The organism is Brevundimonas sp. GW821-FHT12C05, assembly GCF_058807475.1.
In genome coordinates this window covers 1-107461 of the sequence record NZ_JBXAQS010000003.1, presented here as the reverse complement: position 1 = coordinate 107461, position 107461 = coordinate 1, and the positions used below count along the sequence as shown (strand labels likewise).

Below are 107461 nucleotides of genomic sequence, written 5' to 3'. Positions count from 1 at the left end.
GGTCTCCATCACCCCTGTCGGCCGCAAGGCGTTCGGCGCCTATCTGGACGCTCTGGGCGGACTGATCGGGAGCAAGGGCTGATGGCGCCGGTCATCGTCGATCCCACCCGCGTCCGCGAGTTCGAGGACGCCGCCGCCTTCTATGACTGGCTGGCGAAGAACCACGATCGCGAGCCCGAGGTCTGGATCAAGATCCACAAGAAGGGCTCGGGCCTGAAGTCGATCGACGCCGTCCAGGCCATCGAGGTGGTCCTCTGCTGGGGCTGGATCGACGCGATCCGCAAGGGCTTCGACGACAAGAGCTTCCTGCAGCGCTACGTCCCGCGCGGGAAGAAGAGCACCTGGAGCCAGGTCAACGTCGACAACGTCGCCCGCCTGATCGACGAGGGCCGCATGACCGGTCACGGCCTCAAGCAGGTCGAGGCGGCCAAGGCCGACGGACGTTGGGACGCCGCCTACCGCATCAAGGGCTCGACCGTCCCGGACGACCTCCAGTCCGCCATCGACGCCGACCCGCAGGCCAGGGCCTTCTTCGCGACCCTGACCGCCCAGAACCGCTTCGCTCTGATCTTCCGTCTGCAGGCCCTCAAGACCGAGGCGGGCCGCGCCAAGCGCATCGACGCGACCGTCGAGATGCTGCGCCGGGGCGAGACCGTCTATCCGCAGGGCAAGGGCTGATGGCGGTGCTCCGTCCCCGCGTCATGGGCATCGTCAACGTCACACCGGACAGCTTCTCGGACGGCGGGCGGCACGACAGCGTCGAGGCCGCCGTCGCGCACGGGCTTGAGCTGGTCCGGCAGGGCGCCGACATCCTCGACATCGGCGGCGAGAGCACCCGCCCGGGCGCGGAACCGATCAGCATCGAGGATGAGATCGCCCGCACCGCCCCGGTCATCGCCGGGCTTCGCGCGGCCGGCTGGAGCGGGCCGGTCAGCATCGACACCATGAAGCCCGAGGTGGCCGCCGTGGCGATCGGCGCCGGGGCCAACATCTGGAACGACGTTTCGGCCCTGGGCTTCTCAGCCTCCAGCCTGCCGACCGCCGCCGATCTGGGCTGCGACGTGGTGCTGATGCATATGAAGGGCGAGCCGCGCACCATGCAGGACGCGCCCCACTACGACGACGTGGTCTCCGAGGTCGCCGACTGGCTGGCGCTAAGGGCGGGCGAGGTGATGGCGGCGGGCGTGGCGCCGGATCGCATCTGGCTGGATCCCGGCATCGGTTTCGGCAAGACCCTGGCGCACAACCTGGCCCTGACCGCCCATCTGGAGCGGATCGGCGCGACCGGCCTGCCGATCCTCTACGGAGCCAGCCGCAAGCGGACCATCGCCGCCGTCGATCCCACCGCCACCGACGCCTCCGACCGCCTCGGCGGCTCGCTGGCGCTGGCGCTGGAAGCGGCCCGACGCGGCGCGACGATCATTCGCGTCCACGACGTGCGCGAGACGGTTCAGGCGCTGGCGGTCCAGGCCGCCGTCACGGCAGCCGGGTGAGCAGCCGCGCGCCCCGGCCCATGGTGAACCAGGCCCAGGTCCAGTTGACGTAGACCGCCGCCCGGCTGCGGAAGTCGATCAGCAGCATCAGGTGGACCAGCGACCACGCCAGCCAGGCGATGAAGCCCTTCAGCTTCCACGGACCCAGCAGGGCCACGGCGCGCGACCGGCCGATCACCGCCATCGTGCCCCAGTCGTGATAGCGGAACGGCGTCGGATCGGGCCGTCCCTCGGCCCGGGCGCGGACCAGCCGGCCCACCCACTTGCCCTGCTGCTTGGCCACGGGCGCGAGGCCGGGCAGGGGCTTGCCGTCCTGCCGATAGCTGGCCACGTCGCCCAGGGCGAAGATGTTCTGCATCCCCGGCACGGCGCAGGTCGCATCGACCACCACGGCCCCGTTGCGGACGGCTTCGGCGCCCAGCCACTGCGCCACCGGCCGGGCCTCGACACCGGCGCTCCACAGAACCGCCGCCGCCGCGATGGTCTCGCCGCCCGCCGTCACGATCCCATCCGAGATGGCCTCCACCGCCACGCCCGTGCGCACCTCCACGCCCAGCTCCTCCAGCGCTCGTTCGGCGTAGGCCGACAGGTCCTCGGGGAAGGCGGCCAGCACGCGCGACCCGGCCTCGAACAGGATCACCCGAGCCTGCGTCGGGTCGATGCGGCGGAACTCGTTGCGCAGGGTCATGCGGGCCATCTCGGCGATGGTCCCGGCGGTCTCGACCCCGGTCGGCCCGGCCCCGACCACCACGAAGGTGGTCAGCCGGCGCGCCTGTTCCGGATCATCGGCCAACTCGGCCCGTTCGAACGCGGCCAGCAGCTTGCGGCGGATGGTCAGGGCGTCGTCCAGCGACTTCAGCACCTCGGCGTCGCCCGCCCATTCCGGATGGCCGAAGAAGCTGTAGGCCGCGCCGGTGGCCAGGATCAGCCAGTCGTAGGCCTGATCCGGCCCGTCCTTCAGCCGCACGCATTTCGCCTCGGCGTCGACCGCCGCCACCTCGCCCATCAGGACGGTGACGTTCTTCTGGCCCTTCAGCAGGGTGCGCGAGGCGGTGGCGATGTCGGCGGGCGACAGGGCGGCGGTGGCGACCTGGTAGAGCAGGGGCTGGAACAGGTGATGGTTGGTGCGGTCGATCAGCACCACGTCCACATCGGCGCCCTTGAACGCCTTGGCGGCGGCCAGCCCCCCGAAGCCGGCTCCGACGATCACCACGGTCTTGCGCGCCATGAAGGCTCCTCGCGATTTTCCCCGATATAGGGGTTATCGCGGGCGAATGCCTCAGCTCATCAGGCGGCGTTGATCTGCCACGACACGCCGAAGCGGTCCTGCACCCAGGCGAACCGGCGGGAGAAGCCGTAGGCGTCCGGCGGCATCAGCGCCTTGCCACCCTCGCCCAGCGCGGCGGCCAGGGAATCGACGTCTTCCGGCGCATCGACGGTCAGGAAGGTCGAGGTCGACGGGGTGAAGTCGAAGTCGTGCACCGGCGGGGAATCGTTGGCCATGATCTCAAGCCCGGCGACCGCCAATCGCGCCATGGCCACCGTGCCGTCGGGCTTGTTTTCCATCGCGACGATACGGGCGCCGGGAATGGTCCCGGCGTAGAAGGTCAGGGCATTCTCGCACTGGCCCTGAAACATCAGGAAAGGGGCGGCGGCGGTGATCATCGATATCTCCCCTCAGGGCTTGCGGCGGTAGGTCGTGGTGGTGAAATCGCGCCATTGTCCATCGGAGCCGAGCAGGCGTCCGGTCAGTCGGCGCTCATCGGGCGAAAGGATCTCGAACACGTCGTCATAGTCCGTCTCCTCGCCCTCGACATCGAAGCTGGGACCCCGGCTGCGCATGTGCAGCAGACCGTCCTCGACGGCGCCGTCATAGGTCCACAGGGTGGGGTGCTCCCAGCTCACGAAATCGCCGGTGACCCTGCCCGTCGCCGGATCGAACGCGAGCTGGAAGCGGACGTCGTCGCTGGACTCAATGATGATCCAGGCGCCGCGCCGGGTGACGGTCTCGGTGCCCGTGCGGCGCTGGTCGGGATCGTCGGGGATCGTGCGGCCCTCGAAGGCCCATTCGCCGATCAGCTGGTCGAGCCAGGTCGCGCTCATCCCTGCGCGTCCGTGATCTGGTTCAGGTTGTCCAGGATCATCGTCCACCCCGCGCTCGTCCGGTCGGCGTAGTGGGCCCAGGCCGGGGCGAGGTCGTGGGTCAGGACGACGACGCTGCCGTCGCCGTCGTTAGCGAAGGCCACGGTCACTCGTGTCGGTTCCTCGGGCGCTTCATCGACCCAGAAGTCGAAGACGACGCGGTCGGGCCTGACGATTTCCACGAACCGTCCGAAATGCCGCGCCAGATCGTCGCCGCGCCGTTCGAAGATGGCGAACGATCCGCCGACGACCGGCTCATAGTCGGTCTTCTCCATGACCCCGTCCGGCGTGCGGAACAGCCAGCCGCCGACCCGCGCGGGATCCAGGAAGACGTCGAACACCCGCTCGCGCGGATGACGGAAGCGCTTCTCGACCCGGATCTCGACCGGTCCGCTCACGCCGACCATCCGGGCGCGAGGTGATCGGGGAAGCGGTCGACGACGAAGCCCGGCTCAATCCCATGCTCCAGCCAGATCTTGGCCCCGGCCATCACCAGGGCGAAGCCATCGGTCGACTCCACCGCCTTGGTCACGCCGCCGGCGTCATCCGTGAAGCCGCGGTTCTCGACCGTGACCCAGGTGTGGTCGCCTCGGGCCTCGAACAGCCACTCCACCTCGGTCGGGGACGCGGTGTTGTCCCAGTCGATCAGGATGCGGCGGTTCGGCTCAACGGCCTTGACCACGACCTCGGTCGAGACGCCGTACATGGCCCAGGTCCAGGTCAAGGCGGCGCCGGGCTCCAGCCGTCCGTCGCCATCGGTGAACCAGAAGCGGCGGGTGATCGCCGGATCGATGAAGGCCTCGAACACCTCGGCGACGGGCCGGCGGATCAGCATGCCGGCGGCGGCGACCGAGGCGGTCACCTCGTCGTCCAGTCGTTGGTGTGGCCCGCATCCTGCGCGCCTTCCAGCCGCGCGCCATAGGCGTCGCGCAGGGCGAACCAGCGGTCCCAGTCCCACGGATGCCGCACGCCGCGCACGGCGTCGTCCAGGCCTTCCATGTGATGCTGCCAGCCGCTGAGCACATTGGCCCGCGCGCCCGCCCAGGTTTCCGGCACCCGGTGCACCAGCGTCAGGTGGGTGCCGTCGCCGTCGGGCTCGAGCCGCCAGGAGACGACCGAGTCCGGATTGCTGCCGAAGGTGTGCTCGAAGCGGCTGAAAGGTTGCACCGTCAGCACCTCGTTCGACTGCCGGCGCTTCTCCGGAACGTCGGGCATGAAGTCGTTGTCGGGCTGGCGGAAGTTCAGCTCCATCTTGCCGCCGGGGGCCAGTTCGATCTCGGCCTCGGCCAGCCAGCAGGCCAGGCCGTCGCCCGTGGTCAGGGCTTTCCACACCCGCTCGGGTGAATGGCGCAGGCGGCGCTCGAAGCGGATCTCCCAGCCGTCTTCCACCCGGCGGATAGCGCCGGCGTCGGCCCCGAGGGCGACGGGCGGATAGGTCGTGTCGGTCATTGCGGAAACTCCCTGTCGAGGTGCGCCTCCAGCGCATCCAATGTGCTCGTCCAGAAGCGGCGATAACCGGCCAACCACTGGTCCAACTCCTTCAGCGGCGCGGGGTTCAGGCTGTAGAGCCGCCGCGTCGCGTCCTTGCGCACGGTCACCAGTCCGGCCTCGCGCAGCACCGACAGGTGTTTGGACACCGTCGGCTGAGCGATGGGCAGGGCGTCGACAAAGTCCCCGGCGGGACGTTCGCCGTCCGCCAGCATGGCCAGGATGGCCATGCGGTGCGGTTCGGAGAGGGCTTGAAGGGCGGCGTGCATAAACATCGTCTATCGGCAATATAGCCGCATAGCAATGAAAAAGGCGCGCGAAGAAAAAACGAGTGCACAATTGTGCACATTTCCCGGTGGGAGAGGCGGGCGCGTCGTGGCGACACGCCTCGACCGGGCGGGAAATTGACTAGCACGCGGCTACGTCAGTTTCGGTCGTAACGGATCGGACTTGTCCCGAACTTCGGACTCGGCCATCTGCGGAGCATGACTTCCTCCCTCGGACGCGTCCTGATCATCGCCGGCTCGGATTCGGGAGGCGGCGCGGGGATCCAGGCGGACATCAAGGCCGTGACCGCCATGGGCGGTTACGCCGCCACGGCCATCACCGCCATCACGGTCCAGAACACCCTGGGCGTCCACGGCGTCTATCCCCTGCCGCTGGACCTCATCGAGGCCCAGGCCCGCGCCGTGCTGGACGACATCGGCGCCGACGCCATCAAGACCGGCATGCTCGGCTCGACCGAGGTGGTCGAGCGCGTCGCCGCCATCCTCGACACGTCCGACGCCCTGACCGTCGTCGATCCCGTCATGATCGCCAAGGGCGGCCACCCCCTGCTGCCCGACGAGGCGGTGCAGGCCGTCCGTATGCTGATGATCCCGCGCGCGACCCTGCTGACCCCCAATGCGCCGGAGGCCGAGGCCTTGACCGGGCTGACGGTCGCCGACCTCGACGGCCAGCGCCGGGCGGGGGAATTCCTGCTCGGCATGGGCGCCAAGGCGGTGCTGATGAAGGGCGGCCACGTCCCCGGCGACACCGTCGTCGATGTTCTGGTCACCCCGGACGGCGAGACCCTGCTGGAGGGCGAACGCGTCGACACCCGCCACACCCACGGCACCGGCTGCACGCTTGCGAGTGCGTGCGCCGCCGGCCTGGCCCGCGGCCTGACGCTGGAGGTCGCGGTCGCCGAGGCCTGGGCCTATGTCGCCGAGGCCATCCGTCGCGCGCCCGGCCTGGGCGGCGGCCATGGCCCGCTGGACCACGGCTGGACGCTGCGGAAATGAGCGATCTCGAGGTTCGCCTCGGCGGCATCGTCCGCGCCAATCCGGACCTGATGCATGTGCTGACGACGGTGCGGGCCTTGCGCCTCAACGACTGGCGCGTCTTTTCCGGCGCCGTCTATCAGGCCGTCTGGAATGACATCACCGGCCGTCCGGCGGGCTATGGGATCAAGGACTACGACCTCGGTTATTTCGACCCGGATGTCAGCTGGGACGCCGAGGACGTCGTCATCAAGCGGGTCGCCGCCGCCTTCGAACCGCCCTTCCGCGACATCGTCGAGGTGCGCAACCAGGCGCGGGTCCATCTGTGGCATCCTCAGAAGTTTGGTGGTTCCTACGCCGCCTTGCGGAATACCGATGAGGCCCTGACCCGCTTCGTGGCCCCCTGTTTTGCGGTCGGTGTGAGGCTTGAGGAAAACGGGGACATCACCGTGGTCGCGCCGTTTGGGCTGGATGACGTGTTCAACCTGACGATCCGTCCGACCCCGGATCGGCCCGTGGCGACGGACTGGGATCGCATCACCGAGAAAGCAAAAGCGCGTTGGCCCGAACTCACCATCGTTCAGGCCTGATTGCGGGCCCGGAGCGAAAGCGCAGCTTGAGTGACGTTGCTCGGATGCTTCGATAGACATCCCTGGATGAACTCGTTCCAACACGTCTGGTCGCTCTTCCACGAAGGGTATTGGCCCGTCGGCTACAGATTGAGGGAGAGCGGCGCGGCCAACTGGGTCCGTTTCCACTCGCTTCCGAACTCGAAGAGATATGCCGACAGCGACGATGAGTGTCGCACCCTCCTGCAACGCCAGAACCTGTTGGCCGCGGAGGTGTTGAAGTCGGACCCGTGCTGGCTGGTTCAGACGCACTGGATCACGCCCGAAGGGGTGATCGATGTGGCGGACGCAAATGATCCCTTCGCCGCCACGCGACAGTTCGGTCTCGAACCGGCTTTTGAGTTTGTGGACGGCGACGGTGAGGACTTGGTCGGCTGGCGCGTTCATGCGGCGCCGACCCGATGGGCGGACGGGGCCTTCAACGAACTGCTCACGAGCATTGCCGAAGAACGGGCGGGTCCGACGCTTTGGATGTCGGACACGACCGGCTCGGTTTTCGCTCCCTACGACGGCGGCATTGATCTCTTCCTGGCCAAGCCTGAAGAGGTCGTGTCGCTCAAGGCAAGGCATCGCGACTGGCTGTCCGGCCATCCGACTTGCCTGTGAACAGAGCTGGCCGCCCGCGGATCAGTTAGCCGCCGCCAGCCGCGGATAGATGTCCCGGTCCACCTTCTCCATATGCCGCAGCGGATCGGCGGGTTCGAAGCCGTACTGAGCGTACAGGCCATGGGCGTGGGCGGTCGCCAGTCCCCAGCGACGCAGGCCTTGAACGCGCGGATCGGCCAGCACGCCTTCCACCAGCAACTTGCCCAGTCCGCGTCCGCGCGCCGCCTCGTCCACGAACACGTCGCACAGCCAGGCGAAGGTCGCGCCGTCAGTGACTACGCGCGCGAAGGCGTCGAGGCGCTCGCCCTCGAACAGGCCGAAGCAGATGGAGCCCCGACAGGCTCGCTCGAAGGTCGTCCACGGGATGTGCTGGCCCCAGTAGCTTTCCTCGGCGATCCAGCGCCACGCGGTGCGCAGGTCTGCCTCCGTCAGGTCGGTGCGAAGATCGGTCATGGCCGACGCTATAGCGCGGGCGCGGCCGGCGGCGTAACAGGCCAATCATGCGCCAGTGGACCGTCGACGCCTTCGCCGCCGCCCCCTTCAAGGGCAATCCCGCCTGCGTGGTCGAACCCTTCGACCAGTGGCCCGACGCCGGCTGGATGCAGGCGCTGGCCAAGGAGAACAATCAGGCGGAGACCGCCTTCCTGCTGCGCACCGGCGATCCCGCGCGCTTCGGCCTGCGGTGGTTCACGCCGGGAACGGAGGTCGATCTGTGCGGCCACGCCACCCTGGCCGCGGCCCATGTCCTGCTCGTCGAGACGGGTCTTCAGGTCGACGCCCTGACCTTTGACACCCGCTCGGGGCCGCTGATCGTGCGGGCGTCAGGCCAGGGGTATGAGATGGACTTTCCCGCCGACCCGCCGCGCCGCACCGGGCCGGTGGAGGGGCTGGCGCGGGCGCTGGGCGTCGAACCGGTCGAGGTCTGGGCCGGGCGCTATCTGGTCGCCGTGCTGGCGGACGCCGCCGCCGTCCATGCCGCTTCGCCCGACATCCGCGCCCTGGCCGCGCTACAGGGCGAGGCGGGGGAGGGCGGGCAGGTCATCGTCTGCGCCCCCGCTGACGGATCGGACGGCGTCGACGTGGTCGACCGCTTCTTCGCGCCGGGCTGCGGCATCGACGAGGATCCGGCCACCGGCTCGGCCCACTGCATCCTGGCCCCGCTCTACGCCGACAAGCTGGGCCGTCCGGACGTGCGCTTCCGCCAGGTCTTCCCGGGGCGGGGCGGCGATATCGTCACCGTGCTGAACGGCGACCGCGTCCTGTTGCGCGGACAGGCGGTGACCGTGATCGAGAGCGTGCTCAGGCTCTGAACGGCGAAAAGGGGCGCGACCCTTTCGGATCGCGCCCCTCGGACTTCGGGGAGGAAGTCAGGCCTTAATGGCGACGGTTGTCGCGGTCGCGGCGCTCTTCACGAACCTGACGCGACAGGTTGTCGTAGCGGCGGTCCAGATCCTGGCGCTCACGCAGGTTCAGACCGCCACGCTGGTAGCTGTATTCGAGGCGAACCAGGGCGTTCAGCTCGGTCCGCAGGCGGGTGGCCTCGCGGCGGCTCAGTTGGCCGTTGCGCTGGCCGACGTCGATGCGCTGGTCGAGGTTGTATTTGCGCTGCGAGATCGGCTGCCAACCGCGGTGGTTCTGCTCGTAGCGGGGGCCGTCGCGGCCGCCGCGGTCATGATGGCCGTAGGACTGGGCGGCTGCGGGGACCGCGACGGAAGCCGCGGCCAGGACGAGGGCGGGAATGAGGGCTTTCTTGAACATCGGGTCTCTCCTTGGCTTGGCGCAACCGAATGGGCTGCGTTGACTCGGATAAAAGCAGTCCCGGCCTGAGCCCGATCTGAACAGCGAAAGTCAGTTGGCGTTCATCTGCATGAAATCGGCGTCACGGGGCGGCAGGGTTCACCGAGAGGGAAAATGATCCGCGTATGCGCGCGAGGCGGGGGCGTCCGGAAGTCCGCGAGGCTGACGAGCGACAGCCGAGAAAAAGATGCTTCACGCCGACCGGTCGATGCCCGCGAACCGTGAAATATGTCTAGACTGCTCGTTCAGCCGTCGTTCAGAGCCACGAGACTAGAAACCGATCCATGAACCGGATGTCCGCCCTCGTTCTAGCCGCCTTGCTCGCCGCAGCGCCCTTCCAGGCCGCGGCCGCTCAGGATGGGCCGCGCGGCGATCGCCGTCCGCCGTCCCAGGAGCAGCCGCAGCGCCAGGAGCGGCCGCAGATGAGCTCCGCGGAAGCCCAACGCATCGCCCAGTCGCGGGCGGGCGACGCTCGCTTCGTGGGCTATCGCGGCTTCTCGGGCGGGGCCCATGTGTTCACCTTCGAGCGTGACGGGCGGGTGTTCAACATCTCCGTCGACGCCAGCCGCTAGGATCCGACGATGCGAGTGCTTCTGGTCGAAGACGACGCCGATCTCTCGCGCCAGCTGAAGCTGGCGCTCGGAGACGCGGGTTATGCGGTGGATCATGCGGCGGACGGCGAGGAGGCGCATTTCCTCGGCGACACCGAACCCTATGACGTCATCGTCCTCGATCTCGGCCTGCCCAAGATCGACGGGGTGTCCGTGCTGGAGCGGTGGCGTCGCGAGGGCAAGACCACGCCGGTCCTGATCCTGACCGCGCGGGGCGCCTGGTCGGACAAGGTGTCGGGCTTTGACGCCGGCGCCGACGACTATCTGACCAAGCCGTTCCACACCGAGGAGCTGCTGGCCCGTCTGCGCGCCCTGCTGCGCCGGTCCGCCGGCATCGCTTCGGCGACCCTGTCCTGCGGCGGCCTGCGCCTCGACCCCCGCGCGGCCCGGGCCAGCGTCAACGGCGAACCCCTGCGTCTGACCTCGCTGGAATACCGCCTGCTGCACTACATGATGATGCACCAGGGCCGGGTGATCAGCCGCACCGAGCTGGTCGAGCACCTGTACGATCAGGACTTCGACCGCGACTCCAACACCATCGAGGTGTTTGTCGGCCGTCTGCGCAAGAAGATCGGTTCCGACCGGATCGAAACCGTGCGCGGCCTCGGCTACCGCCTGACGCCGCTGGCCGGGGAGTCCGACGCGGCGTGACCGACACGGCGGGGGCAGACGAGACCGCGACGGAGCCGAAGACCTGGGGCCGCTGGTTCGGTCGCCCGGGCCGCAGCCTGACCCGGCGTCTGATCTGGCTGGCCGCCGCCTGGATCGTTGTCGCCCTGGCGCTGACCAGCTGGGCCCTGACCAGCCAGTACGAGGAAAGCACCCTTCGGCGCCTGGGCTTCCTGCTGAACCAGACCATTGACGAGGTGGTGCTGGCGACGACCGTGACGCCGGACGGCGTGACGGTCGCCGAGATCAAGGACTCGCAAACGCTTCGCCCCCTGTCCGGCAAGTACTGGGCGGTGGGCGAGCTGGACGGCGAGGGCGGCGTTCGGACGCTGGCCCGTTCGCCCTCGCTGGCGGGCGAGGACCTGAACGTGCCGCCGGGGCTCGGCAACCGCCTGCAGGGCGCGTTCGGCGAAACGATCAGCTACAACGCCACCGGCCCCATCGATAAGCCGCTGCGCGTCGCCGCCAGCCTCAAGACCATGCCCGGAAGGGATGCGCCGCTGGTGCTCATGGCGGGGGTGGACCGGTCGATGATCGACGCCGACACCCGCCAGTTCGCCACCTTCACCGGGACGGCGCTGCTGCTTCTGGGGCTCGGCCTGGTGGTCGCGGTCTTCCTGCAGGTGCAGATCGGCCTGCGCCCGCTCTACAGCCTGCGCAACGAGATCGCCGACGTGCGCAAGGGCAAGGCCGCCCGCATCGCCAGAACCTATCCGCTCGAAATCCAGCCCCTGGCCGAACAGGTCAATCAGCTGCTGGACCACAATCAGGAGACGGTGGAGCGTCAGCGCACCCACGTCGGCAATCTGGCCCACGCCCTGAAGACGCCCTTGTCGGTCATGCTGGCCGAGGCGGGAACGCAGCAAGGGGTGCTGCCCGACATGGTGCGCAAGCAGACCGAGGTGATGAAGGCCCAGGTCGATCACCATCTGCGCCGCGCCCGCGCCGCCGCCCGCGCCCAGTCGCTGGGCGAACGCACCCCCATCGCCGAGGTGCTGGACGAGATGGCCGTCATGCTGGAGCGGGTGTTCGAGGAGAAGGGCGTCGAGATCGACTGGCGCGCGCCCGATGAACTGGGCTTCCGCGGCGAGCGGCAGGACCTTCAGGAAATCCTCGGCAACCTGATGGAGAACGCCTGCAAATGGGCCAAGCGTCGGGTCCGCATCTCAGCCGGTCCGACCCATCTGGGCCAGATGGTCGTGGTGGTCGAGGACGACGGCCCGGGTCTGCCCGAGGACCAGCGCGAGGCCGCCCTGCAGCGCGGCATGCGCATGGACGAAACCACGCCCGGCTCAGGCCTGGGCCTGTCCATCGTGGTCGAGCTGACCCGCGCCTACGGCGGCAAGATCACCCTTGGCGACAGCGACATGGGCGGGCTCAAGGTCCTGCTGGAACTCCCGACGGCGGAAATCTGACAACAGAACAGTTGGTTAGGGCCTGTTAACCTCGACTACCCCATTTTAGGGGTTCGCCGGACCTTGCCGGCTCGAAGGGGTCCCATGTCCGGGCTGACCGCCGCCCATCGTGTCGCGCTGGCCGCCCTGATCGGGCGGTGCCCGGAGACCGTCCTGACGTCCGTCTCCGCCGCCGTCGCCGCCCTGCCCGGCGGACGCGCCGCCGAGCTGCGCCTGATGCTGGCCGAGGAGATGCGCGATCGCGCCCGCCGCGCGGTGGTCCTGGCTCCGATCGCCCGCATGTTCCAGCCCCGCGCGGACGGCATCGCCGCGTTGGGTTTCCCCCCGGCCGTTCTGCCCCGCCTGTGGCGCGCGGCCATCGAGCGCGAGCCGGACCTGCTGCCTCGCCTGGACAAGGACGGGCCGGACGCGGTGGCGGTGGCCAATCGCTTCTGCCTCGCCGCCGCCGCCGCCGTTCGCGACCGGCCCGCCATGGTCTGGCCCGAGGACCTCGCGCCCGACCGCAGAGCCCAGGGGCTGGCCGACCTGGCCTGTTGCCTTGACCTGGCCCACCTGGCGCGGCGCGGCCTGCCGTCGATCGAGGTCTGGCTCAAGCGCCCGGACGGCGACCAACTGGCCGAGCTGCGCCTGCTGGTGAAGGACTGCTCCGAAATCCATTCCGACGGGGCCACCCGCCTGCTGGAGATGCTGTTCGCCCGGCTGGACGACGCGGTGCTGGTGCTGCGCATCATCACCCGCACCTCGGGCGTGGCCGGCCGTCAGGGCTTCCTCAGCGGTTCTGAACTGGCCGACTTCGTCGATCGGCTGCTGGCCGGAGTGGACGACCGCGCGGCGCGGCTGGCGGCCTATCGTCCCGACGGAACCGTCGGCGGCGTGGACGCGGTGATCGCCGATCTCGACTGGTGCGCCAGCGTGCTGGCCGAGCTGGACGTGACCCTGACCCTGGATCCGGATTCGGACTGGGGGCGGCGGGTGCGCGATAGCCGGGTCAAGGTCGCCGCCTGGCTGTCGGGCCTGCTCCGCACCGCCGACAAGGCCGTGGACAAGGCATTGCCCTTGGCCCGGGTGCAGACCACCGGGCGGATGAGCCGGATGGCTCCGATGCTGGAGGCCGCCGCGCGCGGGGAAGCCGCCGATGCGGCCTTCGCCCTGTTGCGGCTGGTCGGCGCCACCCGGGGCGCCGCCGCCGTCTTCGGCGCCGAGGCGGCGCGAAAGACGCTGGTCGACGCCCTGACCGTACGACTGGTCGACTATGCGGACCAGGTGCTGGGCCAGATCAACGACGGCGAGGCCGCCGACGAGGCGCATGCGCTGAAGCTGGTTTCGGTGGCCGCCCGCTATCTGGAACTGATCGATGCGCGCGATCCGGCGCGGACCGTGCGTCGCCGCGCCGCAGTGGCCGGAGGGCCCCCGGTATCGAGCGGGGCCTCGTCGCGGGCGGCCTGATCGGCTACATCGCGCGGCGATGATGTTTTTCTGGATCATGACGGCCTTGCTGGCGGCCCTCGCGGGCCTGCTGGTGCTGACCGGCGCCCGCCGCGGCGCCGACGCCGGCGAGACGGTGGAGACCGCCGCCGCGGCCGCCGAACTGGCGGAGCTGGATCGCCTCAAGGCGCGTGGGCTGATGGACGAGGCCGGCTGGGCCGCCGCCCGCGCCGAGGCCGGGCGCCGCATCCTGTCGGGCGAGCGCACGGTCGCGCCGGTACGGGCCGGATCGAAGGACCGGGTCTGGACCCTGGCTGGGGCGGGCGTGGCCGTCGCGGCGGCGCTGGGCCTGTATCTGGTGGTCGGCACCGTGGGGCTGCCGGACCAGGCCTATGAGCGGCGGGTCGATGAGTGGGCGGTTCAGCCGGAGAGCCTGGAGGGTCCGCAGATCGCGGCGGTCGTCGCCCGCGTGGTGCGCGAGCAGCCTGACAATCGTCAGGCCCTGACCATGCTGGGCGCGGCGCGCTTCGACGCCGGCGATCCCATCGGCGCGGCCTCCGCCTTCCGCCGGGCGCTGGCGCTTGACCCCGAGGACGCCCAGAGCTGGGCCCGGCTGGGCGAAAGCCTGGTGCGCGCCAACGACGGCGCGGTCGGCGGCGACGCCGAGGCGGCCTTCCAGGAGTCCCTCAAGCGCGACCCGAACCAGCTGGGCGCCCGCTACTTCCTGGGCGAGGCCGCCCTGGCGCGGGGCGACGCCGCGGGCGTGCGCGCGATGTGGCTGCCCCTGATCGCCGCGCTCGATCCGGCCGACCCGCGCCGGACCGATCTTGAGCGCCGCCTGCCGCCGGGAGGCGCCGCATGAGCTGGCTGCCCAAATCGCCCAAGGCGCGCCGCCGCCTTTGGATCGTCGCCGCCGTGGCGCCGATCCTGGCGCTGGCCGTCGGCCTGTCGCTCTACGCCATGCGTGACAGCGTGACCTTCTTCTTCTCCCCGTCCGAGGCCTCTCCGGAGAAGGCGCCGGCCGGGCGGGTCATCCGTCTGGGCGGCCTGGTCGAGATGGGCAGCGTCCAGCGCGGCGCCGACGGTCAGGTGGCCTTCGTCGTCACCGACAATGTCGCGGCCACCCGGGTGGTCTACCACGGCGACCTGCCCGACCTGTTCCGGGAAGGACAGGGGATCGTGGCCCAGGGCGCCTTCCTGCCGGATCGCTCGTTCCGCGCCACCCAGGTGCTGGCCAAGCACGACGAGACCTATATGCCGCGCGAGGTCGCCGACCGGCTGAAGGCCAAGGGCGAATGGCGTCCCGACGCCGGAGGCCCCGCCTCGTGATCGTCGAAACGGGCGCCTTCGCCCTCATCCTCGCGCTGGCGCTGTCGGTGCTGCAGGCCGTCATGGCGGCCGCCGGGCGGCTGCGCCGCAGCCCGGTTCTGGCCGGCGCCGCAAACGGGGCGGCCATCGCGACTGCGGGCCTGGTCGCCGTCGCCTTCGCGGCACTGATCTTCGCCTTCGTGGTGTCGGACTTCTCGGTCGCCAACGTCGCGGCCAACAGCCACACCGACAAGCCGATGCTCTACAAGGTGGCCGCCGCCTGGGGCAGCCACGAGGGCTCGCTGCTGCTGTGGTGCCTGGTCATGACCGGCTTCGGCGCGGCGCTGGCGCGGGCGCACAACCTGCCCTTCGGCCTGAAGACCTGCGCGGTCGCGACGCAGGGCCTGCTCGGCGCCCTGTTCCTGGCCTTCACCGTCTTCACCTCGAACCCGTTCACGCGGCTGAACCCCGCCCCCTTCCAGGGCGACTCGTTGAATCCGCTGCTGCAGGACCCCGCGCTGGCCCTGCACCCGCCGCTGCTCTACCTCGGCTACGTCGGCTTCTCGGTCTGTTTCTCGCTGGCCGTCGCCGCCCTGATCGAAGGACGCGCCAACGCCAGCTTCTGGCCCGCCTGGGGCCGCTGGGTGCGGCCGTGGGCCCTGGCCAGCTGGGCCTTCCTGACCGTCGGAATCATGCTGGGCAGCTTCTGGGCCTACTATGAGCTGGGCTGGGGCGGCTGGTGGTTCTGGGACCCGGTCGAGAACGCCTCCTTCATGCCGTGGCTGGTGGGCGCGGCCCTGCTGCACAGCGCCGTGGTCACCGAGCGGCGCGGGGCGCTGGCGGGCTGGACCACCTTCCTGGCGCTGCTGGCCTTCACCTTCTCCATGCTGGGCGCTTTCCTGGTGCGCTCGGGCGTGCTGACCAGCGTGCATGCCTTCGCCGTCGATCCCGAGCGCGGGATGATGCTGCTGGCCATCCTGGGGGGGACGGCCGGACTGGCCTTCGCCCTGTTCGCCTGGCGCGCGCCGCAACTGAAGGGCGGCGGCCTGTTCGCGCCGGTCAGCCGCGAGGGCGCGCTGGTGATCAACAACCTGTTCCTGACCGCCGCCGCCGCGACGGTGCTGCTGGGGACCCTCTATCCGCTGATCCTGGAGGCCGCGTCGGGCGCGACCATCTCGGTCGGCCCGCCCTATTTCGCCCTGACCTTCGTGCCGCTGATGGCCGTGGCCCTGCTGATCCTGCCCGCCGGGCCGCTGCTGGTCTGGAAGCGCGGCGACCTGAAGGGGGCGAGCCAGAGGCTGGCGGTCGCGGCGGCCCTGACCGTGATCATGGCGCTTCTGGCCTTCGCCGTGTTCGAGCCGCGCAAGGCGTTGTCGGCCGCCGGCGTCGGTCTGGGGGCGTGGCTGATCCTGGGGGCGCTGGCGGAGACCGCCGAGCGCATCCGCCTGTTCCGCGCCCCTCTGGCCGAGACGCTGCGCCGGGCCAGGGGGCTGCCGCTGGGGGCCTGGGGCATGACCCTGGCCCACGCCGGGCTGGGCGTCTTCGTGCTGGGGGCTGTGGTCGAGACCGGTTACCGCGTCGAGGCGGCGCGCCCGCTGACCATCGGCCAGTCGGTGCAGGCGGGCAAATGGACCGTGACCCTGGACGACGTCCGCATCGTCGAAGGTCCCAACTATCTGGCTGAGCAGGGCAAGCTCAGCGTCGCCACGCCCGGCGGCCGCACGCGTGAAGTGACGGCCGAGCGCCGCTTCTTCCCGGCGGGGGGCCAGACCACGACCGAGGTCGGGCTGGATTTCCGCGGGCTGGACGACGTCTATGTCGTGGTCGGCGAGCGGGCGCGGGCGCCGGATGGAGCGCCCGCCTGGAACGTGCGCGTCTGGTGGAATCCATGGGCGCGACTGATCTTCCTCGGCCCGCTGATCATGGCCCTGGGCGGCGTGCTGTCCCTGCTGGACCGCCGCCTGCGGCTGGCGGTGAGCGCGAGGAAGGCGGCGTGAAGCGCGCCCTGCTGATCGCGGTCGCCGCCGTCGGGCTGATGGCCGCCGAGCCGCCGCCCGCGCCGGACCGGCCCCTGCCGGACGCGGCGCAGGAAGCCCGCGCCCAACGCCTGTTCGACGATATCCGCTGCGTCGTCTGCCAGCACGAGGCCATCGCCGACAGCCCGGCGGGCATCGCCGCCGACATGCGCGGTCTGGTGCGCGAGCAGATCGCCGCCGGACGCACGGACAAGGCGATCCGCGAGGATCTGGTGCGCCGCTACGGCGACTTCGTCCTGTTCAAGCCGCCGGTGCGGATCGGGACCTGGCTGTTGTGGTTCGGACCGTTGGCCGTGCTGCTGGCGGTGGGCGCCGCCCTGATCGCCGTCGCGCGACGCAAGAAGACCGAGGCGCCGCCGCTTTCGCCTGACGAGGAGGCCCGGCTGGCCGATATTCTCGCCGGAGAGCAACTTCGCCGCGATCCTGACGCAAAGCCGTCCGACGACTGACGCGGGGCAGGAGCCATCATCGCGCCATGGCGTTGGTGAGATCCACAAACGCTCTATATTCATCGCCGTAACGGGCGCATTCGTCGCCCGGCAAGAGGATCGCAAGACCGCCTATGATGAAGCGCAAGGAATTCATGCTCGGAGCCGTCGCCGGCCTGGCCTTCGCCGCCGCCGCGACCGCGGGTGGAGTGATCGATTGGCCGGCCGCCCATGCCGACCCCGTCGCGGGCGTCAGTGGACGTCTGATCCCCAGCGCCGGCGCCGCCGGCCTGAACTTCGCGCCGCCGCAGGGCGCGCCGCTCAGTTTCGCCGACATCTTCGCCCAGGTCGCTCCGGCGGTCGTGCAGATCGACGTGAAGACCCGGGTGCAACAGCCGCGCGGCGGCTTCATTCAGATCCCGGGCCTCGGCGCCGTGCCGGTGCCGGCCCCGAACGGACAGGGCGGTTCCGGTGAAGGCGAAGACGGCGAGGGCACGACCGCCCTGGGCGCCGGTTCGGGCTTCTTCATCTCGGCCGACGGCTTCATCGTCACCAACAATCACGTCGTCGCCGACGCGGTGGAGATCAGCGTCAAGCTGGCCGACGGGCGCGAGATGGCCGGCCGGATCATCGGCCGCGACGAGGCGACCGATCTGGCCGTCATCAAGGTGGACGGTTCGGACTTCCCGTTCGTCAGCTTCGAGGAGACGGCGCAGCCCCGCGTGGGCGACTGGGTCATCGCCGTGGGCAACCCCTTCGGCCTGGGCGGCACCGCCACGGCCGGCATCGTCTCGGCGCAGGGGCGGAACATCCCCGACCCGACCGCCAACTATGTCGACTTCATCCAGATCGACGCCGCCATCAACCGGGGCAACTCGGGCGGGCCGACCTTCGACATCTACGGCCGCGTCATCGGCGTGAACTCGGCGATCTTCTCGCCTTCGGGCGGCTCGGTCGGCATCGGCTTCGCCATTCCCGCCTCGGTCGCCAAGCCGATCACCGATCGTCTGATGCGTGGCGAAACGATCGAGCGCGGCTACCTCGGCGTCCAGATCGGCCCGATCGATCCCGCCTTCGTCGCCCCGCTGGGCCTCGAGAACCGCCAGGGCGCCTTTGTGAACAGCATCACGCCGGGTGGCCCTGCCGACCGGGCGGGCCTGCAGGTGGGCGACATCGTGCTGAGCCTCAATGGCCAGAAGGTCGCCGACTCGACTGAACTGACCCGCAGGGTCGGCCAGGCGCGTCCGGGCGACAATCTCCGTCTGGAGATCATTCGCGACGGGCGCCACCAGACGGTCAATGTCCGCTCGGGCACCCGTCCGTCGATCGCCGAGCTCAACAATGACGGTTCCGAAGCGCCGGGGACGGAGGCCACTCCGGGCGGTGTTTCCGCCGGCACGACGGTGGGCGGCCTGACGGTCGCCCCGGTCAGCGCGGCCCTGCGTCAACGCTACGACATTCCTGCCGGCGTCAACGGCGTGGTGATCACCCAGCAAAAGCGCGTTGACGGCCGTACGTTCGAGCCGGGTTATGTGATCATGCGTGCCGGCCAGAGGGCGGTGACCTCGGTCGCCGACTTCCAGGCCGCCGTCGAGGCGGCCCAACGAGCGGGCACCGGGGTCTTCATCCTGGTCTGGACGCCGCAGCAGGGCAATGCGCCCTTGGTCCTGCCTCTTCCGAAGTCTGAATAACGCTTAACTGACTTCATCGCCGCCGATGCGCTAACATCGGCGGCGATTTGCATTCAGGGGCTGATTCCATGCGCATTCTGGTGGTCGAGGACGACGCCGAGGCCGCGACCGCGATGGTCCGGGGACTGACCGAGGCCGGTCACGACACGACCCACGCCGTCGACGGCGCCTTCGGCCTGCTCGAGGCCCAGAAGGGCGGCTATGACGTCTATGTCGTGGACCGCATGATGCCGCGTCTCGACGGCATCGGCATGGTCGAGACCCTGCGCAAGGACGGCGACCAGACTCCGGTCCTGTTCCTGTCGGCCCTGGGCGAGGTCGAGGACCGCGTCGTGGGCCTGAAGGCCGGCGGCGACGACTATCTGGTCAAGCCCTACGCCTTCGCCGAGCTGATCGCCCGGGTCGAGGCCCTGTCGCGCCGCCGCGAGACCGGCTCGGTGGCGACCGTGCTGAAGGTCGGCGACCTGGAGATGAACCTGATCGCCCGCACCGTGCACCGCGCCGGTCAGGAGATCGACCTGCAGCCGCGGGAGTTCCAACTGCTGGAATTCCTGATGCGCCACGCCGGCCAGTCCGTGACCCGCACCATGCTGCTGGAGAAGGTCTGGGAATATCATTTCGACCCCCAGACCAACGTCATCGACGTCCACATCAGCCGCCTGCGCGCCAAGATCGACAAGGGTTTCGACAAGGCCATGCTGCAGACGGTCCGTGGGGCGGGATATCGGCTGGAGGCATAGCGCCTCCGCATGAAGCTGCCTTCGCTCCTTCGCCGCACGCCCTTCCGGCTGACGCTGCTGTTCGTCGCCCTGTTCGCAGCGGCGGCCAGCGCGGTGCTGGCCTATGTCTATGTCGCCTCGGCCAATGAGGCGCGGGCCAAGACCCAGGCGGACGTGACGACCGAGTTCGGGGTGCTGACCGGCATCTATCGGGAACGGGGCGAGGATGCCCTGAACGCCGCCCTGGTCGACCGGACCATCCGGGGCGGGTCGTATCTGTACATGCTGATGGACGCCAACGGCGGCCTGATCACCGGCAATCTGACCGAGACGCCGATCGACCTGGTGCCGCAGGGAACCGGGGACGGCGGCCGGACCCCGAGCTGGAGCACCTTCACCTATACCGACAACGACGCCAGCGGCCGGGTCACCCGGCCCCAGTCGCTAGGCGTGCAGGCGCGGCTGTCCGGCGGCGAGGTCCTGTTCGTCGGTCAGTCGATGGGCGACACCGAGGCCTATCTCAGCCGCCTGACCCAGGCCCTGTGGGCGGCCATGGGCATCGTCCTGCTGCTGGGCCTGGCGGGCGGCCTGTTTGTCAGCCGCAACCTGGAACGCTCCATGGGGCGGCTGAACAAGGTGGTCTCCGCCGTTCAGGACGGCGACCTGAAGGCGCGGGTTCCCGTGCGCAACTCCGGCGACGAGCTGGATGAGCTGGGGCAAGGGCTGAACACCATGCTGGACCGGCTGGAGGGCTCGATGGCCTCCATCCGTCACGCCGGTGACGCCATCGCCCACGACTTGCGCTCGCCCCTGACCCGCATGCGGGCCAAGCTGGAGGTCGCCCTGATCGACGCCGAGGCCGGTAAGATCGACGGCACGGAGGCGCTGGAGCTGGCCCTGTCCGAGGCCGACGACCTGCTGAAGACCTTCAACACCGTGCTGGCCATTGCTCGCCTGCAGGCCGCCGCCGGTTCGGGCCGCACGCCCGACCCCGCCCTGTTCGACGCCGCCGACCTGGCTGCCGACATGGCCGAGCTCTATGAGCCCGCCAGCGAGGACAAGGGGCTGGAGTTCTCGGCCGAGATCGAGCGCGGTCTGATGGTCAACGCCAACCAGCCCTTCCTGGCCCAGGCCCTGGCCAACATCATCGACAACGCCATCAAGTACACGCCGGTGGGCGGCGCGGTCATGCTGCGCGCGCGCCGCCGTTCCTCGGGCGAGATCGAATTCTCGGTGACCGACACCGGCCCCGGCGTGCCGGAGGACGATCGGGAGCGGGTCATCCAGCGCTTCGTCCGCCTGGACAACAGCCGCACCGAGCCCGGCTCGGGTCTCGGCCTGTCGCTGGTGGGGGCGGTCATGGAAGCCCATGGCGGCCGTATCGTCCTCGACGAAGGCCCCGGCGCCTATGCCGGTTTCGGCCCCGGCCTGCGCGTCGCGCTGGTCCTGCCGGCGGCGGAGGGATGATCCGCGCCGCGACCGCCGCCGACGCTCCGCGCAATCTTGAGATCTGGCGCGGCGCCGTCCGGGCGACCCACGACTTCCTCGCTCCGGACGATCTGGAGGCGATCGACGCCCTCGTCGCCGAGCACCTGCCCGCGATGGTGTCCTGGGTGAAGGTGGACGACGCGGATCGTCCACTCGGTTTCCTTGCGATGACTGACGCTCATGTGGACGCCCTGTTCGTCGATCCGGCTTGCCACGGCTCGGGCGTGGGCCGCGCCCTGATGGAGCACGCGCGGTCGCTGCATCCGGCGCTGACGGTCGATGTGAACGAACAGAATCCCCGCGCCATCGGCTTCTATGAACGCCTCGGCTTCGAGCGGACGGGCCGTTCCGACACGGACGACCAGGGGCGCCCCTATCCGCTGCTGCACATGCGGGCGCCGGGATGAGCGCCCTGCGGCCTTGCGGACCGATCGTCGACGCCGCCGCCGCCGAGCGCGCGCATGAGCGACTGTCGGAGGCGGCGGCGGAAGGCGGCTGGTCCGACGCGCTGCAGGCCGCCTGGCCGAGCCTCGCGCCCGTCTTCTCCGCCTCGCCCTATCTGTTCGGTCTGGCCCGGCGCTGGCCGCAGATGCTGCGCGATCTTCTGGAACAGGGCGCTGAAGCGCGTCTCGCTGAGGTCCTTGCCCAGACGGCGGCCCTGATCGGCGGCGCGGACGACCTGCGTGCGCCGCTGCGGCGTCTGAAGGGCGAGCTTCATCTGCTGACGGCCTTGGCCGACCTCGGCGGTCAGTGGGACCTCGATCAGGTCACCGCCGCGCTCAGCCGCTTCGCCGATGTCTCGGCCCGCGCCGCGCTGGCGGCGGTGGCCCATGACCAGCGCGAGCGCGGCAAGCTGGTCTCGGCCGCCGACGACAGGCGTGGCCCCATCCCCGGCCTGTTCGGCCTGGCCATGGGCAAGCACGGAGCGGACGAGCTCAACTACTCCTCCGACATCGACATCAGCCTGTTCTGGGAGCCGGAGGTGCTGACGACGGCGCTGGCCGACGGCGTCGAGCCGCAGCGCTTCGTCGACCGGATCGCCCACGCCTTCTCGACCCTGATGCAGGAGCGCACCGGCGACGGCTATGTGTTCCGCGTCGACCTGCGGCTGCGGCCCGATCCGTCCTCGACCCCGCCGGTGATCGCGGTCCCCTTCGCCCTGACCTACTACGAAGGCGTCGGTCAGAACTGGGAGCGGGCGGCGTTCATCAAGGCCCGCGCCATGCTGGGCGACGAGGGCGAGGGTAGGGCCTTCCTCAAGGCGCTGACCCCGTTCATCTGGCGGCGCAGCCTCGACTATCCGGCCATCCTCGACATCCAGTCGATCAAGCGACAGATCCACGTGCACAAGACCGGCGAGGGGCTGGAGGCGGCGGGGGCCAACCTGAAGCTGGGGCGCGGCGGCATCCGCGAGATCGAGTTCTTCGCCCAGACCCAGCAATTGATCCTGGGGGGGCGAGACCCGAAACTGCGCGCGCCGCGCACCGTCGAAGCCCTGGCCGTCCTGCGCGACGCCGGCCACGTGCGGGCCGAGGTCTGCGCCGAACTGACCGCCGCCTATGTCGAGCTGCGCGGGCTGGAGCACCGGGTCCAGATGCTGGACGACGAACAGACCCACAGCCTGCCCTCGGACCCTACCCGCCGCGCGGCCGTGGCGGCGCTGGCGGGGGAGGGCGACCTGACCGTCTTCGACGCCCGCGTGGAGGCCGTGCTGGTCGGGGTCAACGGCCGCTACGGCGAGTTGTTCGAGGGCGAGGAGGAGTTGTCGTCCCGCTATGGCTCCCTGGTCTTCACCGGCGTCGAGAATGACCCAGAGACCTTGGCCACGCTTGAACGGATGGGCTTTTCCGAGCCGGCCGCCGTCGCCGACACGATCCGCAGCTGGCACCACGGCCGCATCCCGGCGACCCGGACGGCGCGGGGGCGGGAGCTGTTCACCCGGCTGGCCCCCCGGCTGCTGACGGCGTTGGCCGACACCGGAGCGGCCGACGACGCCTTCCGCCGCTTCGCCGTCTTCTTCGCGGGTCTCAGCGGCGGGGTGCAGGTGCAGGCCCTGTTCCTGGCTCAGCCCCGGTTGTTCGACCTGGTCGTCGGCGTGATGGCCTTCGCGCCGCGGCTGGCGCGCACCCTGGGCCGTTATCCGGCGGCGCTGGACAGCATGCTGGACGCCCGTTTCGCCCGGGATCTGGAAGAGGACACCGGCGTCGCCGAACAGATGCTGGCCGAGGCCGGCGCGGCGCCCGATTTCGAAGGCGCGATGAACGCCGTCCGGCGCATCCACCGTGACCAGATGTTCCGCATCGGCCTGCAGATCCTGACCGGTCGCGCGGGGGCGGAAAGCGCCGGTCGCGCCCTGACGACGCTGGCCGACGCGACCCTGGCCGCCCTGGCCCCCGCCGCCCTGGCCGAGGCGGCGCGGCAGGGCGGGAACCTGCCCGGCGGCCAGGTGGCGGTGGTGGCGCTGGGCAAGGCCGGGTCGCGCGAGATGCGGGCCAGTTCCGACCTTGATCTGATGACTCTCTATGACGCGCCGCCCGAGGCGGTGTCGTCCGACAAGGGCTGGGCCGCCGGGGTCTTCTATTCCCGCTTCACCCAACGCCTGATCTCGGCCCTGTCGGCGCACACGGCCGAGGGCGGCCTCTATGAAGTGGACATGCGGTTGCGGCCCGGGGCGGCCAAGGGGCCGGTATCGCTGCGCCTCTCGGCCATCGAGGACTATTATGCGACCGAGGCCGACACCTGGGAGTTCATGGCCCTGACCCGCGCCCGTGTCGTCTGGGCCGACGATCCGGCCTTCGGCGAGGCGGTCACGGCGGCGCTTGAGGCCATTCTGCGACGGCCACGGCCCGGCGTGGACATCGCCGCCGATGCCCGCCGGATGCGGGACCTGATGGCGCGCGAACGCCCCGGGCGCGGCGCCTGGGACCTGAAGCTGGCGCCCGGCGGCCAGGTCGACGCCGAATTCGTGGCCCAGGCCCGTCAGTTGAGCGAGGCGGCGTCCGGCGCTCCCCTGACCGTGTCGACCCTGGACGCCCTGGTGGGGGATCCGGAACTGGCCGAGGCGTGGCGGCTGCAGCAGGCCCTGGGGCAGGTGCTGGCCGCCGCCTTTGACGAGACCGGCGACCCTTCCGCCGAGCCCGAGGGGTTCCGCCGTCGTCTCGCCGAGGCCGCGGGCGCGCCTGATTTCGAGGCTCTGACGGCGCGTCTGGCCGAGGTCCGCGCCGCGGCGCGGGCGGCCTTCGAGATCGCCCTGCCGCCCGTCCGCGACGGAGACTGAAGCCACCCCCGTTTGATCTCCTGACAGGGACGCACACGGCCGAACGGCCATGGAGATCATCGAATGAGCAGGACCTTGGTTCTCGGCGCCGTCGCCACCGTCGCCCTGGCCGCCCTCGCCGGGGCCGCCACCGCCCAGCAACCCGCGCCTCCGGCCGTCGAGCGGCAGGCTCACGTCCAGCGCGCCGACACGGACGGCGACGGCCGCATCAGCCAGGCCGAGTTCGTCGGTCGCCGCATCGCCCGCCTGACCGCCGCCGATGCGGACCGCGACGGCTCGGTCACCCGCGAGGAGATGCAGGCCCGGCGCGTCGCTCATAGACAGCAGCGGGCGGAGGCGCGCTTCGCCCGGCTCGACGCCGACAACAACGGCGCCGTCAGCCGCGAGGAATTCACCGCCCCCCGCGCTGCCGCCCGTGTCCACGGCGAGACCCGGCGTCACGGCCCGCGCATGGCCCGCCATGACGGCCCGCGCGCCGAACGCGGCCCGGTTTCAGTCGCCGAGGCGCAGGCGAAGGCCGAGCAGGCGTTCGCGCGTCTGGACGCCGACCATGACGGCTTCGTCACCGCCGAAGAGCGCCGCGCCGGGATGCAGCAGGCGCACGAGCATCGCCGCGAACGCATGGCCGAGCGCCGCGCCGCACGTCAGGCGTCGCGTCCGGCCCCCGCTTCGGAGTAAGGAGATGGCGGGGACGACGGACCTGCGCCGAACGACCCTCTCGATGACGTTCGAACGAGGGCCTATTGGCGCTAATCGCCGACCCCGACGAGGATCTGGTGCGCCGCGTGGGTCAAGGCGATCCGGCGGCCATTCAGTCCATGGTGGCGCGCAAGCTGCCCCGCATGCTGGCGCTGGCGCGCCGGATGCTGGGCGACGCCGTGGAAGCCGAGGACGTGGCGCAGGAAGCCATGCTGCGGGCCTGGCGGCAGGCCCCGCGCTGGACGCCGGGCAAGGCGCGCTTCGATACATGGCTGCATCGGGTGACGCTCAATCTCTGCTACGATCGGCTGCGTCGGCGGCGCGAGATCGCCACCGACAGTCCGCCGGACCGGCCGGACGAGGGCGCGGCTCCGGATCGGGGTCTGATGGCGGCGGACGTGGGGGCGCGGGTCGAGGCGGCCCTGGCCCGTTTACCGGATCGTCAGAGAGAGGCCATTGTCCTGTGCCACTATCAGGAGTTGACCAACATCGAGGCCGCGGCCCTGATGGAGGTCAGCGTCGAAGCTTTGGAAAGCCTGCTGTCGCGAGGACGGCGGGCATTGAGACTGGCTCTGGCCGATATGCGGTCGGACGCTGAAGGAGCATGAGTGTGATGACGGCGGAACGGTTCAACGCCCTGGTATCGGCCTACGGCGCCGACGCGCGGCGCTGGCCTGAAGGCGAGAGGACGGCGGCGCAGGCCTATATGGCGGCTGAGCCCGGAGCCGCGCGCGCGGCCCTGGCCGAAGCGGACGCCGTCGACGCCCTGCTGCACGCCGCGCCGACGCCGCAGGTCTCCACCGCCCTGCGTGATCGGGTCATCGCCTCGGCCGCCGAGGCCGGGCTGAAGGCCCGCAAACATGGCCGCGTCTGGCTCGACCGGCTGGCGCTGGTTCTCGGTGCGGGTTGGGCGGCGGCCGCCTGCGCGGGTGTCGCCGCCGGCGTCATCATGACCGGCCACCTGACCGCCGACGCCCAGGCCGACGCCGTGCTCTATCAGGCCTCGCTGCAGGGCGTGGACGACACGGAGGTGCTCGGTTGAGCCCCAAGGCCCTCAAGATCGCGCTCGCCGCTTCGGTGGCGCTGAACCTGTTCGCGGTCGCGGCCGGCGCCACCCTCTGGGTGGGGCGGGCCAAGGTCGAGGACCGTATCGACGCCGCCCAGCGCGCACCGCATGAACGGTCGCCGATGCAGGTGGTGGTCAGCCGTCTCGACCCGCAGGTCCGCCAGCGGGTTCGCCAGACGCTGAAAGCCTCGGCCCTGCTCGCCAAGCCGGACTTCGAGGAAGCGCGCCAGAAGCGCCGCGCAGCCGTCGATCTGGCCGGCTCGCCGGACTTCGACCCCGCTCGCGCCCGGGCCCTGCTGGAAGAGTCCCGCGCCGCCGAGATCCGCGGCCGCGCCCGGCTGGAGGCCGACGCGGTTGAACTGCTCGGCACGCTGGATCCCGCCGACCGTCAGGCCCTGTCAGAGCTCCTGACCCGCCGGGGCCGCGTGGTGGTTCGGGATCGCCCGGATATCCCGTCTGGCGACGACAAGAAGACCGCCCACTAGGAGGGCGTTCAGGCCGCCCGCGCTGTCTGCATCGGCGCGCCGGGGGGATGGATCGGCAGTTCGAAGCTGACCGTTGTGCCCTGGCCGGGCTCGCTTTCCATCATCAGCTGGCCGCCGTGCAGCTCGATCAGCGACTTGGTCAGCGCCAGACCCAGCCCAGTGCCCTGGGTGGTCTTGGAATGCTGGCCCTCGACCTGTTCGAACGGACGCGCCAGGCGGGCGAGATCCTCGGGCGCGATGCCGATGCCGGTGTCCGTCACCGCCACCCGCACCCGGTCGTCGTCCAGCCGTGACAGCGTCACCACGATGTCGCCGCCCTCGGGCGTGAACTTCACGGCGTTGGAGATGAGGTTCAGCACCACCTGTTTCAGGCCGCGGTGGTCGGCCTCGATGTCGGGGATTTCAGCCGCATCCACCAGCAGCTTCAGCCCGGCCTCCTCGATCTTGCCGCGCATCAGCCGGGCCGCGTCGTCCACGACCTCCTTCAGCGACACCTGCTCATAATGCAGGGTCAGCTTGCCGGCCTCGATCTTGGCCATGTCGAGGATGTCGTTGATCAGGCTGAGCAGGTGCTGGCCCGACTTCAGGATGTCGCCCGCATAGCCCTTGTATTTGGCGTCGCCCAGCGGACCGAAAAGCTCCCCGGCCATGATCTCCGAGAAGCCGTTGATGGCGTTCAACGGCGTGCGCAGCTCGTGGCTCATATTGGCCAGGAACTCGGACTTGGCCTGGTTGGCGGCCTCGGCCCGGGTCATGGCCACTTCGTATTTGCGCGCCAGCAGGGACAGCTTCTCCTCGCGGTCCTCCAACTCGGCGATGGTGGCGTGCAGGCGTTCGACCGCGCGCTGACGTTCGGCTTCCTTCTGCTTGATGGCGGTGATGTCGGCGGCCGAGACCACCGAACCGCCATCCGAGGTGAAGCGTTCGACCAGCTGCAGCCAGCGGCCGTCGACCAGCTCGACCTCGCGGGCGCCGGCCCGGCCGCCGGCCGCGGCCTGCTCCGACTTGATGGCCAGGGCGGCGATGCGGTTCAGGTCCTGCTTGTAGGCCCCCTTGCGGACCACGCCGTCCTCGAACCCGAAAGCATCCTGGAAAGCCTGGTTGGACAGGATCATCCGGCCCGCCTTGTCGAACAGGACGAAGGCGTCCGAAACGCTTTCGATGCCGTCGCGCAGGCGGCTTTCGGCGGCCTGGGCCTGCGACTTGGCGCGGCGGGCCTCGGTGGTGTCCAGCGCCACGCCGAGGATGGAGGTGAAGCCGTCCTGTCCACGCTCGCCCCGGGCCTGGCCGCGCGCGTCGATCCAGCGAGCCCTGCCCTGATCGTCCGGGACGGGGAAGCTGACCTCGAAGGCGCCGTAGGTCTGAGCCTGACGCAAGGCGTGCTGCACGGCCTCGCGGTAGCGCGGGTGGATGCGCTCCATGATCACCACGTCGGGCAGGGAGCCGCTGCGGTCCAGCCCCAGCAGGCTGGCCATGTAGTCCGAGATCATCACCTCGCCGGCCTCGATGTCCCAGTCCCAGACGCCGCAGTGCGCCGCCTCGACCGCGCCGCGGAACCGACGTTCGGACGCCGCCCATTCACGGCTGATGCCCATCTGGCGCCGCTGCATGATGACGACGAGAACGAGGGTGAACAGGCCGATGCCGATCGGCGGGCCCAGCACCCACAGATCATGCAGCGAAAAACCGCCGGACAGGCTCTGGGGCGCGGCGACGCCGCGGGCGACCAGAAGCACGTGGGCGGTGATCGCCAGCGCCAGCGTCAGGATCGAGATGCGCAGCCATGCGGGCGCCCCGCGCTCACGATCGGAGGCGCGTCGTCCCTGCGGTGATATGCGGCGCTCCTCACCCCGCAAGGCGCTCTCCCGGACGATTCGACAACGAAGCCCGAATCTAGGCTGCGTCGCGGATTCGTGTCGAGCAGGGTTAACCCTCACTCAACATTCTTGAACGGGGTGAGTCGCGGGAGTCGCACTCCGGCGCTGAAACGCCGGAACCGGGCCGTTCTCGCGCCTACGCCGCCTGAATCGTCGGGGCCGCCGCCAGCTCGCCCGTCGGGCCGGCCAGCACGTCGGTCACCGTCCTGAGCACGGTCCGGGCCTCACGGGCCAGGGCGCGCATTTCGGGCGGCGCGTCGTCGGGCGCCTCGTCGACCGAGGCCAGCAGCTGCTCGGCCAGCGCCATCAGGCGCGGCGCGGCGGCGATCAGCCGGGCCTGGAACTCGATCTGTTCGGGGTCGCGGTCGTACTCTGCGCCCGGCACGCGCCAGCCGCCCCAGTCGGCCTTGTCGGTCACGACCACGGGGTAGGTGCCGGGGAAGGGATGGTGCGGGGTGTCTTCCGCCGCCTGCCACTTGTTCCGGGCGCGCATCAGCCGCCAGTTCTGACCGGAGACCTCGGCGGCCGGATCCTCGACCGGCAGCAACAATTCGTGGCCCAGGAACTCGCGGCCCAGCCCCACGTCATAGGTGACGCGGACCGGCTCCTCGAAGCCCTTGGCCCAGACGGGCTGAACCTTCTCGATCTGGGCCCATGCGCCGACGCATTCGACCCAGACCTTCTGGCCCTTCTGGAACTGCGCGCGCGCCATCAACCACTCCCGTCCTGCGACAGGGCACAATGCGGCCTGCGGATGAACAGCCGGTTTGGCGAAAGGGTAAAGAGAATCCTGACGCCGCCGTCTGTCAGTTGCGGGAAATGCCTTCCAGCGCCTCGCCCGCGTACTTCTCCTTCACCCGGGTCGAGAGATCGCCCAGCGACACCACGCCGACCAGGCGGTTGTCCTTGTCCAGCACCGGAAGGCGGCGGATCTGGCGGCTGCTCATGGCGTCCAGCACGGTCTTCAGATCATCGTCGGCGCGCGCCGTGTAGGGATCGCGGGTGATGAACTCCACCACGGGCGCGGTGGCCGAGACGCCGCCGGCGAGGGCGCGTACGACGAGGTCGCGGTCGGTGATCGTCCCGATCAGGGCGTCGCCGTCGGCGACGGGCATGAAGCCGAAATCGCCGTCGTGCATGCGGCGCGCCACCTCCTGCAGGCTGTCGCCGGGACGGGCCACCTGCACGTCCTTGCTCATCAGATCGCGTACCTTCATCGGGCTCTCTCCTTGGCTTGGTTCGCCGACAGAACCCGTGCCCGGCGGGACGGTTCCGCTTCCGCCCACGCGATGGCCGGGCTACAGCCGCTTCGGACCATGGAGCGCGGACGATGACGGCGGCGAACGAGGCGAAGGCCATCCTTCAGCGACTGGGCGCCGATGCGGCGGTCTGGAACGGCCATCTGCCGACGCGCTCCCCTATCGACGGCTCCACGGCGGGTTCGGTCGCCGAGACCGCGAATATCGACGACGTCACCGCCCGAGCGGTCCAGGCTTTCCACGCCTGGAAACGCGTGCCGGCCCCGCGCCGCGGCGAGCTGGTCCGCCTGCTGGGCGAGGAGTTGCGGGCGTCCAAGGACGACCTGGCCCGCCTGGTCACGCTGGAAGCCGGCAAGATCGTTTCCGAAGGCCTCGGCGAGGTGCAGGAGATGATCGACATCTGCGACTTCGCCGTCGGGCTCTCGCGCCAACTCTACGGCCTGACGCTGGCCAGCGAACGGCCCGGCCACCACATGCGCGAAACCTGGCAGCCGCTGGGGCCGGTGCTGGTCATCTCGGCTTTCAACTTCCCGGTCGCGGTGTGGGCGTGGAACGCCTGTCTCGCCCTGGTCTGCGGCGACCCGGTGATCTGGAAGCCGTCGGAGAAGACACCCCTGACCGCACTGGCGACGCAGGCTGTCTTCGATCGGGCGCTGGCCCGTTTCGGGGAGGCCCCGGAAGGCCTGTCGCAGGTCGTCATCGGCGGCCGCGAAGCCGGCGAGGCGCTGGCCGCCGATCCGCGCATCCCGCTGGTCTCGGCCACGGGTTCGACCCGCATGGGCAAGGCCGTGGCGCAGACCGTGGCGGCCCGTCTCGGCCGGTCGCTGCTGGAACTGGGCGGCAACAACGCCATGATCGTCGCCCCCTCCGCCGACCTGGAAATGGCCGTCCGCGCCATCGCCTTCTCGGCGGTCGGCACGGCGGGTCAGCGCTGCACCAGCCTGCGCCGCCTGCTGGTGCACGAAAGCGTGGCGGACAGGCTGATCGCCCGCCTGAAGGCCGCCTATGAAACCCTGCCGGTCGGGGATCCGCGCGAGGCGGGGACGCTGGTCGGCCCGCTGATCGACGTCGACGCCGTGCGCGCCTTCGAGGCGGCGCTGGAACAGGCGGTGCAGCAGGGCGGCGAGATCGTCACCGGCGGCGGTCGCGTCGAGGCCGAGGGCGCCTATGTGAAGCCCGCCATCGTTCGCATGCCCGCCCAGACCGCGGTGGTCGAGCACGAGACCTTCGCCCCCATCCTCTACGTCCTGACCTGGTCCGACTTCGACCAGGCGGTCGAGATGCAGAACGCCGTGCCGCAAGGCCTGTCGTCCTGCGTCTTCACCGACAGCGTGCGGGAGGCCGAGCAATTCCTGTCGGCCTGGGGTTCGGACTGCGGCATCGCCAACGTCAACATCGGTCCCTCGGGCGCCGAGATCGGCGGGGCCTTCGGCGGTGAGAAGGATACCGGCGGCGGCCGCGAATCCGGCTCCGACGCCTGGAAAGCCTATATGCGCCGCCAGACCCAGACGGTGAACTTCTCCTCGGCCCTGCCGTTGGCGCAGGGGGTCAAGTTCGACGTCTAGGGAGTAGGAATTAGGGCTTAGGAATTAGTGCGTAGTCGCATGGGCGCTACGGCGTGCACGCGCCTCTAATTCCTAATTTCTACGCCCTAATTCCTTCCCCGCGTATCCACCCGCGCCACCACCGACAGGCCCGGCCGCAAGCGATCCAGCCCTTCCTGACCCGGATCCAGCGCGATGCGCACCGGCACCCGCTGGGCCACCTTGGTGAAGTTTCCGGTGGCGTTGTCGGGGCGGATGACGCTGAACTCTGAGCCGGTGGCGGGGGCGATCTGCTCGACCTTGCCGGTCAGGGTGCGGCCGCCCAGGGCGTCGACCGACAGCTCGACGGGCTGGCCGACGCGGATGTCGCGCAGCTGGTTCTCCTTGTAGTTCGCCGTCACCCAGATGCGGTCGGGCACCAGGGCCATCAGCTGCGTTCCGACGGCGACCTGCTGGCCCTGCCGCACGCTGATTTCGCCCAGCCGTCCGTCGCGCGGGGCGACGATGCGGGTGTTCGACAGGTCGATCTCGGCCAGATGCACCTGGGCCCGGGCGTTCTCGACGGAAGCTTCAAGCGAGCCGCGGCTGACGACGGCGGAGGTGACGTTGGTTTGGGCGATGCCCTCGGCGGCGCGGGCCTGGGCCAGTTGGGCCTGGGCCGCCCTGAGCGCCGCCTGACTGACGTCGACCTGGGCCTGGGCCACCCAGCCGCCCTCGAACAGCCGCCGCGCCCGGGTCGCATCCGCCTGGACCTTGGCCAGATTGGCCTCGGCGCCGGCGATCGTGGCGCGCTGTTGCGCCACCGACCCGCGCGCCGAGTTCTGGGCCTGGGCCGAGTTGGCCAGGGCGGCCTCGGCCGAATGCAGGCTCGCCTTCGCCTGCTCCAGGCGTTGGCGGTAGATGCGGTCGTCGATGGTGGCCAGCAACTGGCCCTGTTTCACGGTCTGGAAATCCTGCACCTCGACCGAGGTGACATAGCCGGTCACCTGCGGCGCGATCACCGTCACCTGCCCACGGACATAGGCATTGTCCGTGTGCTGAACACCGGAGACGAAGGGCGGCAGCTGCCAGGCCCACAGCACCAACAGGACCCCAATCACGGCCGCCGCGATCAGCACGACGGTGAACAGCACGGTCTTCTTCGGCGCGGGCGCCGGAGCGGCGGCGGGCTGCGCCGGCTCGGGGGCGGCCCCGGTCGGGGGAGCCGGAATCGGGGTGGGGACGGGAGCGGTCGTGTCGGTCATGGCTTCAAGAGGGTCTCGTCGGTCATTGCGTGGCGGCGACGGGTTCGCCGGCCTTGCGCGCGGCCCGGCGGGCCAGGATGCGGGGTCGCAGGTGATGGAAGGTCGTCCACGCACAGCCGATCGCCGCGAACAGCGCGATCAGCAGGAAGACGTCGTTGTAGGCCAGCACGTGAGCCTGCTGGGTGATCTGCTGCTGCAGCAGCGCCTGTCCCTGCGTCGTGCGCAGGGCGGGATCGCCGATCACGCGCGCATAGGCCCCGCCCAACTGCTGCAGCCGCAGGACCACGTTCGGGTCGCCGAGGTTGATCGCCTCGGACAGCTGGTTGGAGTGGAACTTCTCGCGGATCGTCTCGATCGTGCCGACCAGGGCCGAACCCATCAGGCCGCCGATGTTCTGGCCGACCGTGAACACCACGATGAAGCTGACCAGGTTCTGAGCCCCCTTCTGGAGCACCTGGAGGAAGCCGATCAGCATCGCCGGTCCAATGAAGAACGAGGCCGCGAAGGCCATCAGGGCCTGGCTGAAATACAGCTGCGCCGGGCGGGTCAGGACCGTCGAACGGGCGTCCAGGAAGGCGCCGACCGCGATCAGGGCCAGGGCGATGGCGATCAGGGCCATCAACCGGTCCGGCTTCAGCGTCAGGATGCTGACCACCGTCCCCGCCGCCGTGGCGATCAGGACCACCCAGAACAGGCTGTAGAGCTGCTCCGGCCCCAGGCCCATCTGGGTCATCAGGCCCACGGCCCCGGAGGTCTGCTCCGACAGGACGATGCGGGTCCCGATGATCACCAGCCCCAGCCGCAGGATGTCCGGCCCGGCCATCCATTTCAGGTTTATCAGCGGGGTTTCGCGATTGTACTCGATGGCGATCGCCGCGGTCAGCAGGACGATGGCGCCGACCAGGGCCCAACCGATCCAGGCGGCCTCGGTCCACCAGACGATCCGGCCCAGGCCCAGGACGGCGCAGAGCAGGGCGATGCCCGGCGCGAACAGGGCGAAGGTGACGAAATCGAGGGGCTGGAACACCTTGGTCCGCTCGGACGGCGGCAGACGCACGGCCAGGACGGCGGCGAGGGCGACCAGCGCCAGGCCCAGTTCGAAGACATAGACGCCTCGCCATTCCGACAGGTCGATCAGCGAGGTCGAAAACAGCCGGGCGGCCGGTATGGCCAGGCCCGATATTCCGATGCCGGTCAGCAGGCCGCCGATCCGCAACTTGGGCGGAAAGGCCTGGATCAGATACAGAATGCCCAGGGTCGACAGGGCCGCCGCCGCCATGCCGGCGAAGCCGCGGGCGATCAGCAGCGACTGGTAGTCTTCGAAAAGAAGGGTCCCCAGGCCGATCAGGACGTAGGCGACCAGGAAGATCTGGGCGAACAGCCGCAGCCCGTACTGCATCCGGAACTTGATCAGCAGCAGGTTCATGCAGGCGTTGGTCATGACGAACACGACCGGCAGCCAGGCCGCCTGGGTCAATGACACGCCCAGGGCGCCCGCCAGTTGCGGCGTGTTGGCGGTGACGATGGCGTTGCCGATGCTGCCCGTGGCCGTGATCAACACTCCGGTGCCGGCATAGGCCAGCCGCCACGGGGCCGTATGGTCCGGCGTCGCGGGCGAGCCGGGCAGCATCGGCCGCTCGTGCGGCTTCAGGGTCTCGAGATACTCGGCCCATGGCAGATGGAAGTTCCGACGGCTCATGCCTCCTCCCCGAGGCGCGCCTTCACAGCGTCCAGCACAAGCTCCAGCGTTCGGCGAGCGATGCCGTTCCGTTCACGCAACGTCGCATTGTGCAATCCGCCGCCCAGCATGGCCGCGAGGACACGGATATCCTTCAGGGTCAGGTCGGACCGGACCACGCCCGCGGCCTGCGAAACCTTCAGCGGCGCGGCGGCGGCTTCGATCATCGCGGCGCGCAGCGGGGTCAGGAGTTCGGGCGACGGCGGCGACCGCACGACCCCGCCCAAGGCCGCGTTGCGGACCATCCGGTCGGACAGGGCGGCGAGGAATTCCAGGAAGGCGTCCGGCGTGTCGCGGTCCGCGAACCGCTCGCCCAGTTCGGCCATGTCGTCCAGCAGCACCGCCAGTGCGATCTCGGTGCGGCCGGGGAAGTTCCGATACAGGGTCGCGCGGCCCACGCCCGCCCGTTCGGCGATCCGGTCCAGCGGCGCATCGATGCCCTCTTCCGCGAAGACGGCGCGCGCGGCGTCCAGCAAGGCCTTCCGGCGCTCGGCGGCGTCTTTTCTCAGCGGGCGATCCATGACGGCGCGTAAGTGGACAGTCGTGTCCACTTAATCAAGGGGCGCGACTCGGACTTTTCAGAGCGCGCTGTCCAACGCCTCCGCCAGATCGCCCTTGCCGACGACCGTCACGCCTTCCAACCCCAGCCAGCCGGCCATCCGCTTCAGCTCGTCCGCCAGCCGCGCGGCGGTGTCAGGCGTGGCGTCCGGCTCTCGCCAGGCGGCCTGCACCAGCAACTGACCGGCCTTGCGGTCCGACTTCAGGTCGACGCGGGCCGTGATGGCCTCATCCTCGAGAAAGGGCAGGACATAATAGCCGTGCTCGCGCTTGTGGGCGGGGGTGTAGATCTCCAGCCGCACCCGCACGCCGAACAGTCGCTCGGTGCGGTCGCGCGCCCAGATCAGGTTGTCGAACGGCGACAGCAGGGCGACGCCCTCGATCTTCCTCGGGGTCTTGGCGCCCGGCGCCAGATAGGCGGTGTGGCGCCAGCCCTTCACGGTCACCGGCGTCAGTTCTCCGGCCTCGACCAGTTCCGCGATCCGCGCCTTCGTTTCGGCCACGGGCATGCGGAACCAGTCGCGCAGGTCGGCTTCGGTCGCGATGCCCAGCGCCCGCGCCGCGATACGGAGAAGCTCACGCTGGGCGTCTGGTTCATCCGGCGTCGGCAGGTCGAGAATGCGGGCGGGCAGGGCGCGCTCGGTCAGGTCGTAGACCCGCTCGAAGCCGCGTCGGGTCTTGGTCGTGATCAGCCCGGCCCAGAACAGCCACTCCAGGGCGCGTTTGCCGTCCGACCAGGACCACCAGCCCGGTTGCCCGCGCGGGCCTTGCGCGAAGTCGCCGCCGGTCACCGGACCGCGCCGTTCGATCTCGGCCAGCACGCCGTCGATGTAGTCCCGCTTCTCGCGTCCGAACCGGGCCAGGCCGGTCCACATGGCCCCGTCGCGCGCCCGCTCCATGCGCCAGCGGAACAGGGGCTGAAGCTCCATCGGCATCAGGGAGGCTTCGTGGCCCCAATATTCGAACAGGCTGCGCCGCGCGCCCCAGGCCTCGGTCTCCAGCGCCTCGCGCGGATAGTCGCCCAGCCGGGAGAAGGCGGGCAGGTAGTGGGTGCGCGACACCACATTGACGCTGTCGATCTGCACCACGCCCAGCTTGCGGACGAGGTTGCGGACATGGCTTCGGCCGGGCGCCGCGGGGCGGGTCCGGCCGAAACCCTGCGCGGCCAGGGCGATGCGGCGGGCGGTCTTGAGGCTGATGGTTTCTGTCACACCGCCAGCCTAGCCGAAGTCTGCCGCCACGCCATGGCAGGATGGCGGAAAGCGGCTACGGAACCGGTCGGGCGGGCAGGCCCTGCGCGGCCCGGACCAGTTGCACGAACTCGGCCCGGTCGCCGTAGGGGTCATCCCCACGCGCACCCTGCGCCTGTTCCAGCACCTGATCCCAGCCGTAGTCGGCGGGCATCCACGGATCGCCGCGCAGGCGTTGGCCGAAGGCCGCGACCGCCATCGCCCAGCGGGTGCTTTCCGGAGGCTGGGTCGAACGGGACGGCTGGCCGCTGTTGGACACCACGCGCTGGATCAGGCGCGAGTTCGCCTCGCCCGGCAGCTTGTAGCGAACCTGGACGAAGCCGATCTCTCCATTCGGATCGCCGCCGCCGACGCCGATGCGGTTCTGGTCGTAGCGCCGCTCGGGGATCTGGCTCGGCCCGCCGACGGGGGTGATTTCGTACAGGGCGGTCACCGAGGCGCCGGAGCCGACCTCGCCCGCATCGACGCGGTCGTTGTTGAAGTCTTCCTCGTTCAACAGCCGCGTTTCGTAGCCGATCAGCCGATACTCGCTGACCCGCGCCGGGTTGAACTCGACCTGGATCTTCACGTCGTCGGCGATGGGGAAGGCGCCGCGATCGAACATCGGCCCGAACAGGCGGCGCGCCTCGTTGAGGTCATCGACATACGCAGCAGTCCCATTTCCGGCCTGGGCGATCGTCTGCATCCGGGCGTCCTGGTAGTTGCCGCGCCCGAAGCCGTAGACGGACAGGTAGATGCCGGTCGCGCGCTTGGCGGCGACGTAGTCCTCCAGCCGCTGGTTCTCGGTCACGCCGACGTTGAAGTCGCCGTCGGTGAACATCAGGATGCGGTTGACCTTGTCCCGCCCGAAGGCGGCCTCGGCCTGCTGGTAGGCGTTGACCATGCCTTGCGCCCCGGCGGTCGAACCGCCGGCGTTCAAGGCGGCCACGGCGCAGCGCAGCTTCAGCTTCTGATCGCCCGGCGTCGGGCCGACGGCGGTGCCGACGTCGGAGGCGTAGTAGGTCACCGCCACCCGATCCTGGGGCCGCAGGCGGTCGATGATCAGGTTCATGGACCGCTGCGCCAGCGCCAGCTTGTCCGGCGACTGCATCGAACCCGACACATCGACCATGAAGGTCAGGTTCAGGGGCCGCCGCTGGGCCGCGGGAAGTTCATAGCCCTGCAGGCCGACGTGGACGATCTGGCGGCCCGGCGACCACGGCGCGGCCGCGACGACCGTGGTGATCGCGAACGGCTGGGCGGCCGAGGTCGGACGGTCGTAGCCGTAGTCGAAATAGTTGATCAGTTCCTCGACCCGGACGGCGTCGGCGGGCGGCGCGCGGCCTTCGTCGATGAAGCGCCGGACGTTGGAATAGCTGGCCGTGTCCACGTCGATGGAGAAGGTGGACACCGGTTCGTCGGCGACCCGGCGCACGGGATTGGGCGTGGCGTCCGGATAGCGCTCGGTGTCCGGCGCCGGCCGGGGCGCGACGGAGAGGTTCATCACCGGCGGCGCGGCGGCGTACCCGGCCGTGGATTCCCGCACCCGCAAATCCGGGGCCTGCGCCGCCGCGATCGGCGGAGGAGGCGGAGGTGGAGGCGGGGGTGGGGGTGGGGGTGGCGCCATCGGCATGGGTTGCGGACCCGTGCGTCCGATCCGCGTGCCCGTGACGACGACATTGTCCCCTTGAACGCCTTCGCGCCGCAGGGTGATCCCGACCTCGCGGCAGGCCGCGACCGAGACTTCGCCGTCGCGCGCTTGTCGCCTTTGCGGCGCGCTTCCGGGAGGCGGCGGCGCGGCGCCCATGATCATGAGGGCGCTCATCGCCACGACGGTGGCGGATTTCAGCGGGCTGTGGGTCATCACGCATCTCCCCTTTGGCTCTGACGGGCATGAGGGAGCTCACCCTCGGGCCAAACTGTGGCGAGCGAGCCTGACGAAGTCTGACGGCGCGGGGTGGCGATTCAGGCCGTCGCCCCCCACTATGGAGCCTCGGCGGATGAGGGGATCACGATGGCTGAAGCGGCGGGCGGACTTGAGCTGGGCCATGTGGCGGCTCTGCTGGCGGCGGGCGTCGTCGCCGTGCCCCTGTTCCGCAGGCTGCAACTGGGCTCCGTGCTCGGCTACCTGGCCGCCGGCCTGGCGATCGGACCGTTCGGCGTCGGCCTGTTCCATGAACCGGAGACCATCCTCCACGTCGCCGAGTTCGGGGTGGTCATCTTCCTGTTCATCATCGGGCTGGAGATGCGGCCCAGCCGGTTGTGGAGCCTGCGCAAGGACATCTTCGGCCTCGGCGCGGCCCAGGTGCTGGGGGCCGGTCTGCTGCTGACCTTCACCGGCATGGCCGCGGGCCTGTCGGTTCCGGTGGCGTTCGTCGCCGCCATGGGCTTCGTGCTCAGCTCCACCGCCGTGATCATGCAGATGCTGGACGAGCGGGGGGAGATGTCCGCGCCCTCGGGCCAGCGCGCCGTCTCCATCCTGCTGCTGGAAGACCTCGCCATCGTGCCGCTGCTGGCCGTGGTGGCTGTCATGGCCTCGGTCATGGGATTGGCGGGCGAGGCGGCGCCGCCCCTGTGGCGCACGGTCGGCCTCGCGATCGGCGCGGTGGCCATCGTCTTCCTGGCCGGCAAGTTCCTTATCAATCCGATCTTCCGCCTCCTGGCCCGCTATGGCGGACGCGAAGTGATGACCGCCGCCGCCCTGCTGGTCGTCGTGGGCGCCGCCTGGCTGATGGACCTGGGCGGCCTGTCGATGGCCATGGGCGCCTTCCTGGCGGGCGTGCTGATGTCGGAGTCCACCTTCCGGCACCAGCTGGAGGCGGATGTGGAACCCTTCCGCGCCATCCTGCTGGGCCTGTTCTTCCTCAGCGTCGGCATGTCGCTGGATCTCGGCGTGGTGCTGGCCGACTGGCAGGTCGTGGTCGGGGGCGTCATCGCCTTCATGGCCGTGAAGGCCGTGGCCATCTACGGCGTCGCCCGCATCTTCAAGGCCAGCGAGCGCGAGGCGGTGGAGCGGGCCGTCCTGTTCGCGCAGGGCGGGGAGTTCGCCTTTGTCCTCTACGCCGCCGCCCTGACCACCGGCGTCTTCGATGCGCGCATCTCGGGCATCGCCACGGCCGTGGTCATCCTGTCCATGGTGCTGACCCCGCTGACCACCCTCCTGGTCGGCCGCCTGATGCCCGCTTCGACCCTGAATCCGGAAGACGCGGACGGCGTCGACAAGGCCAAGAATCTGCGTGAGCGCGTGTTGATCATCGGCTTCGGCCGCTTCGCCCAGGTCGTCTCCCAGCCGCTTCTGGCCCGCGACGTGGATGTCTCCATCATCGACCTGGACGTGGAGATGATCCAGGCCGCCGGCAATTTCGGCTTCAAGGTCTACTACGGCGACGGGACCCGGCTGGACGTGCTCCGGGCTTCGGGCGCGGGCAATGCCGAGACCATCCTGGTGTGTGTCGACAAGCAGGCTGACGCGGACAAGATCGTCGAACTGGTCAAGGCCGAGTTCCCGCTGACCAAGCTGTTCGTCCGCGCCTACGACCGCGGTCACGCCATCCGCCTGGTCCAGGCCGGAGTGGAGTATCAGCTGCGCGAGACCTTCGAGAGCGCCCTGGTGTTCGGCTACCAGGTGCTGATCGACCTGGGCTTCACCCACGAACAGGCAGAGGAGACCATTGAGGACGTCCGCCGCCGCGACGAGGAACGCCTGTCGATCCAGATGGTCGAGGGTATTCAGGGCGGGCGGTCGCTGATGCGGGGCAACATCCGCACCACCAAGCCGGAGCCCTACATCAAGCCTCGTCGTGAGGGGCAGGCCCTCAACGAGGAAGCCGCCGAGGCCCTCGAGGAAGAGGAAGAAGAGCGCGAGAAGTCCGGTGTTTGATCCATCGCGGCCCCGATGCGTTAGGCGTTGAGGCCGCGGCCGTTTTCAGGAGCCCAGAATGTCGAAGCTGTCCGCCCTCGTTCTCCCGTTCGCCGCCTTCTCGCTTCTCGCGGCCTGCTCTCCGCCGGCCGAGACTCCGGCCGCGCCGGCTGAACCCGCCGCGGCGGCCCCCGCCGCTCTACCGACCATCGACGCCACGGCGCTGCGGGCCACCCTGTCGCCTGATGAAACCCTGTCGATCGTGGAGCTTCCGCGCGAGGGTTCGACCACGGTCACGGGCGAGGTGAAGGGTTATAAATCCACCGTCTGGGCCGTCCCGGTAGCGGCAGGGCAGACCCTGACGGCGACCTTCGCGCCCTCGAACACCAACCTCTACATCAACGTCATCGACGCGGCGGACACCAGCGGAGCCGCCGTCCATGCCGGAGAGACCGCCGGCGCGACGGCGACGATCACCGCGGAGAAGGGCGCCGTCTACGTCATCCGGCCGTTCCAGCCGCGCGCCATGGCTCGCCGCGACGAGACCGGCGGCTACAGCCTGACCATCGCCCGGCGCTGATCCCGGCTAGAGGAATTTGGGGATCGGCCCGAGCTGCGGCGTCTGGTCCGGGAGGTCGACGAATTCCTCGTCGGCGTAGCACCAACCCCAGCCCTCGGGCGGGTCGTAGCCCTCGATGATCGGGTGATGGGTGGCGCGATGGTGCGCGGTCGCATGACGGCTGGGCGAGTCGTCGCAGCAGCCGACATGGCCGCAGCTTCGGCACAGGCGCAGGTGCACCCACCAGCCGCCGGTCTTCAGGCATTCCTCGCAGCCCTTCGATCCCGGGGTGACCCGGTTCACGGTGGCCAGATGTCCGCAGCCCGCCATGGTCCGTCCTCTTGTCGCGAAGGCTGAGGTTCGCTGTCCCCGCGTCGTCACGCAAGGGGTGCGTCAGGCGGGCGTGGCCTCCAGCAGGCTGCGAGCGCAGGCGATCAGGGTCTCTTCCGGCGGACGGGGATCGAAGCCCAGCCGGGCGCGGGCCTTGCTGTTGTCGGCGTCGCGGCGCTGGCTGAGATCCCGCCGGAAGATGCGCAGCCGGGGCATGAAGACGGCCAACAAGTGGACCAGAGGGTCGGGCAGGGTGCGTTGCGGGACCTTCGCTCCAGCCGCGCCGAGGCCGTCCCGCAGGACACGGGCGATGTCGGGCATCCACATGAAATGCCCCGTGGCCAGGAAGCGTTCGCCGGGGGCGTCCGGCGCCGTCAGCGCCGCGACGTGGGCCGAGGCGAGATCGCGGACATCGACGACGGACAGGCCGAGGTTGAGCAGGCGCGGCGGACTGCCCTGCAGCAGGCCGCCGATCACCCAGACCGATGCCGGGTCGCCTCCCGGCAGGATGGGGCCGAAGACCGCCCCGGGGTGGATGGTGGTCAGGGTGGTGGCTCCGCCCTCGCGGCGCATGAACGCCCACGCCGCCCGTTCGGCCAGGATCTTGGAGCGCCGATAGGGATCCAGCAGGGGGTCGTCCGGATCGGCCCAGACGGCCTCGGTGCTGACGGCGGATGAGCCGCGTTCGCGCGCGGTGGCGGCGGCCGAAGTCATGACCACCCGGTCCACGCCGGCGGCGACAGCGGCCCGGAGCACCCTCAGGGTTCCGTCGCGGGCCGGGGCGACCAGCGCGTCGCGATCCGCGGGGCCTTCGCGGCCCAGCGGGGAGGCGATGTGCAGGACCCCGTCGCAACCGGTCATGGCCGCGTCCCAACCCTCGTCACGGGTCAGGTCGGCGTAGGCGAATGTAAGCCGGTCTCCAGGATCGACCTGCGAGGCGACGCCGGCCCGAACGACGGACTCCCGGCTCGCACTGCGCAGCGTGGCCCGCACGCGGTAGCCCTGCCGCAGCAGTTCGACGATGCACCAGCCCGCCACGAAGCCGCTGCCGCCCGTCACCAGAATTGTCTTCATCGCCGTGCCTCGCCGTTTGGTCTACGGTCGTATACCGTAGTGTGCGAGTTCGGTCTACAGGTGTATAATGAAATCCATTTCCGCCGACCCTTCGAAGACCGGTCCACGCGCCGCCAAGGCGGCGTCGACCCGGGCGGCGATTCTGGCCTCGGCACGGCGCGCCTTCGCCGAGCACGGCTATGAGGGCGCGGGATTGCGAGGCATCGCGGAGGGCGCGGGCGTCACCGCCATGATGATCAACCGCTATTTCGGCTCCAAGGAGGGGCTGTTCGGCGAAGTCGTCGACGACACCATGCGCGACCCGGTGATCCTGTCGGAACACAACCTGGCCGCGCCGGATCTGGCGCGCGCCTTCGCTGACGCCCTGGTCGGGCTGACCGATCAGGGGCGTGATCCGCTGGACGGCTTCCTGGTGCTTTTCCGGTCCGCCTCCAGTCCTACGGCGGCTCGGATCGCCCGGGATCGGATCGAGGCGGCGCATCAGGCGACGGCGGTCTCAGTCGTCGTCGGGGCGCATGCACGCGAGCGCGCGGCGATCCTGCTTTCGCTGGTCGCGGGGTTCCAGATGATGCGGCAGATGATGAGTCTGAAGGCGCTCGCCGAGGCTGAACCGGAAACGCTCGCGGCCCTTCTGGCCCCCGTCATCGAGTTGATTCTGGGCCGCCCAACCTCCGGCGATCACGGCGCTCCGTCGCCGGCCTGAGCCCCCAAACTATCGCGCCGGGCGGTTTGGCCCTATATCCCCGCCGCTTCTTCCTTCGCCGGCTGCACCGCTTGTCCGACCCGCTCGCCCTCTCCCGCCGCCTCTCCGTCGCCCCGATGATGGACTGGACTGACCGGCACTGCCGCGCCTTCCACCGCGCCCTGTCGGCGCGCGCGCTGCTCTATACCGAGATGGTCACGGCGCCCGCGGTGGTGCACGGCGACCGGGACAAGCTGCTGGGCTTCGACGCGGTCGAGCATCCGGTGGCCCTGCAGCTAGGCGGCTCGGATCCCGCGCAACTGGCCGAGGCCGCCCGCATCGGCGAGGCTTACGGCTACGACGAGATCAACCTCAACGTCGGCTGCCCGTCGGACCGGGTCCAGTCCGGCAAGTTCGGCGCCTGCCTGATGCGCGAGCCGGAGCTGGTCGCCGACTGCATGGCCGCGATCAAGGCGGCCGTCTCGGTTCCCGCCACCGTCAAATGCCGCATCGGGGTGGATGACCAGGACCCCGAGGTCTCCCTGTTCGCCACCGTGGACGCCAGCGCCGCCGTCGGCGTCGACACCTTCATCGTCCATGCCCGCAAGGCCTGGCTGAAGGGGCTGTCGCCCAAGGAGAACCGGGACGTTCCGCCGCTGGACTACGCCCTGGTCCGACGCCTGAAGCGTGAGCGACCGCATCTGTCGATCAGCATCAACGGCGGCATCGCCACGCTTGATGAGGCAGAAGCCCATCTGGATGACGCCGACGGGGTGCGGCTGGACGGGGTCATGCTGGGCCGCGCCGCCTATCACGAGCCCGCCCTTCTGGGGCAGGCCGACCGCCGCCTGTTCGGATCGGCGAGCGCTGACGTGGACGCCTTCGAGGCGCTGGAACGCTACCGTCCCTATCTGCGGGCGCGGCTCGAGGAGGGCGTGCACCTGGCCCATATGACCCGCCACATGCTGGGCGTCATGCACGGGCGGCCGGGCGCGCGCGCCTTCCGCCGCATCCTGACCGTCGAGGGGGTGAAGCCCGGCGCCGGGCTTGAGGTCGTCGATCGCGCCGCCGACGCCGTGCGCGAGGCCGAGGCCCGCCTCGAGGTTCAGGACGACGCGGCCTGACCGGCGTTCAACTGAGGCGTGAAAGCCACAGCCCCGCTTTTGTGAAATCCGTCCGGGCGAAGACGGGAACTCCGAGGAGTCAGCCCGCATTGGCTTGGCAGGAGACACCGCCATGCCCAAGCGCTCATCGCCTTCCCAACCGGATCTGCGTCTCGTCCAGGCCGAGGCCGAGATCTACGACCTGATGCGGACGCCCGAGACCACGGCGGACCGGGTTCGTCGGCTGCAGATGGAAGCCCGTGCGCTGGCCGTCGAACAGGTCGAGGCGCTGGAGGCGGTGCTGATGCAGGCCGCCGCCATGGCCCGCGAGATCGCCGAGGGCGGCGACGCCTATCCGGTCGGCGCGCGTGAACTGGCGGGGCGTCTGGCTTCCGACCTTCCCTCCAGGTCCGAGACCCTGAAGGCGATCGTCAGCCGGGTGCTCTGATCCGTCCCGCGCCGCCATCGCGCAGCCGGTTGGCTAACCGGAAGACGATGACTGCCAGCACGATCAGCGCCAGAGGGATGAGGATGGGCGCGAGGAAGGCGATGATCACGGTCAGGACCGCCAGCACATCCTCGATCAGGGACACGACCGGATTGCCCAGCCCGCCCGTGGTGGCGGTGGACCCGACCCGTACGCCGGTCTGGGCGGCGTTGAAGGCCAGCGCCGCCGGCGCTCCCACGATGACCCCGGCGATCGCCGCCGTGGTCGGGTCCACGGCCCAGAACACGCTGCCGGCCGCCACCGCCCCGGCCACCGGCCGAGTCACATAGCCGATCGCGTTCAGCGCATGGTCGATGGCCGGGACCTTGTCACCGGCGAATTCAGCCACGGCGGCCGTGCCGAGGGCCGCGATGGCGGGCCATGAGACCAGCCAGTCCATCTGATCGATCAACCGCACGCCGAACAGCTCGAACTTCGCCGCCAGCGCCAGCATCAGCAGCGGCAGAAAGGTGCGCAGCCCCGTCGCCGAGGCCAGGCCGAGTCCGAGCAGGGCGGGCAGAACCCAGGTCTGCAGCGGCCCCGCGGCGGCTCCCAAGGTGGTCAGGTCCAGTTCCGGCATCTCGCCTCCCTCCAGCCGCTTCGGGCTGGTCGAACACCATAATGCCCAGGAACGGTCGGCGCTCCCTCCGCCGTGGTCGGCCCGTCGGGCGCGCCTCAGGCCAGGACGTCGTTGTACTCAGGGTGGCGGCGGTGCCACAGGACCGCATAGCTGCAGCGCGGCTGGAGTTTCAGCCCCTCGGCGCGGGCGTGGCCGGCCAACGCCTGCATGAACCGCCCTGCCGCGCCGCCGCCGCGCAGGGCGGGATCGGCCTCGACATGCAGGATCACCCTGACGTCGTCCTGGGTCGCATAGTCGGCGAAGACCGTGCGAATTTCGCCCTCGGAATCGGCGAAGCCCTGTTCAAAGCGCTGTTCGGCGCGAACGTCACGAAAGGTGGTCATGGAGGACTCCTGACTCCGACATGCCCCCAATCCGCGCGCCCGCCCAGCGTTCCCGGAAAACCGCGAATCGTTGAGGCTCGTGGTTCTGTCGCCTCAGGGCGCGCGGTCGTTCAGCAGGTTCACCAGGCCGAAGATGCTCTTCACCGTGAACCAGACGGTGATCAGCAGCCACAGGATGCCGAAGACGAACAGGAAGGGGATGCCGATGAGGAGGACGGCCAGCACCGCACTGACCGCGATCCCGATCCAGCAGCCGATGGTCCACCAGAAGACCGACCAGAACAGCTTGATCTGTGCATCGATATGTTCGCGCGACAGGCCGGTGGCGGAGTCGCGCGAGGCGTAGGCGACCACCAGGCCGACCAGCACGAGGATGTTCGCGCTCGGAATCGACAGGATGTAGAGGGCCCAGGCGATCAGCGCCGGAACCTTGGCGCTGTCGCCGCTGCCGCTCTCGAAGCGCGGCGCGTCAGGGTCTTGAGGGGGCACGTGCGACATCGGGTTGTCCTTCTCTCAGATCCACCAGCTGCGTGGGTTGGAAATCGCCCGGCCGGATTTCAGATTCCAGACACCGGTCGCGCCGCGCAGCACGACCCACAGCGCCGCCAGGAACAGGATCGGCACGCCGAGGGCGAACGGGGCCGCCAGCAGGATCACGCCCGCCACGACCGCCACCGCGGCGGCCCACAGGGTCCGCTGCTGATAGATGAAGTGCGATCGCGCCAGGGCGTCGTCGGGACCGGGCCGTCCGGTGACGGCGAACAGGGCGATGACCGCCGAGGCGCCCAGCGTGGGCACGGCGAGCAGGATCAGGGCGTAGACGGCGTACAGGCCCATGCCGCCGGGCGGATCCTTGACCGGTGCGGCGCGCGAACGCGAACGGCCGGTGAATTCGGGCGAAGCCTCGAAGATCGAATCGGCGGAGGCCGGTCGCCGGTCGAGCGGCGCCGGCTCCGGGGCCTTTGCACGGACGGGCGCGGGATCGAATAGATCAGGCTCGGCGTCCGGCTGCGGAGCCGGCTCGGGTTCCGGTTCCGGTTCGGGCGCAGGCTCGGGCTCGGGGGTCACGTCGCGCGGACGGCCCTCGAGCGCCGCCGCCGAGGCGAAGCCGACATGATCATCATGATCATCAGGGTGTTGGGGATCGCCGGGTTCGGCCATCGGGGGTCCTTCGAGTCCGACCTCAGGTATGACGGCCCGGCTCGCGAGGCGCAACCGCCAGACTACGGATCAGCGACCCAGCACCAGCTCGCAGCCCGGAACCTCGTCGCCACCCAGGGCGCCCGGCTTCTCGACCCGCACGGTGCAACGTCGCACGCGAGCATCCCCCAGCATGGCCACGGCCAGTCGTTCGGCGAAGGTTTCGACCAGGCCCACATGGCCCTCGGCGACGATGGCGCGCGCGGCCTCGGCCACGGTCTCGTAGTTGATGGTGTCGCTCAGCCGCTCGATCGGCGCGGGCGTCAGATCCAGCGTCACGTCGATGACCAGCCTCTGCAGCCGACCCTGTTCATGGTCATAGACGCCGATGCCGGCGGCGACCTCCAGCCCTTTCACGAAGACGGTCAGGCCCTCGCGGACCGGCGCGCCAGGGGCGGGGAAGGGCAGGGGAGACGGTGCGGCCACGGGCTACTCCACGATGTCCGGGGTTCGCCAGGCCAGATGCTGGCCCCCGTCGACAGCGATCATCTGGCCCGTCACGAGGTCGGCTTCAACCAGCCAGCGCACGGCGGCGGCCACGGCTTCGGGACTGCCTGCCCGTTCCAGCGGCACGGCGGCGGCCTCGGCGGCGAAATCCTCGGGGCTTTGATGGATCGAGGGCAGGGTCGGGCCGGGCCCCACGCCGTTGACGCGGATCCGCGGCGCCAGCGCCTGCGCCAAGGTTCGCGTCGCCCACCACAGGCCGTTGCGCGACAGGGCGTAGGAAAAGAAACGAGGGTCGGGCTTGAGCACCCGCTGGTCCAGCAGGTTGACGATACAGCTGCCGTCCGGCGCCTGGGCCGCGAAGGCCTCGGCCAGCACAAGCGGCGCCCGCAGATTGGTCTCGATATGGGCGTCCCAGGTCTCGCGTCCCAGCGTCCCGACCCGGTCATCCTCAAAGATGGAGGCGTTGTTGACCAGCACGGCCAGCGGACCGATGGCCCGGGCGGCGGCGGGAACAATGCCGCGCACTTCGGCCTCGACCGACAGGTCGCCGCGGACGGTGGCCGCCCGGCGGCCCAGCGCGCGCGCTTCTTCGGCCACGGCTTCGGCCGCCTCTTTCGATCCGCGATAGTGGATCACGATGTCGAAGCCGGCGCGCGCCAGCTCCAGACAGATCGCCCGTCCGATCCGTTTGCCGCCGCCGGTGACCAGCGCGGCGCCGCGATCGGCGGCGGGCTTAGTCAACCCGGCCGAACTCGACGAAGTTGATCAGGGCGAGGACGGCGATGAAGCCGAAGATGATGTAGAGGGCCAGCATGGAAAGCTCCTTGATGCGACCGGCAATAAAGCGCCGGGCGCGGCTGTTCAAGGATGCATCAGGGCGTATCGTCGCCGTATGACGACGTGGCGCGCCCGCATCGAGCCCTTCACCCGGCCGCTGTTCTTCGCCTTCGCCCGCGCCAGCCGGGGCATGACCCTGGGCGTGCGCGGCGTCGCCATGGACGGCGAGGGAAGGGTGCTGCTGGTCAAGCATACCTATGTCCACGGCTGGTGGCTGCCGGGCGGCGGGGTCGAGCGCGGGCAGACCGCCGAGGACGCCTTGATCCGTGAGATGCGCGAGGAGGCCGGGTTGATCGTCGAAGGGCGGCCGGTTCTGGTCAGCGCCCATTCCAATGAGCGCTATTTCCGCGGCGATCACGTGCTGGTCTACCGCATCGACCGCTTCACCCTGACTGACCGCTCCAGCCACGGCGAGATCGCCGATATCGGCTGGTTCGATCCCGCCGCCCTGCCCGAGGACACCCACCGCGCCACCCGGGCGCGGCTGGCCGAGGTGTTCGGCGCGGACGAGGCCACGCCGCACTGGTGACGCGCCGCATCGGGAGGTGGTAGCCAGACAGTATGAACCCGATGCTGCTCTCCATGATCGCCGTCGTCCTTGCAGGGGGCGCCACCGCGCTCCAGGCCCCGACCAATGCGAAGATGATGACCGCCGTCGGATCGCCGGTGAACGCCGCCTTCGTGTCGTTCGCGGTGGGAACGGCGGCGCTGGGCGTCATGGCGGTGATCCTGCAGACCAAGCCGGACATGGCCGCCGCGCGCGGCCTGCCCTGGTACGCCTGGATCGGCGGGCTGTACGGCGCGATCTTCGTGGTCGCGGCGGCGTGGGGCGTGCCGCGGCTGGGCGTCGCCCTGACCATCACCCTGATGGTCGCCGGCCAGCTGCTGATCGGCCTGATCCTGGATCAGATCGGCGCCTTCGGCGCGCCCCAGCACCCGATCAGCCTGGGCCGACTGGCCGGGGTGGCCCTGGTCATCGGCGGCGTCCTGATGGTTCGGCGCTTCTAGACCGGCTGCTGACGCTTCGCGGCGGCGCTGGGACGCCTATATTGCTTCCGATGACCGAGGAGACGCCCACGACTGATTCGCCGCTCCCGGAGTCGCCCCTGAGCGCCGCCGACCTGATCCGCGACGAAGCGCGTCGCGCGCCGGACAAGCCCGGCGTCTACCGGATGTACGGCGAGGACGGCGCCTGCCTGTACGTCGGCAAGGCGCGGTCGCTGAAGAAGCGCATCCTCCAGTACGCGCAGGGCCGGTTTCACACCCAGCGCATCGGGCTGATGGTCTCGCTGACCCGGTCGATGGAGCTGGTGGTCACCGCCTCCGAGACCGAGGCCCTGCTGCTGGAATCCAATTTCATCAAGAAGCTGAAGCCGCGTTTCAACGTGGTCTTGCGCGACGACAAGTCGTTCGCCGAGCTGATGATCCGCCGCGACCACCGCGCGCCCCAGGTCCGCAAGCATCGCGGCGCCCACACCATCAAGGGCGACTATTTCGGCCCCTTCGCCTCGACCTGGGCGGTCAACCGCACCCTGACCACGCTGCAGAAGGCGTTCCTGCTCCGCTCCTGCTCGGACAGCGTCTACGAGACCCGAACCCGGCCCTGCATGCTGCACCAGATCAAGCGCTGCTCGGCGCCCTGCACCGGCCTGATCTCGCTGGAGGACTACGACGGCCTGGTGGACGAGGCCGAAGCCTTCCTGCGCGGCAAGTCGCGCGCGGTGATCGGCCGCCTCTCCAAGGAGATGCAGACCGCGTCAGACGATATGGACTTCGAACAGGCGGCCCGCGTCCGAGACCGTATTCGCGCCCTGTCGGCCATCTCGATGGAGAACTCCGTCAGCGCCGAGGGCGTGGCCGAGGCCGACGTCTTCGCCCTGCATTCCGACGGCGGTCAGGCCTGCGTGCAGGTCTTCTTCTACCGCGGCGGCCAGAACTGGGGCGGCCGAGCCTACTTCCCGCGCGTGGACAAGACCGACACCGATCCCGAAATCCTCGCCGCCTTCCTGGGGCAATTCTACGAGGACAAGCCGGTCCCGCGTCAGATCCTGTCCAACGTCGTCCCGTTCGAGAAGGAACTGCTGGAAGAGGCCTTCTCGATGAAGGCCCGCATCGACGACGGGCGTCGGGTGGTCAGCATCGAGCGGCCGGCGCGCGGCGACCGCAAGGCGCTGGTCGACCACGCCCTGACCAACGCCCGCGAGGCGCTGGGCCGCAAGATGGCCGAGAGTTCGGCCCAGTCGAAGATCCTCGACGAGGTCTGCGAGGCCTTCGGGCTGGATGCGCGTCCCGAGCGGATCGAGATCTACGACAACGCCCATATCTCGGGCACCAACGCCGTCGGCGGCATGGTGGTCGCGGGTCCCGAGGGCTTCCGCAAGAACCAGTACCGCAAGTTCAACATCCGCGGCGAAGACCTCACCCCCGGCGACGACTACGGCATGATGCGCGAGGTCATGCGCCGCCGCTTCGGCCGCCTGGTCAAGGACGAGGACGAGGGCGAGGAGGTCGAACGTCCCGACCTGCTGCTGATCGATGGCGGCGCCGGTCAGCTGGCCGAGGTGCTGGCCGTGCTGGCCGATCTGGGTCTGGATGACATCCTCGCCGTCGGCGTGGCCAAGGGGCCGGATCGCGAAGCGGGCAAGGAGCATTTCTTCATACCGGGCAAGGCGCCCTTCATGATGCCGCTGAAGTCGCCGGCGCTCTATTATATCCAGCGCCTGCGCGACGAAGCGCACCGCTTCGCCAACGGCGCCCACGCCAAGCGGCGCTCAATGGATATCAAGAAGAACCCCCTCGACGAGATCGAGGGCATCGGTCCCGGCCGCAAGAAGGCGCTGCTGCATGCCTTCGGGTCGGCCAAGGGCGTCGGCCGGGCCTCGGTGTCCGACCTGGTCAAGGTCGAGGGCGTCAACCAGGCGCTGGCCGAACGGATTCACGGATTCTTCCGCAAGGGGTAAGCGGCCACCCCCCTCTGGCGGTCGGCGTCGTGCGTGCTAAACCCCATGCAGGTGCTTGGGGGATGTGATGTTCAAACTGCTGGTCGCGACCATGGTCGCGTGCATGACAATGCTCGCGAGCGGCGCCTCCGCGCAGCAGGTTGAGCGAGCGCCGACGCCCGCCTGGGTCAAGCCGCCTGTCGCCGATGCGCCGTCGACCGCGACCGGCGATGCCGCCCTTCGGGTCCGGTCGGTCGATCATCAGATCCTCTTCGACGCCGCCGGAACCCACACCTATGTGCTCCAACGCTTCGAAGCCTTGACCCGGCAAGGCCTGACCGGCCTCGGCACGGTCAGTCTGGCCTGGACCCCGCCCCGGGAGACGATTCAGGTCCACTCGCTGCGCATCATTCGCGGCGGCGAGGTGATCGACATTCTAGCCAGCCAGGAATTCCAGATTCTGCAGCGCGAGAACAATCTGGAGTCGGCCGTTCTGGACGGTCAGCTGACCGCCACTCTTCAGCCGCGCGACGTCCGCGTCGGAGACATCATGGAGTTGGCGTTCACCACCCACGACACCCATGGCGTTCTGGCCCCGCATGTCGAGAGCTTCGACACGCCGGGCTTCAGTCAGATGGATCATTTCCGCCTGCGCGCCAGTTGGCCGGATAGCCACCCCGTGCGGGTCGCCGCGTCCGAGCCCTGGACCGATATCCAGCCTCGCCGCGAGGCCGGCGGCTGGGTCTATGAAATCAATGCGGCGAACCTGCAGCCCGACCGCGCTCCCGACAATCTGCCGGCCCGCTTCAACCTGTACAGGACCGTTCAGTTCACGGACTACGCGTCCTGGGCCGACGCTTCCCGGATGATGGCGCCGCTGTATGAGAGAGGCGCAACGCTGGAGGCGGATTCGCCGCTGCTGGCCGAGATCGAGCGCATTAGGGCCGCCCACGCCACGGACGCGGACCGCGCCGCGGCGGCGCTGCGGCTCGTTGAGGATCAGGTCCGCTATCTCGCCCTCTCCATGGGCGAGGGCAACTATACGCCGATGTCGGCTGACGAGGTCTGGCGCAGCCGATACGGCGACTGCAAGGGCAAGACGGTCCTGCTGCTGGCCCTTCTGCGAGGGCTCGGTATCGAGGCGGAAGCCGTTCTGGTCAGCACCCGCTGGGGAGACGGGCTCGACAATCAGATGCCCCTGATGGCCTGGTTCGATCACGTCATCGTTCGCGCTGTGGTGGACGGGCAGTCCTACTGGATGGACGGGACGCGTATCGGTGATCGCAAGCTCGCCGACCTGGTCCCTCCGCCCTACCACTGGGGTTTGCCGGTGCGTGCCGATGGAGCCGGTCTCGAGGTTATTCCCCAACCGCCGCTGACGACCCCGAGCACCGAGGCCGTAGTGGAGGTTGACGCCCGCGCCGGTCTCGACGCCGACGCCGGCATCGTCATGGATATGATCTACCGCGCCGACTACGCGACATCGATGCGTCGGCAGGTCGGCGCGATTCCGCCGGAGCAACTTGAAAGCATGTTCAAGGGGCAGTTCAGCGGCGAAGACTCCGGCGTAACCATCGATACCGTCGAGACGCGCTACGACGAGGCGGCCAACGCCCTGCACATCATCCTCAGGGGCAAGACCCGGATGAGCTGGGTCAATGGACCGGCCGGCCGCGTCATGGCCTTCGACGGTTCCGCACTGGTCTTGCCCAGCCAGGAAGAACGAAAGGGCGTTCTGGCGGCGTTCAAGGATCATCCCTACGCGATCGCTCACCCCGTCATGGCGCGATCAGTCACCCGCGTGATCCTGCCCCACGAAGGTCGGGGTTTCCAATTGGAGGGCGGTGATCAGACGGTCGAGGGTGGCGGATACCGACTGGAACGTCGGGGCGTACTGGCCAACGGCGTTGCGGAGCTGACCGTGACTTCCACCAGCCTGACGCCCGAGCTGACCGCCAGGGACATGGCGTCGGCCCGGGATCGCGCCGAGAACGCAACCGCCCTGCCGCTGCGCCTGCGCGCTCCGCTCGACTACGTCGCCACCAATGAGGACGGCGCCCGTCATCGCCCGGGCGACAGCGACATGGCGGATCTGATCGCACGCGCCGCACGGCTGAGCGGGGCCGGCGACACCGTGGGAGCCCTGGCGCTGCTGGACGCGGCGATCGAACGCGAACCGGACAGCGCCGAGGCCCGTCGGGCGCGGGGCGAAGTTCGTGTCGCCGCGCGCGACTTCGACGGCGCGCGCGCGGACTACGATCATGCGGTCGATCTGGACCCCGCCGACAAGGCGGCGACCCTCGGCCAGGGGCTGACCGCCTATTATCAAGGCAAGTACAGCGAAGCCGTGGTCAGCCTCTCTGTCGCTCTTCGTCTTGACCCGTCTGACCAGACGGCGCTGACCGCGCGAGCCGCGTCCTACCATCAGCTGGGCCGCTGGGATCGGGCGCTGGCGGACTACCGCGCCTTCAACGCCGCTTCACCCGACAGCCCGTTCGGCGCCTATGGCGAGATGCGCGCCCTTGTTCGGCTCAATCGCACCGACGAGGCTCGCGCCATCCTTACCAACCGGCTGACCCGTGATCCGACCGATTCCGTCGGGCTGGAAGTCCTGGTGCAGATCGAGAAGGCGGCCGGCCGGCCCGAGGCGGCCTTGCCGGCGCTGGACCGCGCTCTGGCCGCGGCTCCCGACGCCGCGACCCTGCTGGGGTTGAGAGGCCACATTCGCGCCCTGACAGGCGACACGGACGGCGCGCGCACCGACTTCGCGGCCCTGCGGGCCGAGGATCCCAATGATCCGAATATCCGAAACAACGTCTGCTGGGAGCAAGCACTCGCGGCCTTTGACCTGGAGCTGGCCCTTGCGGATTGCGATCTCGCGCTTTCAGCCGGGGAGGCGGCCTATATCGACAGCCGGGCCATGGTCCTGTTGCAGCTGGGGCGTTACGACGAGGCCAAGGCCGAGTACGAGCGCGCCCTGTCGATCACGCCCGACCTGCCGGCCTCGATCTACGGCCTTGGTCTGAGCCGGCTCGCTCTGGGCGATGCCGGCGGAGCGGAGGATCTGGTTCGGGCCCGCGCTCGCGATATCGATGTCGCTGAAGATTTCGCCGTGTTCCAGGCGCGTCATCCCGAATTGGTGAAGTAGCTTGGGCTGGCACAGAGCGCGCGTTTGAGGCATGGCCCGGCCATGAGCGAGTCCTCCGAGAAGAAGCTGGTCGCGGGCTATCGTCGCTTCCGCACGGCCCATTGGCCCGACGCCCGGGCGCAGTACCAGGCGTTGGCGGCGCAAGGCCAGAAGCCGCACACCCTGGTCATCGCCTGTTCCGACAGCCGCGCGGATCCGGCCCTGATTTTCGACGCCGCCCCGGGCGAGCTGTTCACGGTCCGCAATGTGGCCAACCTCGTGCCGCCCTACGAGCCGGATGGTCATCTGCACGGTGTATCGGCGGCGCTGGAGTTCGGCGTGAAGGTGCTGAACGTCTCGCGCATCGTCGTCATGGGTCACGCCTCCTGCGGCGGGGTCAACGCCATGATCCACGGCGCACCCGACAATGTGCAGGACTTCGTTGCGCCCTGGGTCGCGCAGGGCGCGCCCGTCGTGCGCCGCGTGTGTGAGGAGGTCGCCCCGGCGGAGCGGGAGCAGGCGGCGGAGGAGGCGGTGGTGCGCCTGTCGCTGGACAACCTGCGCACCTTCCCGTGGATCGCCGAGCGCGAGGCGGCGGGGACGCTGACGCTGAGCGGCCTGCATTTCGGCATCGCCGACGGCGTGCTTCGCGCGTTGACGGGTCCGGGGCGCTTCGAACCCCTGGACTAAGCCCCTCGTGACGCCTCGCCTCGTCGGACGAAGCGTGGCACACCGGACACCTGTTTTCGGAAGGCAGCGATGACCCCCACTCCTCACGCCAATCCCATTCCCAACATCCTGACCGGCCTGCGCCTCGCCGCGGGCGTGGTGATGTTCCTGATGTTGGCGGGCGCGGCCCCGGGCTTCATGGACGGCTTCCTGTCGCCCGAGCAGCAGCTCAGCTTCGGGGTCTGGGCCTTCTGGATATACGCCGTCGCCGCCTCGACAGACTGGGTCGATGGCTTCCTGGCGCGCCGCTGGCACGCCACGACCCGCTGGGGCGCCATTCTGGATCCGATCGCCGACAAGGTGCTGATCACCGGCGCCATCCTGGGCGTGCTGGCCTCCGGCTCGCTGCCGGGCATCGCCATTCCCTGCGGCCTGATCCTGTTCCGCGAGTTCGCGGTCTCGGCCCTGCGCGAGACCGTGGCGGGCAAGGTCAAGCTGCCGGTCACCCTGCTGGCCAAGTGGAAAACCCTGCTGCAGATGCTCGCGCTGGGCGCCTTGCAACTGACCCTGCTGTGGGACGCCTTCGGCCTGACCAATCCGGACGGCACCGCGCCGGAATGGCAGACCCATTTCGAGACCTTCGCCGTCGTCCTGACCTGGGTCGCCGCCGGCGTCACCCTGTGGACCGGCTGGCAGTATTTCTCGAAGGCCCAGCAGAAGATGAGCCAGCTGTAGGGTTCGGCTTCAACCAGCAAGAAGGGCGGCCCTCGCGGGCCGCCCTTCTTCGTTTCAGGCGGGCCCGATCACCGAACGCCCAGTTCCCGCACCAGCCCGTCCATGCCGTAGACATCGCGCAGGGCCGTGGTCACGGCGCCGGTGGTCACGATGACCGAGCGGTTGACGTTGGGGTCGTAGCCGTAGGCGTTGCGCTGGGTCAGGACGGTGGAGTCGAAGTTCGCGCCCACGATCTCCCCCGCTGCCGTTACGATCGGCGAACCCGACGAGCCGCCGATGGTGTCCGACGACACCGTCATGTTCAGCACGGTCGAGCCGTCGATGCGGTTACGCGCGGCCAGCAGCTTGGGGGCCACGTCGAACGGCGCGGCGCCGGTCGCCCGGTCCCACAGCCCGCTGAAGGTGGTGAAGGCGCCGAACCGCTGGCCCGGCACGTCCGACCCTTCGATCTTGCCGTAGGTCAGACGCAGGGTGCCCGTGGCGTCCGGATAGACGGCGTCGCCGTAGGTCTGGAAGCGTAGGGCGGCCAGGCGTTCCGAGGCGCGGTCAGTCGGCGCCTGAACCCGGGCTTCCCAGTCGGAGCGGGCGGCGCGGGTCTCGTCCTGGATCGACAGCAGATATTTGATCAGCGGATCGTTCGACGCCTCGACGGCGGCGAGGCCGCCCTCCCAAAGCGCGCGGCGAACGGCGGGATCGGCCAGGGTCGTGCCTTCGATCAGGCGCGCCGACAGGCCTTCCGGCGACTCGGCGCCCAGCAGGCCGCGCACCGCGGGGTGATCGACCGTCAGCCATTCGCGGGTCTTGGACAGCCACCACTCCATGCGGACCTGCTCAAGGCCGGAATAGACCGGACGTTCGGCGAACAGGCCGGTCTGCACCGCCGCCAGACGGCTGTCGGCGAACTCGGGCAGGCGCTCGGCCGACGGTTTGCCGCGCTCCTGCGCGCCCCGCACGATCGTCCGCGCCCACAGGAACAGCTGCGATCCGCCGGCCACCGGCGTGGTGCCGATGCCGGTCGTGCCTTCCAGCAGGGCGTAGGCGGGATAGCTCTCGCGCAGGATCGGCTGCACGCCGCTCAGCGTGGTCCAGGGATTGTCGGCGCCGACGCCGGCCTCGGCGCGGCCGCGGAAGTCGGCTTCCTGTTCGGCCTTCATGGCCATGAACGACGGATCGGTCAGCGCCCGCATACGGCCCAGGCCGCGCTTGTAGGTGTTTTCCAGGCTGACGATGGGATCCATCGCTTCGAAGGCCTGGCGCTCGCCCTCTTCAGAATAGCGGATCAGACGGCCGCGCAGTTCCGACGCGATCAACTGGTCCATCGGCAGGACAACGTCGCGCACGCTGAACAGCTGGTCCTGCGTCAGCAGGCGCTGGGTCGCGCCGGGGCTGCCCGAGACGAACACCGGCGTGCCCTCGACCGGCCGGTCGGCCTTCCAGGTGAAGTGGGTCGGCGTCGCCGCCGGGGCGCCGTTCTCGTACAGCCGGATGAAGGCCGCATCGATGGCGAAGCGCGGGAAGCTGAAGTTATCGAGATCGCCGCCGAAGGTCGCGGCCCGATCCTCGGGCGCGAAGGCCAGGCGGACGTCCGAGTATTTCTTGTAGGTGTAGAGCTTGAACTGACCGCCCCGGTACAGGGTCACCACCTGGCAGCGCTTGTTGGGATCGCCGGCGCAGGCCTCCTGCTCGATCCGGCCCGCTTCCGCGTCACGGGCGCGGGTGAAGGCCTGACCCGACAGGCCGGCGCCGACGGCGTGCATCCGCTCGGTCACGTCGGTGATGTCGGTCAGGATCTCGGCGCTGCCGCCGGGGCATTTCAGCTCCTCTTCCCGGCTACGCGGGGTGAAGCCGGTCTCGGCGTAGTTGATCGCCTGGGTGGACAGGTTGGCGACGCAGGTGGCGACGCAGTGGTTGTTGGTCATCACCAGGCCTTCGCCCGACACCAGGCCCGCTGAACAGCCGCCGAACTTCACCGACGACAGCCGCACCCGGTCCAGCCACGCCTGGTCGATATGGGTGCCCAGGGTCCGGTTGGCCCGCGCGATGGGGAAGTTGTCGAAGGTCCACATGCCTTCCTCTGCCTTGGCGGCCGAACCGGCGGCGAGGGTCAGGAGGGCGGCGGCGAAGGCGGGAGTGAGATGACGCATGAAAACGGACTCCGGGCGGGCGGCGTGCGCCCTCATTTGCGGCGGACCATGAAACCAGAAGGGGCCGCCCGGCAAGTCCGGACGGCCCCTCTCGAAGGCGTTGCGGTGTCGCGCCGGATTTAGCGGCGGCGACGCTGCGGTTGATCGACGCCCAGCTCCTGAAGCAGGCGCGGGTTCGGGTAGATGTTGCGCAGCGCCTCGGTGATCGCCGCCGTCGAGACGGAGACGGTCCGGTTCAGCTCGCCGTCATAGCCGAACGAGCCGCCCAGCGAGTGGATGTTGCCGTCGAAGGCCGCGCCGATCACTTCGCCGGCGGCGTTGATCACGGGCGAGCCCGAGTTGCCGCCGATGATGTCGTTGGTCGACGAGAAGTCATAGACCACCGACTTGTTCACCCGGCTTTCGTTGTCGATGAAGGCCTGGGCCGCGTTGAACGGCTCGGCGCCCGTGGCCCGCTCGTACAGGCCGCCCATGTAGGTGAACGGCGGCACGGTCACGCCGCGGTAGCTCCAGCCTTCGATCTTGCCGAAGGACAGACGCAGGCTGAAGGTCGCGTCCGGATACAGGTTGGTGCCGTAGACCGCGAAGCGGGCCTGGGCGACCTTCTCGGCGGCGCGGGCCGTCGGGGCGTTGACCTCGGCGTTCCAGCGATCGCCGATCGCCTTGGCGGCGTCGTCATTGGCGACCACGAAGGCCAGCAGAGGATCAGCCGCGGCCAGTTGCTCGGTCGTCATGGTCGCGGCCTGGGCGCGGAAGGCCGGATCCGCCAGCTTGGTGCCGGTGATCAGGCGCTCGGCCAGGGCTTCCGGGCTCTCGCGGCCCAGCATCGCCTTCACCTGCGGATTGTCGACCGTCAGGTACTCCCGCGTCTTCGACAGCCAGTAGCGCATGCGGATCTCTTCCATATCCACATAGATCGGCGTCTCGGCCGAGATCGTCGCCGCCATCCGGGTGCGCTGTTCGGCGGTCATGCTGGTGTTCTTGGACGCGCGGACCAGGGCCTTGGCGTAGGCGTACAGTTGCGAGCCGCCGCCGGCCGATTGTTCCAGCTGGCGGACGGGCAGGTAGAGGTCGCGGGCCGTGGCCTGCACGCGCTCCAGGTCGGCCCACGGATCGCCGATGCGCTGAACCAGCGACGGGTCGGCGGCGACACGGGCGCGCAGCTCGGTCTCTTCCTCACGCTTGCGGGCCATGAAGGCCGGATCGGTCAGGGCGCCCTGCTGGCCGTAGTAGACCTTGAAGCTGTTCTCCAGGCCGAACACCGGATCGAACGACACGCGCTTGGCTTCGTCGCCGGTCAGCGAATATTCGAGCAGGCGGCCGCGCAGTTCCGAGTTCTGGATCAGGGTGACCGGCAGCTGCTGGTCGCGCAGGCGCTCCAGCTGGCTCATGGTCAGCAGGCGCTGGGTGGTGCCCGGGTTGCCGGACACGAAGGTCACGTCGCCCGCGGCCGGGGCGTTCGGATTCCAGCGCAGATAGTTCTGGCCGACGTTGACCGGCTTGCCGTCCTCGTAGGCGCGCAGGAAGCCCGCATCCAGGGCGTAGCGCGGGAAGTTGAAGTTGTCGGGGTCCCCACCGAAGAAGGCGGCCTGGTTCTCAGGCGCGAACACCAGGCGGACGTCGTCGTACTTGCGGAACTTGTACAGGGCGTATTTGCCGCCGCGGTAGAAGCTGATGACCTGGCAGTTGAACTTGGCGTCGCCCGCGCAGGCTTCGGTCTGGATCTTGTTGATCTCGGCGGAGCGGGCGGCGTTGAAGGCCGCGCCTTCCAGGCCCTGGCCGGCGCCCAGCACGCGGTCAGTGACGTCGACGATCTCGGTCAGGACTTCGGCGGTCTGGCCGGGGCAGCGGCGCTCTTCCTCGCGGGTCGCCGCCGTGAAGCCGTTCTTCACGAGGTCCTGCGTCGGGGTGGACAGTTCCTGCGAGCAGCCGACCACGCAGTGCCAGTTGGTCAGGATCAGGCCTTCGGGCGAAACGAAGGAGGCCGAGCAGCCCTGGATGCGGACCGAGGCGTTGCGCACGCGATCCAGCCAGGCCTGGTCGATGCGGGTGCCGTAGCGCTGGTTCACCGTCGCGATGGGGAAGTTGTCGAAGGTCCACATGCCCTCGTCTGCCTTGGCGGCCGACGGCGCGGCCATGACCGCCATGACACCGCCCACGGCGATGATGGACGCGGTCGCCTGAACGGCGGACCGCAACGAACGGAACAGCATTTTGCATTTCTCCCTTGGGCCGGATCCCGGACGCCGGCCCTGTTACGGCGTAACTAGCGCCTGTCCAACGCGGTCGTCCACGGTTTCCCGTCGCCGCCGTTTCATATCGGCGCTCGCCTTACCCCGATTTAACTTGGCCACAACCTTGGGCGTCGTCACATAGCGGGCAACGTCCGGGACCCGCTGATTTCATGTCGCTCGCACTTTCAACCCTTCTGTATGAGTGGCGCCGCTACATGGCGGCGGTGATGGCGCTCGCCCTCTCCGGCCTGCTGGTGCTGGCCATGACCGGCGTCTTCATCGGCATCGGCAAGGGCTTTACCGCGACCATCGAGCGCTCTGGCGCCGACATCATCATCATGCAGCCGGGCGCCAAGAGTCTGATGAGCGGTCCGTCGGGCGTGCCGCGGCGCTTCATCCCGCTGGCCTATCGCAACTCCGCCGTGGTGGAAGTGCAGCCGCTGGACGGATCCCAGGGATCGTTCCAGCCGATCAGCAGCGTTGATCCCACGATGTCCCAGGCTGAGCGGGCCAAGATGAACGCTCCGGCCATGAACTATGTCCAGGCTAGCATCATCGATACGAGGCCGGGATCGGTCACCATCCCGACCGACTATTCCCCCGAGTTGGTCGACGCCCTGCGCCAGCCCTACACGGTCGCCATCGACGAAACCGCCGTGCGCAAGCTGAAGGTCAAGCTGGGCGACAAGGCCATGTACAACGGCCAGACCGTGACGGTCGTCGGCATCACGCGCGGTTATCCGAACATGATGCAACCCGGCGTCGTCATGTCCCGCGACACCCTGCGGATGCTGGGACAGGCGGACACCGGCCCCCGCGTCGGCCCGCTCATGGTCAAGCTTGATAACCCCTCGCAGGCCGAGCGCGTCGCCGACGAACTGAACGTCCAGGGCGACGGACAGTGGAAGGCCTGGACTCGTCAGCAACTGGCCGACGCCAACGCCGGCGCCATGTTCGAGGAAAGCATTCTGATCATCATCGTGGGCGGCTGCGTGGTGCTGGGCACCATCATCGGCGTGGCCATCACCTGGCAGACCCTGCGCGGCGCCATCATGGCCAATATCAAGGAGTTCGCCTCGCTGCGCGCCCTGGGCGTCGGCATGGGAAGCTTGCGCCGCATCGTCATGGAGCTGAGCTTCTGGGTCGGCTGCGTCGGCGTCATCGCCGCCGTTTTCCTGACCTGGCTGGTCCAGCTTCTGGCCCTGTCCAACGCCATCATCATCGCCCTGCCGATCCCGCTTCTGATCATCGTGGGCGGCGGCCTGATCATCATCGCCATGCTCTCGGGACTGCTCTCGCTCGGCATCCTCAAGAACAGCCAACCCGCGGACCTGCTGCGATGAACAGTCACACCAAGGTTCACGGAAAGCACGGCGACTTCGCCATCGAAGCCAAGGGGCTGATCAAACGGTTCAAATCCGGCAAGGGCTTCGTCGAAGTCCTCAAGGGCGTGGATTTCGACGCCCGCCACGGCGACCTGACCATGGTCATGGGACCGTCGGGCTCGGGCAAGTCGACCCTGATCGCCGCCCTGTCCGGCCTGCTCCGTCCCGAGAAGGGGCGGGTGGACGCCCTCGACGTGGACGACTTGTGGAGCTTCTCCTCGGGACGGATCGACCGCTTCCGGTTGGACCACTGCGGCTTCATCTTCCAGGGCTTCAACCTGTTCCCGGCGCTGTCGGCGCTGCAGCAGGTCGAGATCGTCCTGAAGTTCCAAGGCCTGTCCAAGGCCGACGCCACCAAACGCGCCAAGCTGGCGCTTGAGGAAGTCGGTCTCGGCCACCGCCTGAATCAGCGGCCGTCGGCGCTGTCGGGCGGCGAGAAACAACGCGTCGCCATCGCCCGCGCCCTGGCCAAGGATCCTCACATCCTATTCGCCGACGAACCCACGTCGGCGCTGGACGGCGAGAACGGCCAGGTGGTCATCCGCCTGCTGCGTCGCGCCGCCACTGAACACGGCGCCGCCGTCATCTGCGTGACCCACGACCCCCGTCTCGAGGCCTGGGCCGACCGGGTCATCCACATCGAGGACGGCGTCATCATCAGCGACGAACGCCGCACCCCCAATCCTGACGCCGCCCTGGCGTCGCACTGAACGCCTTCCAGGACCGAGAAACGACATGCTCCGCTTTCTGAAGAACAAGTGGCTCTGGATCGGCCTGATCGCGGTGATCATCGCGATCGCCGGCTTCACCATGGTCCAGGGCAACGCCAAGGCGAAAAAGGCTGAGGAAGAGAAGGCCGCCGCCGAGAAGGTGGAAAGCCCCTATGCGGCCATCGCCAACGCCAAGGTCGATATCGAGGGCGGCATCGTCCAGATCGCGGCCCGCCGCGGCGGCGTGGTTCGCGACGTTCTGGTGCAGGAAGGCGATCGCGTCGTCGCCGGCCAGATCCTGGCCCGTCAGGAAGACGATGAGCCGCGCCTGGCCCTGCAGACCGCCAACGCCGATCTCGCCGCCGCCGAAAGCCAGCTGCGCCTGATCCAGGTCAACATCCGCACGGCCCAGCGTGAGTTCGAGCGCCTGGAACGTTTGGCCGCCACCAACTTCGTCGCCGCCCAACGCCTCGACCAGGCCCGTGACGCCATCGCTTCGGCCCAGGCCCAGCTCGGCTCGCAGCAGGCGGCGGTCGAAACCGCCCGTGCTCGCCGCGACCAGGCCGTCTACAACGTCGAACTGACCGTGATCCGCTCGCCGGCCAACGGCCGCATCGTGCGCCGCTACGCCAACCCGGGCGCCGGCGCCTCGACCCTGAACGTGTCGAACATGTTCGATCTGGAGCCCGACGCCCCGCGCATCGCCCGCGCCGAGATCGTCGAGAGCGACATCCCGAACGTGACCGTCGGCCAGCAGGTCGAGATCACCCCCGAAGGTGACACCTCCAAGGTCTACGTCGGCACCGTCCTGCGCCGCGCCGCCGTCTTCGGCGCCCGCAAGCTGGCCTCGGACGACCCCTCGCAGCGTTCGGACGAGCGCGTCATCGAGGTGGTGGTCACCGCCGGCGACGCCCCGCTGCTGATCGGCCAGCGCGTGCTGGTGAAGTTCATGAAGCCCGGCCAGACCGCCGGCGCCCCGCGCACGGTCGCCGCCGGCGTTCCGGCCGACCGCTCGATGCGCGCCCCGGCCCGTCAGGGCGGCTGATCAACGGCTAGCGGCGCGGGTCAGGAAGTCCCGGATCAACGAGACGACCTGATCCAGGTGGGTCTCCAGCAGCCAGTGCCCCCCGTCGTCGAACAGATTCAGTTCGGCGTCGGGGAGGTCGCGCAGCCAGGCTCTGGCGGCGCCGACAGGCATGTAGCCGTCCCGCGGTCCCCAAACGATGAGCGTCGGCGGCTGATGATCGCGCAGCCATGCCTGATAGCGCGCGAACCAGTCGCGGTTCTCCAGCAGGCCCGCGATCAGGTCCAGATAGATCGCCTGGCGGCGCGGCGTCGTCAGCGCCCAGTGCAGGGTCCACAGATCGGGTGAGATTCGTGCGGCGACGTCGCCCTCGCTCCCATTCAGGAACTCCTCCCGATAGCCGTCCTCGGTGATGGCCTCCGCCAGCTTGGCCTTCCGTTCAGGCGTGGGGTTTTCCCAGTAGACTTTCAGCCCGGCGTACTGGGGACCCAACTGGTCCTCGTAGATGTCGCCGTTCTGGACGATCAGGGCCGCGATCCGTTCCGGCTTCCGGATCGCCAGCCGCAGGCCGACCTGGGATCCGAAGTCGTGCAGGTAAAGCGTGAAACGCTCCGCCCCGACCGCATCCGCGAACCGCTCCAGGAACCGCGCATAGCCGTCGAAATTATAGGCGAACTCGTCAGGCGTCCCGCTGTAGCCGCAACCGGGAAAGTCCGGCGCCAACAGTCGCCACCGATCCCCCAATCGCGCCATCAGGCCGCGGAACTCGTAGGATGAGCAGGGATAGCCGTGCGGCAACAGCACGGTCGGCGCATCCGCCGGCCCGGCTTCGCGATAGAAGATATCGACGCCGTCCACGTCGACACGGCGATGGGACACGACGGCCATGGCTGCTCCGATCGGGATTGAGGCGGGTAAACGCCTCCACCTCCGGTCCGGTTTCGATGGTCAGCCGGGCGGTGGGAAAGACCGAGCCTGGGTTTTCAGCCACAGGATCAATGCGCGTTCTTCGCGTCGCCGCTCACCCGTTCCTCCTATGACGACAAGCGCGCCGCCGTCAGGGATGAAGCCGAAAGGCGCGGCCAGCCGCCCCGCCGCAAGGTCGTCCGCCACGATCATCCACGGCAGGACCGCCGCTCCCAGTCCCGCCAAGGCCGCGTCCAGGACGACATGCAGATGGGGCAGAACGCGGTCCCGTCCGGTCGGGGGCGACCGCCCGCTGGCTGAGGTCCAGTCGCTCCAGGCGTTCTCCCGGGTGCGGGTCGTCAGTCGGGCCGATGTTTCTATTCGGTCGACCAGACCGGGCACGCAAACCAGGCCGATCCGGTTCTCGGTCAGAACCTCGATCCCCGGCGCCGTGCGGTGTTCGGCGTCGACATAGCGTAGCGCCAGATCTGCGCCACGCTGGCGAACCGCCCTGTTCTCGAGTTCGCTGAGATGAAGGGCGATCTCCGGATGGCGCGCCTCGAAATCCGCCAGCCGGGGCACCAGCCACTTCACCGCCAGGCTGGGGTGCGCCGCCAGCCGCACGTCCCGCCGCGCCCTCACGTTCCGGACCGCGCCTGCCAGCGTATCGAAGCCGGACGTCAGTCCCGCCAGCAGGGTTTGGCCGGCCTCGGTCAGCCTCAACCTGTGCTTGGGCCCTTCGAACAGGCGCACGCCCAGCGCGGCCTCCAGCGCCTTCACCTGCCGGCTGACGGCGCTGTGCGTCACATGCAGTTCGGCCGCCGCCCGGGTGGCGCTGCCGGTCCGTCCCATCGCCTCGAAGGCGCGCAGGCCGTTCAGCGACGGCAGCGGTCCTCGAGGTGTGAGATTTTCGAACATCGTCTGGTCGATAAGTCGCTTTCGCCGGCGCCGCAATCCCGCGATCCAGCGCCATGTTCACCCGCGCTCGTCTCGTCGTTCCCGTCCTTGGCTTGGGCCAGATCGTCGCCTTCGCCTCCAGCTACTATCTGTTGGGCGTGCTTGCCGATCCGATGGCGCGAGCCTTCGACCTGCCGCCGACCCGGGTGTTTGCGGCGCTGTCCGTGGCCCTTCTGATTTCGGCTGTCCTGACCCCGTGGGCAGGCCGATGGCTTGAGCGGCGGGGCGGGCGACGCGTCCTGGGATGGGCCCACGTCGCCTTCGCCGCCGCTCTGTTTCTGATGGCCGCGGCCCCGTCGAAATGGGTCCTGCTGGCGGCGGTCGCGGGGCTGGGCGTCGGCATGTCGATCGGTCTGTACAGCTCGGCCTTCGCGACGCTGGTGGAGATCCACGGCGCGCAGGCGCGGCGGCCCATTACCGCCGTCTCCCTGCTCGGCGCCCTTGGCGGAGGGCTGGGCTGGCCGATCAGCCGCCTGATCGTCGAGGCCTCCGACTGGCGGGTCGCCTGTGGCGTCTGGGCGCTGGCGCACCTGTTGCTCTGCCTGCCGCTGACCGCCTTCGTCCTGCCGGGCCGTCCCGCGGGCGCGATTGCCGCCGCCACGGTCGTGGGCCGCGTCGGCTGGGACCGCCGCATGATCCAGATCGCCGGCGTTTTCGCCGGAGGCTGGATGGTTTCGACCGCCATGGGGGCGCATCTGCCGCGCTTGCTGGCCGATCTGGGTCTGACGCCCGCCCATGCCGCCTGGGCCGCCGGACTGATGGCCGCCAGCGCCGTCACGGCGCGCCTGTTCGACCTGCTGGTCCTGCACCGTTCGCATCCGGTCCTCACCGTCCGGATCGCCAGCCTGTTTCATCCGCTGGGCGCCGTCCTGGCGGTGGTCGGCGGCGCGCGGCTGGCGCCCATGCTGGCGATCGGGCAGGGGCTGGGCAACGGCCTGCTGTCGGTCGCCTCGGGCGTCCTGCCGCTGCATGTGTTCGGCCCGGATCGCTACGCCGTCCGGCAGGCGCTGGTCCTCACGCCCGCCCGCTATCTCCAGGCGCTGGCGCCCGCCGCCTATGCGCTCGCGGTCGACGTCTCGCCGGTCGCGGCCCTGACCCTGTCGGGTCTCGCTTGTCTGGGGATGTTCGCGATGACGTTTGGGTTGCGGCCGGTCGGGGAGGTCGCATAGCTTTCACTATGCAATCGACGCGAGAGGTGTAGGCTCCCGCTTCTCAAGCTTCACAGGAGACGTGTCATGGCCTTCCCGACCGCCGTCAACGACCAGATCACCGACGCGATCACCCAGAGCAATGTCAGCGTACTGGGCGAGTCGCCCGCCGTGGCGCTGGGCAGCCTGTACCAGAGCATGGCGCACTCCACCGGCCTGATGTTCCACAATGCGGTCGCCGCCCAGCAACAGCAGAACATCGCCGCCCAGGCCGCCACCACTCAGGGCGTGATGCAGATCTACAGCCTGGACACCGTGGCGACCGCCAAAATTCTTGGGGCCTAGGATGAAACGGCCCACGCCGAAGGCGGGCGCGGAGGCCGGACCGGTGAAACCCGCCCCCCGGTCTCGCTATGCTCACGTCAATCGGGAGGTCACCGACTCGGTGACCGAAACCAATGTGAAGGTGACGGCCGACGCGCCCGCCATGGCGATGGGCGGGCTGTATCAGAGCTTCGCCCACGCCTCGGGGATGATGTTCGAGAACGCGGCCGCCGCTCAAGGACAGCAGTTGGCGCTCGCCCAGGCCGCAAGCAACGTCGGCATCGAATTGCTCTATCGGGCGGCCGGCGTCACGCCGCCGACGCCGGCGAACGGCAAACCGCCTGTCGAAGGGACGGTCTGAGATGGCGAAGCCTCCGCCCCCGAAGCCCGCGGCTCCGAAACCTTCTTCCAAGCCGGTCGTGTCGAGGCCGGATCCGACCCTCGAAGCCATGGTCCGGCTGGCGGTGGTTCAGTCGGTCTGCATGAACCTCGTCGACGCCGCCGCTCATGTGCGACGCACGTCCATCCTGGCTGAAGCGGCGAGCACCGCGGCTCTGATGCGCGCGCTTCAGGCCCCCGAAGGCGACAGGAGCTGGGTCGCGGCCCTCGAAGGGGCCGGAATGATGATGAGCACGGCCTCCTCGGCCTTCGTCGCCGCCACTCAGTCGGCGATGGCGATGGCGGTCGATCCGCCCAAGGACGCCTAACGCCCCTTGAAGTCCGCCGGGCGCTTCTCCAGCACGGCGTTGACGCCCTCGGCGTGATCCTCGGTCAGGTGGGCCAGCGCCTGCATGGCGGCGGTCATCTCCAGAATCTGGTCGAAGGTCGCGTCGCGGCCCTGACGCAGCAGGGCCTTTGTCATGCGCAGCGCATTGGGCGCCTGTGCGGCGATCTCGGCCGCTGTCGACATGGCTTCGTTCAGCAGGGCGTCGGCGGGAACCACCCGATTGACCAGTCCCCACTCCAGCGCCGTCCGCGCATCCAGCGTCCGGCCGGTGAACAGCAGTTCCGCCGCGCGGACATAGCCGACGTTCCTGGGCATCAACCACGCCCCGCCGTCGCCCGGCAGGATGCCCAGCTTCAGGAAGGGCACGCCGAACGAGGCGGCCTCCGAGGCGATGCGGATGTCGGCCAGCCCGGCGATGTCGCAGCCCAGCCCCATGGCCGGGCCGTTCACCGCCGCCACCAGCGGAACCTCCAGCCCGTACAGCGACCGCACGATCCGGTGCACGACGCGGCGGTAACGCTCGCGGATGTCGGTTCCGGCGCCCGCGAACAGGTCGCGCCTGTCCTGCATCGCCCGCAGGTCGCCGCCCGCCGAGAAGGCGCGGCCCGCACCGGTCAGCACCACGCAACGCACGTCGCGGTCGGCGTTCACGGCCTCGCAGGCGGTGGCGAAGGCCTCGCCGTCCGCCAGGTCGGGCAGGGCGTTCAGCCGTTCGGCGCGGTCCAGCGTCCAGAGTTCGATCGGGCCGCGGCGTTCGATGTGGATCAGGGTCATGCCCCGCTCTGCACGACTCACCGCGCGGGCTCAAGCTGCCGTCGCGGGAGCGCCGATCCGCGCTCAAGCAGCGAGTGACCGCGTCAGGAGCGACAGCGCCCTTCGCAGAATGCAAAAGCCCCGGACCTTGCGGGCCGGGGCTTCCGTGTTCTTCGGATCCGGGTCTCGCCTTACCGGCGCGCCCTGTCGATCTTGATGGGTACGAAGTTCGACGGGTGGCTGATCACGCGATCGCCTGCGCCGTTGGTGTTCTTCGTGTTCACCAGCATTCCGCCCCAGAGCGCAAAGCTCATCATGGCGTGCTGGAGGTTCCTGTCTTTGTCGTTCATCTGTGATGTCTCCTTTCGTTGAACGATGAAAAGAGACACGTCGTGCTGATCGGGAGTCTCACCGTCATAGTCGTTTCGCGTCATGGTCAAGGTAGGATATCCCTGAGCGAATTGCAAGTATTTTTACTCCGCTACCGGACCATATTTCGTACCCATGTCATCAACTGTCCCCTCCATGCCACACCAGCCGCCCCGGCCCGTCGCCACGCCCTGTGTGAAGGTGTGTATCGTTGACGGTCCGACCGGCCTTTGCCTGGGCTGCTATCGCACCCTTCCGGAGATCGGGGGCTGGAGCGCCCTGACAGACGACCAGCGCGCCGCGATCATGGCCGAGCTGGCCTCGCGCCGCTCGCGGATCGACCCGGCGAAACTGGGGCCCGTCTGACCGGGCGGATTCAGATTTCGTCCACCATCCTCCTTCACCGCATCCCAATCGGCCTGTGCGACAGGGGAGGGGCCGCAGTAAGCGGTGGTTGCCGCGAGTTCGCGTCTTCATGCGTTTCGACCTGTCTTCTCTCGGGGTGCTGGCCCTGGCCGTCGCCTCGTCGCTGACCGTCCTGTGGTGGATGGAGCAGACCGGCCTGCGTGGCGAAGCCCAGGCCGCCGAGATCCCCGCCGTCCACGCCGCCGCGACCGGCGTTCCGGGCCAGGTGCTCAAGGCCGCCGACGGCCACTACTGGGCCGAGGCGCGGATCGACGACCACGCCGTGCGCGTCATGGTCGACACCGGCGCCAGCGTGGTGGTCCTGACCCCCGCCGACGCCGCCCGCCTGGGCTTCGATCTGGAACCTGCCGATTTCAGCGCGAAGGTGGTCACCGCTTCGGGTCCCGTCCGCGCCGCTCCCGTTCAGCTTCAAGCGGTCTCGGTCGCCGGCGCCCGCGTCGAGCAGGTCGAGGCCCTGGTGGTCGAACAGGGCCTGCCCCACTCCCTGCTGGGCATGAGCTATCTCGGCCGCCTGTCCGCGTTCACCGCGACGCCCGCAGCCCTGACGCTGCGTCCCTAGGCCTTCACAGCGCCTTCACCACCACCGACAGCGCCGTCGCCACCATGTAGACGGCGAAGACCTTGCGCAGGACGCGCTTGTCCAGCCGATGCGCCAGCTTCGCGCCCCAGGGCGCGACCGCCGTGGTCAGCACGCCCATGACGATGGCTGCGGGCACATTGACGTAGCCGATCGAGAAGGGCGGCCGTCCGACCGCATCCCAACCGAACACCACAAAGCCGAACGCCGCCGCCGCCCCGATGGCCACGCCGAAGCCCGAGGCCGTCGCCACCGCCTGATGGATCGGCCGTCCGCACAAGGTCATGGTCAGGCCGCCGAAGCTGCCGCCGCCGATCCCCATCATGGCCGACAGCCCGCCGATCGTCGTTCCGATCACCCGCCGCGCCCAGCCGGTCGGCATGTCCTTGGCCAAGGTGAAGCGTTCGGGCAGGAAGCCCAGCTGCAGTCCGATCAGCGCCAGGCAGACGCCGTAGACGACGGCCAACCCTTCCATCGAGGCCACGCCCGCGACGGCCGCGCCGACCAGGCCGCCGAGTCCGACCCAGGGCGTCCAGCTTTTCAGCACCGCCTCGTCCACCGCGCCGTGGCTGCGATGCGCCTTCAGCGAGCGCCAGCTCGTCGCCACGATGGTCAGCAGGGAGGTGCCCACCGCGACGTGCAGATTGCTCTCGCCGCCGACGCCCAGCACCTCGAAGGCGTAGAACAGGGCGGGCACGATCACCGTCCCCCCGCCCACGCCGAACAGCCCGGCCACCAGTCCGCCCGCCAGCCCCGCCGCGACCAGCGCCGCCAGCAGGATCAGGATTTCGGACAGGGGAAGGGCGGTCATGGATCGGGTTTAACCGCTCCGCCTCAATCCGCCAGCCAGAACAGGTCCTCGACCTTCGCATCCAGCGCGCGCGCCAGGCTCAGGGCGAGGATGGTCGAGGGGATGAAGACCCCGTTCTCCACCGTGTTGACGGTCTTGCGCGACACCCCGGCCTTCTCGGCCAGTTCCGCCTGCGTCAGGCCCGCGGCCTGCCGCGCCTCCTTCAGCCGCGAGGCGAGCCGCGGATCACCCATCGTCGGTTTCCATCTCCCGCTCGGGGCGGCGGTGCAGGGCGGTGAAGCGTAGGGCGGCCGTCGCCGCCGCGAGCCACAGGATCATCGGCAGGGCGATCACCGTCACATCCGCGTTCCACAGGCCGACCAGATAGGCTCCGGTCCCCCCGACCAGCAGCACCCAGAAGGCCCAGGTCATGGCGCTGGCCCGGTAGGCGCGGGTCAGTTCGTCGTCCAGCAGGCGCTTCATCTTCCGCGAGGCGCCGTCCCAACCCATGATCATCACGGGGATCAGCAGCAGGTTCAACACGGCGGCTCCGGCCAGGAGAACGCCGCTCCAACTGGTGTCCTCTCCGTTCAGCCACTCCTGGGCGCGGGTCATGGCGACCACCGTGATTCCCAATGTGGCCGCCGGCAGGATGTTGATCCGGCTGACCCAGTCGCGCTGCATCCGGTCGCGATAGCTGCCGGGCCCTTCCCGGGTCCGCTCGGCGTCATCGCTGCGGAAGGCGAACATTCCGCCGACCCCGACCATGGCCACCGCGAGCCCCAAGACGATCGCGATCGCCAGAAGGTCGCGCGCATCCGGCCCATTTTCGTTCCAGTTGATCGCGGCGCAGCAGGCGATGAATACGCCCACACAGAAGACCGCCACGGCGATCCTGTACCGCGTCGCTCGCCGCCGCTCCACCGCTCGCCAGTTGTCGTCGTCCATGGCCCTGCTTCCCCGTGTCACCTAGGGGTTACATGTCACCTCAGGGTTACACGAGTCAAGCGGCTAGAGCAGCAGGGCGCCCCTCGTGTCTCAGCAGCCAGGTCTTGCGCTCCAGCCCGCCGCCGAAGCCGACCATGGCGCCGTCCGCGCCCACGACGCGGTGGCAGGGCAGGACCACCGCGATCGGATTGCGGTTCAGGGCCACGCCCGCCGCCTGGGCTGCGCCGGGTTCGCCCGCGCGCTTGGCCATCTCGCCGTAGCTGATGGTCAGGCCGGCGGGGATCTCGGCCAGCGCCTTCCATACCCGCGCCTGGAAGCCGTCGCCCGCGACCGCGCCGTCCAGAGACCACGGAATGCGGTGCAGCGCGGCCTGATCGCCGGCGAAATAGGCGGTCAGTCCGTCGCGCACCGCCGCCGGCGTTTCTCCCTCGATCTGGGCCGCGTCCGGATACTCCCGCCGCATCGCCTTGCTCAGCCCCTCGCCGAACGACACGCCGCGCAGCCGCCCTTCGGCGTCGCAGGCCAGAGCCAGCGGGCCGACTGGGGAGGGCAGGATGGAGAGGGTCAGAATCATCGGGTCAGCCTAGCCCGGCATCAGGGCGTTCATCTCGCCCCAGCCCAACGCACCCTCCATCATCGGCTCGGACACGCCCGTGCTCAGGAAGTCTTTCGCCAGCGTCGCCGTCCGGCCGTAGGCGGCGCTCGCCAGCCCCGATCCGGCGCTCAGCCGCCGCACGCCCAGCCGCTCCAGCTCCGTCGCGTCCGGCAGGCCCGGGAAGGCCAGCAGGTTGACGGGCAGGGGCGTCGCGCCGGCCAGGGTCGCGATCCCTTCGGCCTCGACCAACCCCGGCGCGAACAGGCCGTCGGCGCCGGCCGCCTGATAGATCACCGCGCGCCGCACCGCCTCGTCGACCCGGCCCGTCGGCGCGCCGACGCCCGCCAGCCAGATGTCGCAGCGGGCGTTGATGAACAGGGCGTCTCCCACCGCCGCGCGGATGGCCGCGATCTTGGCCGCCAGCGCCTCGGGCGCCTTGCCGCCGTCCTCGATGTTGACGCCTTGGGCGCCCGCCGCGACCAGGCGCTTCGCCGTCGCCGCCACCTCGGCCGGATCGTCGGAATAGCCGCCTTCGAAGTCGACGCTGACCGGGACGCCCTGCGCCGCCCGCACCACGTCGGCGCACATCTGCACGGCCCGGTCGACCGGCAGGGCGTCGCCGTCCGGCCAGCCCAACGCCCAGGCGCAGCCCGCGCTGGTCGTGGCGATGGCCCGCGCGCCCAGTGAACGCATCACCGCCGCGCTCCCGGCGTCCCAGGCGTTGGGCAGGATCAGCAGGCCGGATCGGTGCAGGTCGTGAAAGGCGGTCATGGGAACTCCTCCGTGTCGGACGTCTACATGGGGGCGCGCATGACGTAGCGCTGGCGGTTTCCGGACATCCTCACCATCCTCGTCTTGCCGCGCCGCAGCAACCTTAACGGCTGCACGCCGTTCTCCCGGCCTCGAACAACGGTCGGAGCCTGACCCATGACGTCCACCAAACTCCTCTACGCCACCGCCGCCGGCGCCCTGGTCCTCGCCGCCGCGCCGCTGGCTTCGGCCCAGACGCCCTACGGCTCGACCCAGCAACAGCAGGACCCCGTCGGCGCCATTCTCGGCGCCCTGTTCGGGGATCGTCTCGGCGTCTCGTCCTCGCTGGAGACCGAGTGGAGCCGGGGGCGCCGCCCGCTCTCGACCCAAAGCGGTCAGTTCCAGACCCGGCTCGACACCGATGTGCGCTCGGGGCGTCTGTCCAGCAGCGAGGCCAACCGCCTGCGCGGCGAGTATGACGACCTGGTCCAGCTGGAGGCCCGTTATACCGCCGACGGCCGGGTCACGACCCAGGAGCGGGCCGATCTGGCCGCCCAGTACCGCGAGTTCTCCCAGCGCGTCGAAGCGGGCGGCTCCGACTATTCCTCCGGCCGCGCGACGGTCGCCGACGGGCGCGCCGATTTCGAGGCCCGGGTCGACACGGCCGTGCGCAACCGTCGCCTGACCCGCACCGAGGGCACGCGCCTGAAAACCGATTATCAGGACCTGATCCGGGTCGAGAGCGGCTACCTGCGCGACGGTCGCCTGACCGCCCAGGAACGTGATGACCTCGACAGCCGGCTGGACGCGCTGGACGCCCGCCTCGGCGACGCGCCCTCGGGCGGGAACAACGGCGGCGGTTATCAGGATAACCGCACCCGTCTGTCGAACATCGAGCGCGCCCTGTCCTCGAACAGCGGGGGTCTCAGCCGCACCGAGATCGCCGACATCCGCGTCGAGGCCGGCGACCTGGCCCGCCTGGAAGCCGCCTACGGCCGCGCCCAGCCTTCGTCCGACGACCGGTCCTATCTGGAGCGCCGCATCGGCGAGCTGGAGGTCCGCGCCCGCGTGCGGCGCTAGAGCGAAAATCGGCTGAGTTGGACGCAGTCCAGCTCAGCTCAGATTTCGCTCCAGCATAATTCTGGAGCCTGCGCGGCCGTATTGTCCTGTCGGCCGCCAGGCGTAAGGTCATGCGGCCGCGTCTCGCGGCCTGAGCTCGAAAGGCGGTCCTCATGTCTCGCTTTCGTACCTTGTCGGTGATCGGCGCCCTCGCCATCGCCGGCTCATTGTCCGCCATGGCGGTCGCCCAGGAACGAACCAGTCCTCCCAGACCTGGCGGCGGTTCCCAGGCGCCGTCGGGCAGTTATCAGCGCACCTGTCGCGGCGTGAACATGAACGGCAACATGCTCAGCGCCCAGTGCCCCGGCCCGACCGGCGCGCCGATCTTTTCCTCGATCGACACCAACAGCTGTCGGGGTCGAGACATCGCCAACGACCGTGGCTACCTGCGCTGCAACGGCGCCGGACCCCAGCCGCCCCGCCCGCCGAGGCCGGAGCCGCCGCGCCCGCCTCGGCCCGTGCCTCCGACGCCTCCGGGCGGGGGCAACTACGAAGCCATCCTCTATACCAGCGCCGACTTCCGCGGGCGGTCGCTGCGGGTCGCCGGCCCGGTCGCCAACCTGGCGCGCTATCCGGGCTTCAATGACAACGTCCGTTCGATCCGCATCGTGCGCGGCCGGGCCCAGGTCTGCGTCGACGCCAATTATCGCGGCCAGTGCCAGACGCTGCGCCGGTCCGTGTCCGACCTGCACCGTATCGGCATGGGCAACCGCATCAGCTCGGTTCGCTGAGGTCAGGGGCGGGAGGGTTCGACCTCCCGCCACCTGCTGACAGACTGCTGTCAGCAGGCGCCGCTCCCGGTGTCTGGCGTCGGGGGCGGTCGCCGCCTACATTCCGTTCATGGCCCGTTCTCCCCGGAATTCCTCCCAGACCACCCCGCAGGGGACGCGCAAGCCCGAGCATGTCCCGGGCGAGGCCGCCGGCGTGGCCGAGGCGCATGCGCCCTTCATCTTCGATCCCGCGGCGGCCAAGAACCGCCAGCCCATGTTCGCCCCCGTCACCGGCCCGCGCCTGACGCCGGAGGAAGCGCCGGGCAAGCCGTCCGACTGGGTACCGCACCGCCCGGACCGCCCGCAGGACCGCAAGTCCATCCCCTTCCGGCTGGAGACGCAGTACACGCCCGCCGGGGACCAGCCCTCCGCCATCGCCGAACTGGTCGCCACCGCCGAGACCGGCGAGCGGGATCAGGTGCTGCTCGGCGTCACGGGCTCCGGTAAGACCTTCACCATGGCCAAGGTCATCGAACAGACCCAGCGCCCGGCCCTGATCCTGGCCCCCAACAAGACCCTCGCGGCCCAGCTCTATTCCGAGTTCAAGAGCTTCTTCCCGGACAATGCGGTCGAGTATTTCGTCTCGTATTACGACTACTACCAACCCGAGGCCTACGTGCCCCGGACGGACACCTACATCGAGAAGGACAGCTCGATTAACGAGCAGATCGACCGCATGCGCCACTCGGCGACGCGGGCGATCCTCGAGCGGGACGACGTCATCGTCGTCGCCTCGGTCAGCTGCATCTACGGCATCGGGTCGGTCGAGACCTATACGGCGATGACCTTTACCCTGAAGGTCGGCGACCAGATCGACGAGAGCAAGCTGAGGGCCGACCTGATCGCGCTGCAGTACAAGCGCAACGACCTCAATTTCGAACGCGGCATGTTCAGGAAGCGCGGCGACGTGCTGGAGATCTTCCCGGTCCACATGGAGGACCGCGCCTGGCGCATCCAGCTGTTCGGCGACGAGGTCGAGAGCATCCAGGAGTTCGACCCCCTGACGGGCAAGAAGACCAACGACCTGACCGAGATCACCGTCTACGCCGCCAGCCACTACGTCACCCCGCGCCCCTCCCTCAATCAGGCCATGACCGGCATCAAGGCCGAGCTGAAGGAGACGCTCGACTGGATGGTCGAGAACGGCAAACTCCTCGAAGCCCAGCGCCTCGAGCAGCGCGTGCGCTTCGATCTGGAGATGATGGAGGCCACCGGTTCCTGCGCCGGCATCGAGAACTACAGCCGCTGGCTGACCGGCCGCGGGCCGGGGGAGCCGCCGCCCACCTTCTTCGAATACATCCCCGACAACGCCCTGCTGTTCCTCGACGAAAGCCACGTCACCGTCGGCCAGATCAGCGCCATGTACCGCGGCGACTACCGCCGCAAGTCGACCCTGGCCGAGTACGGCTTCCGCCTGCCCTCGGCGATCGACAACCGGCCGCTGAAGTTCGACGAGTGGGACGCCATGCGCCCCCAGACCGTCCACGTCTCGGCCACCCCCGGCGACTGGGAGATGGAGCGCACCGGCGGGATCTTCACCGAACAGGTCATCCGCCCCACCGGCCTGATTGACCCCCCGGTCGAGATCCGCCCGGTCAGTGGCGCGACGCGCAACCAGGTCGACGATGTCATCGACGAGGTGAAGGCCGTGGCCCGCCAGGGCTACCGCTCCCTCGTCACCGTCCTGACCAAGAAGATGGCCGAGGACCTGACGGAGTACATGCACGAGCAGGGCGTCCGCGTCCGCTACATGCACTCCGACGTCGACACCCTGGAGCGGATCGAGATCCTGCGCGACCTGCGCCTGGGCGCCTTCGACGTGCTGATCGGCATCAACCTGCTGCGCGAGGGCCTCGACATCCCCGAGTGCGGCCTGGTCGCCATCCTCGACGCCGACAAGGAGGGCTTCCTGCGGTCAGAGACGTCGCTGATCCAGACCATCGGCCGCGCCGCGCGGAACGTGGACGGCCGCGTCATCCTCTACGCCGACCGCATGACCGGCTCGATGGAGCGCGCCATCGCCGAGACCAACCGCCGGCGCGAGAAGCAGGTCGAATACAACACGGCGCACGGCATCACCCCGGAGTCGGTCAAGCGCGACATCAAGGAGATCCTGGCCAGCCCCTATGAGTCCCGCGAGATGGACCGCCTGACCAATCCGGGGATGAAGGACGAGTCCAAGCCCTTCATCGGCACGAACTTCCAGGCCGCCCTCAAGGACCTGGAAGGCCGCATGCGCAACGCCGCCGCCAACCTGGAATTCGAGGAGGCCGCCCGCCTGCGCGACGAGATCAAGAAGATGAAGCTGCTGGACCTGGAGTTCGCCAACGAAGTCCTGACCGGGGCGGGCGAGGAGGTCGACAAGGCGGCGCCGAAGCGGTGGCGGGCCGAGGCGGCGGCGGAGAAGGCGGAGGCGTTCAGGAAGGGGCGGTAGCGAGCGAGGCCGGTTGTCGGTGCGTGAACCGCTGCCCGCTGTCGAGATGCGGTGCTGAAGATCGTGCTGATCACGACCGTTCGAAGCCGTCCGTGCTCCAGCCTTCCGTGGCGACGCCGTGGTGAACGAAGAAGAGGCCCTCGGGATCGTACCGGGTCTTGGCGGCCGCCAGTCTTTCGTAGTTCCGTCCCCAGAAGGCGCGCTGCCAGTCGGCGTTGAAATAGTCGCTTTCAGACACGTAGGAGCCGGCGCCGGGGGCCGCCTTGCGCAGTTCGGCGGCGGCCAGTGCGACGCTCCGGGCGTCGTCGGCGGCCCGAACCGGGTCGGCGTTGCGGCCGACGGCCGGGAACACCGGCGGTCCGCCCGCCGAAATGATCGCCAGGGCGAAAGCCTCGAGGACGGCCGGGTTGGTGGCGGTGTCCCGACCCGCGGCGATGGCCGCCGGTGGCGCGCCCGCCAAACCCTTGTTGAAGTGCAGGCCGAAATCTCTGTGACGCGACGCCGCGAAGATGGCGTCGGTCAGTCGCGTCCGGCTTTCATCCAGCAACAGGGCCTGAGGCAACCAGACGGAATCGTAGGCGTGCAGGTATGCGTTGGCCTGTCCCTGATCACCCTTCCACCAGGCGTGATGGGCGGGGGCGCCGGGGCGAGGATCCGGGACCAGGGATTCGTTGTCGTCGATGCTCCACCAGCGCCGCGCTTCCATGACCCCGGCTCCCAGGTCCGAGGTGATCTCGATGTCAGGCGTCGCTCTCAGCCACGCGAAGAAGGGATCCCAATCGGCCCGGGCCGCCGCGCCGTCCAGACCCTGACAGCACATCGAAATTTCCAGGCTGTTGTCGCCTGAGAACTGAATCTGCTCACCCCAGTGTGGATTGAACAGCCGGGTTCTGTAGTGGTCGAGGAAACGGTCGATGAGCCCGCGATAGGCCTCATCCGATTTCGCGCGCACCTTGCCCCAGGCTGAACCGAACGCGGCGGGAAGATCGTGGGTTCTGAGCGTCACGCTGGTGATGACGCCCCAGCTGCCGCCGCCGCCGCCCTTGATGGACCAGAAGAGTTCGGGGTCGGATGCGGCGTTTACGGTCCGCACCTCGCCGTCGGCGGTCACGATCTCGGCCTGTAGCAGGTGTGATGCGGCCAGGCCGTAGCCCTTCGAGAAACTTCCGAATCCGCCGCTCTGGATCAGGCCGGCGACGCCGACGTCCGTGCATCCGCCGCCCTGGACATATCGGCCCGCCTCGTGGGTGACCGCCTGGTAAAGGTCGATCCACACGCAGCCCGCCTGCGCCGTCACGGCCGCGCAGGGGGATGACCGCCCCTCCATACCTGTCGGGACGAAGGCCTCATGAACCGAGATCGCGGTCATGGCGCGGGTCCAGATCAACAGGGAATCGGGCGCGTTGGATGTGCCCTGGTAGGAGTGACCCGCTCCCTTGACGACCAGACGCAGCTTGTGACGGCGGGCAAAGTCCACGCCCGCCGCGACATGCGCGGCGTTCTGGGCCCGGATGGCGTAGGCGCTGGGGGCCGGATCCCAGGCCTTGAACCAGCCCGTGACCTGCGTTCCGCCCGGCTGGTCGCCAATATAGAAGGGGTTCTGTGCATTCCGTATGAGGGTGTCGCAGTCCTCTCCGCGTTCAGGTCCGGTGCAGGGGGAGATGAAGGACGGGACGCTGATCAGGTTGCCCCCGACCTGGGCGTTCAGGCTGGTCCAGGCTTCCTGCGACGGCCAGCCGGCGTCTCCCGGCCGAACACGCCGGAAGGGGCCGACATCCCCGGACGCCCAGGCGGGAGAGACCAGGCCGAGCGCGGCCGCGGTCGATGCGCATCCCAGGAACTGACGTCGTCTCATGATTGCAGACTCCCTATGTCGTTGATCCGCGTAACCCGGTCGACCTTGGGGGCCATGACGGGCTGCGTCGGTCTTGCTAGAGAGCGGATCGACGGGGGCCTCCAGAGTGCATGACGTGAGCGGTCGGAAAGTGGGGACGAACGGCGGGGTCGAGGACGCCCGCCCCGCTCTCCCGGCCGCCGAAGAACGGGTCAGTCGTCAGGCTTGGCTCTTCGTCACGGTTCTGCTGGCTCTCGCCGCCCTGGCCACGATCGGTTCCGCCAGTTTTGTCCCTCGGGTCCAACGCGGATACGACCTGTGGGAGATCGTCCTCTGGGAAGTATCCAGCGCCCTGGCGGCGGTCGCTCTCGCCCCCTTCTGTTTTCACTTCTTCAGTCGCTTCGGCTGGAAGCGCATCGGGGTCTGGCGCTTCATCGGCTTGCAGACGGTCCTGGTCGTGGCGTTCTCGCTGGCGCACGTCATTGGAATGGTGCTGGTGCGGAAGGCCGTCTACGCCTCGCTCGGGCAAGACTATGATTTCACCGGCGGTCGCCCGCTGAGCGTCTTTGCTTATGAGTTCTGCAAGGACGCGTTCACCTATCTGGTTTTCCTGGTGTGTTTCTGGCGAGCGACTGGACGGCTGGCCGCCGCGACAATCGCCAGGATCGAGCCCTCTGTCGCCTCGCCCGTTGAACTGCGCGTCGATGGTCGACGTCGGTTCGTGATGCCGGATGAGATCACCTTCATCGAAGCGGCTGGAAACTATGTGGAGGTCCACGTCGGTGCTGAAACCCTTCTGGTTCGAGGCACGCTCGCCCGCTTCGAGGAAACCCTGAAGGCGTCGAATTTCGTCCGGGTTCATCGCCGTTTTCTGATCAATAGACGGCATGTGCATGACGTGGCCGGGACCACCTCCGGCAATTTCCGGATCGCGATGAAAGATGGCCGGGTTCTCGCCGCCAGCCGAAGATTCAAGTCCGGTTTGACCTAGCCGGTCCGCCGGTTGGAGCCGCCCGCTTTCCTCCGCCCGCCTTCACCCTGCTGCCACTCTGCTGTCAGCAGCGCTCCGCTATTCCCTCCGCCATAGCGTTGGCGGGAGGGCCATATGACCGACTTCAACTTCCAGACCGGTGACTGGCGCGTCCGCCATCGCAAGCTGAAGGGGCGGCTCGTCGGGTCGACGGAGTGGGTCGAGTTCGGCGGGACCTGTCGCGCCGTCGGGCTAATGGCCGGGGAGGCCAACGTCGAGGACCAGGTGCTGGAGGATCCCGACGGCGCCTATCGCGCGGCGGCGTTCCGGAGGCGCGATCCGGCGACCGGGGTCTGGTCGATCTGGTGGCACGACGGGCGCTCGGCTCAGGTCGATCCGCCCGTGCAGGGACGGTTCGAGGACGGCGTCGGCCGGTTCTTCGCCGAGGACAGCCTGGACGGACGGCTCATCCGGGTGCGGTTCACGTGGTCCGACATCACGGCGGCCAGCGCGCGGTGGGAGCAGGCCTTCTCCGCCGACGGCGGTGCCACCTGGGAGGTCAACTGGATCATGACCTTCGAACGGGTGGAGGGCGGCGAGGCGGGCTGAACGCGGACCGCGAACCGCCCCACCGCCCCACCGCCCCACCCGTCTGTCGCTGCGCGACAGCCACCCTCCCCATGAGGGGAGGGAGAACGAGGGCGTACGTCCGGTTTTGACGTATCGCCGGTTTATGGTTCGCGCATGGACTGGAGCGATCAGAAAATCCGCTCGGAAGAGACCTGGGACGAGATCCGTCGCCAGTGGGAGGCCGGGGAGACCGGGGCGTCGTTGGCGCGGCGGTATCAGGTCGGGCTGGCCAACCTGTGGCGGCGGCGGGCCTCGGAGAACTGGCTGCGGCCCGAGCGGGCCGATCCGACGCCGGAGCCCGTGGAAGGCTGGGACCGGTGGGCGCGGGCGCGGCTGGAGGCGTTCGAGCTACGGCTGGCCGAGACGCGGGCGGTGGCGATGAGCCTGGCCGCCGCCATGCGGGGCGAGGAGACGCCCGTGGGCGTGCCGCTATGGCACGTCGGCTTCGTGCTGGCGTGGCGGGCGGAAAACCTGGGCGAGGCGGTCGCGGCGAAGGACCGGGCGTGGCTGACCGGCAAGCATCCGTGGACCGAAGCCTTCTGGGACGACGCGGGGCGGTTGGGGCCGTCCGGCTATCTGGACGGGCTCACGCTGATGGCCAACCGGGAGGCGTGGCGGGAGGAGATGGAGCTGCCGGCGGGCGCGGCGGAAGATGTGCCGTAGGAGGCGGCATCTCGTCCTTCTCCCCTCGGGGGAGAAGGTGGGCGGCGGAGCCGCTCGGATGAGGGGGATGTCGGTGGAGGATGGCCGGAGGGCGGGGATGGAGCGGGCTTACCCCTCATCCGTCCCGCTGCGCGCGACACCTTCTCCCGCAAGGGGAGAAGGAAGACGTCAGACCGCGCCACGCCTGCGGGCAACAAAAAGGCGCGGAGGCCTTGGCCGCCGCGCCCGTTCTGTTCGACGTGGATGTCGATCCTTAGAGGATCTTCAGGTCCACGGCCGAGGTCTTGCCGCGCTGGGATTCCAGCTCGTATTCGACCTTGGCGTTTTCATCGAGGCCCGCGAGGCCGGCCTTCTGGACTGCGGTGATGTGGACGAAAACGTCCGAGCCGCCGCCGTCAGGCTGAATGAAACCGAAACCCTTAGTCGGGTTGAACCACTTGACCGTGCCGGTCGCCATAATGCGTCTCCGTAAACGCGCTTTCCAGGCGGATGCCCCGACGGGGTCATCCGTCAGCCCATCTGGACAAGCTCGTTCCGTAAGAAGGAGCGGTGCACGGGTGTGGAGGCCGCGCGAAATCCGGACTGCGGGCGAAGTTCTCTCCCGCAAAACCGGGCTGGTCAACAGCAAAGAGATTCGTTCTCAAGGCGAACATTATGAGCAGGGTTTAACCACACAGGCCACGTGGGGCGCCGTCGAGGTGCAGGTGGTCCTTGTGGGCCTCATTGTAATCCGGGGTCAGAACGGTCGAGAAGACCCGGCAGCCGCCTTCCCTGAGACGGTGCAGGAAGCGGCCCCCGGGCTCTCCGGCCTGGCCCTGGCCGGTCCAGTCATTGGCCACCGAGACGGTGCGGCCGTCCTCCAGGGTCACGCCGGCGACGTCCAGGGCGTTGGCGCGGGCGTGCTCGCTGGGCCGGTCCTGCGGGCGGTCGGAGTTGTAGATGCGGCGGCAGGCGTAGGAGCCGTAGTTGTCCACCCGGGCGACCTTCGAACCAAGGATTTCCTGCGCGGCGGGGCGCAGCACCTGTCGGTCCCAGATGACGTAGCGAACGGCCAGCGGGCACTGCATGATCAGGCCGCCGGGGGCCAGGGGGGTGATGTCGCCGCCGGTGATGCGCACGGCGCCGCGCACGATGCAGAAGCCGCCGTCGTCGCGGTCGGGCGCGCGCTCCACCGTGACGCCCGCGTCGCGCAGGATCTGGATGCAGGCGTCGGTGACGGCGGCGACCTCTTCCGGGGCGGCGGCGCGGGTGATTTCGAAGTCGTCGACCTTGGCGGCGGTGGCCTGGCCGATGGGGTGGCTGAGGTCCAGCGGCTTCCACGGCAGGTCCTGGGCCGGGGCGAAGGCGTTCAGCAGGGCGAAGGCCGCGCAGACGCCCAGCGCGGCCTCCCACATCAGGTTCCAGAAATCGGCGAAGTCGCGCTTCATGCCGGGAGCAGGGTTAACCGCCCCGGCGATGCAGGCAAGGCGGGATCAGACGGGGAAGGCGATCGGGACCAGCTTGGGGGGCAGAACCTGACAAGCGGCGCCGCCGGCAGGGCCGTCGTTGGTCAGGACGATCACCGCGCCACGGCGGCGCGGCGCGGCGACGGCGGTGCAGTGCCACATGGTGTTGGAGCCGTCGTGGCCCAGCACCGGACCGGGGCCGCCGACGCCGCCCCACCGCTGCTCGCGCACGCCCCAGCCGCAGGCGTAGGCCGGGGGATCGCCGGCGGGCGGGGTGGTCAGGCGGCCGAGGCTGTCGGCGCTCAGCCAACCGGACGCGCCGTCCATGATCGCGCCGACGAAGCGGGCGTAGTCGGCCAGGGTCATGTGGGCCGTGCCGGCGGGGCCCAGGGCGGCGGGATTGTCGGCGCCGGGGCTCTCGGGCGGGATGGCGGTGCGCTGGCCGTTGATCAGGCGATGGGCCCAGGGATTGTCGCGGCCCGGCGGCGGGCCGAAGCCGGCGCTGGTCAGGTTCAGCGGGGCGTAGAGTTCGGCGCGCATGGCGTCTTCCCACGATCCGCCGGTGATCCGCTCGATGGCGGCGCCGACGAGGATGTAGTTGGCGTTGCCGTAGGCGAAGGCGCCGCGCGGGCCGGACGGCGGGGCCGCCAGGACCTTTTCGGCCAGGGCCATGCGCTGGTCAGGCAGGCCGCGGGCGTCGGCGCGGGCGGCGATCAGCCAGTCGCGATTGATCACGGTCGGATCCAGAAGGCCGGCGCGGTGATGCATCAGGTCGTCGACGGTGGCGCCGGCCCAGCCGGCGTCCAGCGTCAGGCCGGGGAAGGCCTCGGCCAGGGGCATGGCCCAGCGGGCGCGGTCCTGCTCGACCAGCCGGGCGAAGACCGCGGCGGTCATGGCCTTGGTGTTGGAGCCCAGGTGCCAGCGGTCATCGAGGGTGACGGCCTCCGGTTCGCCGCTGCGCCGTACGCCGCGCACGCCGGACCAGCTGAGCGTTCCGTCGGTGACGATGCCGGCGGCCATGGCGGGCGGGCCGGCCGCGGCGAAGACCTCGTCCAGGGCGGCGTGGGCCAAGGCAGTGTCGGGGCCGACCTCCCGCGCGAAGGCGGCGCGGGGCAGGGCGCCCAGCAGGGGCAGGGCGGCGAGGCCGGTCAGCAGTCGGCGGCGGTCAGCGATCATCCGGAGAGGCTCCTGTATTGCGGCTGCAGGCTTAGCCTTAACACCGGCGCCGGACACGTGAGAACGCCGACAGGTTCCGGGCGCCGGGAGGGTCCGTCTGCAACGGCTCTGAACCGTTGGCGTTACATTGCCCTGAGCGCCATGGCGGCGCAGGGTGGGGCATGGCCAAGAGCAAGAACGACTACGACGACGCGCTGGAACGGCTCCAGATCGCGATCGTCGACACCCAGGCGTGGACGATCGACAACGGTCGGCGGACCCTGATCGTGTTCGAGGGGCGGGACTCGGCGGGCAAGGACGGGGCGATCAAGCGCCTGACCGAATACATGTCGCCGCGGCAGACGCGGGTCGTGGCCCTGCCCAAGCCGACCGAGCGCGAGACCACCCAATGGTATTTCCAGCGCTACGTCGCCCATCTGCCGGCGGCGGGAGAGACGATCATCCTGAACCGCTCCTGGTACAATCGGGGCGGGGTCGAGCCGGTGATGGGCTTTTGCACGCCGAAGCAGCACGAGCAGTTCCTGAAGGACGCGCCGCGCTTCGAGCGGATGCTGGCCGATGACGGGGTGACGATCATCAAGCTGTGGCTCGACATCTCCAAGGACGAGCAGGCCAAGCGGCTGGGCGAGCGGATCGAGGATCCGCTGAAGCGGTTCAAGGTGTCCTCGCTGGACGCGGAGGCGCAGGCGCGCTGGGACGCCTACAGCGCGGCCCGCGACCGCATGCTGGACGAGACTGACAGCAAGCACGCGCCGTGGAGCGTGGTGGCCACCGACGACAAGAAGACGGCGCGGCTGAACATCATCCGCCACATCCTGCGGACCATCGGCGGGCCGGGGGCGAAGGTCGAGGCGCCGGACAAGGCCGTGGTCTTCTCGCCCGCCAAGAACACCGACGGGCTGTTCCGCTAGAACCCTAACTCGGCGCGCAGGGTGGCGGGGGCGAGGCCCTCCGACCGCAGGTGGGCCAGGGTGACCGAGCCGTCGCGCTTGGCGTAGCGACGGCCGTCCTCGCCGATGACCAGCCGGTGGTGGCGGTAGACCGGCGTCGGCCAGCCCATCAGGGCCTGGATCAGGACCTGGATGTGGGTCGCCTCGAACAGGTCCTGCCCGCGGATGACGTGGGTGACGGCCTGCAGGGCGTCGTCGTGGGTGACGGCGACATGGTAGGCGGTCCCGGCGTCCTTGCGGGCCACGACCACGTCGCCGGCGGTGTCGGGCCGGGCCCGGATCAGGCCGCGTTCGCCCTCTCCCTCTTCGACGAAGGCCAGGGCGTCCCAGGCGCGGGCGCCCAGGGCCTCGCGGGCGCGGTCCAGCGACAGCCGCCAGGCGAAGGGCCGGCCCTCGGCGAGCAGGGCGGCTTCCTCGTCGGCGGGATGCGGGCCGGGACGGACCGCCTCCGCCATGCCGTGCGGGGCGTCGCCGATGGCGTCCAAGATCTCCTTGCGGGTGCGGAAGCAGCGATACAGCAGGCCGCGCCGGTCCAGCGTATCCACCACCGTGGCGTAGTCGGCCAGATGCTCGGACTGGCGCCGCACCGGCGTGTTCCAGTCCAGACCCAGCCAGGCCAGATCTTCCAGGATGCCGGCGTCGAACTCGGGCCTGCAGCGGGTGGGGTCGATGTCCTCGATCCGCAGCAGGAAGCGCCCGCCGGCGGTTCGCGCCGCCGTCCATGCGGTCAGGGCCGAGAAGGCATGACCCTTGTGCAGCCGTCCGGTCGGGGAGGGGGCGAACCGGGTGATCAGGGTCATCGCTTCGAACCTCGCGACTTTCGGCCTTCGTCACCGGCGAGCGCTTGCGCGAAGCCGCTTTGCCGGACGAGGTCATTCCCCTTGAACATGCCAAACGATTAGATCGCCCGCCCACGCCTGTCGATGAGGTCCCATGCCCGTTCCGCCCGACCCCGCGCAGATCGCCGCCGCCCGCGAGGCGCTGGTCGCGCTCGACCCCGCCCTGGACGAGGCGCACCGGTGCCTGCCGGTGTTTGACTGGCGGCTGAGAACCGGCGGCTTCGAGGGTCTGTTCCGGATGATCGTGGAACAGCAGGTCTCGGTGGCTTCGGCGAACGCCATCTGGAAACGGGTGGTCGACGGGCTGGAGGGTGAGGTGACGCCCGCCCGTGTGCTGGCCACGGACATCGAGACGCTGCGGTCTTTCGGCCTGTCGATCCAGAAGGCGACCTACGGCCATGAGATCGCCCGCGCCCACGTCGAGGGGCGGATCGACTTTGATCATCTGGAGACGCTGTCCGATGACGAGGCGGTGGCCCGGCTGGTGGCCATCAAGGGCGTCGGGCGATGGACGGCCGAGACCTTCCTGATGTTCTGCGAGGGGCGGACGGACGTCTTCCCCGGCGGGGACATCGCCCTGCAGGAGGCGATGCGGTGGGCGGACGGCGCGCCGCTGCGGCCCCGCGAAAAGGAGGCCAACCGCCGGGCCGAGGCGTGGAGCCCGCACCGCAGCGTCGCCGCCCATCTGCTGTGGGGCTGGTACGGGGCGGTGAAGCGCGGTGAGATCGCGCTGGAGAACCCGCCTGCCTAGAGCCTGATTCACGGCATCGATGGATCGCGAAGCGATTCCATCTCAACCGATCAGGCTCTAGGCGCTACAAGCGAAGCCATGACGCCGATCATCGATCCCGCCATTGCCAATCCCGAGACGGTTCTCGGCGCGCTCGACTTCGCGGGCGTGGCTGTCTTCGCCGCGACGGGCGCGCTGGCGGCGGCGCGGCAGAAGCATGACCTGGTCACCTTCTGCTTCTTCGGCGCGATCACCGGCGTGGGCGGCGGCACCCTGCGCGACCTGCTGATCGGGGCGCCGGTCTTCTGGGTGCAGGACTGGCGCTACATCGCCGTCTGCCTGGCCGCATCGGTCGCGGTCTGGCTGATCGGGGCGCGGCCCTGGCGCTTCCGCGCCCTGCTGTGGCTCGATGCGGTCGGGCTGGCCGCCTATGGCGTGATGGGCGCGGCCAAGGCGGGCGCCTTCGGCATCGCGCCGCTGATCTGCATCGTCATGGGCGCCCTGACGGCCTGTTTCGGCGGAGTGGTGCGCGACCTGCTGGCGGGCGAGCCGTCGATCCTGCTGCGGCGCGAGATCACCGTGTCCGCCGCCCTGCTGGCGGCCACCGTCTTTGTCATCGCCCGCGTGTTGGGTCTGGACATCTGGCCGGCGGCCATCGTCGGCGGCGCGCTGGGCTTCGGCCTGCGGGCCGGAGCGCTGGCCTGGGGCTGGAGCCTGCCGGCCTTTCCCGGCACCGTTGTCCGTCACTGAGGGAAGACCGGAATGACCTTATCGCTCGACGCCTTTGGCGACGCGCCCCGCTGGGCGTTTGGCGACAGCCCCGAGCTGGCGGACGAGCTTCTGGCCCTGGTCCTGGCGGGCGGAAAGCGGGCGACCTGTTCGTCGCTCACATCCTGCCAGGCCGACATCATGCCCACGGTCGGCGAACTGAGCGTGATCCTGGACGGGGCGGGAACGCCCACTTGCGTCATCCGCACGACCGAAGTCGAGATCATGCCCTTTCGCGAGGTGAGCGAGGACTTCATGCGCGCCGAGGGCGAGGGCGATCTGTCGCCCGAGTACTGGCGCACGGAGCACGAGGCCTATTATCGGCGAGAGGGGTATTTCTCGCCGGATATGCTGGTGGTGTGCGAGCGGTTTGAACTGGTCGGCCGCTTTTAGGCGGTCGTCACGAAAACGCTGCGGGCCGGTCATGGCGATGAAGGAGAATCAGGGCTACCGTTCCCTTGCCTGACTAGGGAAGGAGACGTGTCTTCAGTCCTGTCGCCTCCATAACCCTCCGTCACGCGGAGCGGACCTGATGCAGGTCCTCAGTCGCCCCCCGTCGGGTTGGCCCGCGCTGGTGTTGAACGCCGACTTCCGTCCGCTGTCCTACTACCCGCTGTCGATCTGGCCGTGGGAGGAGGTGGTCAAGGCGGTGTACCAGGACCGCGTCGACGTGGTCTCGGTCTACGACAAGGTCGTGCGCAGCCCGTCCATGGAGATCCAGCTGCCCAGCGTGATCGCGCTGAAGAGCTATGTGGATCAGGACCGGCAGCCCGCCTTCACCCGCTTCAACGTCTTCCTGCGCGATGGCTTCGCCTGCCAGTACTGCGGCGACAGCGCCGAGCTGACCTTCGACCACGTCATCCCGCGCTGCCGGGGCGGGCGCACGACGTGGGAGAACATCGTCGCCGCCTGCGGTCCCTGCAACCTGCGCAAGGGCGGCCGCACGCCCCAGCAGGCGCAGATGATGATCCGCCGCGCGCCGCATCGGCCCAGCGCCTGGCAGCTGCAGGAACACGGCCGCCGCTTCCCGCCGCACTACCTGCACCAGAGCTGGCTCGACTACCTGTACTGGGACATCGAGCTGGAGCCGTAGGTGCGGCGCCTCGCGCGGCGTGAACGGTTGGGCTAGCGTCGGTCGGCCCGTCAACGCGAATCCACGTCCGCCCGCGCGGTTCTCAACGCCTAACCAGCGAGTTCGGTATCGTTACCCAAGACTGGGTGATCGTTATCCGACGACGAGACGCCGGCGAACGCACCAAAAACTCCAGCGCGATTTTCAGAAGTAACTTCCGGCTTCGTCAAAATGCCGGTTCAAAACACGCTTCGAAAGTCATTCTGTACGGCGGGAAATACGACGAACAGTACGACGACCAAAATGATAGCGTCGATAATGCGCACGCAATTAGTACGACGTTCAAAACGTACTTCACAAAAATCTTCGTCAAACGTGCTAGCAACGAAGCCGTGAAAGTCACCAGTAAGTTGACTATCTTTCAACTGAGGTCTGAGCTTTTTCAGACGATGGTCATTTTTATTCCCTGTATGCTCAAAAATGGTGTTCAAAGACTGAAAAATGTCTTGCGCAGCGCGCGTGAGCGGTTCTAATGACCGTGCCGCATGGGATTCGCCCATACGACGACGGCCCCAGACGAAAGTCCGAGGCCGCTTGGTCGAGAAACCATCAGTGCCGGGGTTGCAGCCCCGACCCGCGAGAAAGGAGAGGTCCGATGAAGCAACATCGGTGGGCTCTGGCGGAGCCAGTCCGGAAGGACTGGACCCGTTATCCCATCCTCTTGTTAGAGGATTGAGGGGTGGTCTCGCGGGACCACCCCTTTTTATTGACCCGTTTTGCGGCTGCTGTCCAATCCCGATGGCATCAGTGGCCTCGGGAAGCCGCCAGCGCATCATCTGCGGCGGCGGTTGCTTCGTAGCGGCTTTCAGAGGGCGGCGTCGGCTTCAGAGACGGGGGCTCCGCACTACCTGCACCAGAGCTGGCTCGACTACCTGTACTGGGACATCGAGCTGGAGCCGTAGGCTTTTGGCCCGTACGCCGGATCAGCCGATCCGTGTCAGCCGCCGCAAACCCTCCTCCATCTCCCCGACCACCCGGTCGATGTGCGGATCCTCCCGCGACAGGCGGGCGTAGGCATCGAGGGGCGAGCCGGGCTCAAGCAGGTCCAGTCCGAGGCGATCGGCGGTGACCGCGACCGCGAACAGGGCGGGGGCCAGGGCGCAGTCGGCGATGGTGAGGTGATCGCAGAGGGCGTATCGCGGCCCCTCCAGCAGGCCATCGACCATCTGGAGGCCGTTCAGAAGATCCTCGACCGCGCGTCGCGCGCCCGCGCTGTCGGTTCGTGGATCGGCGAGCGTCACCACCGGCGGCATCAGATAGAGATCGACATGCTGCACCAGAAGCCGCGCGGTCGCCCGGTCAAAGACATCGACGGGCATCAGCGACGCAGGGCCCGGGAAACGCTCCTCCAGATATTCGAGCAGGACGGAGGACTCCCAAAGGGCGCCCCGGTCGTCGAGCAGCACCGGGACGCGGCCGGTCGGGTTCAGGTCCCGAAACTGGCGACTGTCGGGCCAGCCCGCGGGCGGCGGGACGATGTTGACCGGCAGGTCCTTGGCGTAGATCGCGATACGAACGCGGGCCGCGAACGGCGAAACCGGAAGGCTGATCAAGTCCATGTCGGGGGCTCCCCAAGGCCGGTTCCCGGAGAATCGGAGCCGGGCATTTTTCGGCCTGACCACCCTGAGTCAATGTCGGAGCGGGCTCCGCGAACCGGTCTTGGCGGCTCGTGATGATTTCCCGGAACGCCGCTCCCACCCCGACGTTGACGGCGGGTCCCGCTTGGCCCAGTCGAGACCTCATGAAAATCCGCGTCCGCGCCGACCTCGTCTACAGCTTCGATCCGCCCACCGACGCCATCTACAAAATCCAGGTCGCGCACTGGCCGGGGCAGCATGTGCTCGAGGAACGGCTGACGGCGACGCCGCATGTCGACTTCATCGAGGACGAGGACGACGAGTTCGGGGCCCGGACCCTGCGCGCCCACCTGACCGGCGAAGTGGCCCTGACCTATGAGGCGGTGGTCGACAACGGCACCCTGAAGGGCCTGCCGCCGGTGACGGTGCAGCACGACTGGAACGACCTGCCGCCCGAGGTGCTGACCTATCTGTGGCCCAGCCGTTATTGCCCGTCGGACCAGTTCGGGCGGTTCGTGGAGCGGACCTTCGGCGGCACCGTCGGCGGCGAGCGCGTGCTGGCCATCCTCGACTGGATCAAGACCAATATCGACTACGAGCCCGGCGCGTCGGACAGCGACACGACGGCAGCGCGGACCTTCATCGACCGGGCCGGGGTGTGCCGCGACTTCACCCACATGGGCCTCACCCTGTGCCGCGCCTCGGGCATTCCGGCGCGGGCGGTAAGCGCCTATGCGGACCAGCTGCAGCCGCCGGACTTCCACGCCATCTTCGAGGTCTGGCTGTCGGACGGCTGGTGGCTGGTCGATCCGACGGGGCTGGCCCCGGTCGAGGGCCTGGTGCGCATCGCCTGCGGCCGCGACGCCGGCGACATCGCCTTCCTGACGACGCAGGCGGGCTGTCGGCTGGTGCGGCAGTCGATCAGCGCGGCGGCGATCGACTAGCGGGGCTGTCGCCCCTTCCACACCTCGATGAAGTCCAGCTGCCGCAGGACCTTGTTCTGCGGGTCGATCAGGACATGGGCGCCCGCGGGCGCCGTGACCTGACCCCGGCCGCCGGTCATCGGCAAGGTGACGACGCGGCCGTCGATCTCGACCTCGACCGGCATGGGGAAGGTCCCGCCGTCGCCCGTGACCCACTCCAGCGTCAGCCGGTCGCCCTGGCGGGTCTGGCGCAGGTCGGGCAGGGCGGCCTGATACAGGTAGCTGCGGAAGAACCAGGTCAGGTCCCGGCCCGCCTCCTCGTTGACGATGGCCAGGAACTCATCGGTCGTCGCATAGCGGGTGGTGAAGTTTCCGGGGCGCGGGTCCGGGCGTCCGTAGATCAGCCGGGTCACCGACCGGAAGAAGGCCTCGTCGCCGATCAGCATGCGCAGCGAGTGCGCGATCAGGGATCCCTTGTAGTAGATGTCCAGCCCCGGGCCGAGGTCGCCCTTGTAGACCTCGTCCTCGGCCTTCTCCTGCCCCGAGACCACCGGGAAGCGGTTGATGAGCTTGTTGCGCTGGTCCAGCAACTCGGCCTGGAAATACCGATCGCCGTGCAGCCAGCGCAGGTAGAGGGGCTGCATGTAGCTGCCCAGACCCTCGTGCAGCCACATGTCGTCGGCGTTGCGGTTCGTCATCTGGTTGCCGAACCACTCGTGCGCCAGTTCGTGATGCAGCAGCCAATCGTAGCCCTTGCCGTCCAGCCGATAGCCGTTGCCGTAGGCGTTGATGGTCTGGTGCTCCATGCCCAGGTGCGGGGTCTCGACCACGCCCATCTTCTCGTCGCCGAAGGGGAAGGGGCCGACGGTGGCTTCGTAGAAGTCCATCATCGGCGTGAATTCGGCGAACAGGGCCTGCACCTTGGCCGGGTCGTCCGTGCGCAGATACCAGTAGGACATCGGGATCGTGTTGCCGAAGCGGCTGCGGTAGCCGGTCGTGGCCTCTTCGTACGGCCCGATGTTCAAGGCGATGGCGTAGGTGTTGGGATTGGCGGCCGACCAGTTCCAGGTGGTCCAGCCGTCGCCGTGATCCTGCTTGCCCATGAAGCGGCCGTTGGACGGGGCGGAAAGGTCCGAGGGGACGGTGATGTGCAGGTCGACCCGGCCCGGCTCGGCGAGCGGGCTGTCGATGCAGGGCCAGAAGATGTCGCAACCCTCGGGCTGGACAGCGGTGGCGATCCAAGGCTTGCCGTCGACGGTGGTGGCCCAGACGAAGCCGCCGTCCCACGGCGCATTGGGAGCCACGCGCGGCGCGCCGGCGTAGGCGATGCGCACCGCGACCTTGCCGCCCTCGGCGAGGGGTTCGGGCAGGCGGATGGTCATGCGGCCTTCCGGATTGCTCCAGCCGCCCGGCCCGACCTCGGCGCCGTCTATCTGCACCGACGAGACGGTCAGCAGGGTGTCCAGCTCCAGCACCACGGCGTCCAACGGGGCGGTGGCGGTGATGTCCAGCACGGCGACGGCGTCGATGGTCTTGTCGTCGGGGATGACCTTGATCGACAGATCCGCCCGGTCGATGCGCATGGCCAGTTGCTCGGACGTGCGCGGCTGATCGGTGCCGAGGGTGAAGTCGGTGGAGTCGCGGATGATTTCCGGAGTCGCGGCGTCCTGCGCGAAGACGGGCGCGGTGGTCAGGGCCAGGAGCGATACGCCCAGCAGCGCGGCGCGGCGGATGGATGCGGACATGGCGTGACTCCCCGACGAACAGGCGAGCAGACTGGCGGGGCGATGACCTTCACGCAACCGCCAAGGCGGCGTCTCAGACGTCCAGTCCGCGCGCCTTGCGCTGGGTCTTCGTCGCGCGCCGGGCCCAGGCCTTGTCGATCTGTTCGCGCAGCCGGTCGTCGTCGGCCACGGCGTAGCGGACCAGCACCGCGGGCCAGCCCTCGTAGTGCGGCGTCTGGAAATAGGTCCCCGGCTCGGTCTCCTTGAGGAAGTCGACCGTGCCGAGGTCCAGCGCCAGGGCAAGCGCATCGGGCTCACGCCCCTCGTTGACGATCCAGTGGCCGCGCACGCGCACGCAGCGCCCGCCGTGCAGGGTCGAATCCTCGGCCCCCGGCTGGGTCAGGGCGTAGGCGAACATTTCGTCGCGGGTCATGGGCGCAGGATGCGCCGCATTCCGCGCAAAGCAAAAGGGCCGGTGTTTCCACCGGCCCCTTCAAACTTGAGTGTCGTCGCGGATCAGGCGGCGGCGGCTTGTTCAGCCAGCTTGGCCTTGATCTGGCGCTTGATGCGCTGGGCGGTGATCGACAGCTGCTCGTCGCGAGCCTTGACGATGAAGGCGTCCAGGCCGCCCTTGTAGTCGAGGGTGCGCAGGGCGGCGTTCGAGATCCGCAGCGAGAAGCTTTGGCCCAGGGCGTCCGAGCTGACCTTGACCGCCTTCAGCGACGGCAGGAACCGGCGCTTGGTCTTGATGTTCGAGTGGCTCACGCTGTGGCCGACCATCGGGCCGATACCGGTGAGTTCGCAACGACGCGACATCTGACTATCCTTCGGAGCCGTCCGCGAAATCTACGGACGCATGAAACAGGTGCGCGCGGGAGGACATCCCGCGCGAGAGGTGGGGCGTATAGAGGAAGAGTCTGCCGGGCGTCAAGGCATCAGGACGCGGGGGGAGCCGTTCAGCCCCTGTTCAATTGCCGCCATATATCCCCTGTAGTCACAATGAACCAACCGTCCGAGGGGCCACCTGATGAAGACCGTCCTGACCCGAGCCGCCGCCGTCGCCCTGCCCGCGATCATCGGCGCCCTGTTCCTGGCGGCGCCCGCGACCCCGCAGGCGGCCATGGCGGCGCAGACCAGCGGCGACACCGTCCTGCCCGGTTATTGGGAATATACGACCAGCGCCGTGGGCGTGCGTGACACCGAACAGAAGTGCGTCCGCCCCAGCGAGATCAACCGCTTCTTCGGCGGCCTGTCGACGCGCCGCTGGCGCTGCACCTATCCGGTGCGCCAGGTGGGCGGCGGCAACGCCCGCTTCGAGGGCACCTGCACCGATCACAAGAACCGCCGGGTGAATGTGCGCCTGAACGGCACCTACACGCAGGAAAGCTTCACCTTCCGCGGCGGGGCGCAGCTGGCGCGCGGCACGCCCTATCTGCCGGCCTCCATCACCGCGCGGCGCCTGGCGGCGACCTGCCCGGCCGACGCCGAATACTTCTGAAACGGCGTCAGTCGACGATGATGCGGTTCGGCCGACCGTCGAGCCGCAGGCAGTACAGGCCGCTGTGGGTGTCGGTGCGCCAAGCGTAGGCGTAGCCGCGGTTCCTGATCTGGCCGACCTCGCAGCGGGCCATGTTGCCCGGCAGCTGTGTCCTGCTGACCCGTGCGCCGGCATAGCCCGCGTCCGCCAGCGCCTGCCGGGATGTGGCCAGCCGTTCGGTGATGGGGCGGTTCAGAACCGTCCCGAGCGCGATCAAGGCCACGAACACCGCCGCGGTCACGGTCCAGCGCAGCCAGCGTCTTGAGGCGTTCGCCTGATTGCTCATGCTCGTCTGGTTCCGATGGGGATCGCCGGCTTCCTTAGTGTCCGCCGCCGGGCTTCAGCTTGAGGATCTGGTGCAGCGCGACCGCGATCACGGCGCCGACGATGACGCCGATCACCGCCGAGATCAGGGCGTTGGTCAGCCAGCCGGCGAGGCCGCCGATCGGACCCAGCGCATGGGCGACCGCGTGGGCCAGGTGCTCGACGGGCACGGCGGGCCAGTCCAGTCCCAGGGTATGGGTCCCATGCAGCAGGATGCCGCCGCCGACCCACAGCATGGCGGCGGTGCCGATGACGGACAGGGACGACATGACGATCGGCATCCCCTTGACCAACCAGCGGCCGACGGTCTGGCTGAGGCGCGAGGCGCGTTGGACCATGTGCAGGCCGATGTCGTCCATCTTCACGATCAGCCCGACCGCGCCGTAGACGATCACGGTCATGCCCAGGCCGACGACGATCAGCACCCCCGCCTGGGTCCACAGCGGGGCGTCCGAGACATCGTTCAGGGCGATGGTCATGATCTCGGCCGACAGGATCAGGTCGGTGCGCACCGCGCCCGAGACGGTGGCGGCCTCCAGATGGGCGGGGTCGCCCTCGACGGGCGCCTTCTCGTCATGGCCGCCGCTGAACATTTCCATCAGCTTTTCGGCCCCCTCGAAACAGAGGTAGGCCCCGCCGCACATCAGCAGCGGCGTGATGGCCCATGGCGCGAAGGCGGTCAGCAGCAGGGCGACGGGCAGGATCAGCAGCAGCTTGTTGCGGATTGAGCCGACGGCGATCTTGCCGATGATCGGCAGCTCGCGGCTGGGCGACAGGCCGGTGACGTATTTCGGCGTCACCGCCGCGTCGTCGACCACCACCCCCGCCGCCTTGACCCCGGCCTTGCCCGCCGCGGCGCCGACATCGTCGATCGACGCCGCCGCCAGCTTGGCGATCCCGGCCACATCGTCGAGCAGGGCGATAAGTCCGGAGGGCATGAGGCGGGGTCGCTGAATGTGGAGGGAAGGGAGGACGGCAGAGGTAAGCCGCGCCGCGCCGCCTGTCGATGCGTGGCCTAAAGGTCCATCCGTTCGATCAGCCCTCTTGCCGCGACCGCCGCCCCGTCCGTGCGGACGTGGCCTGCGACCGTTCTCGCCCGTTCGCCCGTCTCCTCCATCAGCGCCGTTTCCAGGGCCGCCGTCAGCGTCTCCACGGTCGGCGTCGGCCCGTCGTGGGCCACGCCGACACCCAGCCGGGCGATACGGGCCGCCCAGTACGGCTGGTCGACGAGCTGGGGGACGATGACCTGCGGCGCGCCGGCGCGGGCCGCGGCGGTCGTAGTGCCCGCGCCGCCGTGGTGGACGACGGCGGCGACGCGGGGGAAGAGGGCCTGCTGGTTGATGTCGCCGACCCGAAAACAGTCGGCTCCGTCATCGGGCAGGGCGAAGTCGGCCCAGCCACTGGCCAGAACCACGCGGCGGCCGTGGGCGCGGGCGGCGACGACGGCGGCCCGCGCCGCGTCCTGCGAGGCGGCCATGCTCATGCTGCCGAAGCCGACATAGACGGGCGGATCGCCCGCCTCGAGGAAGGCGTCGAGGCCCTCGGGCAGCGGGCGATGGTCCGGCAGGATCCAGGCGCCGGTCTGGATCGCGTCGCACAGGTTAGTCGGCGCCCAGGGCCAGAGGGCCGGGTCCGAGGCCAGAAGAGGGCGGCCGGTGAAGACATGGTCGCGGACATTGTCCGTCGGCATCAGGCCGATGGAGGCGCGCAGGCCGTTCACCGCCTCGCCGAACAGGGCGTTCATGACGCCGACGTTGAGGTCCCAGAGCGCGCGATGGTCAGTCACCTCCGGCGGGTGGGGATGGCCGGGGTAGGGGAAGGGGGCGTGATGTTCGGACGGCAGGATCAGGGGGCAGAAGGAGACGTGGGCGTAGGGCAGGCCCTTCTGCTCGGCCACGGCCTGCGAGGCCGCGCAGGACGGCATCAGGCCGGTCGCCACGATCAGGTCGCAGCCCTCGGCCGCCGCCGCGATCGGCGCCAACTGGGCGAAAGCCATTTCGGCGGCGCGCCTGGGAAGGTCCATAGGCGGCTTGCCCGCGACGGCGATCCAGTCGCGCACGCCCATGAAGGCCGGAGCGAAGGGAACACCGGCGCGGTTCAGCAGGTCGATGAACTCCTGATCCGGTGGGGCGCAGATCACGGCTTGCGCGCCCTGCGCCTGAAGCGCCACGGCCAGGGCCGCCATCGGCTCGGTATCGCCGCGGGATCCATAGGTTGTCAGCAGAATACGCATTCGGTCACCCTCCATCTCCGAGGGTTCCGGACTCTGCGCATAAAAGCCGGCGCGCCAATCCTTGAACGAAACTGTTTCGTGCCCACTTCCAGTCTGGCCCGGCGTGGAGACATCGCCGCCGGCGCAAACAAAGACCATGTTTACGTTAAGCGCTGGTGCTGGGCAGAGCCGTTTTCAGGATGCCGCGTGATGCTGCGTGAGAAATAGGATCACAGCGCCGGTCTGATGAAGCTGAAACGAAGCGACGTGCTGCGGGACGTTTCTCGGGGTGGCACCAGCGCCATGCCCAGCCAGCTTGTTCCGCACAACCGGAACCGCGCTTTCCAGCAAGCTGCGCAATGCGGTGAATTCGGCCTGTAGAATCTTGTCGATGAAACCGGCTGCGAAGGCTGCATCCAGCAGCTTTTTGGCCGGATCGTTGGAGGTAACCGACCACGACCGTTCAGCGGCAATCACTTTCAACACGCTTTCGAAGGCCTTCCCGCACTCGATCAGGCAAGATTCATTGTCGCCGTGACGGAAGGCCTCGTGCGCCTTCAGGTATTCACTTTCGGCACCTGCATACTTGGGATCAGCCAAAACACGGAGCGCTGGAACCACGACCTCCGAATGCATGGCCTGCGAGTCGATTCGATTGATCTGCCCGGACTCAAACTGGAAGCCGACACAGGCTTCCAGGAATCGGGCATTCACTTCCGCGATGGCCGCATCCGGCGTAGTCTCTGAATGCCGTTGGAACGCGTAGGGTTCGTCCCGGACATGCGTGTCGATCACCCTCAGAAACAGTTCGACCGCATCGAGCAGCCGCTCGACCTCTCCCTCAGCGAGAAACCACAATCTGAACTCGGCGCCCATATCGCCGCGATGATGTGGCGCGAGTTCGAACACACCCATATCCCGACGCAGAGTAGTCACGACAAATTCGTAGACGGCGGCCCCCGGAGGCGAGCCAGTATATTCACTGTATGGTCCAATGGCTGACTTGACGATCTGTATAAATTGCACGCGCAGGTTCTGAGGAAGTGACGTGTATTGATAAACGTCCGCGCCTTCTCGTCGGCCATTCCGCGATCGACGAGAGAAGAGGTCAGGCAGCGCCATTGAAACTCTCGCTCAGATAACAGCGACGGATCATCATATCAGACCTCGATAGTTTCAGCCCCAACGCCGGGAAGCAGATCTGTCGGCTTTACTCCGAATGCGCCCGTCCAAGCCAGAAATTCGAGGACGGACAGGTTCCGTTCGATGTTCTCGGTCTTGCCCACGAACGACGGTGGCTTGCCGAGGTTCGCGACCATGTCCCGCTATCTGTCTTGAAGCAGGTATTTCGGGCAAGGCCGTGCCTCCGGCCTTCAATCCGCATGAGTGACCAACACTCAACGTGCACACAGCAAACAAAAAGGCCCGGGATCGCTCCCGGGCCTTCTGTACTTCAGCGATGCGCGTCGATCAGGCGGCTTCGGCCTCGGCGGTCGCCGCGACGATGGCCTTCTTGGCGCTCAGCGACTTGCCGAGCAGTTCGACGGCGGCGTCCTTGTCGATCTTGTTGGCCGCGGCGACTTCACGGGCCATGCGGTCCAGGGCCGACTCGTACAGCTGACGCTCCGAGTAGGACTGTTCCGGCTGGCTGTCGGCGCGGTGCAGGTCGCGGACCACCTCGGCGATCGAGATCAGGTCGCCCGAGTTGATCTTGGCTTCGTATTCCTGGGCGCGACGCGACCACATGGTGCGCTTCACGCGGGCGCGGCCCTTGAGGGTCGTCAGCGCCTTGGTGACCACGTCATCGGCGGCCAGCGAACGCAGGCCGGCGGTCTTGGCCTTCTTGGTCGGAACGCGGAGGGTCATCTTCTCGTGGTCGAAGGTCACGACGTAGACCTCCAGCGACATGCCAGCGATTTCCTGGGTCTCGACGGCCGCGACCTTGCCGACGCCGTGCGCCGGATAGACCACCGCATCGCCTACCTTGAATTCCAGACCGGTTTTGCTCGTCATGTCATTCCTTTCCCGGCTTCAGCGGGAGGGAGAGGCGAAGGCGCAAAAACAATAGATAAACAGCCGCCGGAAACACGCCCCGTCGGTGATGTCTTACTAGTCGTCAAATGCGGAAACGGATCACCCAACCTCTGGCCGATCCCGTCTTCGTGGACGGGATTCTGTCGCAAACGCGGGCGGCGCGAAGAAATCGCATACCGCCCGACCCAATGACAGGAACCTATCACAAATCTGCGGAATTTCAAAACGTCCACAGCGTCAGTGTGGAGAAGGCTGGAAATCCTCTCCGGATCAGGGCAGCGCGCGGGACCGGTCTCAGCTGCCCTTGCCGGGGTTGGGCGAGAAATACTTCTCGAACTTGCCGGTCTCGCGCTCGAACTGTTCCTTGTCCGCCGGGGGCTCGCCCTTGACCGTGATGTTCGGCCAGACCTTGGCGTATTCGGCGTTGACCTGAAGCCATTTTCCGTCGGGTTCGTCCTCAGTGTCGGGGACGATGGCGTCGACCGGGCATTCGGGCTCGCAGACGCCGCAGTCGATGCATTCGTCCGGGGCGATGACGAGGAAGTTCTCACCCTCATAGAAGCAGTCGACCGGGCACACCTCGACACAGTCCATGAACTTGCAGCGCACGCAGGCGTCGGTGACGATGTAGGTCATGGGGTGAGGCGGAGCGTTCAGTGGGGCGCGGGAGGCGCAGATGACCCCGCGGGCCTCAGGTGTCAACAGCAGCAGACCTCTCGGGCTTGCGTAGCTGGGCTATCAGATTATTTGTATCTGATCCGATTGCAGTTTTAACAGGTCTCCCTTCATGCGCTCATCGTTCCGCTACATCGCCTCCGGCGTGGCCGCCGTCGCCCTTCTGACCGCGGGGGGCGTGGTCGCCCAGTCCGCCCTGACCCGCGTTCCCGCCGAAGTCAGCGCCGGCGCCTATGCGCTGGATTCCGACCACGGCAAGATCACCTGGTCGGTCAGCCACCTGGGCTTCTCGACCTACACTGGCCAGTTCGTGAACGTGCAGGCCGAGCTGAAGCTGGATCCCGCCAATCCGTCGGCCTCGACCCTGACGGCGACCATCCCGCTGACGGACGTGGCCTCGGGCAATGCGGGTCTGAACCGCCACCTGCAGACGGCGGACTTCTTCGACACCGCCAACCATCCGACCGCGACCTTCGTCTCGCGCTCCGTGACGGTGGACGCCGACGACGCCAACGAGGCGACCGTGGTCGGCGACCTGACCCTGCGCGGCGTGACCCGTCCGGTGACGATGGAGGTCGAGTTCAACCAGGCGGGTCCGTCGATGGGCAACGCCTACCGGGCCGGCTTCGACGGCGAGGCGACCATCAAGCGCTCGGAGTTCGGCATCACCTACGGAGCCCAGATGGGTCTCGGCGACGATGTGAAGCTGCACATCGAGGGCGAGTTCACCCTTCAGCGCTAGGCGCGTACAGGGCGCGGGCTTCCTCGGCGGGCCCGCGCCGCTCGCCCAGGCCGGTCACCTCCACATCGATCAGCCGCCCGCCCAGGGCGAAAACCAGCCGGTCGCCGACGTGGACGGTGCGGCCGGGCTTGTCCAGGCGCACCTGCCGTCCCTGATGGGTCAGGCGGATCGCGCCCTTCTCGACCAGCGCCGCGGCCGAAGTCCGGCTCTTCGCGAAGCGCGCACGCCATAGCCAGACATCGATGCGGCAGCCCGTTTCGCTCATTCGGCCGCGCCGGGTTCCGGGTCCGGGGCGCGGGCGTAGGCCGCGGAAAGCCGCCGGTAGTAGGTCGAGTTGAAGGCCAGGACGGTCATCAGGACGCCGGCCACGCCCGCGATGGTGAAGACCAGGGCGATGCCCCTGTCCGGCCCCCGGCCGAACCAGTCGCCGATGGCGTCCGCGCCCGCGCCGTCGGTCATGAAGGGGATGACCACGAACTGGGTCAGCGGTCCGATCAGGAAGGCGGTCAGGGGCGCGGCGGACATCTCCACCGACTGGGCGAAGCCGAACACCCGGCCCTGTCGTTCATAGGGCACGACCTTCTGCAGGGTGGTCTGTTCGGCGGCCTCGGCGAAGGGGCCGACGAACATCCAGATGAAGCAGCCGACCGCGAGCAGCAGGATCCAGGGCTGCAGGGTGAAGACCGCCGCCGTGCACCAGGCGATCAGATTGACCAGCATCAGGGTCCGCAGCGGATTCCGCCCCAGACCGGTTCGCGAGATGACGACGCCGCTGAGGATGAAGGCGACCGAGACCGCGCCCCACAGCAGGCCCCAGTGCTGAACCTTCATCAGCGACAGGCCGTAGGCGTCCATCAGGGCCATGAAGACCCCGCCCAGGAAGTTGTTGAAGGTCGCGAACAGGATCAGGGCGAACAGGCCCGGCACGGCGCCGATGATCTTGAGCGTGCCGCGCAGATCGATCTTGCTCAGCCTGGGTCCATCTTTGGGGGCCGCTGTCGGCGCGGGCTCGTCCAGCCGGACGGTCAGCAGGTGGGCGAAGGCGATGGCCGTCCCGATCAGGCCGAAGGCCAGGGTCGCGGTCAGTTCGCCCCAGGCGACGAGGAAGCCGCTGATTACCGAGGTGGTCAGGATGCCGACGCCGCTGACCATGCCGACCAGTCCGTTGGCCCTGTCGCGGCGATCCTCCGGGATCAGGGCGGTGACGAGGGTCGGCAGGGCGATACTGCGGATATTGCCGGCGATGACGCCCAGCATGATCAGGCCGATCAGCAGCCACAGCGGCGCGCCCGCGACGTCGGCCAGGGCCTGCTCCGGCGCCAGGGCGTAGGCGGTGAAGGCGACGGCGTAGAAAACCAGCGAGGCGATGCTGGACCCCAGCATGACCCGCTTCTTGCGATGATGGTCGACCAGGCTGCCGAACCACAGGGCGAAGGCGGCGGTCAGCACCAGATACAGGCCGGCGATCATGCCCGTGGCGAAGACGGACTGCGTCTTGATGTAGACCCAGAAGGTAAGCGCGAACCACACCGTGTAGTTGGTGATGCTGGCCAGGGCGTTGTTGGCCAGCACGTGATGGAAGGGCGTCATCGGGCCTCTTTCTTCCGGCGGCGGCGACGGGCGGGCCTCGCGGTCGCCGGCGTAGGGGGCAGCGCGGTCAGGGCCGACAGGGCGGCGAAGGGCGAATCCTTGATCGGCCTGGCGGCCTTGTCCGGGCGGTCCGGTTGCTGCGCGCGGGTGGTCCTGAGCGCGGTCAAAAGGGCTTTGGCCTCGTCCGCCGTGACGCCGAGGTCGCGCAGGTCCCGGTCGGACAATCCGCCGTCGCTGCGGGTGCGTTTCTCCGACAGGGCCTCCAGCAGTTCCACCGGCGCGGCGAAGCGGCCGACGGCGCGCAGGCCGAAGGCGGACAGCAGGCGGGGCGAGGGCGGCGGATCGGGCAGGACGCTGAGCCCCGCCGGTTTCGGGCGGAAGGGTTCACGGGCCATGAAGGCCTGGGCCGTGATCCGGGCGCGATCCTTCAGCAGGGCGGGTTGCCAGACGGAATGGGTCCCCAGGCGGACGCCGAACGCTTTCAACGTGCGGCGCTCGGCCTGGCTGAGGGCGGCCAGATCGCGCTCGACCTCGCGCCGATCGATGATCCCGCCGGCCTCGACCAGCCGGTAGGCGATCCCGCGCGGCAGACCCTTGAGCGTGCCGTTCTCGATGGCCGTCTTCAGCCGGCGCAGGGGACGCAGGGCGCGCCCGGCCTCGCCCGCCAGCCAGGCCTCCAGCCGCTTGGCCGCCCGTTCGCGCGCGGCGACGGCGCCCAGGTCGCCCAGCAGGCGGATCTTGGGCGTGAACGGTTCGCCGCCGGTGATCACGCCCGCCTGCACGCCGCGCCACAGCACCGCGCCGTCGGGGGTGACCGAGAAGGCCTCGTCCGGTTCGGCGGCCAGCTTGCCCAGCCGTTTGGCGATCTCGGGCGTCACCGCCTGCCGGGCCGCGTGGCGCAGGGCGCGGTCCTCAAGCGCCGAGGAGCCCTTGTCGATCTGGAAGTCGACGCCCGACAGACGACCGACCGAATGGCCCTCGACGATGACCTCGCCCGTGTCCTCAACCTCGGCCACGGCGTCGCCACGCACGTTCAGGGCCTGCATCAGGGCGGTGGTGCGGCGGTCGACGAAGCGGGCGGTCAGCCGCTCGTGCAGGACGTCGCTGAGCCGTTCTTCCAGCGCCTTGGTCCGGTCGCGCCATCCCTGCGCCTGATCCAGCCAGTCGGGGCGGTTGGCGATATAGCTGAGGGTGCGCACGCCCGAGAGCCGCGCCGACAGCTGGTCGATCTGGCCGTCGTCGCGGTCCAGTTCGGCGAAGCGCGGCGCGATCCAGTCCTCGGTCAGGCGGCCGCGCTTGCCAGTCAGGGCCTGGAAGATGTCCTTGGCCAGCCGTCCATGCTCGTCCAGCGTCGTCTTCTGGAAGTCGGGCAGCTGGCAGGCCTCCCACAGGCGCATGATGGCCCCGCGCGAGCGGCCGATGCGGGCGACCTCCTCGTCCTTGATCAGACGGCGCAGCAGCGTCTCGTCCAACGCCGGGGCGGTCAGGTTCAGGCCATAGGTGTTGGGCGTCACCGTCAGGGAGCGCAGCAGGTCGTTCAGGGTGTCGAAGTCCAGCCGGGCATTGCGCCACTCGGCCCCCTCGACCGGATCGAAGCGGTGCTCGACCACCTGTTCGACCAGGTCGGGGTCCAGCTCCAGCGCCTCGCCGGTGACGCCGAAGGTGCCGTCGCGCAGGTGGCGTCCGGCGCGGCCGGCGATCTGGCCGATCTCATTGGCGTGCAGCCAGCGGGTGCGGCGGCCGTCGAACTTCCTCAGGCCCGCGAACGCGACATGGTCCACGTCCATGTTCAGCCCCATGCCGATGGCGTCGGTGGCGACCAGGAAATCGACCTCGCCGGACTGGAACAGTTCGACCTGGGCGTTGCGGGTGCGGGGCGACAGCGAACCCATGACCACGGCCGCGCCGCCGCGCTGGCGCCGGATCAGTTCGGCGATGGCGTAGACCTGGTCCGTGCTGAAGGCGACGATGGCGCTGCGCCGGGGCAGGCGGGTCAGCTTCTTGGATCCGGCGTAGCTGAGGGTCGACAGCCGGTCGCGGGCCACGATCTCCACGTCGGGGACCAGCGCCCGCATCAGCGGCGCCATCGTCCCGGCGCCCAGGAACATCGTCTCCTCACGGCCCCGCGCATGCAGCAGCCGCTGGGTGAAGACGTGGCCGCGCTCGGGGTCGGCGACCAGCTGGATCTCGTCCACGGCCAGGAACTCGACCGTGCGTTCCAGCGGCATGGCCTCGACGGTGCAGACGAAATAATGCGGCCGGGCGGGGACGATCTTCTCTTCGCCGGTGATCAGGGCCACGGCGGCGGCCCCGCGCCGCTTGACGATCCGGTCATAGATCTCGCGCGCCAGCAGACGCAGCGGCAGGCCGATCATGCCCGAGGCGTGACCCAGCATCCGCTCGACCGCCAGATGGGTCTTGCCGGTGTTCGTGGGTCCCAGGATCGCCGTCACGCGCGAGGGGGCCTTGCCTGTGCCGCGGTCACTCATCTCAGGATCAAAGGTGGCGTGTCCCGCGCGGTTCCTCAAGCGGAAGTCTCGTCTTCGGGACCGGCGTAAACGTCGCGCTGTCCCGCAGCGGAACAGGGACGAAACGAATCAGGACCGAATCACCGACACGGCCCGATTCGGGGTTTGTTCCCTACAAGATATTGTATCTTAAGGGCGATTAACCACAATCACTTTGAGGGGTCCGCGCGGGAACGGGCAAGAAAAAGGGGCGGCGGGAAGAAATCCCCGCCGCCCCGCTTCCGTCACGCTTTGCGCTCCGCTAGTTCACCCGGCCATGGCCCCGTAGCTCAGCTGCATAGAGCAAGGCTTTCCTAAAGCCGAGGTCGCAGGTTGGAGTCCTGCCGGGGTCGCCATTTCCTTCAGCTATTGTCGAAACGCCTGGGACTCCGTTCCGCGCCAGGCGCGGATTGCGACAGGTGGCCATAAACGGGACCTATGGCCGAGCGGAATTCCGAGGCCGACCGAAGGCTCGGGGCGATCAGAGTCTATTCTTCCGATTTCTCTCGCCTTCGGCGTGTGTAGGTCGGTGCGGGTTGATCCGTCACCGGACTGAAAAATGCGGCCGGGGAAACGCCGAGCGCCTCGCCCACGGCGAACAAGGTCTTGGTCGTCAGGTCCGCTTCACCGCGCTCGATCAGCCCGATGTAGTTTCTATGCATGCCGATAGCGTCGGCCAAGGACTCCTGGCTGAGGGATGCGGCCCGGCGATGGCGGCGAATCTCGCCACCCAGCGCGGCAAGTTTTGAATCTGCACTCACCACGCAAGCCTTGCTGGTGTGGTGCGTTGGCTCTACACAGTGAGATTGTGCAATTATCGATTTTCCGGGCGTGCGCATGATCTCGAACGAACAAGACCTCCTGATCGATGGAACCATCGGGGCCAACATCCGGGCTCGCCGCCTGGATGCCGGAGTCAGTCAGACTCAACTGGGTGTCGCGATCGGAGGCGGAGCCCGCCAGATCGAGATGTACGAGAACGCCGTGATCCGGGTCAGCGCCTCCCGACTCGTCCGGATCGCCCGGGCGCTCGGCGTGATGATCGAGGACCTTTACGCGGGACTGGACGCCAAGGCGGTGGTCTGAAGGTCGCAGGCGCGAACATCCCGGAGCGGATGTCTCGCCGGTTCGGTCCTCATCGAACGCGCCAATGGGCAATGCGGCTGCTCCCCAGGAGTCCGCCGGTTTCGGGGGACATCCGGACCTCCGGTGCATTGACCACGATCGATCACGCTTCCCATCGGACAGTCCTCAATCACAGACGTCACGACACCGCCCGCAACTCACCTCGGCGCATTTGGTATTCAGCGGAATTGTGAATGCAGCTTCCGGTCTTTGTTATCGACGACGACTTCGCCGTCAGGGATGGCCTGGTCATGCTTCTCCGATCCGAAGGCATGCGGGCGCGCGGCTTCGCCGGCGGCACGGAGTTTTTCGCCAACCTGCCGCTCGATCCGATCGCCTGCGTCATAACGGACCTGCGCATGCCGGACATCGACGGGATCGAGGTCAGCAGGCGGTTGGAGCAACTGCGCGGCAAGGCCTGGCCCGTTATCGTCATCACGGGACACGGCGATGTGTCGTCGGCCGTCGCAGCCATGAAGGCCGGCGTCGCCGACCTTCTGGAAAAGCCGTTTGCTCCGGACGTGCTGTTGCAGGCCCTGACCAGCAGCATGCGCCAGGCGCGGGAGGCCGGTTCCGACATGGAGGCGCGAGCGGCGGTCGAGGAACGCGTGGCCCGCCTGACCACGCGGGAGAGCCAGGTTTTCCTGCTTCTCACCGATGGTCTCGCGAACAAGGAGATCGCGGTGGAGCTGTCGATCAGTCCCCGGACCGTCGAGATTTTTCGCGCCAAGATGATGGCCAAGATGATGGCGCCGAACCTGTCGGCCCTCATTCGGATGAGGTTGGGGCTGGCGTGAGGGGGCGTTGAGAAGACGGCCACGCGACAATCAGCTCGCCTGCGGCGGAGGTCAGCCTCGGTGGTGTCTACGCCGGCGTATTCGAGCAAGGCGATGCTGAGAAAGTCGGATGACCCAGTCAGCCATGGTCTGATGATTCAAGAAGTAAGGGCGGGCCCTTAAGCTTGAGGCCGTAGCTTAGAGTTTACGAGCGCTTTGCGCCTTATGGTTATCGATACCCTCAAGCTTGGGGACCTGTGATGACCTTCTTCAAAAGACTGATCGGCGACGCCAGTATCCTCGTGGGTTGGGCGGACGCTTCTGAACATCGATCAGTGCACGGCGAAAACTTCGGCCCTCGTCCGCCGTCCAGAGGCGTCGCGACCTCAGCCTCCTCGACCTAACGCGATCGACCCCGGCGGCTTGGCCGACTGAGCCATCCGTCCAACTCCCGACCCACCTCTGCAGGTGTAACGCCGGCGGCATTGTCCAGCCGGTGATCGGCCACGGCCGGCCTGCGCCCCTCAATGTTGTGACAGCAAGGCAAGGACAGTCCCGTGACCCTAGACAACGTCAAAATCTCTCGAAAACTGACCGGCGCGTTCGCGATGATCGTGCTGACCATCGTCGCGCTTGGCGCGGTCGTCTTCGTGCAGATCGGTGATCTTGAAGCGAGCAAGGCCTCGGTCGCCAAAGGCCAGAACACCCTAAGGGTGCTGAGCGACCTGCGACGCGCGGTGGACCAGCAGGAGAGCAACACGCGCGCCTATGTGACGGTCCAAAATCCGCGATACTTGGAGAACATTGAGCGCGCCACCGGCGCCTTTGATCAGGATGTCGGTGAACTGCGCGAACTGCTGGCCGACGTGACCGGCGCGTCTGGGCGCATCGACACGCTCGTGCGGGCTTCGGAGATTTATCACGCGGAGATCGTCGAGAAGGAGACGCGCCTGGCGGCCAGCCCGGCGACCCACGCCCAGGCCATCGCCATCGTCCAGTCCGGCGCGGCGGCCCGATACATGGGCGCCGTCGAGACCGCGTTCGAAGATATCCAGACGCGCCAGCAGGGACGGATCGACGCCGCCTATGCGACGCAGGAGGCGGCGTTCAACACGGCGCGCCTCGCTCTGGCCGTGGGGGTCGGCGTTGCGCTGCTCCTCTCCACCGCCTTCGGCCTGATCCTGTCGAAGTCGATCGCCGCGCCCGTCGTGGCCATGACGGCCGCGATGCGCCGCCTGGCCGGCGGAGACAAGACGATCACGGTGCCTGCGGTCGGCCGCAAGGACGAGATCGGCGAGATGGCGCAAGCGGTTCTGGCCTTCAAGGATGCGGCGATCGCCAACGAACGGTTGGAACGGGAGGCCGAAAACGAGCGTCAGGCCGCAGAGGCCGAGCGGGCCAGGAGCCAGGAGATCGCCGCGGTCGCCGCGCGCGAACAGGCCACGGTCGTCGAGGCCCTGGCCGAGGGCCTGGATCACCTGACGCGGGGCGACCTGACCTATCGCCTGACCCAGACCTTCCCCGGCGACTATGTGAAGCTGAAGGACGATTTCAACGCGGCCATCGAGCAGCTGAAGACGGCCATGTCGGTCGTGGTCACCAATGTCGCCGCCATCCGATCGGGCTCGGGCGAGATCAGCCAGGCCGCAGACGACCTGTCGCGCCGCACCGAGCAGCAGGCCGCTTCGTTGGAGGAAACCGCCGCGGCGCTCGATCAGATCACCGCCACGGTGAAACGGACGGCGTCCGGCGCCAAGCAGGCCTCCGACACCGTTCAGGCCGCCAAGGCGGATGCGGAAGACAGCGGCGCCGTCGTCCGGGACGCGGTCTCGGCCATGGGCGTGATCGAGAAGTCGGCGCAGGAGATCAATCAGATCATCGGCGTCATCGATGAGATCGCCTTCCAGACCAACCTGCTGGCCCTGAACGCCGGGGTCGAGGCGGCTCGGGCCGGCGACGCCGGCCGCGGCTTCGCGGTCGTCGCCTCTGAAGTGCGGGCCCTGGCCCAGCGCTCGGCGGAAGCGGCCAAGGAGATCAAGACCCTGATCTCCGCCTCGACCACCCAGGTCAACACGGGCGTCAGCCTGGTCGGCCAGACCGGCGAGGCCCTGCAACGCATCGTCGGCCGCGTCGCCGAGATCGACGGCCTGGTTTCGGAGATCGCGGCCTCGGCCCAGGAGCAGGCCACCGGCCTTCAGCAGGTCAACACCGCCGTCAACCAGATGGATCAGGTGACCCAGCAGAACGCCGCGATGGTCGAGCAGTCGACCGCCGCCAGCCACTCACTGTCCCAG

General features: G+C 68.9%; 120 protein-coding genes and 1 tRNA gene (1 of these 121 cut by a window edge). 63 read left to right on the top strand and 58 right to left on the bottom strand.

What is annotated here, in order from left to right; genetic code table 11:
- The 3 genes in view from AC1RRF_RS12650 to folP are tightly spaced (each overlapping or abutting the next) and all read left to right on the top strand, a layout consistent with a single transcriptional unit that may run on beyond the window.
- Window positions 1-82, top strand: the end of a protein-coding gene (locus tag AC1RRF_RS12650; protein WP_492835048.1) for a winged helix-turn-helix domain-containing protein. The gene continues 221 nt to the left of window position 1, outside the view; only the last 82 of its 303 coding nucleotides appear in the window; its start codon lies beyond the left edge, outside the window; it ends in the stop codon at window positions 80-82.
- Complete coding sequence (locus AC1RRF_RS12645; RefSeq protein ID WP_492835046.1) at window positions 82-678, top strand: YdeI/OmpD-associated family protein; 597 nt, start codon at window positions 82-84, stop codon at window positions 676-678. Before AC1RRF_RS12650 ends, AC1RRF_RS12645 begins: the two co-directional genes overlap by 1 nt.
- The gene (gene folP, locus AC1RRF_RS12640) at window positions 678-1493 is read left to right on the top strand and encodes a dihydropteroate synthase (RefSeq protein ID WP_492835044.1); all 816 of its coding nucleotides are present in this window, start codon (window positions 678-680) and stop codon (window positions 1491-1493) included. Before AC1RRF_RS12645 ends, folP begins: the two co-directional genes overlap by 1 nt.
- Here the strand turns inward: folP and AC1RRF_RS12635 are convergent.
- From AC1RRF_RS12635 to AC1RRF_RS12605, 7 genes are read right to left on the bottom strand one after another with little or no spacing between them, the layout of a single operon-like run.
- Window positions 1477-2721 (bottom strand): NAD(P)/FAD-dependent oxidoreductase, encoded by a 1245-nt coding sequence (locus AC1RRF_RS12635; RefSeq protein WP_492835042.1) that lies wholly within the window; start codon window positions 2719-2721, stop codon window positions 1477-1479. The two genes, folP and AC1RRF_RS12635, sit on opposite strands and share 17 nt — an antisense overlap.
- A gap of 59 nt (window positions 2722-2780) precedes the next feature.
- The gene (locus AC1RRF_RS12630) at window positions 2781-3158 is read right to left on the bottom strand and encodes a VOC family protein (RefSeq protein ID WP_492835040.1); all 378 of its coding nucleotides are present in this window, start codon (window positions 3156-3158) and stop codon (window positions 2781-2783) included.
- 12 nt (window positions 3159-3170) lie between these two features.
- Window positions 3171-3596 carry a DUF1579 family protein gene (locus AC1RRF_RS12625; RefSeq protein ID WP_492835038.1) on the bottom strand — a complete coding sequence of 142 codons (426 nt, stop codon included), beginning with the start codon at window positions 3594-3596 and terminating at the stop codon, window positions 3171-3173.
- Window positions 3593-4033 (bottom strand): SRPBCC family protein, encoded by a 441-nt coding sequence (locus AC1RRF_RS12620; RefSeq protein ID WP_492835036.1) that lies wholly within the window; start codon window positions 4031-4033, stop codon window positions 3593-3595. The genes AC1RRF_RS12625 and AC1RRF_RS12620 overlap by 4 nt, the downstream gene beginning before the upstream one ends.
- Entirely contained in the window at window positions 4030-4497 is a 468-nt protein-coding gene (locus AC1RRF_RS12615) for an SRPBCC family protein (protein WP_492835034.1), read from the bottom strand. Before AC1RRF_RS12615 ends, AC1RRF_RS12620 begins: the two co-directional genes overlap by 4 nt.
- Window positions 4494-5084: an SRPBCC family protein gene (locus AC1RRF_RS12610; RefSeq protein ID WP_492835032.1), complete on the bottom strand. Its 591-nt coding sequence runs from the start codon at window positions 5082-5084 to the stop codon at window positions 4494-4496. Before AC1RRF_RS12610 ends, AC1RRF_RS12615 begins: the two co-directional genes overlap by 4 nt.
- Window positions 5081-5392, bottom strand: a complete 312-nt coding sequence (locus AC1RRF_RS12605) for an ArsR/SmtB family transcription factor (RefSeq protein ID WP_492313936.1) — start codon at window positions 5390-5392, stop codon at window positions 5081-5083. The genes AC1RRF_RS12610 and AC1RRF_RS12605 overlap by 4 nt, the downstream gene beginning before the upstream one ends.
- Before the next feature lie 216 nt (window positions 5393-5608).
- Between AC1RRF_RS12605 and thiD the strand changes: the two genes are divergently transcribed.
- From thiD to AC1RRF_RS12590, 3 genes are all read left to right on the top strand, one after another.
- The gene (thiD, locus tag AC1RRF_RS12600) at window positions 5609-6406 is read left to right on the top strand and encodes a bifunctional hydroxymethylpyrimidine kinase/phosphomethylpyrimidine kinase (RefSeq protein WP_492835030.1); all 798 of its coding nucleotides are present in this window, start codon (window positions 5609-5611) and stop codon (window positions 6404-6406) included.
- Window positions 6403-6975: a nucleotidyltransferase family protein gene (locus AC1RRF_RS12595; protein WP_492835028.1), complete on the top strand. Its 573-nt coding sequence runs from the start codon at window positions 6403-6405 to the stop codon at window positions 6973-6975. Before thiD ends, AC1RRF_RS12595 begins: the two co-directional genes overlap by 4 nt.
- 66 nt (window positions 6976-7041) lie before the next feature.
- Entirely contained in the window at window positions 7042-7620 is a 579-nt protein-coding gene (locus tag AC1RRF_RS12590; RefSeq protein ID WP_492835026.1) for a DUF3885 domain-containing protein, read from the top strand.
- Window positions 7621-7641: 21 nt separating this feature from the next.
- On the opposite strand, the gene AC1RRF_RS12585 is transcribed toward AC1RRF_RS12590, so the two are convergent.
- On the bottom strand, window positions 7642-8073 hold the full coding sequence (locus AC1RRF_RS12585) for a GNAT family N-acetyltransferase (RefSeq protein WP_492835024.1): 432 nt from the start codon (window positions 8071-8073) through the stop codon (window positions 7642-7644).
- 47 nt (window positions 8074-8120) lie between these two features.
- Between AC1RRF_RS12585 and AC1RRF_RS12580 the strand changes: the two genes are divergently transcribed.
- A complete protein-coding gene (locus tag AC1RRF_RS12580; RefSeq protein ID WP_492835023.1) occupies window positions 8121-8930 on the top strand; it encodes a PhzF family phenazine biosynthesis protein in 810 nt (269 codons plus the stop codon).
- Window positions 8931-8994: 64 nt separating this feature from the next.
- Here the strand turns inward: AC1RRF_RS12580 and AC1RRF_RS12575 are convergent, their stop codons facing one another.
- The gene (locus AC1RRF_RS12575; protein ID WP_492835021.1) at window positions 8995-9378 is read right to left on the bottom strand and encodes a hypothetical protein; all 384 of its coding nucleotides are present in this window, start codon (window positions 9376-9378) and stop codon (window positions 8995-8997) included.
- A gap of 323 nt (window positions 9379-9701) precedes the next feature.
- On the opposite strand from AC1RRF_RS12575, the gene AC1RRF_RS12570 reads away from it, so the two are divergent.
- From AC1RRF_RS12570 to AC1RRF_RS12490, 17 genes are all read left to right on the top strand, one after another.
- A complete protein-coding gene (locus AC1RRF_RS12570; RefSeq protein ID WP_492835019.1) occupies window positions 9702-9989 on the top strand; it encodes a hypothetical protein in 288 nt (95 codons plus the stop codon).
- Between the two features lie 9 nt (window positions 9990-9998).
- Window positions 9999-10679 (top strand): response regulator transcription factor, encoded by a 681-nt coding sequence (locus AC1RRF_RS12565; RefSeq protein ID WP_291832819.1) that lies wholly within the window; start codon window positions 9999-10001, stop codon window positions 10677-10679.
- On the top strand, window positions 10676-12112 hold the full coding sequence (locus tag AC1RRF_RS12560; protein WP_492835016.1) for an ATP-binding protein: 1437 nt from the start codon (window positions 10676-10678) through the stop codon (window positions 12110-12112). The genes AC1RRF_RS12565 and AC1RRF_RS12560 overlap by 4 nt, the downstream gene beginning before the upstream one ends.
- An 84-nt stretch (window positions 12113-12196) precedes the next feature.
- Window positions 12197-13558, top strand: a complete 1362-nt coding sequence (locus AC1RRF_RS12555; RefSeq protein WP_492835014.1) for a hypothetical protein — start codon at window positions 12197-12199, stop codon at window positions 13556-13558.
- 37 nt (window positions 13559-13595) lie between these two features.
- On the top strand, window positions 13596-14399 hold the full coding sequence (gene ccmI / locus AC1RRF_RS12550; RefSeq protein WP_492835012.1) for a c-type cytochrome biogenesis protein CcmI: 804 nt from the start codon (window positions 13596-13598) through the stop codon (window positions 14397-14399).
- Complete coding sequence (ccmE, locus tag AC1RRF_RS12545) at window positions 14396-14866, top strand: cytochrome c maturation protein CcmE (protein WP_492835010.1); 471 nt, start codon at window positions 14396-14398, stop codon at window positions 14864-14866. Before ccmI ends, ccmE begins: the two co-directional genes overlap by 4 nt.
- Window positions 14863-16842 carry a heme lyase CcmF/NrfE family subunit gene (locus AC1RRF_RS12540; RefSeq protein WP_492835008.1) on the top strand — a complete coding sequence of 660 codons (1980 nt, stop codon included), beginning with the start codon at window positions 14863-14865 and terminating at the stop codon, window positions 16840-16842. The genes ccmE and AC1RRF_RS12540 overlap by 4 nt, the downstream gene beginning before the upstream one ends.
- Complete coding sequence (locus tag AC1RRF_RS12535; RefSeq protein ID WP_492835006.1) at window positions 16839-17330, top strand: cytochrome c-type biogenesis protein; 492 nt, start codon at window positions 16839-16841, stop codon at window positions 17328-17330. The genes AC1RRF_RS12540 and AC1RRF_RS12535 overlap by 4 nt, the downstream gene beginning before the upstream one ends.
- A gap of 113 nt (window positions 17331-17443) precedes the next feature.
- Entirely contained in the window at window positions 17444-19000 is a 1557-nt protein-coding gene (locus AC1RRF_RS12530) for a trypsin-like peptidase domain-containing protein (RefSeq protein WP_492835004.1), read from the top strand.
- Window positions 19001-19068: 68 nt separating this feature from the next.
- Window positions 19069-19740, top strand: coding sequence for a response regulator transcription factor (locus AC1RRF_RS12525; protein ID WP_492313926.1), 672 nt, complete (start codon window positions 19069-19071; stop codon window positions 19738-19740).
- A 9-nt stretch (window positions 19741-19749) separates the two neighbouring features.
- The gene (locus AC1RRF_RS12520) at window positions 19750-21186 is read left to right on the top strand and encodes a sensor histidine kinase (RefSeq protein ID WP_492835001.1); all 1437 of its coding nucleotides are present in this window, start codon (window positions 19750-19752) and stop codon (window positions 21184-21186) included.
- Window positions 21183-21614, top strand: a complete 432-nt coding sequence (locus AC1RRF_RS12515; protein WP_492834999.1) for an acetyltransferase — start codon at window positions 21183-21185, stop codon at window positions 21612-21614. The genes AC1RRF_RS12520 and AC1RRF_RS12515 overlap by 4 nt, the downstream gene beginning before the upstream one ends.
- Window positions 21611-24484, top strand: coding sequence for a bifunctional [glutamine synthetase] adenylyltransferase/[glutamine synthetase]-adenylyl-L-tyrosine phosphorylase (locus AC1RRF_RS12510; RefSeq protein ID WP_492834997.1), 2874 nt, complete (start codon window positions 21611-21613; stop codon window positions 24482-24484). The genes AC1RRF_RS12515 and AC1RRF_RS12510 overlap by 4 nt, the downstream gene beginning before the upstream one ends.
- A gap of 63 nt (window positions 24485-24547) precedes the next feature.
- On the top strand, window positions 24548-25162 hold the full coding sequence (locus AC1RRF_RS12505) for an EF-hand domain-containing protein (RefSeq protein ID WP_492834995.1): 615 nt from the start codon (window positions 24548-24550) through the stop codon (window positions 25160-25162).
- Between the two features lie 65 nt (window positions 25163-25227).
- The gene (locus tag AC1RRF_RS12500) at window positions 25228-25791 is read left to right on the top strand and encodes an RNA polymerase sigma factor (protein WP_492834993.1); all 564 of its coding nucleotides are present in this window, start codon (window positions 25228-25230) and stop codon (window positions 25789-25791) included.
- Window positions 25792-25796: 5 nt separating this feature from the next.
- The gene (locus AC1RRF_RS12495; protein ID WP_492834991.1) at window positions 25797-26225 is read left to right on the top strand and encodes a hypothetical protein; all 429 of its coding nucleotides are present in this window, start codon (window positions 25797-25799) and stop codon (window positions 26223-26225) included.
- Window positions 26222-26734: a periplasmic heavy metal sensor gene (locus tag AC1RRF_RS12490; protein WP_492834989.1), complete on the top strand. Its 513-nt coding sequence runs from the start codon at window positions 26222-26224 to the stop codon at window positions 26732-26734. Before AC1RRF_RS12495 ends, AC1RRF_RS12490 begins: the two co-directional genes overlap by 4 nt.
- 8 nt (window positions 26735-26742) lie before the next feature.
- On the opposite strand, the gene AC1RRF_RS12485 is transcribed toward AC1RRF_RS12490, so the two are convergent.
- The 3 genes from AC1RRF_RS12485 to AC1RRF_RS12475 all read right to left on the bottom strand — a co-directional run bounded on the left by AC1RRF_RS12485 (window position 26743) and on the right by AC1RRF_RS12475 (window position 29828).
- Window positions 26743-28590 carry a PAS domain-containing sensor histidine kinase gene (locus AC1RRF_RS12485; RefSeq protein WP_492834987.1) on the bottom strand — a complete coding sequence of 616 codons (1848 nt, stop codon included), beginning with the start codon at window positions 28588-28590 and terminating at the stop codon, window positions 26743-26745.
- Between the two features lie 157 nt (window positions 28591-28747).
- A complete protein-coding gene (locus AC1RRF_RS12480) occupies window positions 28748-29323 on the bottom strand; it encodes a hypothetical protein (protein ID WP_492834985.1) in 576 nt (191 codons plus the stop codon).
- Window positions 29324-29417: 94 nt separating this feature from the next.
- Window positions 29418-29828 (bottom strand): CBS domain-containing protein, encoded by a 411-nt coding sequence (locus tag AC1RRF_RS12475; RefSeq protein ID WP_492834983.1) that lies wholly within the window; start codon window positions 29826-29828, stop codon window positions 29418-29420.
- A gap of 113 nt (window positions 29829-29941) precedes the next feature.
- Between AC1RRF_RS12475 and amaB the strand changes: the two genes are divergently transcribed.
- Entirely contained in the window at window positions 29942-31435 is a 1494-nt protein-coding gene (gene amaB, locus AC1RRF_RS12470; protein WP_492834981.1) for an L-piperidine-6-carboxylate dehydrogenase, read from the top strand.
- A gap of 86 nt (window positions 31436-31521) precedes the next feature.
- On the opposite strand, the gene AC1RRF_RS12465 is transcribed toward amaB, so the two are convergent.
- The 5 genes from AC1RRF_RS12465 to AC1RRF_RS12445 are packed head-to-tail and all read right to left on the bottom strand — an operon-like array spanning window position 31522 to window position 38047.
- A complete protein-coding gene (locus AC1RRF_RS12465) occupies window positions 31522-32658 on the bottom strand; it encodes an HlyD family secretion protein (RefSeq protein ID WP_492834979.1) in 1137 nt (378 codons plus the stop codon).
- A 22-nt stretch (window positions 32659-32680) separates the two neighbouring features.
- The gene (locus AC1RRF_RS12460) at window positions 32681-34357 is read right to left on the bottom strand and encodes an MFS transporter (RefSeq protein ID WP_492834977.1); all 1677 of its coding nucleotides are present in this window, start codon (window positions 34355-34357) and stop codon (window positions 32681-32683) included.
- On the bottom strand, window positions 34354-34917 hold the full coding sequence (locus AC1RRF_RS12455; protein WP_492834975.1) for a TetR/AcrR family transcriptional regulator: 564 nt from the start codon (window positions 34915-34917) through the stop codon (window positions 34354-34356). Before AC1RRF_RS12455 ends, AC1RRF_RS12460 begins: the two co-directional genes overlap by 4 nt.
- Before the next feature lie 57 nt (window positions 34918-34974).
- Complete coding sequence (locus tag AC1RRF_RS12450; RefSeq protein WP_492834973.1) at window positions 34975-36165, bottom strand: winged helix-turn-helix domain-containing protein; 1191 nt, start codon at window positions 36163-36165, stop codon at window positions 34975-34977.
- 55 nt (window positions 36166-36220) lie between these two features.
- Window positions 36221-38047: a vWA domain-containing protein gene (locus AC1RRF_RS12445; protein WP_492834970.1), complete on the bottom strand. Its 1827-nt coding sequence runs from the start codon at window positions 38045-38047 to the stop codon at window positions 36221-36223.
- A gap of 150 nt (window positions 38048-38197) precedes the next feature.
- On the opposite strand from AC1RRF_RS12445, the gene AC1RRF_RS12440 reads away from it, so the two are divergent.
- Both AC1RRF_RS12440 and AC1RRF_RS12435 read left to right on the top strand, forming a co-directional pair.
- Entirely contained in the window at window positions 38198-40063 is a 1866-nt protein-coding gene (locus AC1RRF_RS12440) for a monovalent cation:proton antiporter-2 (CPA2) family protein (RefSeq protein WP_492834967.1), read from the top strand.
- Window positions 40064-40121: 58 nt separating this feature from the next.
- Complete coding sequence (locus AC1RRF_RS12435) at window positions 40122-40622, top strand: hypothetical protein (RefSeq protein WP_492834965.1); 501 nt, start codon at window positions 40122-40124, stop codon at window positions 40620-40622.
- Window positions 40623-40628: 6 nt separating this feature from the next.
- Here the strand turns inward: AC1RRF_RS12435 and AC1RRF_RS12430 are convergent, their stop codons facing one another.
- A complete protein-coding gene (locus tag AC1RRF_RS12430; protein ID WP_492834963.1) occupies window positions 40629-40931 on the bottom strand; it encodes a UBP-type zinc finger domain-containing protein in 303 nt (100 codons plus the stop codon).
- Window positions 40932-40994: 63 nt separating this feature from the next.
- Window positions 40995-42005 (bottom strand): NAD-dependent epimerase/dehydratase family protein, encoded by a 1011-nt coding sequence (locus AC1RRF_RS12425; protein WP_492834961.1) that lies wholly within the window; start codon window positions 42003-42005, stop codon window positions 40995-40997.
- Between the two features lie 67 nt (window positions 42006-42072).
- Between AC1RRF_RS12425 and AC1RRF_RS12420 the strand changes: the two genes are divergently transcribed.
- The 3 genes from AC1RRF_RS12420 to AC1RRF_RS12410 all read left to right on the top strand — a co-directional run bounded on the left by AC1RRF_RS12420 (window position 42073) and on the right by AC1RRF_RS12410 (window position 44238).
- Window positions 42073-42708 (top strand): TetR/AcrR family transcriptional regulator, encoded by a 636-nt coding sequence (locus tag AC1RRF_RS12420; RefSeq protein ID WP_492834959.1) that lies wholly within the window; start codon window positions 42073-42075, stop codon window positions 42706-42708.
- A gap of 71 nt (window positions 42709-42779) precedes the next feature.
- Window positions 42780-43811: a tRNA dihydrouridine(20/20a) synthase DusA gene (gene dusA / locus AC1RRF_RS12415; RefSeq protein ID WP_492834957.1), complete on the top strand. Its 1032-nt coding sequence runs from the start codon at window positions 42780-42782 to the stop codon at window positions 43809-43811.
- A 112-nt stretch (window positions 43812-43923) separates the two neighbouring features.
- Window positions 43924-44238, top strand: a complete 315-nt coding sequence (locus AC1RRF_RS12410; protein WP_492834955.1) for a hypothetical protein — start codon at window positions 43924-43926, stop codon at window positions 44236-44238.
- Here the strand turns inward: AC1RRF_RS12410 and AC1RRF_RS12405 are convergent.
- The 7 genes from AC1RRF_RS12405 to AC1RRF_RS12375 form a co-directional block, all read right to left on the bottom strand.
- Window positions 44222-44857: a DUF4126 domain-containing protein gene (locus AC1RRF_RS12405; RefSeq protein ID WP_492834953.1), complete on the bottom strand. Its 636-nt coding sequence runs from the start codon at window positions 44855-44857 to the stop codon at window positions 44222-44224. The genes AC1RRF_RS12410 and AC1RRF_RS12405 overlap by 17 nt on opposite strands.
- Window positions 44858-44952: 95 nt before the next feature.
- On the bottom strand, window positions 44953-45240 hold the full coding sequence (locus tag AC1RRF_RS12400; protein ID WP_492834951.1) for a GNAT family N-acetyltransferase: 288 nt from the start codon (window positions 45238-45240) through the stop codon (window positions 44953-44955).
- A gap of 93 nt (window positions 45241-45333) precedes the next feature.
- Complete coding sequence (locus AC1RRF_RS12395) at window positions 45334-45738, bottom strand: hypothetical protein (RefSeq protein WP_492834949.1); 405 nt, start codon at window positions 45736-45738, stop codon at window positions 45334-45336.
- Window positions 45739-45753: 15 nt separating this feature from the next.
- Window positions 45754-46401, bottom strand: a complete 648-nt coding sequence (locus AC1RRF_RS12390; protein WP_492834947.1) for a hypothetical protein — start codon at window positions 46399-46401, stop codon at window positions 45754-45756.
- A 69-nt stretch (window positions 46402-46470) separates the two neighbouring features.
- Window positions 46471-46866 (bottom strand): dihydroneopterin aldolase, encoded by a 396-nt coding sequence (gene folB, locus AC1RRF_RS12385; RefSeq protein ID WP_492834945.1) that lies wholly within the window; start codon window positions 46864-46866, stop codon window positions 46471-46473.
- A 3-nt stretch (window positions 46867-46869) separates the two neighbouring features.
- The gene (locus tag AC1RRF_RS12380; RefSeq protein ID WP_492834943.1) at window positions 46870-47628 is read right to left on the bottom strand and encodes an SDR family oxidoreductase; all 759 of its coding nucleotides are present in this window, start codon (window positions 47626-47628) and stop codon (window positions 46870-46872) included.
- A complete protein-coding gene (locus tag AC1RRF_RS12375) occupies window positions 47621-47752 on the bottom strand; it encodes a hypothetical protein (protein WP_492834941.1) in 132 nt (43 codons plus the stop codon). The genes AC1RRF_RS12380 and AC1RRF_RS12375 overlap by 8 nt, the downstream gene beginning before the upstream one ends.
- A 27-nt stretch (window positions 47753-47779) precedes the next feature.
- On the opposite strand from AC1RRF_RS12375, the gene AC1RRF_RS12370 reads away from it, so the two are divergent.
- The 6 genes from AC1RRF_RS12370 (at window position 47780) to pgsA (ending at window position 55194) form a co-directional block, all read left to right on the top strand.
- Window positions 47780-48253 (top strand): NUDIX domain-containing protein, encoded by a 474-nt coding sequence (locus AC1RRF_RS12370; protein ID WP_492834939.1) that lies wholly within the window; start codon window positions 47780-47782, stop codon window positions 48251-48253.
- 32 nt (window positions 48254-48285) lie between these two features.
- Window positions 48286-48732 carry a DMT family transporter gene (locus tag AC1RRF_RS12365; protein ID WP_291835525.1) on the top strand — a complete coding sequence of 149 codons (447 nt, stop codon included), beginning with the start codon at window positions 48286-48288 and terminating at the stop codon, window positions 48730-48732.
- Between the two features lie 50 nt (window positions 48733-48782).
- Window positions 48783-50684 (top strand): excinuclease ABC subunit UvrC, encoded by a 1902-nt coding sequence (gene uvrC, locus AC1RRF_RS12360; RefSeq protein WP_492835401.1) that lies wholly within the window; start codon window positions 48783-48785, stop codon window positions 50682-50684.
- A gap of 67 nt (window positions 50685-50751) precedes the next feature.
- Window positions 50752-53811, top strand: coding sequence for a DUF3857 domain-containing protein (locus AC1RRF_RS12355; RefSeq protein WP_492834937.1), 3060 nt, complete (start codon window positions 50752-50754; stop codon window positions 53809-53811).
- Window positions 53812-53853: 42 nt separating this feature from the next.
- On the top strand, window positions 53854-54480 hold the full coding sequence (locus tag AC1RRF_RS12350; protein ID WP_492834935.1) for a carbonic anhydrase: 627 nt from the start codon (window positions 53854-53856) through the stop codon (window positions 54478-54480).
- Between the two features lie 69 nt (window positions 54481-54549).
- Window positions 54550-55194: a CDP-diacylglycerol--glycerol-3-phosphate 3-phosphatidyltransferase gene (gene pgsA, locus AC1RRF_RS12345; protein WP_291835534.1), complete on the top strand. Its 645-nt coding sequence runs from the start codon at window positions 54550-54552 to the stop codon at window positions 55192-55194.
- Between the two features lie 68 nt (window positions 55195-55262).
- On the opposite strand, the gene AC1RRF_RS12340 is transcribed toward pgsA, so the two are convergent.
- The gene (locus AC1RRF_RS12340) at window positions 55263-57338 is read right to left on the bottom strand and encodes a S46 family peptidase (protein ID WP_492834932.1); all 2076 of its coding nucleotides are present in this window, start codon (window positions 57336-57338) and stop codon (window positions 55263-55265) included.
- 119 nt (window positions 57339-57457) lie between these two features.
- Window positions 57458-59551 carry a S46 family peptidase gene (locus tag AC1RRF_RS12335; protein WP_492834930.1) on the bottom strand — a complete coding sequence of 698 codons (2094 nt, stop codon included), beginning with the start codon at window positions 59549-59551 and terminating at the stop codon, window positions 57458-57460.
- Window positions 59552-59742: 191 nt separating this feature from the next.
- Between AC1RRF_RS12335 and AC1RRF_RS12330 the strand changes: the two genes are divergently transcribed.
- The 3 genes from AC1RRF_RS12330 to AC1RRF_RS12320 are packed head-to-tail and all read left to right on the top strand — an operon-like array spanning window position 59743 to window position 62712.
- Window positions 59743-60915 (top strand): ABC transporter permease, encoded by a 1173-nt coding sequence (locus tag AC1RRF_RS12330; protein ID WP_492834928.1) that lies wholly within the window; start codon window positions 59743-59745, stop codon window positions 60913-60915.
- Entirely contained in the window at window positions 60912-61667 is a 756-nt protein-coding gene (locus AC1RRF_RS12325; protein WP_492834926.1) for an ABC transporter ATP-binding protein, read from the top strand. The genes AC1RRF_RS12330 and AC1RRF_RS12325 overlap by 4 nt, the downstream gene beginning before the upstream one ends.
- A gap of 25 nt (window positions 61668-61692) precedes the next feature.
- Window positions 61693-62712, top strand: a complete 1020-nt coding sequence (locus AC1RRF_RS12320; RefSeq protein WP_492834924.1) for an HlyD family secretion protein — start codon at window positions 61693-61695, stop codon at window positions 62710-62712.
- Here AC1RRF_RS12320 and AC1RRF_RS12315 read toward each other — a convergent pair whose 3' ends face one another.
- Together AC1RRF_RS12315 and AC1RRF_RS12310 are read right to left on the bottom strand one after the other, a co-directional pair.
- Window positions 62713-63579, bottom strand: coding sequence for an alpha/beta fold hydrolase (locus AC1RRF_RS12315; RefSeq protein WP_492834922.1), 867 nt, complete (start codon window positions 63577-63579; stop codon window positions 62713-62715).
- Between the two features lie 60 nt (window positions 63580-63639).
- Window positions 63640-64515: a LysR family transcriptional regulator gene (locus AC1RRF_RS12310; RefSeq protein WP_492834920.1), complete on the bottom strand. Its 876-nt coding sequence runs from the start codon at window positions 64513-64515 to the stop codon at window positions 63640-63642.
- A 53-nt stretch (window positions 64516-64568) separates the two neighbouring features.
- On the opposite strand from AC1RRF_RS12310, the gene AC1RRF_RS12305 reads away from it, so the two are divergent.
- From AC1RRF_RS12305 to AC1RRF_RS12290, 4 genes are all read left to right on the top strand, one after another.
- Window positions 64569-65723, top strand: a complete 1155-nt coding sequence (locus AC1RRF_RS12305) for an MFS transporter (RefSeq protein ID WP_492834918.1) — start codon at window positions 64569-64571, stop codon at window positions 65721-65723.
- A gap of 66 nt (window positions 65724-65789) precedes the next feature.
- A complete protein-coding gene (locus tag AC1RRF_RS12300) occupies window positions 65790-66047 on the top strand; it encodes a RebB family R body protein (protein ID WP_492834916.1) in 258 nt (85 codons plus the stop codon).
- Between the two features lie 100 nt (window positions 66048-66147).
- Window positions 66148-66387: a RebB family R body protein gene (locus AC1RRF_RS12295; protein ID WP_492834914.1), complete on the top strand. Its 240-nt coding sequence runs from the start codon at window positions 66148-66150 to the stop codon at window positions 66385-66387.
- A 58-nt stretch (window positions 66388-66445) separates the two neighbouring features.
- Window positions 66446-66733 (top strand): hypothetical protein, encoded by a 288-nt coding sequence (locus AC1RRF_RS12290; RefSeq protein WP_492834912.1) that lies wholly within the window; start codon window positions 66446-66448, stop codon window positions 66731-66733.
- On the opposite strand, the gene AC1RRF_RS12285 is transcribed toward AC1RRF_RS12290, so the two are convergent.
- Both AC1RRF_RS12285 and AC1RRF_RS12280 read right to left on the bottom strand, forming a co-directional pair.
- A complete protein-coding gene (locus AC1RRF_RS12285) occupies window positions 66730-67527 on the bottom strand; it encodes a crotonase/enoyl-CoA hydratase family protein (RefSeq protein ID WP_492834910.1) in 798 nt (265 codons plus the stop codon). The two genes, AC1RRF_RS12290 and AC1RRF_RS12285, sit on opposite strands and share 4 nt — an antisense overlap.
- A 170-nt stretch (window positions 67528-67697) precedes the next feature.
- On the bottom strand, window positions 67698-67856 hold the full coding sequence (locus tag AC1RRF_RS12280; RefSeq protein ID WP_376858655.1) for a hypothetical protein: 159 nt from the start codon (window positions 67854-67856) through the stop codon (window positions 67698-67700).
- 154 nt (window positions 67857-68010) lie between these two features.
- Here AC1RRF_RS12280 and AC1RRF_RS12275 point away from each other — a divergent pair, with 154 nt between their 5' ends.
- Entirely contained in the window at window positions 68011-68241 is a 231-nt protein-coding gene (locus tag AC1RRF_RS12275) for a DUF1289 domain-containing protein (protein WP_492834908.1), read from the top strand.
- A 109-nt stretch (window positions 68242-68350) separates the two neighbouring features.
- Window positions 68351-68860, top strand: a complete 510-nt coding sequence (locus AC1RRF_RS12270; RefSeq protein ID WP_492834906.1) for a retropepsin-like aspartic protease family protein — start codon at window positions 68351-68353, stop codon at window positions 68858-68860.
- A gap of 4 nt (window positions 68861-68864) precedes the next feature.
- Here the strand turns inward: AC1RRF_RS12270 and AC1RRF_RS12265 are convergent, their stop codons facing one another.
- Genes AC1RRF_RS12265 through AC1RRF_RS12245 form a run of 5 tightly spaced genes read right to left on the bottom strand, consistent with a single transcriptional unit; the run spans window position 68865 to window position 71982 of the window.
- Window positions 68865-69689 (bottom strand): sulfite exporter TauE/SafE family protein, encoded by an 825-nt coding sequence (locus AC1RRF_RS12265; RefSeq protein WP_492834904.1) that lies wholly within the window; start codon window positions 69687-69689, stop codon window positions 68865-68867.
- A 23-nt stretch (window positions 69690-69712) separates the two neighbouring features.
- The gene (locus AC1RRF_RS12260) at window positions 69713-69922 is read right to left on the bottom strand and encodes a helix-turn-helix transcriptional regulator (protein WP_492834902.1); all 210 of its coding nucleotides are present in this window, start codon (window positions 69920-69922) and stop codon (window positions 69713-69715) included.
- Window positions 69915-70616 carry a hypothetical protein gene (locus AC1RRF_RS12255; RefSeq protein WP_492834900.1) on the bottom strand — a complete coding sequence of 234 codons (702 nt, stop codon included), beginning with the start codon at window positions 70614-70616 and terminating at the stop codon, window positions 69915-69917. Before AC1RRF_RS12255 ends, AC1RRF_RS12260 begins: the two co-directional genes overlap by 8 nt.
- Before the next feature lie 55 nt (window positions 70617-70671).
- Window positions 70672-71190, bottom strand: coding sequence for a methylated-DNA--[protein]-cysteine S-methyltransferase (locus tag AC1RRF_RS12250; RefSeq protein WP_492834898.1), 519 nt, complete (start codon window positions 71188-71190; stop codon window positions 70672-70674).
- Between the two features lie 9 nt (window positions 71191-71199).
- Entirely contained in the window at window positions 71200-71982 is a 783-nt protein-coding gene (locus AC1RRF_RS12245) for an isocitrate lyase/PEP mutase family protein (protein ID WP_492834896.1), read from the bottom strand.
- 156 nt (window positions 71983-72138) lie between these two features.
- Between AC1RRF_RS12245 and AC1RRF_RS12240 the strand changes: the two genes are divergently transcribed.
- From AC1RRF_RS12240 to uvrB, 3 genes are all read left to right on the top strand, one after another.
- Window positions 72139-73041 carry a hypothetical protein gene (locus AC1RRF_RS12240; protein ID WP_492834894.1) on the top strand — a complete coding sequence of 301 codons (903 nt, stop codon included), beginning with the start codon at window positions 72139-72141 and terminating at the stop codon, window positions 73039-73041.
- Window positions 73042-73193: 152 nt separating this feature from the next.
- The gene (locus tag AC1RRF_RS12235) at window positions 73194-73811 is read left to right on the top strand and encodes a beta/gamma crystallin-related protein (protein WP_492834892.1); all 618 of its coding nucleotides are present in this window, start codon (window positions 73194-73196) and stop codon (window positions 73809-73811) included.
- A 109-nt stretch (window positions 73812-73920) separates the two neighbouring features.
- The gene (gene uvrB / locus AC1RRF_RS12230) at window positions 73921-76284 is read left to right on the top strand and encodes an excinuclease ABC subunit UvrB (protein WP_492834890.1); all 2364 of its coding nucleotides are present in this window, start codon (window positions 73921-73923) and stop codon (window positions 76282-76284) included.
- A gap of 70 nt (window positions 76285-76354) precedes the next feature.
- On the opposite strand, the gene AC1RRF_RS12225 is transcribed toward uvrB, so the two are convergent.
- Window positions 76355-78139 (bottom strand): FAD-binding oxidoreductase, encoded by a 1785-nt coding sequence (locus tag AC1RRF_RS12225; RefSeq protein WP_492834888.1) that lies wholly within the window; start codon window positions 78137-78139, stop codon window positions 76355-76357.
- A gap of 106 nt (window positions 78140-78245) precedes the next feature.
- On the opposite strand from AC1RRF_RS12225, the gene AC1RRF_RS12220 reads away from it, so the two are divergent.
- From AC1RRF_RS12220 to AC1RRF_RS12210, 3 genes are all read left to right on the top strand, one after another.
- Entirely contained in the window at window positions 78246-79109 is an 864-nt protein-coding gene (locus AC1RRF_RS12220) for a LytR/AlgR family response regulator transcription factor (protein ID WP_492834886.1), read from the top strand.
- Between the two features lie 114 nt (window positions 79110-79223).
- Window positions 79224-79697, top strand: a complete 474-nt coding sequence (locus AC1RRF_RS12215) for a DUF1579 domain-containing protein (RefSeq protein WP_492834884.1) — start codon at window positions 79224-79226, stop codon at window positions 79695-79697.
- Between the two features lie 135 nt (window positions 79698-79832).
- Window positions 79833-80381, top strand: a complete 549-nt coding sequence (locus tag AC1RRF_RS12210) for a hypothetical protein (protein WP_492834882.1) — start codon at window positions 79833-79835, stop codon at window positions 80379-80381.
- A gap of 253 nt (window positions 80382-80634) precedes the next feature.
- On the opposite strand, the gene AC1RRF_RS12205 is transcribed toward AC1RRF_RS12210, so the two are convergent.
- From AC1RRF_RS12205 to AC1RRF_RS12195, 3 genes are all read right to left on the bottom strand, one after another.
- Window positions 80635-80838: a cold-shock protein gene (locus tag AC1RRF_RS12205; protein WP_291837410.1), complete on the bottom strand. Its 204-nt coding sequence runs from the start codon at window positions 80836-80838 to the stop codon at window positions 80635-80637.
- 208 nt (window positions 80839-81046) lie between these two features.
- The gene (locus AC1RRF_RS12200) at window positions 81047-81808 is read right to left on the bottom strand and encodes an extensin-like domain-containing protein (protein WP_492834879.1); all 762 of its coding nucleotides are present in this window, start codon (window positions 81806-81808) and stop codon (window positions 81047-81049) included.
- Window positions 81809-81853: 45 nt separating this feature from the next.
- Window positions 81854-83002 (bottom strand): serine hydrolase domain-containing protein, encoded by a 1149-nt coding sequence (locus AC1RRF_RS12195; protein ID WP_492834877.1) that lies wholly within the window; start codon window positions 83000-83002, stop codon window positions 81854-81856.
- Between the two features lie 161 nt (window positions 83003-83163).
- Between AC1RRF_RS12195 and ppk2 the strand changes: the two genes are divergently transcribed.
- Window positions 83164-83913, top strand: a complete 750-nt coding sequence (gene ppk2 / locus AC1RRF_RS12190) for a polyphosphate kinase 2 (protein WP_492834875.1) — start codon at window positions 83164-83166, stop codon at window positions 83911-83913.
- Here the strand turns inward: ppk2 and gluQRS are convergent.
- Window positions 83910-84752: a tRNA glutamyl-Q(34) synthetase GluQRS gene (gene gluQRS, locus AC1RRF_RS12185; RefSeq protein WP_492834873.1), complete on the bottom strand. Its 843-nt coding sequence runs from the start codon at window positions 84750-84752 to the stop codon at window positions 83910-83912. The genes ppk2 and gluQRS overlap by 4 nt on opposite strands.
- A gap of 133 nt (window positions 84753-84885) precedes the next feature.
- On the opposite strand from gluQRS, the gene AC1RRF_RS12180 reads away from it, so the two are divergent.
- The 4 genes from AC1RRF_RS12180 (at window position 84886) to AC1RRF_RS12165 (ending at window position 87382) form a co-directional block, all read left to right on the top strand.
- Window positions 84886-85542 (top strand): DNA-3-methyladenine glycosylase family protein, encoded by a 657-nt coding sequence (locus tag AC1RRF_RS12180; RefSeq protein WP_492834871.1) that lies wholly within the window; start codon window positions 84886-84888, stop codon window positions 85540-85542.
- 78 nt (window positions 85543-85620) lie between these two features.
- On the top strand, window positions 85621-86271 hold the full coding sequence (locus tag AC1RRF_RS12175) for a trimeric intracellular cation channel family protein (protein ID WP_492834869.1): 651 nt from the start codon (window positions 85621-85623) through the stop codon (window positions 86269-86271).
- 12 nt (window positions 86272-86283) lie between these two features.
- On the top strand, window positions 86284-86682 hold the full coding sequence (locus AC1RRF_RS12170; RefSeq protein ID WP_492834867.1) for an ASCH domain-containing protein: 399 nt from the start codon (window positions 86284-86286) through the stop codon (window positions 86680-86682).
- 139 nt (window positions 86683-86821) lie between these two features.
- Window positions 86822-87382 carry an HNH endonuclease gene (locus AC1RRF_RS12165; RefSeq protein WP_291837425.1) on the top strand — a complete coding sequence of 187 codons (561 nt, stop codon included), beginning with the start codon at window positions 86822-86824 and terminating at the stop codon, window positions 87380-87382.
- Window positions 87383-87600: 218 nt separating this feature from the next.
- Here AC1RRF_RS12165 and AC1RRF_RS12160 read toward each other — a convergent pair whose 3' ends face one another.
- Together AC1RRF_RS12160 and AC1RRF_RS12155 are read right to left on the bottom strand one after the other, a co-directional pair.
- Window positions 87601-87921 carry a hypothetical protein gene (locus tag AC1RRF_RS12160; protein ID WP_492834865.1) on the bottom strand — a complete coding sequence of 107 codons (321 nt, stop codon included), beginning with the start codon at window positions 87919-87921 and terminating at the stop codon, window positions 87601-87603.
- Window positions 87922-88344: 423 nt separating this feature from the next.
- Window positions 88345-88980, bottom strand: coding sequence for a glutathione S-transferase family protein (locus AC1RRF_RS12155; RefSeq protein ID WP_492834863.1), 636 nt, complete (start codon window positions 88978-88980; stop codon window positions 88345-88347).
- Window positions 88981-89162: 182 nt separating this feature from the next.
- Here AC1RRF_RS12155 and AC1RRF_RS12150 point away from each other — a divergent pair, with 182 nt between their 5' ends.
- Window positions 89163-89942 (top strand): transglutaminase-like domain-containing protein, encoded by a 780-nt coding sequence (locus AC1RRF_RS12150; RefSeq protein WP_492834861.1) that lies wholly within the window; start codon window positions 89163-89165, stop codon window positions 89940-89942.
- Here AC1RRF_RS12150 and AC1RRF_RS12145 read toward each other — a convergent pair.
- The 3 genes from AC1RRF_RS12145 to rpmB all read right to left on the bottom strand — a co-directional run bounded on the left by AC1RRF_RS12145 (window position 89939) and on the right by rpmB (window position 92461).
- Window positions 89939-91666, bottom strand: a complete 1728-nt coding sequence (locus tag AC1RRF_RS12145; protein ID WP_492834859.1) for a M1 family metallopeptidase — start codon at window positions 91664-91666, stop codon at window positions 89939-89941. The genes AC1RRF_RS12150 and AC1RRF_RS12145 overlap by 4 nt on opposite strands.
- Window positions 91667-91739: 73 nt before the next feature.
- Window positions 91740-92078: an MmcQ/YjbR family DNA-binding protein gene (locus AC1RRF_RS12140; RefSeq protein ID WP_492834857.1), complete on the bottom strand. Its 339-nt coding sequence runs from the start codon at window positions 92076-92078 to the stop codon at window positions 91740-91742.
- Window positions 92079-92161: 83 nt separating this feature from the next.
- On the bottom strand, window positions 92162-92461 hold the full coding sequence (rpmB, locus tag AC1RRF_RS12135; protein WP_492834855.1) for a 50S ribosomal protein L28: 300 nt from the start codon (window positions 92459-92461) through the stop codon (window positions 92162-92164).
- A gap of 211 nt (window positions 92462-92672) precedes the next feature.
- Here rpmB and AC1RRF_RS12130 point away from each other — a divergent pair, with 211 nt between their 5' ends.
- Window positions 92673-93143, top strand: coding sequence for a DUF3617 domain-containing protein (locus tag AC1RRF_RS12130; protein WP_492834853.1), 471 nt, complete (start codon window positions 92673-92675; stop codon window positions 93141-93143).
- 7 nt (window positions 93144-93150) lie between these two features.
- Here AC1RRF_RS12130 and AC1RRF_RS12125 read toward each other — a convergent pair whose 3' ends face one another.
- The 7 genes from AC1RRF_RS12125 to fdxA form a co-directional block, all read right to left on the bottom strand.
- Window positions 93151-93468 (bottom strand): phage holin family protein, encoded by a 318-nt coding sequence (locus AC1RRF_RS12125; protein WP_492834851.1) that lies wholly within the window; start codon window positions 93466-93468, stop codon window positions 93151-93153.
- A 34-nt stretch (window positions 93469-93502) separates the two neighbouring features.
- The gene (locus AC1RRF_RS12120) at window positions 93503-94444 is read right to left on the bottom strand and encodes a DUF808 domain-containing protein (RefSeq protein WP_492834849.1); all 942 of its coding nucleotides are present in this window, start codon (window positions 94442-94444) and stop codon (window positions 93503-93505) included.
- 77 nt (window positions 94445-94521) lie between these two features.
- A complete protein-coding gene (locus tag AC1RRF_RS12115; protein ID WP_492834847.1) occupies window positions 94522-95739 on the bottom strand; it encodes a glycosyltransferase in 1218 nt (405 codons plus the stop codon).
- A gap of 174 nt (window positions 95740-95913) precedes the next feature.
- The gene (locus tag AC1RRF_RS12110; protein ID WP_492834845.1) at window positions 95914-96840 is read right to left on the bottom strand and encodes an abortive infection family protein; all 927 of its coding nucleotides are present in this window, start codon (window positions 96838-96840) and stop codon (window positions 95914-95916) included.
- Between the two features lie 38 nt (window positions 96841-96878).
- Complete coding sequence (locus AC1RRF_RS12105; protein ID WP_492834843.1) at window positions 96879-97037, bottom strand: hypothetical protein; 159 nt, start codon at window positions 97035-97037, stop codon at window positions 96879-96881.
- Between the two features lie 151 nt (window positions 97038-97188).
- Window positions 97189-97731, bottom strand: coding sequence for a CarD family transcriptional regulator (locus tag AC1RRF_RS12100; RefSeq protein ID WP_492313866.1), 543 nt, complete (start codon window positions 97729-97731; stop codon window positions 97189-97191).
- A 315-nt stretch (window positions 97732-98046) separates the two neighbouring features.
- Window positions 98047-98388: a ferredoxin FdxA gene (fdxA, locus tag AC1RRF_RS12095; protein ID WP_291834231.1), complete on the bottom strand. Its 342-nt coding sequence runs from the start codon at window positions 98386-98388 to the stop codon at window positions 98047-98049.
- A gap of 151 nt (window positions 98389-98539) precedes the next feature.
- On the opposite strand from fdxA, the gene AC1RRF_RS12090 reads away from it, so the two are divergent.
- Entirely contained in the window at window positions 98540-99169 is a 630-nt protein-coding gene (locus AC1RRF_RS12090) for a YceI family protein (protein ID WP_492834840.1), read from the top strand.
- On the opposite strand, the gene AC1RRF_RS12085 is transcribed toward AC1RRF_RS12090, so the two are convergent.
- The 3 genes from AC1RRF_RS12085 to AC1RRF_RS12075 are packed head-to-tail and all read right to left on the bottom strand — an operon-like array spanning window position 99153 to window position 103248.
- The gene (locus AC1RRF_RS12085) at window positions 99153-99434 is read right to left on the bottom strand and encodes an RNA-binding S4 domain-containing protein (RefSeq protein ID WP_492834838.1); all 282 of its coding nucleotides are present in this window, start codon (window positions 99432-99434) and stop codon (window positions 99153-99155) included. The genes AC1RRF_RS12090 and AC1RRF_RS12085 overlap by 17 nt on opposite strands.
- Window positions 99431-100759 carry an MFS transporter gene (locus AC1RRF_RS12080; protein WP_492834836.1) on the bottom strand — a complete coding sequence of 443 codons (1329 nt, stop codon included), beginning with the start codon at window positions 100757-100759 and terminating at the stop codon, window positions 99431-99433. The genes AC1RRF_RS12085 and AC1RRF_RS12080 overlap by 4 nt, the downstream gene beginning before the upstream one ends.
- Complete coding sequence (locus tag AC1RRF_RS12075; RefSeq protein ID WP_492834834.1) at window positions 100756-103248, bottom strand: helicase-related protein; 2493 nt, start codon at window positions 103246-103248, stop codon at window positions 100756-100758. The genes AC1RRF_RS12080 and AC1RRF_RS12075 overlap by 4 nt, the downstream gene beginning before the upstream one ends.
- A 297-nt stretch (window positions 103249-103545) precedes the next feature.
- Here AC1RRF_RS12075 and AC1RRF_RS12070 point away from each other — a divergent pair.
- Window positions 103546-103622, top strand: a tRNA-Arg gene (locus tag AC1RRF_RS12070).
- A 132-nt stretch (window positions 103623-103754) separates the two neighbouring features.
- Here AC1RRF_RS12070 and AC1RRF_RS12065 read toward each other — a convergent pair.
- On the bottom strand, window positions 103755-104105 hold the full coding sequence (locus AC1RRF_RS12065) for a helix-turn-helix domain-containing protein (RefSeq protein ID WP_492834832.1): 351 nt from the start codon (window positions 104103-104105) through the stop codon (window positions 103755-103757).
- Here AC1RRF_RS12065 and AC1RRF_RS12060 point away from each other — a divergent pair.
- From AC1RRF_RS12060 to AC1RRF_RS12050, 3 genes are all read left to right on the top strand, one after another.
- Window positions 104104-104352, top strand: coding sequence for a helix-turn-helix domain-containing protein (locus tag AC1RRF_RS12060; RefSeq protein ID WP_492834830.1), 249 nt, complete (start codon window positions 104104-104106; stop codon window positions 104350-104352). The genes AC1RRF_RS12065 and AC1RRF_RS12060 overlap by 2 nt on opposite strands.
- Before the next feature lie 233 nt (window positions 104353-104585).
- Complete coding sequence (locus AC1RRF_RS12055; RefSeq protein WP_492834828.1) at window positions 104586-105188, top strand: response regulator transcription factor; 603 nt, start codon at window positions 104586-104588, stop codon at window positions 105186-105188.
- 536 nt (window positions 105189-105724) lie between these two features.
- A partial coding sequence (locus AC1RRF_RS12050) for a methyl-accepting chemotaxis protein (protein WP_492834826.1) occupies window positions 105725-107461 on the top strand: 1737 nt, incomplete at its 3' end.

Bases quoted from the DNA above. Each gene is read 5' to 3' on its own strand.
- AC1RRF_RS12645 (WP_492835046.1), top strand. From the start codon at position 82: ATGGCGCCGGTCATCGTCGATCCCACCCGCGTCCGCGAGTTCGAGGAC.
- folP (WP_492835044.1), top strand. From the start codon at position 678: ATGGCGGTGCTCCGTCCCCGCGTCATGGGCATCGTCAACGTCACACCG.
- AC1RRF_RS12635 (WP_492835042.1), bottom strand. From the start codon at position 2,721: ATGGCGCGCAAGACCGTGGTGATCGTCGGAGCCGGCTTCGGGGGGCTG.
- AC1RRF_RS12630 (WP_492835040.1), bottom strand. From the start codon at position 3,158: ATGATCACCGCCGCCGCCCCTTTCCTGATGTTTCAGGGCCAGTGCGAG.
- AC1RRF_RS12625 (WP_492835038.1), bottom strand. From the start codon at position 3,596: ATGAGCGCGACCTGGCTCGACCAGCTGATCGGCGAATGGGCCTTCGAG.
- AC1RRF_RS12610 (WP_492835032.1), bottom strand. From the start codon at position 5,084: ATGACCGACACGACCTATCCGCCCGTCGCCCTCGGGGCCGACGCCGGC.
- AC1RRF_RS12605 (WP_492313936.1), bottom strand. From the start codon at position 5,392: ATGCACGCCGCCCTTCAAGCCCTCTCCGAACCGCACCGCATGGCCATC.
- thiD (WP_492835030.1), top strand. From the start codon at position 5,609: ATGACTTCCTCCCTCGGACGCGTCCTGATCATCGCCGGCTCGGATTCG.
- AC1RRF_RS12595 (WP_492835028.1), top strand. From the start codon at position 6,403: ATGAGCGATCTCGAGGTTCGCCTCGGCGGCATCGTCCGCGCCAATCCG.
- AC1RRF_RS12590 (WP_492835026.1), top strand. From the start codon at position 7,042: ATGAACTCGTTCCAACACGTCTGGTCGCTCTTCCACGAAGGGTATTGG.
- AC1RRF_RS12585 (WP_492835024.1), bottom strand. From the start codon at position 8,073: ATGACCGATCTTCGCACCGACCTGACGGAGGCAGACCTGCGCACCGCG.
- AC1RRF_RS12580 (WP_492835023.1), top strand. From the start codon at position 8,121: ATGCGCCAGTGGACCGTCGACGCCTTCGCCGCCGCCCCCTTCAAGGGC.
- AC1RRF_RS12575 (WP_492835021.1), bottom strand. From the start codon at position 9,378: ATGTTCAAGAAAGCCCTCATTCCCGCCCTCGTCCTGGCCGCGGCTTCC.
- AC1RRF_RS12570 (WP_492835019.1), top strand. From the start codon at position 9,702: ATGAACCGGATGTCCGCCCTCGTTCTAGCCGCCTTGCTCGCCGCAGCG.
- AC1RRF_RS12565 (WP_291832819.1), top strand. From the start codon at position 9,999: ATGCGAGTGCTTCTGGTCGAAGACGACGCCGATCTCTCGCGCCAGCTG.
- AC1RRF_RS12555 (WP_492835014.1), top strand. From the start codon at position 12,197: ATGTCCGGGCTGACCGCCGCCCATCGTGTCGCGCTGGCCGCCCTGATC.
- ccmI (WP_492835012.1), top strand. From the start codon at position 13,596: ATGACGGCCTTGCTGGCGGCCCTCGCGGGCCTGCTGGTGCTGACCGGC.
- ccmE (WP_492835010.1), top strand. From the start codon at position 14,396: ATGAGCTGGCTGCCCAAATCGCCCAAGGCGCGCCGCCGCCTTTGGATC.
- AC1RRF_RS12530 (WP_492835004.1), top strand. From the start codon at position 17,444: ATGATGAAGCGCAAGGAATTCATGCTCGGAGCCGTCGCCGGCCTGGCC.
- AC1RRF_RS12525 (WP_492313926.1), top strand. From the start codon at position 19,069: ATGCGCATTCTGGTGGTCGAGGACGACGCCGAGGCCGCGACCGCGATG.
- AC1RRF_RS12520 (WP_492835001.1), top strand. From the start codon at position 19,750: ATGAAGCTGCCTTCGCTCCTTCGCCGCACGCCCTTCCGGCTGACGCTG.
- AC1RRF_RS12515 (WP_492834999.1), top strand. From the start codon at position 21,183: ATGATCCGCGCCGCGACCGCCGCCGACGCTCCGCGCAATCTTGAGATC.
- AC1RRF_RS12510 (WP_492834997.1), top strand. From the start codon at position 21,611: ATGAGCGCCCTGCGGCCTTGCGGACCGATCGTCGACGCCGCCGCCGCC.
- AC1RRF_RS12505 (WP_492834995.1), top strand. From the start codon at position 24,548: ATGAGCAGGACCTTGGTTCTCGGCGCCGTCGCCACCGTCGCCCTGGCC.
- AC1RRF_RS12495 (WP_492834991.1), top strand. From the start codon at position 25,797: ATGACGGCGGAACGGTTCAACGCCCTGGTATCGGCCTACGGCGCCGAC.
- AC1RRF_RS12480 (WP_492834985.1), bottom strand. From the start codon at position 29,323: ATGGCGCGCGCGCAGTTCCAGAAGGGCCAGAAGGTCTGGGTCGAATGC.
- AC1RRF_RS12475 (WP_492834983.1), bottom strand. From the start codon at position 29,828: ATGAAGGTACGCGATCTGATGAGCAAGGACGTGCAGGTGGCCCGTCCC.
- amaB (WP_492834981.1), top strand. From the start codon at position 29,942: ATGACGGCGGCGAACGAGGCGAAGGCCATCCTTCAGCGACTGGGCGCC.
- AC1RRF_RS12465 (WP_492834979.1), bottom strand. From the start codon at position 32,658: ATGACCGACACGACCGCTCCCGTCCCCACCCCGATTCCGGCTCCCCCG.
- AC1RRF_RS12460 (WP_492834977.1), bottom strand. From the start codon at position 34,357: ATGAGCCGTCGGAACTTCCATCTGCCATGGGCCGAGTATCTCGAGACC.
- AC1RRF_RS12455 (WP_492834975.1), bottom strand. From the start codon at position 34,917: ATGGATCGCCCGCTGAGAAAAGACGCCGCCGAGCGCCGGAAGGCCTTG.
- AC1RRF_RS12445 (WP_492834970.1), bottom strand. From the start codon at position 38,047: ATGACCCACAGCCCGCTGAAATCCGCCACCGTCGTGGCGATGAGCGCC.
- AC1RRF_RS12440 (WP_492834967.1), top strand. From the start codon at position 38,198: ATGGCTGAAGCGGCGGGCGGACTTGAGCTGGGCCATGTGGCGGCTCTG.
- AC1RRF_RS12435 (WP_492834965.1), top strand. From the start codon at position 40,122: ATGTCGAAGCTGTCCGCCCTCGTTCTCCCGTTCGCCGCCTTCTCGCTT.
- AC1RRF_RS12430 (WP_492834963.1), bottom strand. From the start codon at position 40,931: ATGGCGGGCTGCGGACATCTGGCCACCGTGAACCGGGTCACCCCGGGA.
- AC1RRF_RS12425 (WP_492834961.1), bottom strand. From the start codon at position 42,005: ATGAAGACAATTCTGGTGACGGGCGGCAGCGGCTTCGTGGCGGGCTGG.
- AC1RRF_RS12420 (WP_492834959.1), top strand. From the start codon at position 42,073: ATGAAATCCATTTCCGCCGACCCTTCGAAGACCGGTCCACGCGCCGCC.
- AC1RRF_RS12410 (WP_492834955.1), top strand. From the start codon at position 43,924: ATGCCCAAGCGCTCATCGCCTTCCCAACCGGATCTGCGTCTCGTCCAG.
- AC1RRF_RS12405 (WP_492834953.1), bottom strand. From the start codon at position 44,857: ATGCCGGAACTGGACCTGACCACCTTGGGAGCCGCCGCGGGGCCGCTG.
- AC1RRF_RS12400 (WP_492834951.1), bottom strand. From the start codon at position 45,240: ATGACCACCTTTCGTGACGTTCGCGCCGAACAGCGCTTTGAACAGGGC.
- AC1RRF_RS12395 (WP_492834949.1), bottom strand. From the start codon at position 45,738: ATGTCGCACGTGCCCCCTCAAGACCCTGACGCGCCGCGCTTCGAGAGC.
- AC1RRF_RS12390 (WP_492834947.1), bottom strand. From the start codon at position 46,401: ATGGCCGAACCCGGCGATCCCCAACACCCTGATGATCATGATGATCAT.
- AC1RRF_RS12370 (WP_492834939.1), top strand. From the start codon at position 47,780: ATGACGACGTGGCGCGCCCGCATCGAGCCCTTCACCCGGCCGCTGTTC.
- AC1RRF_RS12365 (WP_291835525.1), top strand. From the start codon at position 48,286: ATGAACCCGATGCTGCTCTCCATGATCGCCGTCGTCCTTGCAGGGGGC.
- uvrC (WP_492835401.1), top strand. From the start codon at position 48,783: ATGACCGAGGAGACGCCCACGACTGATTCGCCGCTCCCGGAGTCGCCC.
- AC1RRF_RS12355 (WP_492834937.1), top strand. From the start codon at position 50,752: ATGTTCAAACTGCTGGTCGCGACCATGGTCGCGTGCATGACAATGCTC.
- AC1RRF_RS12350 (WP_492834935.1), top strand. From the start codon at position 53,854: ATGAGCGAGTCCTCCGAGAAGAAGCTGGTCGCGGGCTATCGTCGCTTC.
- pgsA (WP_291835534.1), top strand. From the start codon at position 54,550: ATGACCCCCACTCCTCACGCCAATCCCATTCCCAACATCCTGACCGGC.
- AC1RRF_RS12340 (WP_492834932.1), bottom strand. From the start codon at position 57,338: ATGCGTCATCTCACTCCCGCCTTCGCCGCCGCCCTCCTGACCCTCGCC.
- AC1RRF_RS12335 (WP_492834930.1), bottom strand. From the start codon at position 59,551: ATGCTGTTCCGTTCGTTGCGGTCCGCCGTTCAGGCGACCGCGTCCATC.
- AC1RRF_RS12330 (WP_492834928.1), top strand. From the start codon at position 59,743: ATGTCGCTCGCACTTTCAACCCTTCTGTATGAGTGGCGCCGCTACATG.
- AC1RRF_RS12325 (WP_492834926.1), top strand. From the start codon at position 60,912: ATGAACAGTCACACCAAGGTTCACGGAAAGCACGGCGACTTCGCCATC.
- AC1RRF_RS12320 (WP_492834924.1), top strand. From the start codon at position 61,693: ATGCTCCGCTTTCTGAAGAACAAGTGGCTCTGGATCGGCCTGATCGCG.
- AC1RRF_RS12315 (WP_492834922.1), bottom strand. From the start codon at position 63,579: ATGGCCGTCGTGTCCCATCGCCGTGTCGACGTGGACGGCGTCGATATC.
- AC1RRF_RS12310 (WP_492834920.1), bottom strand. From the start codon at position 64,515: ATGTTCGAAAATCTCACACCTCGAGGACCGCTGCCGTCGCTGAACGGC.
- AC1RRF_RS12305 (WP_492834918.1), top strand. From the start codon at position 64,569: ATGTTCACCCGCGCTCGTCTCGTCGTTCCCGTCCTTGGCTTGGGCCAG.
- AC1RRF_RS12300 (WP_492834916.1), top strand. From the start codon at position 65,790: ATGGCCTTCCCGACCGCCGTCAACGACCAGATCACCGACGCGATCACC.
- AC1RRF_RS12285 (WP_492834910.1), bottom strand. From the start codon at position 67,527: ATGACCCTGATCCACATCGAACGCCGCGGCCCGATCGAACTCTGGACG.
- AC1RRF_RS12280 (WP_376858655.1), bottom strand. From the start codon at position 67,856: ATGAACGACAAAGACAGGAACCTCCAGCACGCCATGATGAGCTTTGCG.
- AC1RRF_RS12275 (WP_492834908.1), top strand. From the start codon at position 68,011: ATGTCATCAACTGTCCCCTCCATGCCACACCAGCCGCCCCGGCCCGTC.
- AC1RRF_RS12270 (WP_492834906.1), top strand. From the start codon at position 68,351: ATGCGTTTCGACCTGTCTTCTCTCGGGGTGCTGGCCCTGGCCGTCGCC.
- AC1RRF_RS12265 (WP_492834904.1), bottom strand. From the start codon at position 69,689: ATGACCGCCCTTCCCCTGTCCGAAATCCTGATCCTGCTGGCGGCGCTG.
- AC1RRF_RS12260 (WP_492834902.1), bottom strand. From the start codon at position 69,922: ATGGGTGATCCGCGGCTCGCCTCGCGGCTGAAGGAGGCGCGGCAGGCC.
- AC1RRF_RS12255 (WP_492834900.1), bottom strand. From the start codon at position 70,616: ATGGACGACGACAACTGGCGAGCGGTGGAGCGGCGGCGAGCGACGCGG.
- AC1RRF_RS12250 (WP_492834898.1), bottom strand. From the start codon at position 71,190: ATGATTCTGACCCTCTCCATCCTGCCCTCCCCAGTCGGCCCGCTGGCT.
- AC1RRF_RS12245 (WP_492834896.1), bottom strand. From the start codon at position 71,982: ATGACCGCCTTTCACGACCTGCACCGATCCGGCCTGCTGATCCTGCCC.
- AC1RRF_RS12240 (WP_492834894.1), top strand. From the start codon at position 72,139: ATGACGTCCACCAAACTCCTCTACGCCACCGCCGCCGGCGCCCTGGTC.
- AC1RRF_RS12235 (WP_492834892.1), top strand. From the start codon at position 73,194: ATGTCTCGCTTTCGTACCTTGTCGGTGATCGGCGCCCTCGCCATCGCC.
- uvrB (WP_492834890.1), top strand. From the start codon at position 73,921: ATGGCCCGTTCTCCCCGGAATTCCTCCCAGACCACCCCGCAGGGGACG.
- AC1RRF_RS12225 (WP_492834888.1), bottom strand. From the start codon at position 78,139: ATGAGACGACGTCAGTTCCTGGGATGCGCATCGACCGCGGCCGCGCTC.
- AC1RRF_RS12215 (WP_492834884.1), top strand. From the start codon at position 79,224: ATGACCGACTTCAACTTCCAGACCGGTGACTGGCGCGTCCGCCATCGC.
- AC1RRF_RS12210 (WP_492834882.1), top strand. From the start codon at position 79,833: ATGGACTGGAGCGATCAGAAAATCCGCTCGGAAGAGACCTGGGACGAG.
- AC1RRF_RS12205 (WP_291837410.1), bottom strand. From the start codon at position 80,838: ATGGCGACCGGCACGGTCAAGTGGTTCAACCCGACTAAGGGTTTCGGT.
- AC1RRF_RS12200 (WP_492834879.1), bottom strand. From the start codon at position 81,808: ATGAAGCGCGACTTCGCCGATTTCTGGAACCTGATGTGGGAGGCCGCG.
- AC1RRF_RS12195 (WP_492834877.1), bottom strand. From the start codon at position 83,002: ATGATCGCTGACCGCCGCCGACTGCTGACCGGCCTCGCCGCCCTGCCC.
- ppk2 (WP_492834875.1), top strand. From the start codon at position 83,164: ATGGCCAAGAGCAAGAACGACTACGACGACGCGCTGGAACGGCTCCAG.
- gluQRS (WP_492834873.1), bottom strand. From the start codon at position 84,752: ATGACCCTGATCACCCGGTTCGCCCCCTCCCCGACCGGACGGCTGCAC.
- AC1RRF_RS12180 (WP_492834871.1), top strand. From the start codon at position 84,886: ATGCCCGTTCCGCCCGACCCCGCGCAGATCGCCGCCGCCCGCGAGGCG.
- AC1RRF_RS12175 (WP_492834869.1), top strand. From the start codon at position 85,621: ATGACGCCGATCATCGATCCCGCCATTGCCAATCCCGAGACGGTTCTC.
- AC1RRF_RS12170 (WP_492834867.1), top strand. From the start codon at position 86,284: ATGACCTTATCGCTCGACGCCTTTGGCGACGCGCCCCGCTGGGCGTTT.
- AC1RRF_RS12165 (WP_291837425.1), top strand. From the start codon at position 86,822: ATGCAGGTCCTCAGTCGCCCCCCGTCGGGTTGGCCCGCGCTGGTGTTG.
- AC1RRF_RS12160 (WP_492834865.1), bottom strand. From the start codon at position 87,921: ATGGGCGAATCCCATGCGGCACGGTCATTAGAACCGCTCACGCGCGCT.
- AC1RRF_RS12155 (WP_492834863.1), bottom strand. From the start codon at position 88,980: ATGGACTTGATCAGCCTTCCGGTTTCGCCGTTCGCGGCCCGCGTTCGT.
- AC1RRF_RS12150 (WP_492834861.1), top strand. From the start codon at position 89,163: ATGAAAATCCGCGTCCGCGCCGACCTCGTCTACAGCTTCGATCCGCCC.
- AC1RRF_RS12145 (WP_492834859.1), bottom strand. From the start codon at position 91,666: ATGTCCGCATCCATCCGCCGCGCCGCGCTGCTGGGCGTATCGCTCCTG.
- AC1RRF_RS12140 (WP_492834857.1), bottom strand. From the start codon at position 92,078: ATGACCCGCGACGAAATGTTCGCCTACGCCCTGACCCAGCCGGGGGCC.
- rpmB (WP_492834855.1), bottom strand. From the start codon at position 92,461: ATGTCGCGTCGTTGCGAACTCACCGGTATCGGCCCGATGGTCGGCCAC.
- AC1RRF_RS12130 (WP_492834853.1), top strand. From the start codon at position 92,673: ATGAAGACCGTCCTGACCCGAGCCGCCGCCGTCGCCCTGCCCGCGATC.
- AC1RRF_RS12125 (WP_492834851.1), bottom strand. From the start codon at position 93,468: ATGAGCAATCAGGCGAACGCCTCAAGACGCTGGCTGCGCTGGACCGTG.
- AC1RRF_RS12120 (WP_492834849.1), bottom strand. From the start codon at position 94,444: ATGCCCTCCGGACTTATCGCCCTGCTCGACGATGTGGCCGGGATCGCC.
- AC1RRF_RS12115 (WP_492834847.1), bottom strand. From the start codon at position 95,739: ATGCGTATTCTGCTGACAACCTATGGATCCCGCGGCGATACCGAGCCG.
- AC1RRF_RS12110 (WP_492834845.1), bottom strand. From the start codon at position 96,840: ATGGCGCTGCCTGACCTCTTCTCTCGTCGATCGCGGAATGGCCGACGA.
- AC1RRF_RS12105 (WP_492834843.1), bottom strand. From the start codon at position 97,037: ATGGTCGCGAACCTCGGCAAGCCACCGTCGTTCGTGGGCAAGACCGAG.
- AC1RRF_RS12100 (WP_492313866.1), bottom strand. From the start codon at position 97,731: ATGACGAGCAAAACCGGTCTGGAATTCAAGGTAGGCGATGCGGTGGTC.
- fdxA (WP_291834231.1), bottom strand. From the start codon at position 98,388: ATGACCTACATCGTCACCGACGCCTGCGTGCGCTGCAAGTTCATGGAC.
- AC1RRF_RS12090 (WP_492834840.1), top strand. From the start codon at position 98,540: ATGCGCTCATCGTTCCGCTACATCGCCTCCGGCGTGGCCGCCGTCGCC.
- AC1RRF_RS12085 (WP_492834838.1), bottom strand. From the start codon at position 99,434: ATGAGCGAAACGGGCTGCCGCATCGATGTCTGGCTATGGCGTGCGCGC.
- AC1RRF_RS12080 (WP_492834836.1), bottom strand. From the start codon at position 100,759: ATGACGCCCTTCCATCACGTGCTGGCCAACAACGCCCTGGCCAGCATC.
- AC1RRF_RS12075 (WP_492834834.1), bottom strand. From the start codon at position 103,248: ATGAGTGACCGCGGCACAGGCAAGGCCCCCTCGCGCGTGACGGCGATC.
- AC1RRF_RS12060 (WP_492834830.1), top strand. From the start codon at position 104,104: ATGATCTCGAACGAACAAGACCTCCTGATCGATGGAACCATCGGGGCC.
- AC1RRF_RS12065 (WP_492834832.1), bottom strand. From the start codon at position 104,105: ATGCGCACGCCCGGAAAATCGATAATTGCACAATCTCACTGTGTAGAG.
- AC1RRF_RS12055 (WP_492834828.1), top strand. From the start codon at position 104,586: ATGCAGCTTCCGGTCTTTGTTATCGACGACGACTTCGCCGTCAGGGAT.